Annotated in this window: 94 protein-coding genes and 1 riboswitch (1 of these 95 running past the window's edge); of the genes, 31 read left to right on the forward strand and 63 right to left on the reverse strand. The window is 72.8% G+C overall.

Annotation, left to right across the window (positions count from 1 at the left end):
* Positions 1-518: 518 nt before the first annotated feature.
* Positions 519-968, forward strand: coding sequence for a PTS sugar transporter subunit IIA (locus IE311_RS15320; protein ID WP_189832232.1), 450 nt, complete (start codon positions 519-521; stop codon positions 966-968).
* Positions 969-1,048: 80 nt separating this feature from the next.
* Positions 1,049-2,719, forward strand: coding sequence for a phosphoenolpyruvate--protein phosphotransferase (gene ptsP, locus IE311_RS15325; RefSeq protein WP_189832233.1), 1,671 nt, complete (start codon positions 1,049-1,051; stop codon positions 2,717-2,719).
* Positions 2,720-2,790: 71 nt separating this feature from the next.
* Here the strand turns inward: ptsP and IE311_RS15330 are convergent, their stop codons facing one another.
* Together IE311_RS15330 and IE311_RS15335 are read right to left on the reverse strand one after the other, a co-directional pair.
* Positions 2,791-3,690, reverse strand: coding sequence for a hypothetical protein (locus IE311_RS15330; RefSeq protein ID WP_189832234.1), 900 nt, complete (start codon positions 3,688-3,690; stop codon positions 2,791-2,793).
* Between the two features lie 23 nt (positions 3,691-3,713).
* On the reverse strand, positions 3,714-5,006 hold the full coding sequence (locus IE311_RS15335; protein ID WP_308439811.1) for an MFS transporter: 1,293 nt from the start codon (positions 5,004-5,006) through the stop codon (positions 3,714-3,716).
* Between the two features lie 46 nt (positions 5,007-5,052).
* Here IE311_RS15335 and IE311_RS15340 point away from each other — a divergent pair, with 46 nt between their 5' ends.
* Positions 5,053-6,372, forward strand: coding sequence for an aminotransferase class I/II-fold pyridoxal phosphate-dependent enzyme (locus tag IE311_RS15340; protein WP_189832235.1), 1,320 nt, complete (start codon positions 5,053-5,055; stop codon positions 6,370-6,372).
* A gap of 99 nt (positions 6,373-6,471) precedes the next feature.
* Here the strand turns inward: IE311_RS15340 and IE311_RS15345 are convergent, their stop codons facing one another.
* Positions 6,472-8,100, reverse strand: coding sequence for a serine protease (locus IE311_RS15345; RefSeq protein ID WP_189832236.1), 1,629 nt, complete (start codon positions 8,098-8,100; stop codon positions 6,472-6,474).
* 120 nt (positions 8,101-8,220) lie between these two features.
* Between IE311_RS15345 and IE311_RS15350 the strand changes: the two genes are divergently transcribed.
* Positions 8,221-9,027 carry an RNA polymerase sigma factor gene (locus tag IE311_RS15350; protein WP_189832237.1) on the forward strand — a complete coding sequence of 269 codons (807 nt, stop codon included), beginning with the start codon at positions 8,221-8,223 and terminating at the stop codon, positions 9,025-9,027.
* Positions 9,024-10,133 (forward strand): CU044_5270 family protein, encoded by a 1,110-nt coding sequence (locus IE311_RS15355; RefSeq protein ID WP_189832238.1) that lies wholly within the window; start codon positions 9,024-9,026, stop codon positions 10,131-10,133. The genes IE311_RS15350 and IE311_RS15355 overlap by 4 nt, the downstream gene beginning before the upstream one ends.
* A gap of 78 nt (positions 10,134-10,211) precedes the next feature.
* On the opposite strand, the gene IE311_RS15360 is transcribed toward IE311_RS15355, so the two are convergent.
* A complete protein-coding gene (locus tag IE311_RS15360; RefSeq protein ID WP_189832239.1) occupies positions 10,212-12,182 on the reverse strand; it encodes an acetoacetate--CoA ligase in 1,971 nt (656 codons plus the stop codon).
* Positions 12,183-12,397: 215 nt separating this feature from the next.
* On the opposite strand from IE311_RS15360, the gene IE311_RS15365 reads away from it, so the two are divergent.
* A complete protein-coding gene (locus IE311_RS15365) occupies positions 12,398-14,899 on the forward strand; it encodes a glycoside hydrolase family 31 protein (RefSeq protein ID WP_189832240.1) in 2,502 nt (833 codons plus the stop codon).
* Between the two features lie 184 nt (positions 14,900-15,083).
* Here the strand turns inward: IE311_RS15365 and IE311_RS15370 are convergent, their stop codons facing one another.
* Positions 15,084-15,644 carry an NUDIX domain-containing protein gene (locus IE311_RS15370; protein WP_189832241.1) on the reverse strand — a complete coding sequence of 187 codons (561 nt, stop codon included), beginning with the start codon at positions 15,642-15,644 and terminating at the stop codon, positions 15,084-15,086.
* A 58-nt stretch (positions 15,645-15,702) separates the two neighbouring features.
* On the opposite strand from IE311_RS15370, the gene IE311_RS15375 reads away from it, so the two are divergent.
* The 3 genes from IE311_RS15375 to IE311_RS15385 all read left to right on the forward strand — a co-directional run bounded on the left by IE311_RS15375 (position 15,703) and on the right by IE311_RS15385 (position 18,316).
* On the forward strand, positions 15,703-16,536 hold the full coding sequence (locus IE311_RS15375; RefSeq protein ID WP_189832242.1) for a M15 family metallopeptidase: 834 nt from the start codon (positions 15,703-15,705) through the stop codon (positions 16,534-16,536).
* 89 nt (positions 16,537-16,625) lie between these two features.
* Positions 16,626-17,132 (forward strand): Zn-ribbon domain-containing OB-fold protein, encoded by a 507-nt coding sequence (locus IE311_RS15380; protein WP_189832243.1) that lies wholly within the window; start codon positions 16,626-16,628, stop codon positions 17,130-17,132.
* A gap of 26 nt (positions 17,133-17,158) precedes the next feature.
* Positions 17,159-18,316 carry a lipid-transfer protein gene (locus tag IE311_RS15385; RefSeq protein ID WP_229901950.1) on the forward strand — a complete coding sequence of 386 codons (1,158 nt, stop codon included), beginning with the start codon at positions 17,159-17,161 and terminating at the stop codon, positions 18,314-18,316.
* A 181-nt stretch (positions 18,317-18,497) separates the two neighbouring features.
* On the opposite strand, the gene IE311_RS15390 is transcribed toward IE311_RS15385, so the two are convergent.
* From IE311_RS15390 to IE311_RS15405, 4 genes are read right to left on the reverse strand one after another with little or no spacing between them, the layout of a single operon-like run.
* Positions 18,498-19,103, reverse strand: a complete 606-nt coding sequence (locus IE311_RS15390) for a GTP-binding protein (protein WP_189832245.1) — start codon at positions 19,101-19,103, stop codon at positions 18,498-18,500.
* On the reverse strand, positions 19,084-19,509 hold the full coding sequence (locus IE311_RS15395) for a DUF742 domain-containing protein (RefSeq protein ID WP_189832246.1): 426 nt from the start codon (positions 19,507-19,509) through the stop codon (positions 19,084-19,086). The genes IE311_RS15390 and IE311_RS15395 overlap by 20 nt, the downstream gene beginning before the upstream one ends.
* Before the next feature lie 10 nt (positions 19,510-19,519).
* On the reverse strand, positions 19,520-19,969 hold the full coding sequence (locus tag IE311_RS15400) for a roadblock/LC7 domain-containing protein (RefSeq protein WP_189832247.1): 450 nt from the start codon (positions 19,967-19,969) through the stop codon (positions 19,520-19,522).
* Complete coding sequence (locus IE311_RS15405; protein WP_189832419.1) at positions 19,966-22,947, reverse strand: sensor histidine kinase; 2,982 nt, start codon at positions 22,945-22,947, stop codon at positions 19,966-19,968. Before IE311_RS15405 ends, IE311_RS15400 begins: the two co-directional genes overlap by 4 nt.
* Before the next feature lie 434 nt (positions 22,948-23,381).
* Between IE311_RS15405 and IE311_RS15410 the strand changes: the two genes are divergently transcribed.
* On the forward strand, positions 23,382-23,750 hold the full coding sequence (locus IE311_RS15410; RefSeq protein WP_308439812.1) for a hypothetical protein: 369 nt from the start codon (positions 23,382-23,384) through the stop codon (positions 23,748-23,750).
* Between the two features lie 113 nt (positions 23,751-23,863).
* Here the strand turns inward: IE311_RS15410 and IE311_RS15415 are convergent, their stop codons facing one another.
* The 5 genes from IE311_RS15415 to IE311_RS15435 are packed head-to-tail and all read right to left on the reverse strand — an operon-like array spanning position 23,864 to position 32,667.
* Positions 23,864-28,549 (reverse strand): hypothetical protein, encoded by a 4,686-nt coding sequence (locus IE311_RS15415; protein WP_189832248.1) that lies wholly within the window; start codon positions 28,547-28,549, stop codon positions 23,864-23,866.
* Between the two features lie 52 nt (positions 28,550-28,601).
* Positions 28,602-29,528 carry a hypothetical protein gene (locus tag IE311_RS15420; RefSeq protein ID WP_189832249.1) on the reverse strand — a complete coding sequence of 309 codons (927 nt, stop codon included), beginning with the start codon at positions 29,526-29,528 and terminating at the stop codon, positions 28,602-28,604.
* On the reverse strand, positions 29,525-30,358 hold the full coding sequence (locus IE311_RS15425) for a hypothetical protein (RefSeq protein WP_189832250.1): 834 nt from the start codon (positions 30,356-30,358) through the stop codon (positions 29,525-29,527). The genes IE311_RS15420 and IE311_RS15425 overlap by 4 nt, the downstream gene beginning before the upstream one ends.
* Positions 30,355-31,899 (reverse strand): hypothetical protein, encoded by a 1,545-nt coding sequence (locus IE311_RS15430; RefSeq protein ID WP_189832251.1) that lies wholly within the window; start codon positions 31,897-31,899, stop codon positions 30,355-30,357. The genes IE311_RS15425 and IE311_RS15430 overlap by 4 nt, the downstream gene beginning before the upstream one ends.
* Positions 31,900-31,956: 57 nt before the next feature.
* Positions 31,957-32,667 carry a GntR family transcriptional regulator gene (locus IE311_RS15435; RefSeq protein WP_189832252.1) on the reverse strand — a complete coding sequence of 237 codons (711 nt, stop codon included), beginning with the start codon at positions 32,665-32,667 and terminating at the stop codon, positions 31,957-31,959.
* Between the two features lie 252 nt (positions 32,668-32,919).
* Here IE311_RS15435 and IE311_RS15440 point away from each other — a divergent pair, with 252 nt between their 5' ends.
* From IE311_RS15440 to IE311_RS15450, 3 genes are read left to right on the forward strand one after another with little or no spacing between them, the layout of a single operon-like run.
* Positions 32,920-33,732 carry a LamB/YcsF family protein gene (locus tag IE311_RS15440; RefSeq protein ID WP_189832253.1) on the forward strand — a complete coding sequence of 271 codons (813 nt, stop codon included), beginning with the start codon at positions 32,920-32,922 and terminating at the stop codon, positions 33,730-33,732.
* 11 nt (positions 33,733-33,743) lie between these two features.
* Positions 33,744-34,412 (forward strand): 5-oxoprolinase subunit B family protein, encoded by a 669-nt coding sequence (locus tag IE311_RS15445; RefSeq protein WP_189832421.1) that lies wholly within the window; start codon positions 33,744-33,746, stop codon positions 34,410-34,412.
* Positions 34,409-35,278, forward strand: a complete 870-nt coding sequence (locus tag IE311_RS15450) for a 5-oxoprolinase subunit C family protein (RefSeq protein WP_189832254.1) — start codon at positions 34,409-34,411, stop codon at positions 35,276-35,278. The genes IE311_RS15445 and IE311_RS15450 overlap by 4 nt, the downstream gene beginning before the upstream one ends.
* A gap of 72 nt (positions 35,279-35,350) precedes the next feature.
* Here the strand turns inward: IE311_RS15450 and IE311_RS15455 are convergent, their stop codons facing one another.
* The 6 genes from IE311_RS15455 to IE311_RS15480 all read right to left on the reverse strand — a co-directional run bounded on the left by IE311_RS15455 (position 35,351) and on the right by IE311_RS15480 (position 44,934).
* Positions 35,351-39,031, reverse strand: coding sequence for a hydantoinase B/oxoprolinase family protein (locus IE311_RS15455; RefSeq protein WP_189832255.1), 3,681 nt, complete (start codon positions 39,029-39,031; stop codon positions 35,351-35,353).
* Positions 39,028-40,050: an SGNH/GDSL hydrolase family protein gene (locus tag IE311_RS15460; protein WP_373313867.1), complete on the reverse strand. Its 1,023-nt coding sequence runs from the start codon at positions 40,048-40,050 to the stop codon at positions 39,028-39,030. The genes IE311_RS15455 and IE311_RS15460 overlap by 4 nt, the downstream gene beginning before the upstream one ends.
* The gene (locus IE311_RS15465) at positions 40,047-41,288 is read right to left on the reverse strand and encodes a glycosyltransferase (protein ID WP_229901943.1); all 1,242 of its coding nucleotides are present in this window, start codon (positions 41,286-41,288) and stop codon (positions 40,047-40,049) included. Before IE311_RS15465 ends, IE311_RS15460 begins: the two co-directional genes overlap by 4 nt.
* Entirely contained in the window at positions 41,285-42,406 is a 1,122-nt protein-coding gene (locus tag IE311_RS15470) for a glycosyltransferase family 4 protein (RefSeq protein ID WP_189832257.1), read from the reverse strand. Before IE311_RS15470 ends, IE311_RS15465 begins: the two co-directional genes overlap by 4 nt.
* A 463-nt stretch (positions 42,407-42,869) precedes the next feature.
* Entirely contained in the window at positions 42,870-44,285 is a 1,416-nt protein-coding gene (locus tag IE311_RS15475) for a HEAT repeat domain-containing protein (protein ID WP_189832258.1), read from the reverse strand.
* Positions 44,286-44,541: 256 nt separating this feature from the next.
* A complete protein-coding gene (locus IE311_RS15480; protein ID WP_189832259.1) occupies positions 44,542-44,934 on the reverse strand; it encodes an ankyrin repeat domain-containing protein in 393 nt (130 codons plus the stop codon).
* Positions 44,935-45,242: 308 nt separating this feature from the next.
* On the opposite strand from IE311_RS15480, the gene IE311_RS15485 reads away from it, so the two are divergent.
* Positions 45,243-45,437, forward strand: coding sequence for a hypothetical protein (locus tag IE311_RS15485; protein WP_015032212.1), 195 nt, complete (start codon positions 45,243-45,245; stop codon positions 45,435-45,437).
* A 37-nt stretch (positions 45,438-45,474) separates the two neighbouring features.
* Positions 45,475-47,097, forward strand: a complete 1,623-nt coding sequence (locus IE311_RS15490; protein ID WP_189832260.1) for a hypothetical protein — start codon at positions 45,475-45,477, stop codon at positions 47,095-47,097.
* Between the two features lie 69 nt (positions 47,098-47,166).
* Here the strand turns inward: IE311_RS15490 and IE311_RS15495 are convergent, their stop codons facing one another.
* Positions 47,167-48,666 carry an SCO1417 family PLP biosynthesis transcription factor gene (locus IE311_RS15495; protein ID WP_189832261.1) on the reverse strand — a complete coding sequence of 500 codons (1,500 nt, stop codon included), beginning with the start codon at positions 48,664-48,666 and terminating at the stop codon, positions 47,167-47,169.
* 101 nt (positions 48,667-48,767) lie between these two features.
* On the opposite strand from IE311_RS15495, the gene yczE reads away from it, so the two are divergent.
* From yczE to IE311_RS15515, 4 genes are all read left to right on the forward strand, one after another.
* Entirely contained in the window at positions 48,768-49,436 is a 669-nt protein-coding gene (gene yczE, locus IE311_RS15500) for a membrane protein YczE (RefSeq protein ID WP_189832262.1), read from the forward strand.
* The gene (locus tag IE311_RS15505) at positions 49,433-50,197 is read left to right on the forward strand and encodes a glycerophosphodiester phosphodiesterase (RefSeq protein ID WP_189832263.1); all 765 of its coding nucleotides are present in this window, start codon (positions 49,433-49,435) and stop codon (positions 50,195-50,197) included. Before yczE ends, IE311_RS15505 begins: the two co-directional genes overlap by 4 nt.
* 70 nt (positions 50,198-50,267) lie before the next feature.
* Entirely contained in the window at positions 50,268-51,638 is a 1,371-nt protein-coding gene (locus IE311_RS15510; protein ID WP_189832264.1) for an MFS transporter, read from the forward strand.
* Between the two features lie 255 nt (positions 51,639-51,893).
* On the forward strand, positions 51,894-52,268 hold the full coding sequence (locus IE311_RS15515; protein ID WP_015032218.1) for an RNA polymerase-binding protein RbpA: 375 nt from the start codon (positions 51,894-51,896) through the stop codon (positions 52,266-52,268).
* Positions 52,269-52,457: 189 nt separating this feature from the next.
* Here the strand turns inward: IE311_RS15515 and fxsA are convergent, their stop codons facing one another.
* From fxsA to IE311_RS15535, 4 genes are all read right to left on the reverse strand, one after another.
* The gene (fxsA, locus tag IE311_RS15520) at positions 52,458-53,051 is read right to left on the reverse strand and encodes an FxsA family membrane protein (RefSeq protein WP_189832265.1); all 594 of its coding nucleotides are present in this window, start codon (positions 53,049-53,051) and stop codon (positions 52,458-52,460) included.
* A gap of 73 nt (positions 53,052-53,124) precedes the next feature.
* Complete coding sequence (locus tag IE311_RS15525; RefSeq protein WP_189832266.1) at positions 53,125-53,901, reverse strand: polyprenol monophosphomannose synthase; 777 nt, start codon at positions 53,899-53,901, stop codon at positions 53,125-53,127.
* A gap of 435 nt (positions 53,902-54,336) precedes the next feature.
* Positions 54,337-55,980 (reverse strand): amidohydrolase, encoded by a 1,644-nt coding sequence (locus IE311_RS15530; RefSeq protein ID WP_189832267.1) that lies wholly within the window; start codon positions 55,978-55,980, stop codon positions 54,337-54,339.
* Between the two features lie 79 nt (positions 55,981-56,059).
* The gene (locus tag IE311_RS15535) at positions 56,060-56,500 is read right to left on the reverse strand and encodes an Lrp/AsnC family transcriptional regulator (RefSeq protein ID WP_015032222.1); all 441 of its coding nucleotides are present in this window, start codon (positions 56,498-56,500) and stop codon (positions 56,060-56,062) included.
* A gap of 225 nt (positions 56,501-56,725) precedes the next feature.
* Here IE311_RS15535 and IE311_RS15540 point away from each other — a divergent pair, with 225 nt between their 5' ends.
* Positions 56,726-57,094 carry a hypothetical protein gene (locus tag IE311_RS15540; protein WP_189832268.1) on the forward strand — a complete coding sequence of 123 codons (369 nt, stop codon included), beginning with the start codon at positions 56,726-56,728 and terminating at the stop codon, positions 57,092-57,094.
* Positions 57,095-57,131: 37 nt separating this feature from the next.
* Here IE311_RS15540 and IE311_RS15545 read toward each other — a convergent pair whose 3' ends face one another.
* Positions 57,132-58,220: a phosphotransferase family protein gene (locus IE311_RS15545; RefSeq protein ID WP_189832269.1), complete on the reverse strand. Its 1,089-nt coding sequence runs from the start codon at positions 58,218-58,220 to the stop codon at positions 57,132-57,134.
* Between the two features lie 10 nt (positions 58,221-58,230).
* Positions 58,231-59,367: a DUF7064 domain-containing protein gene (locus IE311_RS15550; protein ID WP_189832270.1), complete on the reverse strand. Its 1,137-nt coding sequence runs from the start codon at positions 59,365-59,367 to the stop codon at positions 58,231-58,233.
* A gap of 334 nt (positions 59,368-59,701) precedes the next feature.
* Here IE311_RS15550 and IE311_RS15555 point away from each other — a divergent pair, with 334 nt between their 5' ends.
* Positions 59,702-59,911, forward strand: coding sequence for a hypothetical protein (locus IE311_RS15555; protein ID WP_189832271.1), 210 nt, complete (start codon positions 59,702-59,704; stop codon positions 59,909-59,911).
* Here the strand turns inward: IE311_RS15555 and IE311_RS15560 are convergent.
* From IE311_RS15560 to IE311_RS15575, 4 genes are all read right to left on the reverse strand, one after another.
* Positions 59,874-61,055, reverse strand: coding sequence for an acyl-CoA dehydrogenase family protein (locus tag IE311_RS15560; RefSeq protein ID WP_189832272.1), 1,182 nt, complete (start codon positions 61,053-61,055; stop codon positions 59,874-59,876). The two genes, IE311_RS15555 and IE311_RS15560, sit on opposite strands and share 38 nt — an antisense overlap.
* 283 nt (positions 61,056-61,338) lie before the next feature.
* The gene (gene metG, locus IE311_RS15565) at positions 61,339-63,063 is read right to left on the reverse strand and encodes a methionine--tRNA ligase (RefSeq protein WP_189832273.1); all 1,725 of its coding nucleotides are present in this window, start codon (positions 63,061-63,063) and stop codon (positions 61,339-61,341) included.
* A gap of 348 nt (positions 63,064-63,411) precedes the next feature.
* Positions 63,412-68,640 carry a sacsin N-terminal ATP-binding-like domain-containing protein gene (locus tag IE311_RS15570; protein WP_189832274.1) on the reverse strand — a complete coding sequence of 1,743 codons (5,229 nt, stop codon included), beginning with the start codon at positions 68,638-68,640 and terminating at the stop codon, positions 63,412-63,414.
* A 225-nt stretch (positions 68,641-68,865) separates the two neighbouring features.
* A complete protein-coding gene (locus IE311_RS15575) occupies positions 68,866-70,275 on the reverse strand; it encodes a peptidase C39 family protein (RefSeq protein WP_189832275.1) in 1,410 nt (469 codons plus the stop codon).
* Positions 70,276-70,458: 183 nt separating this feature from the next.
* Between IE311_RS15575 and IE311_RS15580 the strand changes: the two genes are divergently transcribed.
* A complete protein-coding gene (locus IE311_RS15580) occupies positions 70,459-71,088 on the forward strand; it encodes a uridine kinase family protein (protein ID WP_189832276.1) in 630 nt (209 codons plus the stop codon).
* A gap of 309 nt (positions 71,089-71,397) precedes the next feature.
* A complete protein-coding gene (locus IE311_RS15585) occupies positions 71,398-73,323 on the forward strand; it encodes an AAA family ATPase (RefSeq protein WP_189832277.1) in 1,926 nt (641 codons plus the stop codon).
* Positions 73,324-73,345: 22 nt separating this feature from the next.
* On the opposite strand, the gene IE311_RS15590 is transcribed toward IE311_RS15585, so the two are convergent.
* The 10 genes from IE311_RS15590 to ribD form a co-directional block, all read right to left on the reverse strand.
* Positions 73,346-74,419, reverse strand: a complete 1,074-nt coding sequence (locus IE311_RS15590) for a hemolysin family protein (protein ID WP_189832278.1) — start codon at positions 74,417-74,419, stop codon at positions 73,346-73,348.
* Positions 74,416-75,864, reverse strand: a complete 1,449-nt coding sequence (locus IE311_RS15595) for a hemolysin family protein (protein ID WP_189832279.1) — start codon at positions 75,862-75,864, stop codon at positions 74,416-74,418. Before IE311_RS15595 ends, IE311_RS15590 begins: the two co-directional genes overlap by 4 nt.
* Before the next feature lie 351 nt (positions 75,865-76,215).
* On the reverse strand, positions 76,216-76,671 hold the full coding sequence (locus tag IE311_RS15600; protein WP_189832280.1) for a PH domain-containing protein: 456 nt from the start codon (positions 76,669-76,671) through the stop codon (positions 76,216-76,218).
* Between the two features lie 40 nt (positions 76,672-76,711).
* Positions 76,712-77,560: an ATP phosphoribosyltransferase gene (hisG, locus tag IE311_RS15605; protein ID WP_189832281.1), complete on the reverse strand. Its 849-nt coding sequence runs from the start codon at positions 77,558-77,560 to the stop codon at positions 76,712-76,714.
* 80 nt (positions 77,561-77,640) lie between these two features.
* Entirely contained in the window at positions 77,641-77,922 is a 282-nt protein-coding gene (locus tag IE311_RS15610) for a phosphoribosyl-ATP diphosphatase (RefSeq protein WP_189832282.1), read from the reverse strand.
* Between the two features lie 36 nt (positions 77,923-77,958).
* Positions 77,959-78,444 carry a 6,7-dimethyl-8-ribityllumazine synthase gene (gene ribH / locus IE311_RS15615; protein WP_017242193.1) on the reverse strand — a complete coding sequence of 162 codons (486 nt, stop codon included), beginning with the start codon at positions 78,442-78,444 and terminating at the stop codon, positions 77,959-77,961.
* 45 nt (positions 78,445-78,489) lie between these two features.
* On the reverse strand, positions 78,490-79,764 hold the full coding sequence (locus IE311_RS15620) for a bifunctional 3,4-dihydroxy-2-butanone-4-phosphate synthase/GTP cyclohydrolase II (protein WP_189832283.1): 1,275 nt from the start codon (positions 79,762-79,764) through the stop codon (positions 78,490-78,492).
* Positions 79,761-80,396 carry a nicotinamide mononucleotide transporter family protein gene (locus tag IE311_RS15625; RefSeq protein ID WP_189832284.1) on the reverse strand — a complete coding sequence of 212 codons (636 nt, stop codon included), beginning with the start codon at positions 80,394-80,396 and terminating at the stop codon, positions 79,761-79,763. Before IE311_RS15625 ends, IE311_RS15620 begins: the two co-directional genes overlap by 4 nt.
* Entirely contained in the window at positions 80,393-81,001 is a 609-nt protein-coding gene (locus tag IE311_RS15630; RefSeq protein ID WP_189832285.1) for a riboflavin synthase, read from the reverse strand. The genes IE311_RS15625 and IE311_RS15630 overlap by 4 nt, the downstream gene beginning before the upstream one ends.
* A gap of 2 nt (positions 81,002-81,003) precedes the next feature.
* On the reverse strand, positions 81,004-82,083 hold the full coding sequence (gene ribD, locus IE311_RS15635) for a bifunctional diaminohydroxyphosphoribosylaminopyrimidine deaminase/5-amino-6-(5-phosphoribosylamino)uracil reductase RibD (protein WP_189832286.1): 1,080 nt from the start codon (positions 82,081-82,083) through the stop codon (positions 81,004-81,006).
* A 172-nt stretch (positions 82,084-82,255) separates the two neighbouring features.
* Positions 82,256-82,385: riboswitch (FMN riboswitch) on the reverse strand.
* A 242-nt stretch (positions 82,386-82,627) separates the two neighbouring features.
* Between ribD and IE311_RS15640 the strand changes: the two genes are divergently transcribed.
* On the forward strand, positions 82,628-85,009 hold the full coding sequence (locus tag IE311_RS15640) for a chitinase C-terminal domain-containing protein (RefSeq protein ID WP_189832287.1): 2,382 nt from the start codon (positions 82,628-82,630) through the stop codon (positions 85,007-85,009).
* A 241-nt stretch (positions 85,010-85,250) separates the two neighbouring features.
* Positions 85,251-86,006 (forward strand): SDR family oxidoreductase, encoded by a 756-nt coding sequence (locus IE311_RS15645; protein ID WP_189832288.1) that lies wholly within the window; start codon positions 85,251-85,253, stop codon positions 86,004-86,006.
* Positions 86,007-86,024: 18 nt separating this feature from the next.
* Here IE311_RS15645 and IE311_RS15650 read toward each other — a convergent pair whose 3' ends face one another.
* Entirely contained in the window at positions 86,025-87,167 is a 1,143-nt protein-coding gene (locus tag IE311_RS15650) for an ROK family transcriptional regulator (RefSeq protein WP_189832289.1), read from the reverse strand.
* 108 nt (positions 87,168-87,275) lie between these two features.
* On the opposite strand from IE311_RS15650, the gene IE311_RS15655 reads away from it, so the two are divergent.
* The 3 genes from IE311_RS15655 (at position 87,276) to IE311_RS15665 (ending at position 91,010) form a co-directional block, all read left to right on the forward strand.
* Positions 87,276-88,520 carry an MFS transporter gene (locus IE311_RS15655; protein WP_189832290.1) on the forward strand — a complete coding sequence of 415 codons (1,245 nt, stop codon included), beginning with the start codon at positions 87,276-87,278 and terminating at the stop codon, positions 88,518-88,520.
* Between the two features lie 149 nt (positions 88,521-88,669).
* Positions 88,670-90,130 carry a uracil-xanthine permease family protein gene (locus tag IE311_RS15660; protein ID WP_189832291.1) on the forward strand — a complete coding sequence of 487 codons (1,461 nt, stop codon included), beginning with the start codon at positions 88,670-88,672 and terminating at the stop codon, positions 90,128-90,130.
* Between the two features lie 73 nt (positions 90,131-90,203).
* Complete coding sequence (locus IE311_RS15665; RefSeq protein ID WP_268257190.1) at positions 90,204-91,010, forward strand: DUF5995 family protein; 807 nt, start codon at positions 90,204-90,206, stop codon at positions 91,008-91,010.
* A 10-nt stretch (positions 91,011-91,020) separates the two neighbouring features.
* On the opposite strand, the gene IE311_RS15670 is transcribed toward IE311_RS15665, so the two are convergent.
* Positions 91,021-92,718, reverse strand: coding sequence for a flavin monoamine oxidase family protein (locus IE311_RS15670; RefSeq protein ID WP_189832293.1), 1,698 nt, complete (start codon positions 92,716-92,718; stop codon positions 91,021-91,023).
* A gap of 61 nt (positions 92,719-92,779) precedes the next feature.
* Positions 92,780-93,586: a carbon-nitrogen hydrolase family protein gene (locus IE311_RS15675; protein ID WP_189832294.1), complete on the reverse strand. Its 807-nt coding sequence runs from the start codon at positions 93,584-93,586 to the stop codon at positions 92,780-92,782.
* A 291-nt stretch (positions 93,587-93,877) separates the two neighbouring features.
* On the opposite strand from IE311_RS15675, the gene IE311_RS15680 reads away from it, so the two are divergent.
* Complete coding sequence (locus IE311_RS15680; protein ID WP_189832295.1) at positions 93,878-94,444, forward strand: Repetin; 567 nt, start codon at positions 93,878-93,880, stop codon at positions 94,442-94,444.
* A gap of 82 nt (positions 94,445-94,526) precedes the next feature.
* Here IE311_RS15680 and IE311_RS15685 read toward each other — a convergent pair whose 3' ends face one another.
* Entirely contained in the window at positions 94,527-94,982 is a 456-nt protein-coding gene (locus tag IE311_RS15685; protein ID WP_015032260.1) for an Lrp/AsnC family transcriptional regulator, read from the reverse strand.
* Between the two features lie 10 nt (positions 94,983-94,992).
* Positions 94,993-96,474 (reverse strand): amino acid permease, encoded by a 1,482-nt coding sequence (locus IE311_RS15690; protein WP_189832296.1) that lies wholly within the window; start codon positions 96,472-96,474, stop codon positions 94,993-94,995.
* Between the two features lie 343 nt (positions 96,475-96,817).
* Here IE311_RS15690 and IE311_RS15695 point away from each other — a divergent pair, with 343 nt between their 5' ends.
* Positions 96,818-97,843 carry a GDSL-type esterase/lipase family protein gene (locus IE311_RS15695; RefSeq protein ID WP_189832297.1) on the forward strand — a complete coding sequence of 342 codons (1,026 nt, stop codon included), beginning with the start codon at positions 96,818-96,820 and terminating at the stop codon, positions 97,841-97,843.
* Here the strand turns inward: IE311_RS15695 and IE311_RS15700 are convergent.
* The 8 genes from IE311_RS15700 to fmt all read right to left on the reverse strand — a co-directional run bounded on the left by IE311_RS15700 (position 97,815) and on the right by fmt (position 105,551).
* A complete protein-coding gene (locus IE311_RS15700) occupies positions 97,815-98,339 on the reverse strand; it encodes a GNAT family N-acetyltransferase (protein ID WP_189832298.1) in 525 nt (174 codons plus the stop codon). The two genes, IE311_RS15695 and IE311_RS15700, sit on opposite strands and share 29 nt — an antisense overlap.
* A gap of 71 nt (positions 98,340-98,410) precedes the next feature.
* On the reverse strand, positions 98,411-99,853 hold the full coding sequence (locus tag IE311_RS15705; protein WP_189832299.1) for a GuaB1 family IMP dehydrogenase-related protein: 1,443 nt from the start codon (positions 99,851-99,853) through the stop codon (positions 98,411-98,413).
* A gap of 105 nt (positions 99,854-99,958) precedes the next feature.
* Positions 99,959-100,291 (reverse strand): barstar family protein, encoded by a 333-nt coding sequence (locus tag IE311_RS15710; RefSeq protein WP_189832300.1) that lies wholly within the window; start codon positions 100,289-100,291, stop codon positions 99,959-99,961.
* On the reverse strand, positions 100,281-100,751 hold the full coding sequence (locus IE311_RS15715; RefSeq protein WP_189832301.1) for a guanyl-specific ribonuclease: 471 nt from the start codon (positions 100,749-100,751) through the stop codon (positions 100,281-100,283). The genes IE311_RS15710 and IE311_RS15715 overlap by 11 nt, the downstream gene beginning before the upstream one ends.
* Before the next feature lie 164 nt (positions 100,752-100,915).
* A complete protein-coding gene (locus tag IE311_RS15720) occupies positions 100,916-101,965 on the reverse strand; it encodes a sugar-binding transcriptional regulator (RefSeq protein WP_181399460.1) in 1,050 nt (349 codons plus the stop codon).
* A 153-nt stretch (positions 101,966-102,118) separates the two neighbouring features.
* Positions 102,119-102,802, reverse strand: a complete 684-nt coding sequence (gene rpe / locus IE311_RS15725; RefSeq protein WP_189832302.1) for a ribulose-phosphate 3-epimerase — start codon at positions 102,800-102,802, stop codon at positions 102,119-102,121.
* A 192-nt stretch (positions 102,803-102,994) separates the two neighbouring features.
* Positions 102,995-104,407 (reverse strand): RsmB/NOP family class I SAM-dependent RNA methyltransferase, encoded by a 1,413-nt coding sequence (locus tag IE311_RS15730; protein WP_189832303.1) that lies wholly within the window; start codon positions 104,405-104,407, stop codon positions 102,995-102,997.
* A gap of 211 nt (positions 104,408-104,618) precedes the next feature.
* Positions 104,619-105,551, reverse strand: a complete 933-nt coding sequence (fmt, locus tag IE311_RS15735; protein WP_189832304.1) for a methionyl-tRNA formyltransferase — start codon at positions 105,549-105,551, stop codon at positions 104,619-104,621.
* Positions 105,552-105,778: 227 nt separating this feature from the next.
* Between fmt and IE311_RS15740 the strand changes: the two genes are divergently transcribed.
* Positions 105,779-106,297, forward strand: a complete 519-nt coding sequence (locus IE311_RS15740) for a hypothetical protein (protein WP_189832305.1) — start codon at positions 105,779-105,781, stop codon at positions 106,295-106,297.
* An 88-nt stretch (positions 106,298-106,385) separates the two neighbouring features.
* Here IE311_RS15740 and IE311_RS15745 read toward each other — a convergent pair whose 3' ends face one another.
* The 9 genes from IE311_RS15745 to carB all read right to left on the reverse strand — a co-directional run.
* Positions 106,386-108,524: a primosomal protein N' gene (locus IE311_RS15745; protein ID WP_189832306.1), complete on the reverse strand. Its 2,139-nt coding sequence runs from the start codon at positions 108,522-108,524 to the stop codon at positions 106,386-106,388.
* A gap of 94 nt (positions 108,525-108,618) precedes the next feature.
* Positions 108,619-109,827, reverse strand: coding sequence for a methionine adenosyltransferase (gene metK / locus IE311_RS15750; RefSeq protein WP_189832307.1), 1,209 nt, complete (start codon positions 109,825-109,827; stop codon positions 108,619-108,621).
* Between the two features lie 263 nt (positions 109,828-110,090).
* Entirely contained in the window at positions 110,091-111,317 is a 1,227-nt protein-coding gene (gene coaBC / locus IE311_RS15755) for a bifunctional phosphopantothenoylcysteine decarboxylase/phosphopantothenate--cysteine ligase CoaBC (protein ID WP_189832308.1), read from the reverse strand.
* Positions 111,318-111,419: 102 nt separating this feature from the next.
* On the reverse strand, positions 111,420-111,692 hold the full coding sequence (rpoZ, locus tag IE311_RS15760) for a DNA-directed RNA polymerase subunit omega (protein WP_030316319.1): 273 nt from the start codon (positions 111,690-111,692) through the stop codon (positions 111,420-111,422).
* Between the two features lie 65 nt (positions 111,693-111,757).
* A complete protein-coding gene (gmk, locus tag IE311_RS15765; protein ID WP_189832309.1) occupies positions 111,758-112,330 on the reverse strand; it encodes a guanylate kinase in 573 nt (190 codons plus the stop codon).
* A 73-nt stretch (positions 112,331-112,403) separates the two neighbouring features.
* Positions 112,404-112,727 carry an integration host factor gene (locus IE311_RS15770; RefSeq protein WP_030204477.1) on the reverse strand — a complete coding sequence of 108 codons (324 nt, stop codon included), beginning with the start codon at positions 112,725-112,727 and terminating at the stop codon, positions 112,404-112,406.
* A gap of 330 nt (positions 112,728-113,057) precedes the next feature.
* Positions 113,058-113,894 carry an orotidine-5'-phosphate decarboxylase gene (gene pyrF, locus IE311_RS15775; RefSeq protein WP_189832310.1) on the reverse strand — a complete coding sequence of 279 codons (837 nt, stop codon included), beginning with the start codon at positions 113,892-113,894 and terminating at the stop codon, positions 113,058-113,060.
* Positions 113,891-115,000, reverse strand: coding sequence for a quinone-dependent dihydroorotate dehydrogenase (locus tag IE311_RS15780; RefSeq protein ID WP_189832311.1), 1,110 nt, complete (start codon positions 114,998-115,000; stop codon positions 113,891-113,893). Before IE311_RS15780 ends, pyrF begins: the two co-directional genes overlap by 4 nt.
* Before the next feature lie 75 nt (positions 115,001-115,075).
* Positions 115,076-115,343, reverse strand: the 3' portion of a protein-coding gene (carB, locus tag IE311_RS15785; RefSeq protein ID WP_189832312.1) for a carbamoyl-phosphate synthase large subunit. The gene runs 3,041 nt beyond the window's last position; 268 of the gene's 3,309 nt are visible here — the last part of the coding sequence; the start codon falls outside the window, past its right edge; its stop codon occupies positions 115,076-115,078.

Raw genomic sequence — 115,343 nt, forward strand, 5'->3', positions numbered from 1 at the left:
ATCTGGCGTTGATTTTTGGCACGCTGTTGAGTTCTCAAGGAACGGACGCTTCCTTTGTACTCACCCTCTCGGGCTTTCCTCCGGGCTTCCCTTCGGTATTTCGTGTTTCCAGCTTAGCAGACCCGATTTCTCGTTTTTGCCACCCGCTGGAGCGGGCTGCTGGGATCGGAATTCGCTTTCGCTTTTCCGTTCCCGGCGGGGTCAAACACTACCAGGCTTTCTCGGTCCCCCTGACCACATCTGCTGCGAGCATGCAGAGGTGTAGACCACTGGGGTTAGGATCTGGCTTGATAGGTGCTGCCGACCCGCGACTCAAGGCCGCGTTGGGGTCAGGCAGGAGTACGACAGTACATCCCACCGTCAGTTGAGGCAAATCGTTTCCGGTAGTCCCTAGCTCCGTCCAACTGGTACGTCTCGTGCGGAACTAGGACTTCTTATGACTTACGCTTCAGAACAGTACGCCGTCCAGGACAGGTAGTGACGGCGCCTACACAATCTCCGCCCCTGGGAGGCTTCCCATGACAACCGTGACGTCGCCGCTTGCTGGACGCGCCATCGGTCTCGCCGCAGTTCCCGATCCGGTCTTCTCCGGTGCGATGGTCGGTCCCGGTACCGCCATCGATCCCGTACGTGAGCCCTCTGAGGCCGTCTCCCCCATCGACGGGGTCATCGTCTCCATGCACCCGCACGCGTTCGTCGTCGTCGACGGCGAGGGCCACGGTGTACTGACCCACCTCGGCATCGACACCGTTCAGCTCAACGGGCAGGGCTTCGAGCTGCTCGTCAACAAGGGTGACACCGTGACGCGCGGACAGGCCGTCGTGCGCTGGGACCCGGCTGCGGTCGAGGCCGCCGGCAAGTCCCCCATCTGTCCCATCGTGGCCCTGGAGGCCACTGCGGACTCGCTCTCCGCCGTCGTCGAGGACGGCGACGTGAAGGCCGGCGACGAGCTCTTCGGCTGGCGCTGAGCCGGTTCGTCCCCGTGACGACCGCGAGTTCGACATTCAACGCGGCGGCAGGTGCCGCCGCTCTATCGGAGACGGGTGAGATGGAGACAACGCTGCGAGGCGTCGGCGTCAGCCACGGTGTGGCGATCGGCGAGGTCCGGCACATGGGCACGGCGGTTCTCGAACCGCCTGCCAAGCAGATCCCGGCGGACGAGGCGGAGCGCGAACAGGGGCGCGCCCGTCAGGCCGTCGAGGCTGTGGCCGCCGACCTCAATGCGCGCGGCAACCTGGCCGGTGGTGAGGCCCAGCACGTGCTGGAGGCCCAGGCGATGATCGCCCAGGACCCGGAGCTCATCGCCGACGTGGACCGCCGGATCGCCGTGGGCAGCACGGCGGAGCGCGGTATCTACGACGCCTTCTCGCACTATCGCGAGCTGCTCGCGGGTGCCGGCGAGTACATGGCCGGACGGGTCGCCGACCTGGACGACGTGCGCAACCGGATCGTCGCGCGTCTGCTCGGTGTGCCGATGCCCGGTGTGCCGGACAGCGACGAGCCGTACGTGCTGATCGCGCGGGACCTGGCGCCCGCCGACACGGCGCTGCTCGACCCGACGCTCGTGCTCGGATTCGTGACCGAGGAGGGCGGGCCCACCAGCCACAGCGCGATTCTCGCGCGGGCGCTGGGTGTGCCGGCCATCGTGGCGCTGCCCGGCGCGGGTGAGATCGCCGAGGGCACGCTCATCGCGGTCGACGGTTCCACCGGCGAGCTCTTCGTGGACCCGAGCGAGGAGAAGAAGACGGAGCTGACCGAGGCCGCCGCCGCGCGCCGGGCCGCGCTGGCCACGTCCAGTGGTCCGGGCGCGACCTCGGACGGGCACAAGGTGCCGCTGCTCGCCAATGTCGGCGGGCCGGCGGACGTACCTGCGGCGGTCGAGGCCGGTGCGGAGGGTGTCGGTCTCTTCCGTACGGAGTTCCTCTTCCTGGACGACAGCGAGAAGGCTCCGTCCGAGGAGAAGCAGGTCGAGGCCTACCGCAAGGTGCTGGAGGCCTTCCCCGAGGGCCGTGTGGTCGTGCGGGTGCTCGACGCCGGTGCCGACAAGCCGCTGGACTTCCTGACTCCGGCCGACGAGCCCAACCCGGCGCTCGGTGTGCGGGGTCTGCGGTCGCTGCTCGACCACCCGGAGGTGCTGCGGACGCAGCTGACCGCGCTCGCGAAGGCGGCCGAGGGTCTGCCCGTGTACCTCGAGGTCATGGCGCCGATGGTGGCGGACCGTACGGACGCGAAGGCCTTCGCCGACGCGTGCCGTGAGGCGGGGCTGCGGGCGAAGTTCGGTGCGATGGTCGAGATTCCCTCGGCCGCGCTGCGGGCCCGCTCGATCCTGCAGGAGGTCGAGTTCCTGTCGCTCGGTACCAACGACCTGGCGCAGTACACCTTCGCGGCCGACCGTCAGGTCGGCGCGGTGTCCCGGCTCCAGGACCCGTGGCAGCCGGCGCTGCTCGACCTGGTGGCGCTGTCCGCCGAGGCGGCCAAGGCCGAGGGCAAGAGCTGTGGTGTCTGTGGCGAGGCCGCCGCCGATCCGCTGCTCGCGTGTGTGCTGACGGGTCTGGGTGTCACCTCCCTCTCCATGGGTGCGGCGTCCATTCCCTATGTGCGGGCGACGCTGGCCAAGTACACGCTGGCGCAGTGCGAGCGGGCCGCTGCCGCGGCGCGTGCCGCCGACACGGCGCACGAGGCGCGCGTGGCCGCTCAGGCGGTGCTGTCCGGGGAGTGATTCCCGGCCGTGCTCGCCGAAGGGGCTTTCCGTCATCTGTGTGACGGGGAGCCCCTTCGGCGTGTCCGGGGTCAGTGGTGGGTGGTCCAGTCGTCGTCGGGGTCCGGGGCGAGGGGGAAGCCCGCGCGGTGGTCGACGCCGGGTTCCGGGGAGACGGGTTCTCCGGTGGTGGCGTCGGTGCAGTAGGCGGCGAAGACCTCGGCCTCGGTGAGCGGGACGAGGGTGCCGCCGGTGAGGCGCCAGCCGTGGAGTCGGTCGCGGTCGCCCGGGGTGGTGGTGCGCAGGACGATTCCACCGGGGGCGCCGAGGGCGATGCCGGCGGCCAGGACCGCGGTGAATTCCGCGGCCGCCGCGTCGTCGACGGCGGCGGGCCGCCTGGTGCCGTGGGCGTGGAGGACCGCGAGGAGCTGGTCCTCGGCGGCCCGGACGCTGCAGACGAGGTGGTGCGTGCCGGGGCCCGCGGCGTCGAGCAGTCGGGCGAGGAGTCGGGCGGCCCGCGCGAAGGCGGCCTCGCCGATGTCCTTGCCGCAGGTGGCGCAGTCGCCCGCGGTGGCGAGGACGGTGGTGGCGTACTCCCAGGTCGCGTGGCGGACGGCGGTGTCGACGAGCTCGGGGAGCAGGGCGCTGAGGGGCTGCCCGGTATACGTGACCCGGGCGCCGGTGGCGGCGAGGTGGGCGGTGAATCGGCTGCGGCTGGCGGGGTGGTCGGCGTCGATGGCGGTCTCGGCGCAGTAGACCGCGTACTCCTCGGGGTCGAAGAGGGTGACGGTGGTGTGGCCGCCCTGTCCCGCGAGGGTCCTGAGGAGGCCTTCGACCTGCCTGAGGTAGGTGGTGTGGTCGTCGAAGGCGAAGGTCCGGTACCGGCGCATGGCCGTGAAGTCGTGCTCGTCGGCGAGGAGGCCGACGGTGCTGGGGACTTCGCGGCGCAGGGCGCGTCGGAGATGTGCGTGGTTCGTGCCGGTCCGTGTCATGTCTCCCCCTGGTGACGGTCCGATCAGTGCTCACTCACCGTAACCTTCGGCACTGACAGTGACGTCGTGGGGAGGCGTCGGCGGACGAGGCTGTTCTGGGCGGCGCTGGTGGCGACGAGGGCCGCGCCGAGAACCGGCCAGGCCAGGGGGCCCGCGGAGACGAGGCCGGTCATGAGGAGGGGGCCGACGAAGCGCTGGGTGGACTGGGCGAGACCGTGGACGCCGAGGTAGGCGCCCTGGGCGTCGTCGGGGGCCAGGGCGACCGAGATCTCCCAGGACGCGATCGTGTGGATCATCTCGGCGAACGTCAGGACGACGGCCGCGGTGATCAGGGCGGCGATGGAGAGGGTCCGGCCGCCGAGGGCGGAGACGGCGAGGGCGAGCGTGCCGACGGCGAAGAGTCCGGCGAGGGGGGCGAGCAGGCGGCGGGCGGCTTCGGTGGTGGAGCCGAAGCGCGAGAGCGGGACCTGGAAGATCACGACGAGGGCGCTGTTGGCGACCATCAGGAGCGGGGCGAGGCCGACGGGGGCGTCGGTGGCGTGGACGATCCAGAGCGGGAGGGCGACCTGGAGGATCGAGTCGTGGAGGAAGAAGACCGAATCCGCCGCGGTGAAGCCGAGGAAGCCGCGGTCGCGCCAGGGGTTGGAGGGCTTCGCGGTGGGGGCCGGATCGGTCGAGGAGGCGGCGATCCGGGAGGCGGGGGTGGGCGGTTCGGCGCAGCGGAGGGTGAGTGCGGCCATCACCAGGTACGAGAGGGCGTCCCCGACGAGGAGGAGATGGAAGGCGGTGGTGGTGCCGACGGCGAGGGCGGCCGCGGCGCCGAGGCCGCCGAGGGTCCAGCCGATGTTGGAGGTGGTGCGGTTGATGGCCTGGTAGCGGATGCGGTCGGGGCCGGCGATCCGGGCGGCGTAGAGCTTGGTGAGGACGTTGGTCGCGCGGTCGGGGAGGGCGCCGACGGCGGAGAAGAGGACCAGCAGCGGGTAGTCGTCGGTGGTGAGGAGGGCGAGGAGGGCCGCGGCGCGCAGCAGTTGGGTGCAGATGATGACGCGGACGAGGGGGAAGCGGTCGGCGAGTCGCCCTCCGAGGGGGGCGCCCGCGATGCCGGCGGCGCCCGAGACGGCGATGAGGAGTCCGACCTGTCCGAGGCCGAGGCCGGTGACGTAGGTGAAGTAGAGGGCCATGGCCGTGGACCAGAGTCCGGTGCCGCACTTGTCGATGAAGCCGATGACGAGCATGCGGCGGCCGTCGGCGCCGCCCGGGACGCGGTTCCTGAGGGCTGTTCGGGCGGAGCGGGTGGAGCGGGTGGAGCGGCTCATGGGGTCCCCCTTGCCAACTGCTTTGTATTGATACATACTTGATTACGTGGCAGCACAATATGCGATCGAAGGCACGACGGCCAAGGGGATTGCCGCGTCCGTGGAGCGGGGCGTCTCCGAGGGCGGACTCGCCCCGGGAGACGCGCTGCCGCCCGTGCGGCGGCTCGCCGACGCGCTGGGGGTGAGTCCCGGGACGGTCGCGACGGCCTACAAGGAGTTGCGGCAGCGGGGGCTGATCGTCACGCGGGGCCGGGGCGGAACGGTCGTCGCGGACGTTCCGTCGGTGGCCTCCCGGCGACCGCCGCGGGTGCCGGACGGCCTGGTGGACCTGGCGGGCGGGCATCCCGACCCGGCCTTCCTCCCCGTACTGCGCCCTCCGTCGGCGGTCACCCCGGTGTACGGGTCCCATCGCGCCGCGCCACGGCTCGCGGTGCTCGAGGAGATGACCCGTCAGTGGTTCGCGCGGGACGGAGTACCGGCGCGGCACGTGACGTTCGCGCACGGGGCACTCGACTGCATCGCGCGGCTCCTCTCCACGGAGCTGCGGCCCGGTGACGCGGTGGCCGTGGAGGATCCCGGCTTCCACCATCTGCTCGACCTGGTGCCCGCGTTGGGGTTCCGGACGGTTCCGGTGGCCGTGGACGGCGAGGGGCTCGTACCGGAGTCGCTGCGCACGGCGCTCCGGGGCGGGGTGCGCGCGGTGGTGTGCAGTCCACGGGGCCAGTCCCCCACCGGGGCGTTCTTCACCCGGACGCGGCGGGACGAACTGGTGGCGGTGCTCCGGGAGTTCCCCGAGGTCCTCGTCGTCGAGGACGACCACAACGCGGAGGTCGGCGGGGCGGCGGCGTACACGCTCGCGGCGGCCGGGCTCGACCGGTGGGCACAGGTGCGGACCGCGTCGAAGCACCTCGGGATCGATCTGCGGTGGGCCGGGGTCGCCTGCGACGCGGTGACCCTCGCCCGGCACGACGGGCGGATGCTGATGACCTCGGGCTGGGTCAGTCATGTCCTCCAGGAGATGGTGGCCGGCCTGTTCGGTGACGGGGCGGTCCGTGAGCTCGTGGCGGCGGGCGAGACGGCGTACGCCGAGCGGCGTACGGCCCTGATCGACGCGCTCGCGAGCCACCGGATCCGGGCGGTCGGGGCGAGCGGGCTGAACGTGTGGGTGCCGGTGCGGGACGAGTCGGCGGCCGTCAACGGCCTGCGGACGCACGGTTGGTGGGTCGCCGCGGGGGCGCGGTTCCGGATCGCGGCGCCGCCGGCCGTGCGGATCACGACGGCGACGCTCGCGCCCGCAGAGGCCCGGCGCCTCGCGGCGGACTTCGCGGATGTGCTGGGCGACGCGCAGGCGACGTACGGGGGATGACGCACGCCGGACAGCACCGGGCGCTCCGGGGAAGGGTCTCCCCCTCCCCGGAGCGTCCGGTGTCGCCGCGCCCCGGTCGGAGCCGGGGGCGGCGGTGGTTCATCGGGTCCGGTAGGCGTGCCTCAGGGTCTGGGTCAGGGTGTTGCCCCGGGTGTCGGTGAGTTCGGCGCGGAGCGAGACGGACCGGCCGGGGCCGGGGGTGCGGAAGGCGGCCCGGCCGTCGACGACGGGGACGCGGGTCCAGGTGGCGCCGTTGTCGGCCGACATCGACACCGTGAGCGACCGGACTCCGGTCTCGGCGGCGGCCCCCTGGACGGTGACCGGTACGCGAACGGGGACACCCGCCGGGGCGGTGCCGCCGAGGTCGAGGTCGGGGGCGAAGCGGACGACGCTGAGGGGCAGGGCGGCGGGCCGGGACGCGGCGGCCGAGGTGAAGGTCCAGGCCGCGGTGACACGCCCGCCCGCCTCGGCGCCGTCGCCTCGGGTCGCCGTGGCGGTGAGCCGGTACGAGGCCGGTCCGGGGGTGGTGGTGAACGTGGCACGGCCGGGGTCGCCCTGCCGGGTGCCGATCAGGACCCCGTCACGGTGGAGCGTCGTGGTGGCGCCGTGGAAGCGGGGCGCGCCGGGTGCGTGGCCGTCGCCGTCGGCGAGCAGCGGAAGATCGAGGGCGAGGGTGTCGCCGTCACGGACGCCGGCCGGGCGGGCACCGGGGGCACCGTCGAGCGCGGGACCGAAGACGGCGTTGTCGAAGGTGTGGGTGGTGGTGGCGCCCGCGCGGACCGGGAAGGCGTGCGCGGAGTAGCGGTTGGGAGGGGTCTCGGGTGCGGCGGGGCCGGTGTAGTCGACGTCCCACAGACCTCGTTCCGGGGTCACGAGCACGGTGGCTGTACCGGGCGCGCGCAGGGGCTGGACGAGCCCGATGGTGGGGCCCGCGCTGGGCTGGATCGAGACGAACCCCGTTCCGGTCGTGCCCTCCGGGGCGGCCGCGCGGATCTTGACGGTGGCCAGTGAGGCGGCCGCCGGGTGACGGACGAGGCCGGTCAGGGCGCGGTCCGCGGTGAAGGTGTAGCCGAGGGCGTAGTCGTTGCTCGCGCCGGACCAGTAGGTGTCGATCCATTCCCTGACCGAGCCGGACTCGCCGTCGGGGCCGAGGTGGGCGACGCGCAGGCCCGGGCTCGACGTCATGATGTTCGCGGAGCGGGTCGTCCCCTCGTGGGTGACCTCGACGAACCCGAGACTGTTCAGGTGACGCGCGCCCGGCTCCGGCGGACGGACGTCCACCGGGGCGGTCGTGCGGGCGTCGACGGTGACGGTCGTGTCGCGGTTCAGGTCCAGCCGGGGCTGGACGATCCAGTCGGTGCCGGTGGCCCCGGCGGCCCCGCTCAGGGTGGAGTCGAGCAGATAACGACCCTTGGGCAGCCGCACGGTCACCGTGCCGGACTCGTCGTAGGGCGTGGCCTCCTCCGAGGCGCCGGGGCCGGAGATGCCGGTGACGTGGGTCAGGTAACCGCCGGTGGTGGCTCCCGCCCGGTCGAGATGACGGATGGTCAGGGTGTACGTCTCGGGTGCGCCGTTCCCGGCCGCGGCCGGGGAAAGGGTCGCCAGGGAGGTCCCGGCGAGGACGCCGGCGAGGGCCAGCGAGCGCAGGACCGCGCGGCGGCTCGTGCCGGGGGCCGTGCGGCGACGTGCGTCCGGGGCGGTGTCGTGACGTGGTGCGGAATCGTTCATGCCAGGCACTGCTCACGGCAGCCGTCGCGTTCCGGTGACCTGGGTCACAGGTGGCGCGGTGTGGTGCGGGTCACGGGAACCCGGACGAACCGGCGCCCAGTGCCAGATGTGGAATCACCTATGAGAGATCGTTTCCGGTCCGGAGACCCCTCCGCGCTCGGCGAGGCGTACGACGAGCACGCACGCGTGCTGTATCACTACGCCTTCCGGGTGTGCGGGGACCGGACGGCGGCCGAGGACGTCGTCTCCGCCGCCTTCCTGGAGGCCTGGCGCTGTCGCGGGAAGGTGCACAGCGACGGCGGGAGTCTCCGCCCCTGGCTGCTGGGCATCGCGACCAACATCATGCGGGGCGCCGCGCGTGAGGCGCGGCGGCGGGACGCGGCCCTTGCCCGGATGCCCGAGCGCGGCGTCCTGCCGGACTTCGCCGACGACGTCCTCGCGCGGATGACGGACGGGGAGCAGATACGGGCCGCCCGGGCCGCCCTCGGGAAGCTCCGCAGGCGTGAGCGCGAGGTCTTCACGCTCGTGGTGTGGGCCGGACTCGACTACGCCGCCGCAGGGGAGGCGCTGGGCGTTCCGGTCGGGACGGTCCGGTCCCGGCTCTCGCGGGCGCGTGAACGACTGCGGAAGCTCGCCGACGCCGAACTGCGAACGGCGCGCCGGGAGGAGCGGGCGGCTGTCGCCGCGGTGCGGTCGCCCTCCCGGGCGGTGGTGCCGGAAACGGGGCGGGCCTCCGTCGGCCGTGCCCCGGTCCGTGCCCGTACGCACGCCGGAAGCATTGGGGAACGAAGCCCCGGGGAACCGGACCCCGCGGTGCCGAGCGCCCCGGAACGAAGCAGCGCGCTTCCCGTCGCCGGAGCCGTGTCCGCCCGGTCCACCGTCCGTCCCGCACCCGTGCCCCGATCGATCCCGGAGAACCAGGCATGAACGCCCACGCCCCCCGCACGCCGCACCGGCACGCCCACTCCGACGAGGTGCTGCGCGCCGAGCTCGCCGAACTGCTGCCCCCGCCGCCGGTGCCCGAGCTCGCGCCCGAACGGGACCGCGACCTGCGGCACACCGTCATGAGGACCGCCCTCGCCTCCGAGGGCGACGCGGTCGCCCCTCCGCCCCGTGCGCGCCGGGGACGCGCCGGGCTGCGCCTCGGCTGGATCGCCGCGCCGGTCGCCGCCTGCGCGGTCGTGGCCGGTGTCGCCGTGTTCGCGCCCCGGGACACGCCTGCCGGATCCCCGGGCACGGGACGTACCTCGGCCGGTCAGCCGGCGTCGACCGGAGCCGTGCAGGTGCTGACCCGGGCGGCGCTCGCCGCCGCCGCAGCACCCGCGCCCGACGCCCGGCCCGAGGGATACGTCTATGTGAAGAGCCTCGTGGCCCATGCCGGGCGCGACGCTTCCGGCGGCTCCGCGACGCTGCCGCCCGCCCACCAGCGCGAGGTGTGGCTCTCGGCCGACGGCAGCCGCCCCGGTCTGTTGCGTGAGCCCGGCTCCGCCGACACCCCGCTCGGTGCGCCGCTGCCCGTGTACGAGCTGGACCACCGGGGGGCCACGCCGCGGAAGTCCGCCCTCGGCGCGGAGCCGCCCTCCGTCATGAACCCCACCCACGCGTACGTGGCGACGCTTCCGACGGACCCGGAGGCGCTCCTGCGCCTGATCCGGGCCGAGACCCGTCGGGCCGGGACCGACCCGGACCAGCGGGCGTTCACCGCGATCGGGACCCTGCTCGCCGAGACCTGGGCTCCCCCGAAGGTGACCGCCGCCCTCTACGAGGCCGCGGCGCGGATCCCGGGGGTCACCGTGCTGCCGTCCGCGAAGGACGCGGCCGGCCGCGAGGGCGTCGCCGTCGCCCGTACGGCGCACGGCGAGCAGACGCAGTGGATCTTCGACCGTACGACGTCGGCGTTCCTCGGGGAGCGCACGGTGCTCACCGGGACGACGTCGGCCGGGCGCGCGGGCACGGTCCTCGGGGTGTCGGCGGTGCTCGCCAAGGCAGGCGTCGGCGCCCCCGGCGAAGTGCCGGGGACGCCGAGGGCGTAGCGGGCGCGGAGCCCGCCGCCGCAGGGGCGCGTCGCGTCGTGGCGAGGCGCGACGCGTCGGTCAGGCTCGGCGCGTCGGTCAGGCTCGGCGGGCGGCCGCCAGGGACTCGTAGAAGTGAAGGAGGCCGAGGTCGTCGACCGAGCCGGCGTTGACGGCCTTGGCCAGGGGGGTGCCCTGGAGGAGGCGCTTGACCGGGACCTCGATGCGCTTGCCCGTGAGGGTGTGCGGGACGCCGGGGACCTCGATGATCTCGTCGGGGACGTGGCGCGGGGAGAGCTCGGTGCGGATCGTCCGCTTGATGCGGGCGATCAGCTCCTCGTCGAGGGTCGCCCCGTCGACGAGGTGCACGAAGAGCGGCATCCAGTAGCCGCCGTCCGGCTCCTCCAGGCCGATCACGAGGGACTCCCGGATCTCCGGGAGGCGCTCGACGGCCTCATAGATGTCGGCGCTCCCCATCCGCACGCCCTGGCGGTTCAGGGTGGAGTCGGAGCGGCCGTGGATGACGACCGAGCCGTGGTCGGTGATCGTGATCCAGTCGCCGTGGCGCCAGGCTCCCGGGAACATCTCGAAGTAGCTGTCGCGGTAGCGGCTGCCGTCGGGGTCGTTCCAGAAGTGGATCGGCATGGACGGCATGGGGTTGGTGACGACGAGTTCGCCCACCTCGCCGATCAGCGGCTTGCCGGAGGGGTCCCACGCCTGGAGGTCGGTACCGAGGCCCGCCGCCTGAAGCTCCCCGATGTGGACCGGGAGGGTGGGAACGGCCCCCGCGAAGCAGGAGCACACATCGGTGCCGCCGCTGACGGAGGCGATCCACAGGTTCTCGCGGACCTCGTCGTGGAGCCAGCGGAATCCGTCGGGCGGAAGCGGGGAGCCGGTGGTGGCGACGCACTTCACCGACGAGAGGTCGAAGTCCCGGCCCGGGTGCACGTCCGCCTTGGCACAGGCCATCACATACGCGGCCGAGGTGCCGTACAGCGTGGCGCGGGTGCGCTCGGCGACGCGCCACTGGGCGGCGGTGTCCGGATACCCGGGACTTCCGTCGTAGAGGACGACCGTCGTGCCGGTGAGCAGGCCGGAGACGAGGAAGTTCCACATCATCCAGCCGGTGGAGGTGTACCAGAAGAACACGTCCTCGGGCCCGAGGTCGCAGTGCAGGCCCAGCTGCTTGACGTGCTCGACGAGGATGCCGCCCTGGGACTGGACGATCGCCTTCGGCAGACCGGTCGTGCCGGAGGAGTACAGGACCCACAGCGGGTGCGAGAACGGGACCTGCTCGTAGACCGGCTCGATGTCGGCGGCGACGAGGTCGGCCCAGTCGAGGGTGCCCTCGGGCGCCGGGGTGCCGAGCAGCGGGATGTGGACGACCGCCCGGAGGGTGGGGAGCTCGGCGCGCAGTTCGGCCACGGTGTCGCGGCGGTCGTGCTCCTTGCCGCCGTAGCGGTAGCCGTCGACGGTGAAGAGGACCACGGGCTCGACCTGCTGGAAGCGGTCGAGGACGCTGCGGGCGCCGAAGTCGGGGGCGCAGGAGGTCCACACGCCGCCGACGGCCGCGGTGGCGAGGAGGGCCACGACGGACTGCGGGACGTTGGGCAGGTAGCCGCTGATCCGGTCGCCCGGCCGGACACCGAGGGCGCGGAGTTCGGCGGCGAGGGAGCCGACCTGGCGGCGAAGCTCGCCCCAGGCGATCGGCGTGGGCTCATGTGTTTCGTCCACATGGAGCAAGGCCGTGTCATGGGGGCGCTCGTCGGCGGCGCGCAGGGCGTGCTCGGCGTAGTTGAGGGTGGCTCCGGGGAACCAGTCGGCGCCGGGCATCGAGCGGTCGCCGAGGACGCGCTCGTACGGGGTGGAGAAGCGGATGTCGAACCACTCGACGACCGCCTGCCAGAAGGCCTCGAGCTCGTCGACCGACCAGCGGTGGAGCGCCGGGTACCCGCCGTCCGCCGGGGCGCCGTGGTGTTCGGCGGCCCAGTTCTGGAACCGGGTGACGGCGGCCGTGGCGATGCGGTCCTCGTCCGGCTGCCAGAGCGGCTCGGTCTGCGCTGATGTCATTGGGGCGGCTCCCTGGCTGTACGCGGGGTCGGCGTGTGTCCCGCGCACGTGCTGGGGTGTGCGCGTGACGCGGCTGACAGGACGATGCCATGTGATCGTCATTCGCACCAGGGCTGACCGCCCATGGTCCGGGAGTTGAATATGTGCTCCCACCACGGGTGAACGGCAGTTGAACGGAGCTTGTTCCGCCCCTGGTGGGTGGCAGGGTGAGCCGCATGGACGGTCGTGAACTGGTGCGCTCGATGAAGGCGTTCGGCTCGGTGCAGGGATTGCGGACGGTACGGGCGGCGTGGCGGCAGCGCCGTACGGACGCGTGGGGGCTGCCGCCGAGGGGAGCGGAGCGGGCCCGCGTACCGGGGCATGCGACGGGGGCGGAGTCGACGCCCGGTGGGGGGACCGTCCGGTTCGCCCGCTCCTCGTTGCGGATCGTCGTGTCGGCCGGCGGGACCGTGTTCTGGGGGTGGGACGGCGCCGAGCCGCTTCCTTCGTACGCACTGGCGGGCGAAGCGCCCGAGCCGGACCCTCGGGCCTCCCTGGAGCCGGACACGGACGGCGGCTGGCGGATCGTGTCCGAGCGGGTGACGGTGGCGGTCTCCCGGCACGGGGCGGTGGAGATCCGGACCCCGGGCGGGGTGATGCTGCGCCGGGACCTGCCGCCGCGCTGGTGGGAGCCGGTGGCGGAGGCGGGCGCCGCCGAGGCGGGCGTGGCCTCGGCTGACGTGGCCGAGTCTGACGCTGCCGTGGCGGGCGCTGCCGTGGCGGGCCGGGAAGCGGGTGGGGAGGCGGGCGCGGTGGCCGGCGGGCGGCCGGGCAGGGATGCGGCCGGTGGCCGGCGGAGCGGGGCGCGGTGGGTGCAGCGCAGTGAGGTCCCGGCCGACGCGCGGTTCTTCGGGCTCGGCGGGCGCTCGACGGGACCGCGGCTGCGGGACGGCTCGTACCGGCTGTGGAACACCGACCCCAAGGGGAGGTTCGGGCCCGGGGACGACCCCCTCTACCTCACCATGCCCGTGCAGTTCGTCGTCTCGGACGCCGGGACGCACCTGGCCTTCCACGACAACTCCTGGGACGGCCGGGTCACCCTGGCCGAGGGCGAGGAGGGCGCGGGCTCGGGGCACGACCGGCCGGGTGCCAGCGAGGTCCGGATGGACGGCGGGCCGCTGCGCTGCTGGGTGGTCGTCGGGACCCCCGCGCGCGTCCTGCACGGCTGGGCGGCGCTCACCGGCCCACCCGCGCTGCCGCCCGACTGGGCGCTGGGGCCGCAGCACGCGCGCTGGGGGTTCGGCAGCGCGCGGGAGGTCCGGCGGATCGTGGCCGGATACCGGGAGCGTGGCCTTCCGCTGTCCGCCGTCCACCTGGACATCGACCACTACGACGGCCACCGGGTGTTCACCGTCGACCGCGAGCGGTTCCCCGACCTTCCGGGGCTCGCGGCGGAGTTGCGCGAACAGGGCGTGCGGCTCGTGTCGATCGTGGACCCGGCGGTGAAGGCCGAACCGGGGAACGCGGTGTACGACAGCGGGCGGGCGGCGGGGGCCTTCGTCCGGGACGCCCGGGGCGACGAGGTGCACGGGGTGGTGTGGCCGGGCGAGTGCGCCTTTCCGGACTTCACGGATCCCGCCGTGCGGAAGTGGTGGGGCGATCTGTACGAGGAGCGGGTCCGGCAGGGCTTCTCCGGCGTGTGGCACGACATGAACGAGCCGGTGTCCTTCGCCCCCTTCGGCGATGCGACGCTGCCCCGGTCGGCACGGCACGACCTGGACGGCCGGGGCGGCGACCACCGCGAGGCGCACAACGTGTACGGGCTCACGATGGCGCGGGCCGGGTACGAGGGACTGCGCCGGCTGCGGCCCGACGAGCGGCCCTTCCTCTTCTCGCGTTCGGGCTGGGCGGGGATGCAGCGGTACGGAGGCACCTGGTCGGGCGATGTGTCGACGGGATGGCCGGGGCTGCGGGCCTCGCTCGCCCTGGTCCTGGGGCTGGGCCTGTGCGGGGTGCCGTACTCGGGGCCCGATGTGGGCGGTTTCGACGGCAGCCCGACGCCGGAGCTGTTCCTGCGCTGGTACCAGCTGGGGGCGTGGCTGCCGCTGTTCCGTACGCACGCGGCGATCGACGCGGGGCGACGCGAGCCCTGGGAGTTCGGTCCGGAGGTCCTGGAGCACGCGCGCGTGGCCCTGGCCGAGCGGGAACGCATGCGGCCGTACTTCACGACCCTGGCCCGGCTCGCCCGGATGACGGGGGCTCCGTACGTACGCCCGGTGTGGTGGGGGACGCCCGAGGACCGGGTGCTGCGGGACTGCGACGACGCGTTCCTGCTGGGCGACGCGCTGCTCGTCGCGCCGGTTCTGACCCGGGGCGCCGACTCGCGCGCGGTACGGCTGCCGCGGGGGCGCTGGTACGACACCGCGACCGAGCGGGCCTACGAGGGCCCCGGCCAGGTGCTGCTCGACGCGCCGCTCTCCCGGCTCCCGGTCCTGGCGCGGGCGGGGGCGGTGCTCCCGGTGCGCGGCGAGGACGGCGAGCCGGCCCTGGAGGTGTGGGCGCCCGCCGCGGGGAGGACGGGCGGGGGTCTGGTCGTGCGGGACACGGGGGACGGCTGGGAGCCGGCCGAGATCGAGCGGTATCAGTCGCGGCTCGTGGACGGGCGGGTGGTCGTGGAGCGGGTGACGGACGAGGGAGTGGAGGAGGTCGGGCTGCCGGTGCGGGTGCGGGGGCTCTAGCGAGGCGGGTGCGGGAGCTTTGGCGAGGCGGCGGAGGCGGGGGCTTCGGCGAGTGGGTGCGGGGACGGGGGATCCGGAGAAGCGAGGGCTCCCGCGGATCCTGCGGGCCCCTCGTCCCCGGCCGGCGCGCGCCCGCGCCCGGAGTGCGGCGCCTCCCGGTGCCGCCCGTGCCGCCGCCGGGTCCTCAGCCGTACGCCCCCGCGAACCACTTCCGTACCGCCTCCGTGTGGAGCGGGAAGGCCAGCTCCTCCGGTGCGCGGAGCACATGGTGGCCGCTCGTCTCGTTCGTCGGGGCCGAGGGCGGCAGCTCGGTCGCCGGGCGGGTGGGGAGGAGGCCGAAGAGGAGGAGGTGGCCCGCCGGGGAGCTCATCGCGTCGGCGAGGCCCACCTCCTCGGCCGAGGCCACGATCCCGGTCTCCTCACGCAGTTCACGGGCGACGGCGGCGCGCCAGTCCTCGCCGTGGTCGATGAAGCCGCCGGGCAGGGCGACCCCGCCCCGCGCGGGCTCGATGGTGCGGGTGATGACGACGAGGCCCGTCCCCTCCCCGTCCGTGACGGGGAGCAGCGCGACGGCGACGGGCAGCGGGTTGCGGTACGCGGTGTGGCCGCAGGCCGGGCAGGTGCGGGGCCAGCCGGCGTCGGCCGGGTGGGCGGCGCCGCAGGCGGTGCAGTGGCCGGTGCCGCGGGACGGGCCTTGGGAGACGGCGTACGAGGTGCCTTGGGGAGTGCCTTGGGAGTCCTTCACCGGCCGACCGTACGCGATCACCCTTTCCCGGCGCTGCCGGAACTGATAGACGGTCCGCATGACAGGACTTGCTTCCGCTCTCCGTACCCTCGCCGTCACGGCCGCGGCCGGGCTGTTCACCGTCACCGGCGCCGTCACGAGCGCCCCGGCCGCCCCCGCTCCCCCGGTGCCGGCCGCACCGGAGCCCAAGGCGCCAAGGGAGTTCGTCGCCCTGAGCTCCGTGGACCGCACCATCCTTCAGGAGATGCGCTACACGACCCCGCACAACTTCGTGGGTGAGCCGGTGGACGGCTACCGGCAGCCGCTGTGCATCCTGACCCGTCCGGCGGCCGAGGCGCTGCACCGCGCTCAGGTGCGGCTGCTCGCCCGGGGGTACACGCTGAAGGTGTACGACTGCTACCGCCCGCAGCGGGCCGTCGACCACTTCGTCCGCTGGGCGAAGGACCTGGCGGACGAGGCGATGAAGAAGGAGTTCTATCCGCTCGTCGACAAGTCGAGGCTGTTCGCGGACGGTTACATTGCCGAGAAGTCCGGGCACAGCCGCGGCTCGACGGTCGATCTGACGATCGTGCGGCTGCCGGCGAGGTCCACGCGCGCGTACGTACCGGGTGAGCGCCTGGTGGAGTGCTCCGCCCCGCGCGCGGAACGGTTCCCCGACAACTCCGTGGACATGGGAACCGGGTACGACTGCTTCGACACGCTCTCGCACACGGACGATCCTCGGGTCGGGGGTGTGCAGCGGGCCAACCGGCAGCTGCTCAAGGGAGCGCTCGTCGAGCAGGGGTTCGTGAACCTGCCGGAGGAGTGGTGGCACTTCACCTTCAAACCGGAACCGTTCCCGAGCACGTTCTTCGACTTCCCGGTGGCGCGGAGGTCGGTGGCGGGTCACTGAGTCTTCCGCGTCCGGATCTCCCGTGACACACTTCTGACGGTTCGTCAGATCAGTGGTGGTCGCGGTGACCGGCGGTACGGGAGGCCTTGATGGCGCGGACGCGCAGACCTGTGGTGGCCGGGTGGTTCACCGACGACACCGTGCCGGAGGGAGAGTTCCGGCTGCTGGGCACCCGTTGCTCGGCCTGCGCGTCGGTCTTCTTCCCGCGCGCCGACGACGGGTGCCGCAATCCGCTCTGCCCGGGCGGCGGGGAGCTCGCCGAGGTTCCGCTCTCCCCGCGCGGCCGGGTCTGGTCCTTCACCGACGGCCGGTACCGCCCGCCCGCCCCGTACGTGTCCGATCCGGACGCGCCCTGGGAGCCGTACACCCTGGTCGCCGTCGAGCTCGCGGCCGAGGCGATGGTGGTCCTCGGGCAGGCGGCGCCGGGGGTGACGACGGCCGATCTGGCCGTCGGGACCGAGGTCGAGGTGGTGCCCGGGGTCCTCAACGAGGATGACGAACACATCTGGACCACCTGGAACTGGCGCCCGGTCCCGACCGGGACGGGGCGGGGACGGCCCGCCGGCGGCCCGACCGTACGGAAGGAGCCGTCGTGAACGACATCGCCGTCCTCGGGGCCGGAATGCACCCGTGGGGCAAGTGGGGACGGAGTTTCATCAGCTATGGGACCGCGGCCGCCCGCGCCGCGCTCGCCGACGCCGGTGTGGAGTGGACGGACGTCGGTTCGGTCGTCGGGGCGGACACCATGCGGTGCGGGTACCCGGGGTACGTGGCCGGTGCGACCTTCGCCCAGGCCCTCGGGTGGCAGGGGGCGCGGGTCACCAGTGTGTACGCGGCCTGTGCCTCGGGCGCCCAGGCGATCGGGACCGCCCGGGCCCAGATCCTGGCCGGGCTCGCGGACGTGGTCCTCGTCGTCGGAGCGGACTCCACACCCAAGGGGTTCTTCGCCCCGGCCGGGGGCGAGCGCCCCGACGATCCGGACTGGCTGCGCTTCCGGGTGCTCGGAGCCACCAACCCCGCGTACTTCGCGCTGTACGCGCGCCGCAGAATGGCCCTGTACGGCGACACACCCGAGGACTTCGCCCGGGTCAAGGTGAAGAACGCGGCCGCCGGCGCGCTCAATCCGCTGGCCCGCTACCGCTCCCCGGTGACCGCCGAGCAGGTCGCGGCCTCGGCGGTGGTCGCCGATCCGCTGCGCCTCCTCGACATCTGCGCCACCTCGGACGGCGGCGCCGCGCTCGTGCTCTCCAGCATGGAGTTCGCACGCCGTCACGGGCGTCCGGACCCGGTGCGGATCCGGGCGGTGTCGACGGTCTCCCCCACGTACCCCAGAGCGGTGCTCGACCTCCCCGACATCGCGACGGACTCGGCGGCGGTCGTCGCCCCGGGGACGCACTCCTTCCGCGCCTCCATCGCGCGGGCCGCCTACGAGGAGGCGGGGATCGGGCCCGAGGACCTGTCCCTGGCGGAGGTGTACGACCTGTCGACCGCTCTGGAGCTGGAGTGGTACGAGGACATCGGGCTCTGCGCCGCGGGCGAGGGCGCGAAACTGCTCCGGGACGGCGCGACCGCGCTCGGCGGACGTCTGCCCGTGAACACCAGTGGCGGACTGGCCTCCTTCGGGGAGGCGGTGCCCGCACAGGCGATCGCCCAGGTCTGCGAGCTGACCTGGCAGCTGCGGGGCACGGCGGGCGACCGGCAGGTGCCGGGGGCGCGGGTCGGCGTCACCGCGAACCAGGGCCTGTTCGGGCACGGGTCGGCGGTGGTGGCGGTGCGCTGAGGGCGGCCGCTCGCGGTGGCGCCGGCGCTCTGTCGAGGACGCTGCGTGCCGGCCGGGCGCCGAGGGCGCGGCAGCGGTGCCGTCGCTCCCCCGGCGCGGCCCGACCGGTCGCGGTATCCCCCGGCGCGGCCCGACCGGACGAGGGTTCCCCACGGCGCGGCCCGACCGGACGAGGGAGTCCTCAGCTCGTCACGGTCGCGTGGCTGCGGTCCGCGAGCACCAGGGCGTGTTCGACGACGGCCACGAGGACGTTCTTCACGGACTCGCGGTCCCGCGCGTCGCACATCAGGAGCTCGACCTCGGGATCGAGGTCGAGCGCGCCGCGCACGCTCTCGGCGGGGAAACGCCGGGCACCCTCGAAGCAGTTGACGGCCACCGTGAACGGAATGCCGCGCCGCTCGAAGTAGTCGATGGCCGCGAAGCTGTCCTCCAGGCGGCGGGTGTCCGCCAGGACGACCGCGCCGAGCGCGCCCTGTGCCAGCTCGTCCCACAGGAACCAGAAGCGGTCCTGTCCCGGGGTGCCGAACAGGTACAGGACGAGGTCCTCGCGGAGGGTGATCCGGCCGAAGTCCATGGCGACCGTGGTGGTCGTCTTGGCCTCGACGCCGTGCAGGTCGTCGACGGGCCGCCCCGCCTCGCTGAGGATCTCCTCGGTCCGCAGGGGCCTGATCTCGCTGACCGCGCCCACCAGCGTCGTCTTGCCGACCCCGAACCCGCCCGCGACGAGGATCTTCAGGGTCACCGGCTCGACGTAGGGCTTCTTGCGGCTAGAGCGCCCGAAGGCCATTGATCACCTCGCGGAGAATGCTCACGTCCGGCAGCTCGGCCGGCGGAACGGGGCGGGTCACATGGACGAGTTCGTCCTCGACGAGGTCACCGACGAGCACCCGGACCACCCCGACGGGGAGGTCGAGTCCTGCGGCGAGCTCGGCGATCGACTGGGGCTGCTCGGAGCAGCGTTCGACGATCTCCACGTGTTCGGGGGAGAGCGTCTGGTCCCGGCCGGGGTCGTCGGCGGCGGGCTCGGGAACGACCACCGCGATCAGGTCGAGACGGTGGCGGGTGGCGGCACTGGTCCGGCCGCGGGTCATCGCGTACGGACGGACCACCGGCCCGGCCTCGTCGTCGAACCAGTGGTGGTGGCCCGGCGTCGAGCCCTGGTTCAGCTGGTTCCGCTCGGCTGCGTCACTCATGCCGTCCCACTCACCCTCCCGCGGGCAGACCGGTCCGGGGGGCCGTGGCGAGGTGGGCCCCGACCCGCTTCACCATCAGCGTCATCTCGTAGGCGACCTGGCCGACGTCGGAGTCCGCGTCGGCGAGGACGGCGAGGCAGCTGCCGTCACCGGCGGCCGTGACGAAGAGGAAGGCGTCCTCCAGTTCGACGACCGTCTGCCGGACCTTGCCCGCCTCGAAGTGGCGGCCGACGCCCTTGGCGAGGCTGTGGAAGCCGGAGGCCACGGCGGCCAGGTGCTCGCCGTCCTCGCGGGTCAGGTCCTGGGAGGCACCGGTGGGGAGGCCGTCGCTGGAGAGCACCAGGGCCTTCCGGATGGAGCCCACGCGCTGGACGAGTTCGTCGAGCAGCCAGTTCAGTTCACCGTTTCCCTGGCCGTGGCCGGAGGTGGAGCTGGGTGCTGCGGCGTTCGGTGCGGTCATCGACCGTCCCCCTCGGGTGTCGTTCCTGGTGCTGTCGGGTCGTCAGGGTCGGCGTTGTGCCGTCGCCCGCGCTGCCAGCCGCGCTGCATGGCGGCCATGCGGGCGCGTACCTCCTCGGCGTCGCGCTCGAAGGAATCGGGGTCCGCGGGGGTGGCTCCGCCGCTCGTACGGGAGTCGGCGCGCCCGCCCGAGTCGTGGTCCGACGAGCCGTCGGCCTTGCGCAGCTGTGGCGCGAGGCTGGCCTGGCGGACGCGTCGGGGCAGTCCGCCGAACGGCTCCGGGCCCTCCGGCGCCACGGGACCCTCCGGTGGCACGGGGACCAGGGTGGGTCCGGTGCCGCGCGGGGGAACCGGGGCGTCGTTCCGCCTGCCCGCGCCGCGCGCGGGGACCGGCAGGTCGTCCCGGCCGGCGCCGTGGGCGTGCCCGCGCGGACCGCCCAGGTCCTCGCTCACCCGGCCGGGGGCGGGGTGCGCACGGCCGGCCGGCGGCTGGTCCAGCTCAGGAAGCGCGTGGGTCCGGCCCGGGCGGCCCGAGTCGGCGTGGTCCGGAAGCCGGTGCGGGCGGTCCGGAAGCGGTTGCGCGCGGTCCTGGAGCTGGTGCGCGCGGTCCGGGGAGGAGGAGCGGTCACGGTCCGGCTCGTCCACGCGCCGGCCGTGGTCGACGACGAGCGTCGGGGTGGGGCGGCGGCGGGGCAGCGGCACGGGGCCGAGGACTCCCCCGTCGGCGGGCTTCGCCTCCTCGCCGTGGCCGGTGGACCGGTCCGTGGACGGCGCGGTCGGCTCACCGGCCGGCGCGAGTCCGGCGCGACGCCTGCCACGGGGCCGGAAGAGGCCGCCGCGCTCGCTCTCGGTGTCGAGGAGGTCGGCGGAGCGGTCGAGGAGGACGTCGAAGTCCTCGCTGCCGACCGGCCCCTCGAGTTCCACGGGACCGTCGAGCGGGCCGGGGCCGTCGGCCACGTCCGGGACCCTGGCGAGCGCCGGGCGGCGGCTGGGCAACGCGCCGCCGTCGGCCGTGTCGCCGTCGGCCGGGCCGGTGCGCTCCAGGGTCTTGCGGTCCAGGCGGAAGCCGGCCCCCTGGGTCTCGGGCGCGTCGGTGAGGAGCGCGGCCGGGATGAAGACGACCGCGGTGGTCCCCCCGTACGGGGAGGTCTGGAGCGAGACGCGGACGTTCTGCCGCTGGGCGAGCCGGCTGACCACGAAGAGGCCGAGGCGGTCGGTGTCGGAGAGCTCGAACTCGGGGGTCTCGGCGAGCCGGAGGTTGGCGTCGAGCAGCGCGTCGGGGTTCATGCCGAGGCCGCGGTCGTGGATCTCCAGGGTGAAGCCGTTGGCGACCCGCTCGCCGAGGACCTGGACGGCGGTGTGCGGGGGCGAGAACACCGTGGCGTTCTCGAGGAGTTCGGCGATGAGGTGGGTGAGGTCCGCGACGGCGGGGCCGCCGACGCCGAGGCGGGGCAGTCGCCGTACCTCGATGCGCTCGTAGTCCTCGACCTCCGCGACGGCGGCGCGGACCACGTCCATGAGCTGGACGGGCTTGCGCCACTGCCGGGAGGGTGCCGCGCCGGAGAGGATGACGAGACCCTCGGCGTGCCGGCGCATACGGGTGGTCAGGTGGTCGAGCCGGAACAGGTCGGCCAGCTCGTCGGTGTCCTCGGTGCGCCGTTCCATGGTGTCGAGGAGGGTGAGCTGACGGTGGAGCAGGACCTGATTGCGGCGGGCGAGGTTGACGAACACCTCGGAGACGCCGCGCCGCAGTTCGGCCTGCTTGACGGCGGCCTCGACGGCGGCGCGCTGGAGGGTGTTGAGGGCCTGGCCGACCTGGCCGACCTCGTCCTGTCCGTATCCCAGGTGGGGCACTTCGGTGACGACGTCGACGTGTTCGCCCGCGGCGAGCCTGCGCATCACGCTGGGCAGGCGGACGCCGGAGACCTCCTGGGCCTCCTTCTGGAGGCGCCGCAGATCGCGGACGAGTTCGCGGCCGATGCGGACGGAGATGACGATCGAGGCGAGCAGGGCGAGGAAGCCGAGGACTCCGGCGACGCCCGCCTTGAGGAGGACGCTGTACGCGGCGGGCTGGACCCTGTCCTGGTAGCGGTCGCCGGCCGCGGTGTTCTCGCGGGCCAGGTCGTCGAGGACGGGGCTGGCGTTCTCCTGCCAGTAGACCGGGGTGACGGCCCGCGGGTCGTCGGTGGGGCCCTCTTCGACGATGGCGTTCTCGGCGGTGCGCAGCGCCTGGCTGTCGGGGCTGCGCCAGTACTTCTCGAAGTGCTCGCGCTCGGCCGCCGGGAGGAGTTCGAGGTTGACCTCGTAGAACTGCTCGCGGTTGGCGACGAGGTTGGATATCTCGCGGATCTCTTCGGTGGTGACGCGGTCGGCGACGAGCGCGGAGAGGACGAGGGCGTCCTCGCGGGAGAGCAGCTCCCGCGCGCGGGTGATGCCGACGAGGGCGCGGCCCTGCTTGTCCATCTCCACGTTCTCGAGGGCGTGGAGGGTGATGAGGAAGCTGTAGCAGGGGTCGACGAGCCGGTTGTAGAAGTCGAGGGCCTGCATCCGGCCGATGTCGCGCTTCTCCACGGAGCGGCGCAGCGAGGCGAGGCCGTCGAGTGCTTCCAGGAGGGAGGTGAGCCGCTGGGCGGTGACCGGGCGCATCTCCTCGCGGACGCCGGGGTCGGCGGCGTTGGCGCGGATGCGGGCGATCTGACGGTCGGTGGCCCGGCGGGTCTCGCGCAGGGAGCCGAGGGTCTCGGAGCCGCGGGGGTCGGCGAGGTAGATGAGCGACTGGCGGCGTTCGAGCTGGATGACCCGGGCGGTGTCCTCCAGGGGGTAGCCGACCTTGTCGACGATGTAGCCGACGTCGAGGAGTTGGTCGGCCTCGCGGCCGGTGAGGGCCGTGGCGAAGCCCCACAGGCCCATCAGGGAGACGAGCGGTACGAGCAGCAACGCCACGATCTTCCGGCGGATGGACTTCCCGCGAAAGCGCATGGCCTCCCCCAGCTCGGCCTCCGCGGCCACGGAGGTCCTTCACGTTCGTGACGTCCGGCGTCAACACGCGGCGTCAACCTTGAGTTTCAACAAACGGCGGCGTGAGCCTACTACTGCATCACGGCCATCCCGAAGGCATGTCCGGGCTATTTTCAGCCTGTCGAGTGAGTGTTGATCATGAGATGTCCTGGTATTCGGGGAGTTGGGATTGGGCACTGTGGCGTAGGACACTTGATGATGCGCCATTTCTCCGGCCTGCGGAGATGGCTGGAATTGTTCGTTCCGGTCCCGGTCGGGTGGCGTTCACCCCCGATCGGGCGAAACCTTTTCCCTCTCTCGTGCGTCAATAAGTGCGGGGTGGGTTCTGTCCGCGTATAGGCGCTCAAGACGGGCAGACGCTCCTGGAGTCGTTCGTGGTGGGGAGTGACAGGACAATGGAACACGAGGCGCGGTCGTCGCGGCAGTTGTGGGTGGAGGACGAGCGGGCACGACGACGGATGCCCGACCCGGTGCGGACCGCCGCCGTGCGGGCCGTGATGATCACATCGGTGACGCTCATCCAGGGAGTGGTGGCCTTCCTCTGCTCCGTGGCGGGCTCGTGGACGGCCTTCCCGGTGACCGTCGGGGCGGTGGTCTCCACCGTCGTGGCCACCTGGAGCGTCCTCGACGTATGGATCACCCGTCAGGTGTGGCGCCAGCGCAACGGCGTGGTGTCCGAGCCGAGCAGCACGGCGCGCCCGCCGCTCCGTGCCAAGCGCGGGGAGGACCGGACGGAGGCGGCATCGCTGCCCGAGGCGGCCTGATACATCCGGAGAAACGTGAGCGGCCCGGCCCCCTTCATGGGGGGCCGGGCCGCTCACCGTTGCGCTGGGCCGTCTCCTCCGGATCCTGCCCGGCCCGCGCCGCCGGACACGGCCTACAGGGACTCCGCCCGGGCCGATTCGTCGGACGTGTGGCGGCGGAACATCCTCGTCGCCGTGATCTCGCCGTGGATCGTCTCGCCCTCCCCGGTGGACTGCGGCAGCCCCGGACGCAGATGCTCCTCCACGCTGATGTACTTCAGGCCGGCCCTCAGGTCGGCGTCGTTGCGCAGCCGGATCACCAGCGGGAACTCGGCGAGCGCCGTCGTGTCGAACAGGCCCGTCGTGTACAGCAGCTGGACGCCCAGCGCGTCCGACACGGCCCGCTGGAGCTCCAGGAGGTACGTGGCGTTGGCGCGGCCGATCGGATTGTCCAGGAACAGCGTGCCCGCGTGCCGGTGCTTGTCACGGCCCCGGTCGTTGGAACGGAGCGCCGCCATCGTGCAGTACAGGGCGATGGCCGCGGTGAGCAGCTGCCCGCCGGAGAAGACGTCGCCCATCTGCCCGACGGGCACCCGCTCGGCCCGCAGCACCGCGTCCGGCTTGAGGATCTCGACGGAGACACCCTTGGGTTCGAGGGCCGCCTGCACACCCCGGAGGAGCAGGGACATGCCGTCGCGGCGCAGGTCGGAGTTCTTCTTGACGGCCGCGCGCGTCGCCTCGTCGACGACCTCGCCCAGCCGCTCCGCGAGGGTGGCCTGGTCGGGCTCCTCGAAGCGGATCCGCAGGAACTCCTGCCCCGACCACTCGCCGAGCCCCTCCGGGAGCCGGGAGAGCCGCTGTGCGGAGCGGAGCGTCGTGAGCGAGGACTCCACGAGGCCGCGGAGCCGGTCCACGATCGAGTCGCGGTTGCGCTCCAGCTGCTCCAGCTCGTCGGTGAGGACCCGCAGCCGGGGCGCGAAGGCCTCGGCCCACTTGGCGGCGTGCTCGGGCAGCGCCGAGGCCGGCAGTTCGCGGATCTGCTGGCGGGCCGGGGTGCGGACCTGCTCGTAGCGGGTGGAGTTGGCGTGCCGTACGAGGATGTCGCTCGCCTCGCGCACGGCCGCGTCGGCCGCGGACAGCTCGGCGGTGCAGCCGCGCAGCGAGCGGCGCGCCTCGGCGGCCGTCGTACGGGCCTCCTCCAGCGTGCCGGGGTACGGCTCGGTCTCCTCCCGCTCCTCGTCCGTGTGGTCGCGGAGCAGGTCCCGCAGCAGGGCGGCGGTCTCGTCGAAGCCGCCGGCCGCGTCCTCGGCGGCACGGTGGTCCCGGAGCAGGCCGGTGTGGGCGGCGCGGGCCGCCTCCAGGGCATCGGTACGGGAGGCGAGTTCGACGGTGGCGGTACGGAGCAGGACCTGCGCCCGCTCGGCGTCGGCGGGCACCAGCTCCTCGGGCAGCTCGGTGTGCTCCTCGCCGTCCTCGGGAGCAAGGCGCTCGGACTCGCCGCGCAGACGGCCGAGCTTCTCGCTCGCCTCCGAGGCGCGGGTCTCCAGCATCTGCACGAGGGACTCGGCGCGGGCCGCCGCCGCCTGACGGGACGGTCCGTCGGCGCCGTCGGTGGACTCCAGGAGCTGCTCGGCGCGGGTGCGGACCTTGTTGGTGAGACGGTCCAGTTCGGCGAGGGCGGCGGACTCGTCGCTCTCGGCGCGGGCCTGCTCGGCACGGAGATCGGCGCCCACACCGACCTTCTCGTACAGCTGGGAAGCGGCCCGGTAGGCCTCCCGCAGGGTGGGGAGCGCGGCGCGGGGCGCGGGCGCGTCGCCCTCGGGGAGGGTGTCGGGGGCGCCGGCGATCTCGGCGCGCTCGGCCCGCAGAGCGCGGGCGGTGCGGTGGGCGTCGTCGGCGGAACGCTGGGTCGCCCGACGGTCCTCGTCGGCGGCTCGCGCACGTTCCAGACAGGTCTGGGCGCGGGCCTCGGCCTCGGCGGCGTCGTCGGCGAGTTCACGGAGCTTGGCCTGCCAGGCGGACCGCTCGCGCAGCCGGAACGCCAGGCCCGCGAGGGCGTCGGCGACCCGGCGGGCACGCTGCGCCGCCTCCTGGCGTTCGTCCCGCACCTGGGTCGCCTCGGCGGCGGCCTCGTCGGCCTCCGCGCGGACCGTACGGGCCTCTTCGAGGGTCGCGGAGGCCGCCTCGGCGGTCTCGCGGGCGGTCGTGGCGACGGCCGCGAGCTCGGCGAGCATCCCGGGCGGGCAGTCGGCACGCCAGGAGCCGATCCGGGCCGCGAGGGCACGGTCGCCGGCCAGGCGGGAGGCGAGGACGCGGATCTCCTCGTCGCGGGCGGTGGCGCGGGCGCGCAGGGCGTGCCGCTCCTCGTCGGCGGCGTGCTCGTCGTGCATGGCCGGGTTCGGCGGGACGAGGAAGACGCCGCTGTCGTCGGCGGTGTCCTGCGCCGGTACGGGGGCGAGCAGGGCGGCGGCGGTGCCGACGGCCACGGCGGAGCGCGGCAGCAGGGCCGCGGTGCCGAGGACCTCGCGGGCGCGTCCGTACGAGACCGGGTCGGTGATCACGACACCGTCGACGAGCTCGGGGCGGGCGGCGAGGACGCGGGCGTGGTCGGCGGGGTCCACGGCCTGGGCGAGGTAGCGCCAGCCGGGGAGGGCCGGGATGCCGTGCTCGCCGAGGTACTCGACGGTGGCCAGGACGTCGGGACCGGGCGGCAGCAGGCCGCCGTCGCCGAGGGCGCCGAGGATGCGGGAGTCGTCGGCCGCGGCGGTGCGCAGCTCGAAGAGCTGCCGCTCGGCGGAGGTGACGGCCTGGTCGAGCATGCCGCGCAGTTCGTCGGCGTACCGGTCGAACTCGGTGACGGTGAGCGGCCCCTGGAGCGCGGTGCCCGAGTCCGCCCCGGGCTCCTCCTCGGTGTCGGCGGTGGCGGCGCGCTGACCGGGGAGGGGGGAGCCGGGGCCCTGAACGCGCGCGCCGGCGGCCGGGAGGCTCAGGAGCTCGGCGAGGCGTTCCTCGGAGGCGAGGAGTTCGGCGGCCCGGCGCTCCGCGTCGTAGGCGTTTCCGGCGGCCTCGGCGGCGTCCGCGGCGCGGGCGGCGGCGAGTTCGGCGCGGGACTCCGCCCCGGCGGCCTCGCGCGCGCGTTCCATCGCCGTACGGGCGGCCTCGCGGGCCGTGTCCCAGGCGGCAACCGTCGTCTTCTCGGCGTCGCTCGCGGCGAGCGCGGCACGGGCCGGGTCGGCGTCGGGCGCGGAGTCGTCGAGCCAGCCGGCCCGTACCGCCTCCGCGGTCTCCTGTTCGACCTCGGCGAGCCGCTGGCGCAGGTGCCCCGCCTCGCTCCGGGCGCGCTGGGCCTCGGTCGCGGCGGCCGTGGCGTCGCGGTGGGCGGTCTCGCCCGCGTCCTGGAGGGCGGTGGAGCGTTCCTCCTCCTCGGCCGCGTGGCGCTCGCCCTCCTCGGCGGCGGCGGCGAGGGCCCGTACGAGGACGGCGGCAGCCTCGGCGCGGGCCGCGAGGGCCGGGGCGGCGTCCCGCTCGGCCTCGCGGATGCCGGCGGCCACGCGCGCGGGGCGGTCGCCGGCGGCGCGGTGGCGGAGGACGACCTCGGCCGCCTGCCAGGCGGAGTGCATCGTGCGGGCGTCGGTGAGCTCGCGGCGCTGGGACGCGGCGCCCTTCTCGGCCGCGGTCAGCGCCAGGGAGGCGTGCCGGTAGGCGAGTTCGGCGGCGATGAGGGCGGCGCGTCCGCGCGCGGTCTCCGCCTCCGCGACGGCGTGGCCGGCGGAGGTGACCTGCTGGGCGAGTTCGGTTCCACGCGCGCGCTCGACGGCGGCACGGGCGCCGAGCCGGCGGGCCAGGGTGCGGGTGCGGCGCTCGGCCGCCGTGTGGATCTCGCGCGCGTGGGACCGGGTCCCGGCGGCCTCGACGATCCGGTTGAGGAGGTCGACGGAACCGGCCGTGAACTCGCGCTCGGCGGTCAGCTCGGCGCGGCGGCCGAGCTTGTTGCCGAAGCCTCCGACGAGGTCGGCGAGACCGTCGGTGTCCCGGGTGTCGGTGACGGCGCGCAGCAGCAGGTCCGTGAAGTCGGAGTCCTTCTTGACCGCGAAGAGGCCGGCGGCCTCGCCCTCGTCGGCGTTCATCTCGCGCTGGTAGCGGAAGAGTTCGGGGTCGAGACCCAGTTCGCCGAGGTGCTCGTTCCAGCGGTCGTGGATCTCCTCCCAGTAGACCTCCAGGTGCGGGTAGGCCTTGCCCGCGTCCGTGATCGCGTCGCGGAAGCCCTTCATGGTGCGGCGGCGGCCGCTCGCTCCGGAGGCGCCCTCGACGGGCGGGCGGACGGAGGTCGCCTCGGCGACGGGGAGGTTGTCCAGGCTGAGTCCGGGGCCGGGACGGAAGGAGTACCAGGCCTCGGCGAACTTCCGCGGGTCGGAGGAGACCTGGCGGCCGCGCCACTCGCTGGCCTTGCCGACGACGACGAGCTCGCCGGTGAGGGTGTGCTGCCACTCCAGGGCGACGTGTCCGCAGTCGTCGGCGAGGAGGAACTTGCGCAGGACGCCGGAGCTGGCGCCGCCCAGGGTGTTGCGGTGGCCGGGGAGCATGACCGAGAAGATCAGCTTGAGGAGGACGGACTTGCCGCCGCCGTTCTCCAGGAAGAGCACACCCGCGGGGGCGGGCCGGCGGGGCGGGCCGACCGGCTCGTCCTCGAAGAACTCCGCCTGGGTGGGGGCGGGGTGGGGCACGGGCGCGCCGACCCCGCGCAGGTCCAGGACGGTGTCGGCGTAGCGCGCACCGGCGGGACCGATGGAGTACAGGCGGACCCGGGACAGCTCGTACATGGCGAGGGACTCTCGTGCTCTCGTGCTCGGGAAGATCGGTTACGCGGGGCGGTTACGCGGGCGGTGACGCGTGGAAGGGCAGGCCCGCGTCGGCGGCGAGCTCCAGGTCGTCGCCCTCGGGCGGCGGAAGGAGTGTCGCGGAGCCGTCGCTGACGGGGACGACGCCCAGTTCCAGGAGCTCGGCCATGGCGGCGGAACCCGCCATGTCACGGACCTGGAGCTGGTAACGGGCCGTGGTGCGGTAGGAGCCGCCGCCCTCGTCGCCGGTGCGCTGGAGGAAACCGGAGTCGGTCAGGAACGCGGCCGCCTTGCCGACGATGCCGGTGGTGGATCCGGCCAGTCGACGGGCGTCCTTGGTGGCGCCGGTGGCGCTGCGGCGCGCGTAGATCCGCCAGGCGGCCTCCAGCCCCGGCGCGTCGGACGCCGGGTCGGTGTTCTCGCCCTGTTCCTCGGCACGCTGCTCCAGACGCAGACACGCCTGGCGTACGAACGCGTCGACGCCGTTGACGGTGAGCCGGCCGATGTACGCGTCGTCCGCGAGGTCCTCCGGGCGGGGGAAGGCCATGGCGGCGACCGCGAGATGGGCGAGGCCGTGCAGGAACCGGTCGGCGGAGTCCGTGGAGGCACGGCGCGCGTAGTCGCCCATGCGGACGGCGAAGACGGAGTCCTCACCGGCGGTGACGGCCATGCCCGCGCGCGGGGAGACCTCCAGGACGACGAGACCGAGGCCGGTCGCCACGGCGTCGGCGAGACGCGCGAAGGCGGGGTTCTCGCGGTAGCGGCGGAGCAGCTCCCCGTACTCGGCGTCGCGGGCCGGGAGCAGCTTGGGCTGGAGCCCGAAGGAGACCAGCCGGGCCGCGTCGGAGGCGTCGGCGGGGGTGACGGCGGACGCGGGGGCGCCGCTCGTCGAGGCGGCCGGGGGCTGCGGGGGCTCCTGCTCGCCCCACGCGTCGGCGTACTCGGCGTGGGTTTCGCTCACGGCTGGGGCTCCTCGGTACGGCTCTCGGTCGATGTCGGTACGGCGGGGGTGGCGGGTCTGGGCACGGGCAGCGGGACGGGGGTGACGGCCGCGGGGGCGGCGGCGGGGCGGTCCGCCGGCCGGTCCGCGCGTCGATCCGGGCGTGTGGCCGGTTCGTCGGTGAGGCGCACGGCCCGCACCGACGGGACGCCGCCGCGGCGGGCCGCCGTCGTACGGGACGGCTCGGGCACGGCCACGACCCCGAACCGGGGTGGGGTACCGGGCGCCGGCGGGGGACGGTCCGCGCCGTCACCGCGCGACGCATCGCCCGGCGGGTCGACGCGGACGGGGCGTACGCGGGGGCCGGGGGTGGTGCGGGAGCGGTGGACGGCCGGGGCGGGGGCGGGAGCGGGGTCCGTGTCCTTGGGCTCGGGGTCCGTGTCCTTCGGGTCGAGGTCCGCTTGCTCCGGCTCGGAGTCCGTGGCCTCCGTGTCGAGGTCCGTGCCCTTCGGGTCGAGGTCCGCGTGCTCCGGCTCGGCGTCCGGCTCCGTGCTCGGCTCCGGGTCCCGCTCGGCGTCCTGCCCGGTGGTCGACTCCTGGTCCTGCCCGGTGCTCGGGCCGGGGTGCCCGTCCCGCGGACCGGGGTGCGCGTCTTCCGGAACGGGCTGCGCGTGCTCGGGACCCGGGTGCTCGTCCCGGGGCCCGGCGGGCGCGGTGCCCTCGCGTACGCCCGTGTCCGCCGGATCCGTGCGGTCGGCCGCCATGGGGTTCGGTCCCGGCGCGCCCGTTCGGGCGGGCGGCACGACGACGTCGGCGGGGACGGTCGTCGGAGCGGGCGGTACCAGGGTCACGAGGCCTCCGAGCGGTCGGCGGCCATGCCCACCGCGTCGAGCAGCGCCGTACCGACGATGAGGTCGGCGCCGCCGAACTCCGGGTCGTCGAGCGGGGTGCCGTCGTCGACGGCGAAGAGCAGGCGCTCCTCGCCCTGGCGGTAGGCGGTGCCGACCGGGGGGCTCGCCGCGTGGACGGCGAGCAGGGCGACCAGGTACGGCAGGTCGCCGTCGAGCTCGCGGGCCTCGGCGAGCAGTCCCGAGAGCCGGCGCGGGGCGTCGTGCTCCAGGTCGAGCAGGCGCAGGGCGCTCGCGAGCTGCTCCTCGCTGAAGCGGGAGTCGTCGGGGGTGGCGATGAGGTCGGGCTCGGGCATCTCCGCGCCCAGGTGCTCGCGTTCCACGGGCGGGGTGAGCAGCAGGTCGACGAGGTCGCCGAGGCGTACGGAGGCGGGGGTGCGCAGTCCGGTGCCGCGGGCGAAGAAGGCGTCGGTGACCCTGACGGCCTGCTCGACGGGGAGCGGCAGGGTCGGGGCGACCAGCTGCCCGTACAGGTCGAGCCCCGTGTACGCGGTGGGGGCGGCGAAGGCCTGCCGGTCCTGCTCGGCGCGGAACAGCGGCCCGGCGTCCAGGAGGCGGGACTGGAGCTGGGTGTGGCGCCGGATGCAGTCCTTCACTATGTCGACGAGCTCGGCGGCGCGCCGCTTGTGCTCGGCCGTCTTGGCGTCGGACGTGGACTCGGCCTCGTCGCGGGCCTTGCGGATGTTCGTGAGGATCGCGTTCTCGTGGCGGTAGCGGTCGGCGACGTGGTCGAGCGCCTCGGCGATCATGTCCGGGACCGCGTTGAGCCAGTCCACGGCGCGGACGTTGCGCCGGGTGGCCTCCAGGGTCTTGCGGAGGGTCTCGGCGTACTGCACGGTCCGGTACCGGGCCTGCTCGGCGGCGAGCTGGGCGTCGGCGAGGCGGCCCCGGTTGATGAGGACCTCCAGCTTCACCTCGGCGGCGATCTGGGCGCTGGTGACGTCGGTGTCGAGGGCTCCGACGAGCACGTTCACCGCCTCGTCGGTGGTCCGGAGGTAGACCCCGCCGCCGTACCCCGGGACCTCCTCGATGAGCTTGAAGTCGTAGTCCCTGCGGGTGTACACGCCGTCGGCGCCGAAGGTGCCGTAGACGGCGCGGAAGCCCCGGTCGACGCTGCCGACGTTGATCAGGTTCTCCAGGACCCAGCGGGCCACCCGCTCGTGCTCGGCGGCGGGGCGGGAGGGCGCCTGGGCGGCGACGCGTGGCAGCAGGCGGGCGACGATCTGCTCGTGGTCGGCGCCGGTGTCGAAGTCCATGTTCAGTGTGATGAGGTCGATCGCGGCGAGGGCCACCTCGGCCATCGCGTAGACCGTGTACTCGCCCGCCAGGTTCGCCTTGCGCGCGTCGAGGTCGTGCAGCGGGGCGGTGCACGCGAGCGCGCGAAGGCGCCGCGCGAGCCCCTCGTCGGCGGCCGGACCCTGCGCGGGCCGCGGCGCCGCGCTGAGCTGGGGCGGAACGAGGTCCGTCGAGGCAGGCGAAGTCACGGTGCACAGATTAGGTCCTCGACCTGACAACGGTCGAAACGGCGCAGATCGGGGAGGTCAGGCCGCCGGGCCCCGCGGGGTCCCGGCGGCCCGTGCGTAGGCGGTCGCGACACCGGTGCGGGAGTCGTCGAGGTAGCGGGCGAGGAGGCCCTCGGCCCTGGTCCGCTCGCCGGCGCGCAGGGCGTCGAGGATCTCCCGGTTCCTCGCCAGGTACGGCTCGTGCAGGGCTCGGGGGTCGCCGACGACGTGGAAGGCGAGTCGTAGTTCCGCGAGGACACCGCGCATGAGCTCGTTCGTACGGGCGCTGCCCGCGAGGCCGACGAGCTCGCGGTGGAAGTGGATGTTGGCCGTGGAGACGGTCCCCCAGTCGCCCGCCCGGGCGGCCCTCTCGCCTTCCGTCACCGCGGCGGCGAGGGCGTCGAGGGCGTACGGCGGCTGTCCGAGGCCGCGGACGACGGCGCATTCGACGAGCCGCCTGGTGCGGTAGATGTCGTCCACGTCACCGGCGGTCAGGACGCGGACGAAGACGCCCCGGTTGAGCTCGTGGACCAGCAGCCGCTCGTGGGTGAGGAGCCTGAAGGCCTCGCGGAGGGTGTTGCGGGACACACCGAGCGCGCCGCCGATGCCGTCCTCGGAGAGTCGGCTGCCCGGCGGGAAGTGACCCTCGGCGATCCGGGTGCGCAGGATGTCCGCGACCCGCTCCGCGGTGCTGGTGCGCCCGAGCAGCGCACGGTCGTCGCTCAGGTCCCGGTCTTCGCTCGCTGCCACGGCGTTCGCTCCCTCTCCTCCGCGGTCCGCCGGCGGCGCGCCGCGGTCCTCGGTCCGCGGTCCTCGGTCCGCGATCTCAGGTCCTCGGTCCGCGGTCTTGGGCCCTCGCTCCTCGGTCCGCACTGGGTCGATCGCTCGACCCCGGTCCGGACATCGAGCATCTTGTCGGATCGTTCAACAATCCTCTACGTTGACGGCATCGTACGGTCCCCGCGCCGCCCCGGCGCGCCCCCTCCCTCCTGCGAGGTGCAGATGCCCACGCCCCCGGCCCCGAAGCCGGACGAGGCCTCGCGAGAGGCCTCGGCCACGTCCTCGATCGATCTGAACGCCGACCTCGGTGAGGGCTTCGGTCGCTGGACACTCACCGACGACGAGCAGCTCCTGTCCGTCGTGACCAGCGCCAACGTGGCCTGCGGCTTCCACGCCGGGGACGCGGCCACCATGCGGCGGGTGTGCGAGCTCGCGGCCGAGCGCGGGGTACGGATCGGGGCCCAGGTCTCGTACCGCGACCTGGCCGGCTTCGGACGGCGTGCGATGGACGTCCCGGCGGCCGAGCTGGCCGCCGAGGTGGCGTACCAGATCGGCGCCCTGGAGGTCTTCGCACGCGCGGCGGGCGCGCGCGTGGCCTATGTGAAGCCGCACGGGGCCCTGTACAACCGGGTGGTCCGGGACGAGGAGCAGGCGGCGGCGGTCGTCGAGGGCGTGCTGCTCGCGGACCGCGCGCTGCCCGTCCTGGGGCTGCCGGGGTCACAGCTGCACGAGGCGGCCACGGAGGCCGGTCTTCCGGTCGTCCCCGAGGCCTTCGGCGACCGGTCCTACCGGGCGGACGGCTCCCTGGTGCCGCGCGGGCAGCCGGGCGCGGTCGTCAGCGATCCGGCCGCGGTGGTGGAGCGGTCGGTGGCCATGGCCCGGTTCGGGGTGGTCACCGCGCACTGCGGGAGTTCCGTGGCCGTGCGGCCCCGGTCGCTGTGCCTGCACGGCGACACCCCGGGCGCGGTGGACCTCGCCAAGCGGGTCCGGGAGCGGCTCGAGACCTCAGGAGTGCGGGTGGAGGCGTTCGCGTGAGCTCCGCCGCCGTGCGTGCGCTGCGGGTGGGTGAGCGGGCGCTCCTGGTGGAGCTGGCCGGGTGCGAGGAGACGGAGGCCTTCCACGCCGAGCTGCTGCGGCGGCGGGCGGCGGGTGCGCTGCCCGCCGTACGGGAGATCGTGCCGGCGGCACGGACGGTGCTGTTGGACGGCGTCGCGGACCCGGACCGGCTCGCGGCCGAGCTGGCCCGTTGGACGGTGGGGCCGCTCCCCGCGCGCGTGGGCGGGGCGATCGAGATACCCGTCCGCTACGACGGACCCGATCTCGTGGAGGTCGCCGCGCTGTGGGGGGTGTCCGTAGAGGCGGCGGTACGGATCCACACGGAGACCGAGTTCCGGGTCGCGTTCTGCGGATTCGCCCCGGGCTTCGGCTATCTCACGGGTCTCGACGAGCGGTACGCGGTGCCGCGACGAGCGACTCCCCGTACCGCCGTCCCGGCAGGTTCGGTCGCCCTGGCGGGGCCGTACACGGGGGTGTACCCGCGTTCCTCCCCCGGTGGCTGGCAGTTGATCGGCACCACGGACGTGGTGCTCTGGGACACCGGTCGGGAACCGGCCGCGCTCCTCGCCCCCGGCGCCCGGGTCCGGTTCACGGTGGCGGGGTCCACGACGGGGACCCGGTGCGCGGCGGAAGGGTCCACGACGAGGGGCGGACGATGAGCGACCGGGCCCTCGCCGTCGTCCGGGCCGGGGCACTGACCACCGTGCAGGACCTCGGGCGCACCGGGTACGCCCACCTCGGCGTGCCCCGCTCCGGCGCCCTCGACCCGGCCGCCGTTCGGCTCGTCAACCGGCTCGTCGGCAACCCGGAGGCGGCGGCCGTCCTGGAGACCACCGTCGCCGGCTGCGCCCTGCGGCCCCGCTGTGCGGTCACCGTCGCGGTGGGCGGCGCGCCCTGCCCCGTCCGGGTGGACGGCTCCCCGGCCGCCTGGGGAACCGCCGTCCGCGTACCGGCCGGGTCCCTCCTGGAGATCGGCGCGGCCGTGCGCGGGCTGCGCGCGTATGTGGCGTTCGGCGGCGGGATCGATGTCGAACCGGTGCTGGGCAGCCGCTCCACCGACCTGCTGTCCGGGCTGGGTCCGCCGCCGCTGGTGGACGAGGCGGTCCTGCCGCTGGGACCGGACGCGGGCGCGGCCGTACGGACACCGGTCGACGCTCCCCCTTGGCCGGGCCCGCCCGGCGAACTCGTCCTGCGGGTCCGGCTCGGCCCGCGCCACGACTGGTTCACCGCTGCGGCGCTCCGGACCCTCGCCACGCGCGCGTACCGGGTGTCGCCGGCCAGCAACCGCATCGGGCTGCGGCTGGAGGGCCCGGCCCTGGAGCGGGCCCTGCCGGGAGAGCTGGCGAGCGAGGGCATGGTGCTGGGCGCGGTGCAGGTGCCGCCGGACGGGCGGCCCGTGGTGTTCCTCGCCGACCATCCGACGACGGGGGGCTACCCGGTGGTGGGAGTGGTCCGGGAGGCCGATCTGGGTGCGGCGGCGCAGGCGGTGCCCGGGACGCCGGTGCGGTTCGTGCCGGTGCGCTGAGGGAGTCCGGGCGTCCGTCCGATCGGGGGAAGAGACGGGGCGGGCGTCCCGGTTCGGCCGGCCGAGCGGCTGCTACTCCGTGCCGGGCGACGGCGCTCGGGCTTCCTCCTCGTCGGGCGGCGGGCCGTACCCGCCGCCGCCGGGGGTGCGCAGCACCAGCACGTCGTCGGGCCCCACCTCCGTGGTGGCGGCGCCGCCGAGGCGCTCCACGGTGCCGTCGGCGCGTTCCACGAGGTTCTCGCCGAGCGCGCCGGGCTCACCGCCCGCCATGCCGTACGGGGGGACCCTGCGGTGTCCCGTCAGCAGGGCGATCGTCATCGGCTCCAGGAACCGGATGCGGCGCTCCACGCCGCGTCCGCCCCGCCAGCGGCCGCGGCCGCCGCCGTCGTCCCGTACCGCGAAGGCGTCGACCCGCACCGGGTGACGCCACTCCAGCACCTCGGGGTCGGTGAGCCGTGAGTTGGTCATATGGGTCTGGACGGCGTCGGCCCCGTCGAAGCCGTCCCCCGCGCCCGAGCCGCTGGCGACCGTCTCGTAGTACTGCACGCGCGCGTTGCCGAAGGTGAGGTTGTTCATGGTGCCGGAGCCTTCGGCCTGGACGCCGAGGGCCGCGTAGAGCGCGCCCGTGACGGCCTGGGAGGTCTCCACGTTCCCCGCGACGGTGGCGGCCGGTGGCTCGGGCGCGAGCATGCAGCCGGGCGGCACCCGGACCTCCAGGGGTTCCAGGCAGCCGCTGTTGAGCGGGATGTCCTCGTCGACGAGGGTGCGGAAGACGTACAGGACGGCGGCCATGACGACGGCCGTGGGCGCGTTGGCGTTCCCGGGCAGCTGCGGGGAGGTGCCGGTGAAGTCGATGACGGCGGAGCGGCGTTCGCGGTCGACGCGGACGGCGACCCGGACGACCGCGCCGCCGTCGGTCTCGTAGCGGTAGGAGCCGTCGTCCAGGCGCGCGACGATACGGCGGACGGACTCCTCGGCGTTGGCCCGGACGTGCCGCATGTAGGCATGGACGACGTCGAGTCCGAACTCGTCGACGGTGCGGCGCAGTTCCTCGATGCCCTTCTCGTTGGCGGCGATCTGGGCCCGCAGGTCGGCGAGATTGGTGTCCGGGTCGCGGGAGGGGTGGGGGGCGCCGGTGAGCAGCGCCCGGGTCTCGGCCTCGCGCAGGCGCCCGTCCCGCACGAGCAGCCAGTTGTCGAAGAGGACGCCCTCCTCGTCGACGGTCCGGCTGAAGGCGGGCATCGAACCGGGGGTGATCCCGCCGATCTCGGCGTGATGGCCGCGCGAGGCGACCAGGAAGCGCAGGGGGGCGCCGGGGGCGGGGCGAGCCTCGGAGTCGTCGTCGAAGCCGGAGGCGTCGTCGAAGACCGGGGTCACGACGGTGACGTCGGGGAGGTGGGTGCCGCCGTGGTACGGATCGTTGATCGCGTACACGTCGCCGGGGCGCAGGTCGTCGCCGCGCCGCCGCAGGACCTCCTTGATCGATTCGCCCATGGAACCGAGGTGGACGGGGATGTGGGGGGCGTTGGCGATGAGGTTGCCCTCGGCGTCGAAGAGCGCGCAGGAGAAGTCGAGGCGTTCCTTGATGTTGACGGACTGGGCGGTGTTCTCCAGTCGGACGCCCATCTGCTCGGCGATGGCCATGAAGAGGTTGTTGAAGACCTCCAGGAGGACCGGGTCCACCTCCGTGCCGGCGGCCACGCGCGCGGGGCGGGGGGCGACCCGGCGCAGGAGGAGGTGTCCGGTGTCGGTCGCGGTGGCCAGCCAGCCGCTGTCGACGACGGTCGTGGCGTCGGCCTCGACGAGGAGGGCGGGCCCCTCCACGGTGTCGCCAGGCCGCAGGTCCTCGCGCCGGTGGAGGGGGGCGTCGTGGGGCGTACCTGCGCTGTGCATACGGACGGTGGCGCTCGGCGCCGCCGGGCCTGCCCGTTCGTCCGGGTCGACGACGGCATCGATCAGGAGGGGGCCGGGCGGCCCCGCCCTGCCCACCGCTTCCACCGAGACGGCCTCGACGACCAGCGGCCGGTCCATGGTGAAGGCGTACCGCGCGCGGTGAACGGCCGTGAACTCGGTTGTCAGCTCCTCTGCGGAGGCGAGGTCCACCTGGAGACTCGCGTCCGTGCCCGCGTACCGCAGGAGCACGCGCGCGTTCGTCGTGATCGCCGCGTCCGGCAGGCCGTCGGCGCGCAGCTCCGCGCGCGTGCGCTCGGCGAGTTCGGCGCAGACCGCCTCCACGCGCGCGAGGGTGCCGGGTTCCTCGAGTTCGGCCTCGACGGATCGCTCCCGCATGGCGGTGGCGTCGGCGAGCCCGATGCCGTACGCGGAGAGGACGCCGGCCAGCGGGGGTACGAGGACGGTGTCGACGCCCAGGGCGTCGGCGACGGCGCAGGCGTGCTGGCCGCCGGCGCCGCCGAAGCTGGTGAGGGCGTACCGGGTGATGTCGTGGCCGCGCTGGACGGAGATCTTCTTGACGGCGTTGGCCATGTTGAGGACGGCGATCTCCAGGAAGCCGGCGGCGACCTCCTCGGGTGTGCGCCCGCCGCCGACCTCCTCGGCGAGGGCGGTGAACCGCTCCCGTACGACGTCGGCGTCGAGGGGCCGGTCGCCCGTCTCGCCGAACACGGCCGGGAAGTGGGCGGGCTGGACGCGGCCCAGCATGACGTTGGCGTCGGTGACGGTGAGCGGTCCGCCCCGGCGGTAGCAGGCGGGGCCGGGGACGGCACCCGCCGAGTCGGGTCCCACGCGGTAGCGGCGTCCGTCGAAGTGGAGGACGGACCCGCCGCCCGCCGCGACGGTGTGGATGCTCATCATCGGGGCCCGCATCCGCACCCCGGCGACCTGGGTTCCGAGTTCGCGCTCGAAGGCACCGGCGTAGTGCGACACATCGGTGGAGGTGCCGCCCATGTCGAAGCCGATGACGCGGTCGTGTCCGGCCCGGGCCGAGGTACGGGCCATGCCGACGACTCCGCCGGCCGGTCCGGAGAGCACGGCGTCCTTGCCCCGGAAATGGGCCGCCTCGCGCAGTCCTCCGTTGGACTGCATGAACATCAGGCGGATTCCGGCGAGTTCGTGGGCCACCTCGTCCACGTACCGGCGCAGGATCGGCGAGAGGTAGGCGTCGACGACCGTGGTGTCGCCGCGCGGGATCAGTTTGATCAGCGGACTGACCTCGTGCGAGGAGCTGACCTGGGTGAAACCCGTGTCGCGCGCGATCTCGGCGACCCGGGCCTCGTGGGCCGGGTGGCGGTAGCCGTGCAGGAGGACGACGGCGGCGGAGCGGAACCCCTCGCGGTGGGCGGCGGCGAGGGCCTCGCCGACGGCGGGTTCGTCCAGGGGCCGGACGACGTGGCCGTGGGCGTCGACCCGTTCGGGAACCTCGATCACGCGCGCGTACACCGCTTCGGGGAGCACGATGTGACGGTCGAAGAGCCGGGGCCGGTTCTGGTAGGCGATGCGGAGGGCGTCGCGGAAGCCCTCGGTGACGAGCAGGACGGTCGGTTCGCCGCGGCGCTCCAGGAGGGCGTTGGTGGCCACGGTGGTGCCCATCCTGACGACGGCGATCCGGTCGGCGGGGACGGGCTCGTCGGGCCCGAGGCCCAGGAGGAGACGGATTCCGGCGACGGCGGCGTCCTGACGCCGGGCGGGATCGTGGGAGAGCACCTTGCGGGTGACGAGCCCGCCGTCGGGGCGCCTGCCCACGACGTCGGTGAAGGTGCCGCCCCGGTCGATCCAGAACTCCCAGCGCCCGTTCATCTCCCCATTGTGGCCGCGAGCGCGGCGGCGAGGGCGTCCTCCGCGCGCGCGTCGAGCGGGGCGGGACCCGTGCCGTCGGCCCAGTGGCGCAGCTCCGCACCGGCGAGCAGCAGAAGTTGCGGAAGCAGGTCGTGGCTGCGGCGCAGGAGCCAGCCGGTGCCCGCGGTGGCGAGCCGGAGCAACGCCTCGGCGCGGGTAGGGGGCGGCTGGAGGGGCTCCCGCGAGGGTGCGGCGCCGTGGGCGAGTCCCCGGTCGGCGAGAAGCCGGTGGAAGCCCTCGGCGACGGCTCGGTGCCCTCGCTCGCCCGGGTGCAGCCGGTCGGCGCTCCACAGGGCGCGGTCCTCGGTCCAGGTGGCGTCGGCGAGGTGCAGATGGACGGCCCCGTAGCGGGCGGAGAGGGCGTGCACGACGGCGTTGACGGACCGCTGGCGGCGGGCGAGGGGACGCGCCAGCGGGGGCGGCAGGCCGAGCATCCGGCCGGCGTCGGGCAGACAGGCGGTCAGGAGTACGGCTCCGGCCTCGTCGAGGTCGGCGAGGACCCCGTCCAGGCGGCGGGCGAGGAGCGCGATGTCGAAGGTGCGGCGCAGGGTGTCGTTGACCCCGACGACGACGGAGGCGAGGTGCGGCCGGAAGGCGAGGGCGCGGGGGGCCTGCCGGTTCGCGACGTCGCCGCTGAGGGCGCCGCTGACCGCGAGGTTCAGGAAGGCGGTCCGCCGCCCCTCGGCCGCGAGCCCGTCGGCGAGCAGCGGCGCCCACCCCCGCCAGGCCCCGTCCACCCGGTCCCCGACGCCTTCGCTGAGCGAGTCGCCGAGCACGGCGAATCGGACGGTGTCGGCGGGACCGGTCCCGGTTCCGGTTCCGGAACACCGATCGGCCGCGCGTCCTGCCGTCCCGGGGTCCTGTCGGGGCGGGGGGACGCGGGCGGGGGCCGCGCCCTGGACGGGGGCCGCGGCCGGCACGGGGAACCCAGCCGGCACGGGAGCCTCGGCCGGCGCGGAAGCCCGGTCCGGCGGGGTCATCGCCATGCCCCTTCCGGGTGGCACGGCGCGGGGTGCGTGACGGCGTCGTGGGCCCGGAGGAAGGCGGTGACCGAGCGCTCCCAGGTGAAGGCCTCGGCACGCGCGCGTGCCGCCCCGCGGCGGGTGGTCTCCGGGACCGCGAGGAGGCCGCGTACGGCGGAGGCGAAGGCAGTCGGGGTGCCCACGGCGGAGGCCCCCGCCGTGCCGACGACCTCCGGCAGGGCCGAGGAGTCGCTGACGACGGCCGGCGTCCCGCAGGCAAGGGCCTCCAGCGCGGAGAGACCGAACGTTTCCGCGGGCCCCGGGGCCAGGCACACGTCGGCCGCCGCCTGAAGGTCGGCCAGAGCCTCCGGGTCGGCGACGTGCCCGAGGAACCGCACCGGGAGCCGCCGCTCCCGTGCCCGCCGCTCCAGGGTGCCCCGCAACGGCCCGTCACCGGCGACCACCAGCGCCGCCGCGATCCCGGAGTCCCGCAGTTCGGCAAGGGCGTCCAGGGCCGTGCCGGGCCGCTTCTCGACGGAGAGGCGCGAGCAGAGCAGGAGCAGTACCCGCTCGCCGTCCGTGTACCGGGCCCGCAGCACGGTGCTGCGGCGGCCGGGGCGGCAGCGGTCCAGGTCCACGCCGAGCGGCGCCCGTACGACGTTGCGGGCGCCGATCCGTACGAACTCGCGCTCCGCCCACTCCGTCGTGCAGACGATCCGCGCGAAGGCCCACGCCGTGCGGCGATTGAGGCGGTCCGCCGCACGGGCGGCGACCGCGGTCGGCACGCCCCAGGTGCGCAGCACACCGTCCGCGGTCTCGTGGGAGACCATCACGGAGGGCACGCGGGCGCGCCGCGCCCACTCCCCCGTCCATCGCAGGGTCGTGCGGTCCGATATCTCTATCCGGTCCGGTGCGAGTTCGTCGAGGAGGCGGCGCACCCGGCGCCGGTCGGCCAGGACCCGGTATCCGCCGGTGCCGGGCAGCACGGGGCCGGGGAGGGTGATGACGCGGCCCTGCTCGGTGTGGACGTCGCCGGCGACGTCGCCGGGGACGACGAGGACCGGTTCGTGCCCGGCCGCCCGGTAGCCGCGGCCCAGCCGGTCGAGAGCGGTGCGCAGACCGCCCGACGTGGGGGTCACGAAGTTGGCGAGCCGCACGATCCGGAGCCCGTGGCCGTCACAGCCGTAGCCGTCACAGCCGTGTACCGCTTCAGCACCGCCTCCGCTGTGAACCCGGTCAACACGACCGACGCTCATGCCGCCACCGCCTTCCGCTCGCGCAGCACCTCCAGGTAGTGGCCGATCAGCTCGTCCCCCAGGACCTCCCAGGTCCGGCCCTCGACGGCGGCCCGCCCCGCACGGCCGAACGCCGTGCGGGACTCCGGCGCCGCGGCGAGCATGGCGACGGCCTCGCGCAGCGCGTCCGGGTCCTCCGGGGGTACGAGGAGCCCCGTGCGCCCGTGGTCGACCAGGTCCAGCGGTCCGCCGGCGGCGGGCGCGATCACCGGGACGCCACTGGCCATGGCCTCCTGGACCGTCTGACAGAAGGTCTCGAACGGGCCGGTGTGGGCGAACACGTCGAGCGAGGCGAAGATCCGAGCCAGGTCCGCGCCGGTGCGCCGGCCCAGGAACCGGGCGCCCGGCAGCGCCGTGCGCAGCGCGGGCCCGCTCGGCCCGTCCCCGACGACCACCACCCGGACACCGGGGAGTCCCGCCGCTCCGGCGAGGAGGTCCACGCGCTTCTCGGGGGCGAGGCGGCCCACGTAGCCGACGAGGAGCTCACCGTGGGGAGCGAGTTCCCCGCGCAGGGCGTCGTCACGGAGTTCGGGGCGGAAGCGCGCGGTGTCCACCCCTCGGCCCCAGAGCCGGATGCGGCCGATGCCGTGGGCCTCCAGGTCCCGGACGGCGGCGGAGGACGGGGCAAGGGTGCGGTCGGCCGCTCCGTGGACGGCACGGAGGCGGCGCCAGGCGGCGCCCTCGCCGGTTCCCACGTAGGTGCGGGCGTACCCGGCGAGGTCGGTCTGGTAGACGGCGACGGCGGGGATCCCGAGCCGGGCGGCGGCCGTCATCCCCCTCGCCCCGAGGACGAACGGTCCGGCGAGGTGGACGAGGTCGGCGCGGTGCTCGACGATGGCCGCGGCAACACGACGGCTGGGCAGGGCGACCCGCACCTGGGGATAGCCGGGCAGCGGGAGCGAGGGCACCCGGACGACGGCGCAGGGGGCGTCGGCGTCCGCGGCCGGGTCGGCGACGGCGGGGGCGATGCCGAGCGGGGTGTGGCCCCGCCGGACGAGGTGGCGCGCGGTCTGCAGGGCGCAGTGCGCCACACCGTTGACGTCGGGAGGAAAGGATTCGGTGACGATGACGACACGCATACGGGTGTTGTCGTCGCGCCCGGCGTGTCCCTGCCAACGTCGATCTTGACGGGGAGGGAACGTCCCATGAGCGTTTCGCGCGGGTGCGGTGCGGAGCGGGAAACGGGTCCGCTGGGGAGAGGGATCGGGAGACGCCCGCGCCCCGCGGGACAGCGCCCGGAAGCACTCGTACCCCGCAGGGCAGCACCCGGGAAGGACCCGCACTCGCAGGGCAGCACCCCGGGAACACCCACGCACGCCGGACAGGAACACGGAAGCACCGGCGTCTCACCGGGCACGGTTGAGGAGGCACCGGTGCTCCGGGGCGGGGCCTCGCTCGGCGGGTTCTCCGCCGGGGGCCGCGCCGCCCCGGAGCCGGGTGACGGGTGACCGGGTCAGGCCGATCGGCCGGGTCCGGCCGGGTCCGGCCGGAAAGCCGGACCTCGATCGGGCCGTGTGTCCGGCCCGGTGTCGACGACCGGGGTCAGACCTGGAGGTCCGGTCCTATCCGGTTGCGCACCGCGGTCTGGACCTCGACCTCCTCGGCCGGGTCGGCGGCGAGGCGACGCAATCGTTCGGCGACGCGGACGTCACCGGTCTCGGCGTGCCCGGCCGCGACCTCGCGGGTGGTCTCCTCGCAGTCCCAGAGGCATTCGACGGCGAAACCGGTCGCGAAGGTGGGGTCGGTGGCGGCGAGGGCCCGGGCCACCCGCCCGCGCAGCTGGGAGGAGGTCGTCTCGCGGTAGACGTGGCGCAGTACGGGGGCCGCGCAGGCGATGCCGAGACGGCCTGCGCCGTCCACGAGCCCGCCGAGCGCGGGCGCGTCGGGGCCTTCGGAGCGGATGGTGTCGCGGAGCGCGCCGAGGACGGAGGGGGAGTCCTGGGCGGTGCCGCGGCAGGCGAGCACGTCGGCGGCGGCGGCGCCGAGAGCGTCGGTCCGCCGGACCCACGCGCGGGCCCGGGCGACGGCGTCCTCGCCGCACATGCGCCGGTAGGCGCCGATGGCGGCCTCGGCGGCTTCGTGGGAGTCACCGTCGGCGGCGGCCTCGACGAGGTCGAGGACGGCGGGGTCCCGTTGCTCGGCGAGGTGGTGCAGGGCGGCGCCCCGTGCTCCCACCGAGCCGTGCCGGGCGGCGGCGAGGAGTTCGGGCCGGTCCTCGGGTCCCGCGACGGCGGTGAGGCAGCGGGCGGCGGGGCCGTACAGCACGGCTCCGCGCTCGTACCCCTCCTGCGCCCAGTCGAGGACGGCGCGCACGCTCCAGCCGGGGCGGGGCCCGGCGGGGCGCATCTGGCGCTGCCAGCGGTCGAAGGAACCCTGTTCCTGGGCGGCCCTGACCCGGGCGCCGACGGCATCGCGCCGGTCCTCGGCCCACAGGCGCCACGGGCGGGGCTCGAAGGCGTCGCGCACGACGCCGGCCAGCTCGGCGTCGCCCGCGGCATCGGCCGGGAAGCGGGCCAGCACGGGAACGGCGAGCGCGCGGAGTCCGGCGTCGTCGTCGCGGAGCGCCAGCTCGTCGAGGGCCCAGGCCCAGTTCGTGCCGGTCGCCGCGTAACGGCGGAGCACGAGCAGGGCGTCCTGGCGTCCGTAGGAGGCGAGGTGCCCGAGGACGGCGAGCGCGAGTCCGGTGCGGGACTCCTCGGTGTCGAGGTGGTCCTCGGCACCGAACAGGTGCGCCTCGATCTCTTCGAGACCTCCGTGGAGGTCCAGGTAGAGACGGGCGTAGTAGAGGGAGCGGTTCTCGACCTGCCAGTCGTGGCGGGGGTCGTCGAGAACGCAGTGGTTGAGGGCCGCGAGGGCCTCGGCGCGTGGCGCGGCGAGTGCGTGCAGGGTGCCGTCGCCGCGGCCCCGCTGCAGCAGGCCGAGCAGGGTGCCGCTCGGCGCTATGACTGGATCGAACATGGGAAGACGCCTCACATCAAGCTGTCGACACGACCGGGGGATACCGGGATGACCCGGGTCGGGCGGTACTTCGCCCGTACGCCTAGGCCGTGCGGCAACATGTCGGGCCGCTTGTCGTCCATCGCCTGCCAGTGACCATCTTCCTCAGCCTCTCGTCGGTGGCCCGTTTTGCCGGGCCCGACGTCATGATGACCCACCCATTTCGCCACCGCGACCACATTTACGACGCCGCTCTCACCTGGGGTTCAGTGCCCGTTCACCGGGATTCGAAGAGCTCGAGGAGTTCGGTCCTGCCGAACATCCGGGCCGTGTCGGCGGCGGACGGAGTCCCTGCCTCCGGATTTGCGCCGCCGGCCAGGAGCGCGCGGATCACGGCGTCCTCCCCCTTGAAGACGGCACCGGCGAGCGGGGTCTGGCCGCGGTCGTTGGCGCGGTCGGCGTCGGCACCGCGCGCGAGGAGGGCGGAAACCGCGGCGGAGTGGCCGTGATAGGCGGCGAGCATGACGAGGGAGTCACCCTTGTCGTTGGTGAGGTTCGCCGGGACACCGGCGTCGACGTAGGCGGCCAGCGCGTCGGCGTCCCCGGTGCGGGCGAGGTCGAAGACCTTGGACGCCAGCTCGATGACCTCGGGGTCCGGAGTCTCGCTCATCGGGTGGGACCGCCTCTCTCCTGCGTTGTGGGCCGGTGCACGGCAAGCGCGGCCGTACGAGTGAATCGACAGGGTACTGCCCGTTCGGGGACATGACCTCGCCCGACCGAGGCAAAGATCACGGCAGCCCGCCCGCGGCCGCTCCTCTAGCGCACGCCGGGCATTTCGCCACCCGACAGTCCGTTCGACGTCCGCCGGTCAAGTGAAATCGGCTGTTTTTCACCCCAATGCACCTTTAGTCACATAGATACTTGCTGTGAACTTGGAAGGACTCATGGTGACTGTCCCCTCAACCAGGAGAACAACCAATGATCCTGTCCATCTCAGGCGTGGTCCTGCTCGGCATCATCTGCTTCCTGTTCTTCAAGAAGGACGGGATGAAGGCCTCGCACGCCCTCGTCAGCGCGCTGTTCGGCTTCTACCTCGCGGGCACCGCCATCGCCCCGAGCATCACGGCAGGCGGGCAGAGCCTCGCCGGTCTCCTGGGCGGGATCAAGTTCTGACGCCCTTCCGTCCCTTCCACACCCTCAGGAGTACTTCGTGGCCCGGCGACCACTCCCCCGCATTCTGAGCAGCGGCAGCGCACAGATCGCTCGTAGTCGAGAGATCGCGCGCACGGCCGCCGACAGTGCCACCGACGTGCTCCATCCGCTGATCACGGTCTCCCGTGGTCTGCGGAAGCTGGCCGCGACCGCGCGCGCCAAGTGGGCCGCGACCCCCAAGGAGCGGCGTGGTCCCACGCTGCTCCTGGTCGCGGCCTGCGTCCTGGTCGTCGCCCTCATGCCGTACGGGCCGCTCCTCGCGCTCGTGACGCTCATGGGCGCGGCCGCGTGGAAGGGACGCGAACGCCCGGTCGTGAAGACCGGGCCCGACGCGGAGGTCGCCCGGCTCAAGGGCCTGTACGAGGCCCTCGTGCCGTACTTCTCCGTCTCCGACGACCCCGCCCCGCTCTTCGCCCACGGCGGCGACTGGAGCGGCGCCTTCACGGAGTACGCCTTCGACGAGGACGGGCGCCTCACCCGCCTGCGGATCGCGTACCCCCCGTACTTCACCGACGGCGAGCCCGCGGCACGCGCGCGTATCGAGCAGCTGCTGCACGCCAAGTCGGGGCGCGGCCGCGAGTACCGCTTCGACTGGGACGAGGAGGGCAACCGGCTCGACCTGAGCGTGCTGCCCGCCCTGCCCACCACCATCGCCGCCCAGCGCTTCGTCACCGTGCCGGGCGAGACCGTCCTCGGATTCACCGACGCGGACGCCGTGCAGCGGACCGTGCCCGTGGTCGCGGCGGACGGCACGGAGGACGCGCCGGCCGTGGTCTGGCGCACCGGCCCCCGCTCCACCGAACCGCATCTGCTGATCGTCGGCCAGCCGGGCAGCGGCACCACCTCCCTGCTGCGCTCGATCGCGCTCCAGGCCCTTCCGCACGGCGACGTGCTGATCGTCGAGGGCGGCGGCACCGGCGAGTACGCGTGCCTCACCGGCCGCGACGGGGTCCTGGCCGTCGAGTGCGGGCTCTCCGGCTCGCTGACCAGCCTGGAATGGGCGGCGCACGAGACGGAACGACGTCTGATCGCCGCCAACCGGGCCCGGCAGGCCGGCCACCCGGCGCCGGAGGACACCCGACGGCCGCTGTGGATCCTGGTCGACCGGCCGAGCGTCCTCGGCCACCTGGCCGCCGCCGACGGCCGCCCCGACCCGCAGGAGCTGCTCGAGGTGCCGCTGCGGCACGGGCGCGCGGCCCAGGTCACGGTGGTGGTCGCCGAGCAGTTCGACAGCGCGGACACGCTCAGCGAGGCCGTACGGACGCACACGCGGGCGCGGATCGTGCTCGGTCCCGCCGCCCCCGAGGAGATCGCGGCCGTCCTCGGCTCCGAGCCGCACACCACCCCGACGCCCCAGGTCCCGGCCGGTCGCGGCTACGCGCGCCTGGGCACCGGACCGGTCCTGCGCCTCCAGGTGCCTGCGACTCCCGACCCGTACGACGACGGGACGAGCGAGGCGCACCGGCAGGCGGTCCTCGAGCTGCTCCCGGAGCGTCGCACGGAGACGACCGTGGCGATCAAGACCGTCGCCGTCGCGGCCCCCGAGCCGGCCCCGGCCCCCCGCGCCGAGCCGGATCCCGGCCCCGCCCCCCTGCACGCCCCCGTACCCGCAGAGGGCTGAGCACCACGTACGAAGAGAGGCCGGTGCGGACCTGGATGTCCGTACCGGCCTCTCCGCATGCGCGGGCCACTACGCCACGAACGACCGCGGCGGCTCCGCTCCCCCGCCCGCGCCCGACTCGACCAGCCGGGCCGCGGCGGCGAGCCGGGCGGCCGCCTCGTCGGCCACCGGTCCGCCGACCGTGAAGGGCAGCCGGACGAAGCCCTCGAAGGCCCCGTCGACGCCGAAGCGCGGCCCGGAGGGGACACGGACGCCGACCCGCTCCCCCGCCTCGGCGAGCCGGGAGCCGGAGAGTCCGCCGGTGCGGACCCAGAGGGTGAGACCGCCGCGCGGCACGGAGAACTCCCACTCCGGGAGCTCCCTGCGGACCGCCGCGACCAGCGCGTCCCGGTTCTCCCGGGCCTGGTCGCGGCGGAGCGTCACGGCCTCCTCCCAGCCGCCCGTCCGCATGAGCCAGTTCACCCCGAGCTGCTCGAGGACGGGGGTGCCGAGGTCGGCGTACGCGCGCGCGGCCACCAGGGAGCGGATGACGTCGGGCGCCGCCCGGACCCAGCCGATGCGCATGCCCGCCCAGAAGGCCTTGCTGGCCGAGCCGACCGTCAGGACGGTGGAACCGGCCGGGTCGAAGGCGCAGACCGGCCGGGGCATCTCCAGGTCGTCGTCCAGCCCCAGTTCGGCCATGGTCTCGTCGACGACGAGGACGGTGCCGGCCGAGCGGGCCGCGTCCACGAGCTGCCGCCGCTGGTCCTCGTCGGCCAGCGCGCCGGTCGGGTTGTGGAAGTCGGCCACGACGTACGCGAGGCGGGGAGCCGCGTCGCGCAGCACCTGGCGCCACCGGCCCAGGTCCCAGCTCCCGAGGCCCTCGGACATCGCGACGGGCACGAGCCGGGCGCCGGCCGCCCGCATCAGCTGGAGGATGTTGGCGTACGAGGGGGACTCGACGGCGATGCGCTCGCCGCGCCCGGCGAAGAGATGGCAGATGGCGTCGATGGCGCCCATGGCGCCGGTCGTGACCATGATCTGTTCGGGCATCGTGGGGATGCCGCGCGCGGTGTACCGGTCGGCGAGCATCTGGCGGAGCGCGGGGAGGCCGGCCGGGTAGTCCCCGTGGGTGTGGGCGTAGGGCGGCAGTTCCTCCAGCGCCCCCTGGACGCCTCGGGTGAGCCAGGGCTCGGGTGCGGGCAGCGCCGCGCAGCCGAGGTCGATCATCGAGCCGAGGGCCTCCGGGGGCAGCGGTTCGAGGCCCCGGGCGGGCAGCGGGTTCCCGGCGGGTACGGCGGTCCAGCTGCCGGCGCCGCGCCGCGACTCCAGGAAGCCCTCGGCGCGGAGCGCCTCGTAGGCCGCGGCGACGGTCGTACGGCTGACGGTGAGGGCCAGGGCGAGTTCCCGCTCGGCGGGCAGCCGGGCGGCGACCGGGACGCGCCCCTCCAGGACGAGCAGGCGGATGCCGTCGGCCAGGGCGCGGTAGGCGGGCGGCTTCCTGGCGCCGGGTCCGGCGGGCCGCGGCTGCTGCGCCTGGAGCTGTCGCGCGAGCTGGGCCGGTCCTACCGCCGAAGTCCACTGGGCCATCGAAATCAGTCCACCTTCCTCGAATTGGCCATGGTTGGCACCCGTTCCCCCGCCACAGAGTGTCATGAGCCAGTCCACTACCACCACCCTGGGGGATTCCCTTGTCCATCGCCTCCGGCCTCCACGGCCGGCATCTCACCCGTCGGCTCGTCCAGCTCTACGTGGGGCTGACGCTGTACGGGGTCAGCTCGGCGCTGCTGGTGCGCAGCGGTCTCGGCCTCGAGCCCTGGGGAGTCCTCCATCAGGGGCTCGCCGAGAAGACCGGTCTGACCATCGGTGTGGTGTCGATCGTGGTGGGGGCCGCGGTGCTGCTGCTGTGGATCCCGATCCGGCAGCGGCCGGGGCTCGGCACCGTGTCCAACGTGTTCGTGATCGGTCTGGCGATGGACGGCACCCTGGCGCTCGTCCCGGACGTCCACGGCCCGGCCTGGCGGATCGCGCTGCTGGGGGCGGGCATCGTCCTGAACGGGGTCGCGACCGGTCTGTACATCGCGGCGCGCTTCGGCCCCGGCCCGCGCGACGGTCTGATGACCGGGCTGCACCGGCTCACCGGCCGGTCGATCCGGCTGGTGCGGACGGCGATCGAGGTGGCGGTGGTCGCCACCGGCTTCCTGCTCGGCGGCTCGGTCGGCGTCGGTACGGTGCTGTACGCACTGGCCATCGGGCCGCTCGCCCAGTTCTTCCTCCGCCTGTTCGCCGTCGCGGAGCCGGACTCCGGAAGCACCGAGGTCGCCCGGTCGACACCGGAAGGCGCCATACTGCGGCGGTGACTCGCGTACGCCACCCCTACCTCGACCACCCGTCGCCCCTCCCGTTCGCCCATCGCGGCGGAACGGCGAACGGCCTGGAGAACACCGCGGCCGCCTTCCGCCGGGCCGCCGCGGCGGGCTACCGCTATTTCGAGACCGATGTGCACACCACGGCCGACGGGGTTCTCGTCGCCTTCCACGACGCGACCCTCGACCGGGTCACGGACGCCTCCGGCCGGATCCGCGACCTTCCGTGGGCGGCCGTCCGCGAGGCCCGCGTGGCGGGCAAGGAACCGCTGCCGCTCTTCGCCGACCTCCTGGACGAGTTCCCGGAGGCCCGCTGGAACGTGGACCTCAAGACCGAATCGGCCCTGCTCCCCCTGCTGGACCTGATCCGCAGAAAGCGTGCCTGGGACCGGGTCTGTGTGAGCTCCTTCACCGAGGCCCGGCTGGCCCGGGTGCAGCGCATGGCGGGTCCCGAGCTGGCCACCTCGTACGGGGTGGGCGGTGTGATCGGGCTGCGGCTGCGCTCCCTCGGCATCCCGGCCGCGGTGCGGGCCGGGGCGATCGCCGCGCAGGTCCCCGAGCGTCAGGGCCCCGTCACCGTGGTGGACCGCCGCTTCATACGGGAGGCGCACGCGCGCGGGCTCCAGGTCCATGTCTGGACGGTGAACGATCCGGACAGGATGAACTCTCTCCTCGACCTCGGGGTGGATGGCATCATGACCGATCAACTGGAGACGCTGCGCTCGGTGCTGACCGCGCGGGGCGTGTGGGTCTGAGCGCGCGTCCCGGTGGCACCGGCCCCGGATCACCGGGCCGGATCACGGGGACCAACGAGGGGGCGCGGCCTTGACCGCTGAAACCACCGAGCCGGAGGAGTACGCGGCCGATCCTGTCGCGCGCAAGCGTGAGCAGCGGGGCTGGTACTTCTACGACTTCGCCTGCTCCGTGTACTCGACGAGCGTCGTCACCGTGTTCCTCGGCCCCTATCTGACCTCGGTGGCACGGGCGGCCGCCGACGCCGAGGGCTTTGTGCACCCCCTCGGGATACCGGTGCGGGCCGGCTCGCTCTTCGCGTACGCCGTGTCCGCCTCGATCGTGGTCGCGGTCCTGGTGATGCCCCTGGTGGGTGCGGTCGCGGACCGTACGGGCCGGAAGAAGCCGCTGCTCGCGGCCTCGGCCTATCTGGGGGCCACGGCGACCGCCGGCATGTTCTTCCTGGAGGGCGACCGGTATCTCCTCGGCGCGTTCCTGCTGATCGTGGCGAACGCCTCCCTCTCGGTGTCGATGGTGCTCTACAACGCCTATCTGCCGCAGATCTCGGAGCCGGACGAGCGGGACGCGGTCTCCTCCCGCGGCTGGGCCTTCGGCTACACGTCGGGCGCGCTCGTCCTGGTCCTGAACCTGGTCCTGTACTCGGGCCACGACTCGTTCGGTCTCACCGAGGGCGAGGCGGTCCGGATCTGTCTGGCCTCGGCCGGTGTCTGGTGGGGCGCCTTCACCCTCGTACCGCTGCGGCGGCTGCGTGACCGGCAGCTGGCCCGGGAGGGGCGGGACGGCGCCGGGGAGGCCGCGGTGGGCAGCGGCTGGCGTCAGCTGCGGGAGACCCTCAAGGACATGCGCCGGCATCCGCTGACGCTGTCGTTCCTCCTCGCCTACCTGATCTACAACGACGGCGTGCAGACGGTGATCTCGCAGGCCTCGCTGTTCGGCTCCGAGGAGCTGGGCCTCGACCAGACCACACTGATCACGGCGGTCCTCCTGGTCCAGGTGCTCGCGGTGGCGGGCGCGCTGGGCATGGGGCGACTCGCCCGGTCGTACGGCGCCAAGCGGACGATTCTCGGCTCGCTCGCGGTGTGGACCCTGATCCTCGCGGCGGCCTATTTCCTGCCGGCCGACGCGCCCGTGTTCTTCTACTCCCTGGCGGCCGCGATCGGCCTGGTGCTGGGCGGGAGCCAGGCTCTGTCGCGCTCACTGTTCTCGCATCTGGTCCCGCGCGGCAAGGAGGCGGAGTACTTCTCGGCCTACGAGATGAGCGATCGGGGGCTCAGTTGGCTGGGGCCACTCGTGTTCGGTCTCGCGTATCAGCTGACCGGGAGCTACCGGGATGCCATCATCTCCCTGGTGATCTTCTTCGTGGTCGGCTTCACCCTGCTCGCCCGGGTCCCGGTGCGGCGCGCGGTGGAGGCCGCGGGGAACCCGATACCGGACCGAATTTAGACGTGGCAGTGAAAGGGCGGTAGTGTACGCGTTTGGCCTGCCAGGCGGACCGTTACTGCGTGCTGCTTTAGTGAAGACACTGGGTCACATCTGCCGTCAGATGTGACAAAACGGGCACTGGTGGGTACAACAAGGGGCGGCACGACGGGCGACGCATGACCCGGCACGGGAATCTTTACCGCCGACCGGACGTTGACCGGATAACGACGACAGCGACACCTGTCCTGTGGGCGACAAGCCCGGGAGGCACGATTCATGAGTGAGCGAGCTCTTCGCGGCACGCGCCTCGTGGTGACGAGCTACGAGACCGACCGCGGCATCGATCTGGCCCCGCGCCAGGCCGTGGAGTACGCATGCGAGAAGGGCCATCGTTTTGAGATGCCCTTCTCGGTGGAAGCGGAAATTCCGCCGGAGTGGGAGTGCAAGGTCTGCGGAATCCAGGCACTCCTGGTGGACGGGGACGGACCTGAGGAGAAGAAGGGCAAGCCTGCGCGTACGCACTGGGACATGCTCATGGAGCGACGCACCCGCGAGGAGTTGGAGGAGGTCCTCGCCGAAAGGCTGGCCGTCCTGCGTTCCGGCGCCATGAACATCGCCGTGCATCCGCGCGACAGCCGCAAGTCCGCCTAGCGGACCCACCGGACGAACAAACGCCGCGGGGCCCGGTACACGATCTGTGTACCGGGCCCCGCGGCGTTCTCCGTACCTGCTGGTGGTTCCACTCGCGCCACCCGGCGCCCGGCGGGCCGCTCCCGGGTGGCGCCTCCCCGCACGTGTGCCCGCTCCCCCGTCGCCGAGGGGGCGGGCACGAGGGAGTGATCAGGACGTCAGGGGCGGGCGCGGCTCGTCGGCCCGGCGCGGGCCCTGTGCGGCCTCCTCGCGGATGACCTCGCCCTGGACGACCTTGCCGTCCGGGCGGTGGATACGGGCCTGCTGGAAGGCGTCCTGGAGGCTGCCGGGAGGTGCGGCGGCCATCCGGCGCTCGGCGGCCCGGTCCGCGTACCGCCCCAGGAAGGAGCGGACCGGGGGAATCAGCAGGAGCAGACCGACCGCGTCAGAGACCAGACCGGGGATCACCAGGAGCAGGCCGCCGAGCATCAGGAAGCCGTTGCGGTCCTCCGCGCCGGTCCGCTCGGGCGCCGTCGGCATCGTGCCGGCCTGCGCCGCGGCCTGGGCCTGCTGGAAGGTCGAGGTGAGGTTGCCGAAGGCACGTCGGCCCGCCCGCTTGACGACGGCGGCACCGAGTACGGCGCCGCCGACGAGCAGGGCGAAGACGGTCAGTCCGCCCGCCACGTCCGCCACCACCGTGAGCAGCCAGATCTCCAGGACCAGCCAGGCGGCGACGGCGAGCGGAAGGTAGGTACGCGCGCGTGAGCGCTTCGGGGCGAGGGGAGGCGTTGCGCCGGTCGTCATGGACCCCAGTGTGCCTGGCGCCCCGCCGGAACGTCGTAAAGGAGGGATCAGGACGTGAGCCCGCGGAAAGGGGTCAGGAGGCCTTGCGGCCGAGCAGCTTGCCGACCTTCTCCGCCCGCGCCGACAGACCCCAGCCGGTGACCCGCCACAGCGCCTCGACGACGATGTTCCGGCTCATCTTGGAGTCGCCGACCTCGCGCTCCACGAAGGTGATCGGGACCTCGACGACATGGAAGCCGGCGGCAACGGCCCGCCGGGCCAGGTCGACCTGGAAGCAGTAGCCGGCCGAGGCCACGTCCTCCAGGCCCAGGCCCTCCAGGGTCTCCTTGCGGAAGGCCCGGTAGCCGCCGGTGACGTCGCGGATCGGTACGTCGAGCATCACGCGCGAGTAGAGGCTGCCGCCGCGGGAGATGAACTCGCGGGACTTCGGCCAGTTCACGATGCGGCCGCCGGGCACCCAGCGCGAGCCGAGGACCAGGTCCGCGCCCTTGAGGGCGGTGAGCAGCCGCGGGAGCTCCTCGGGCTGGTGGGAGCCGTCGGCGTCCATCTCGACGAGGACGTCGTACCCGTGCTCGATGCCCCACCGGAAACCGGCGAGGTAGGCGGCTCCGAGCCCCTCCTTGCCCTTGCGGTGCAGTACGTGCACATGGTCGTCCTCGGACGCGATCTCGTCCGCGAACTTGCCCGTGCCGTCAGGACTGTTGTCGTCGGCGACGAGAATGTGCGCCTCGGGTACCGCTTCCCGCACCCGCGCGACGATCGGCTTGATGTTCTCCGCCTCGTTGTAGGTCGGAATGATCACCAAGGCCTTGCCGAGCGGGCCGTAACGCCTCTGGCCACCGTCGTTCACTACTGCCCCTTCGGATACAAACGCAGGACCCCACCATAGCGAGGTCCCCGGAGTGCTCCGGCGCGGCGGGTCGTCCGTGAGGGGAGGACGTGCGGTGCGGGGCCCGTCGTCCTTCGGTCCGACCTGGGATCCGCCGGCTGCGGAATCGACCGAGGGCCGTTGTCTACTGAACGTCCGGGCCCCACCCGGGTCGCACCTTCCGCCGGAGAAACCTTCCCTCGCGGCCGAGGCGCGGGCGGCGTTCGGCGAAAGCGTGGGGATGCGGTCCGGTCGGACGTCCTGTGGTGGACGCCGAGAACCTACCCGCCCCCGCCGGGCGACTGTCAACACCCGCTTGACCTGCGGAGACGTCCCAAAAGGCCAGGCCGGAGGGGAAGATCCGCAGGTCGGGGACAAGTACCCGGAACGCGTGTCCGGGGGTGACATATCCCCACATCACTCGTTCGGCCGTACGAACACCGACTGCCCGTGCACGACCGTACGCAGACAGACGGGGAGGTCGGCACCGGGGGACAGATCGGGCAGACCGGGCGTCCCGGAGCGCGGGTCGGTGGACCAGCGGGCCACCCGGTCGTCGGGCGCCTGGACGACGAGCTCCTCGGTGCGCCAGACCGCGTAGTCGGCGGGGGCGCCGGGAACCAGCGTCCCGGCGTCGTCCCGGCCCACGGCCCGCCAGCCGCCCCGGGTGTGGGCGGTGAAGGCGGCCCGGACGGAGATCCGGTGCTCCGGGGTGCGGTGGAAGGCGGCGGCCCGGACGGTGCCCCAGGGGTCGAGCGGTGTGACCGGGCTGTCGGATCCGAAGGCCAGCGGCACACCCGCGCGCAGCAGCGCCGCGTACGGGTTGAGGGTGCGGGCCCGCTCGGCGCCGAGCCGGTCGGCGTACATGCCCTCCTCGCCGCCCCAGAACGCGTCGAAGGCGGGCTGGACCGAGGCCGTGAGTCCGAGCTCGGCGAAGGCGGCGATCGTCTCCGGCGTGAGCATCTCGACATGCTCGACGCGGTGCCGCGCGGCCCGGATCCTGGCCAGGCCGAGCTTCTCGGCGGCGGCCCTGACGCCCTCCACGACGGCCGTGACGGCGGCGTCCCCGATGGCGTGGAAGCCGGCCTGGAGGCCCGCCTCGGTACAGGCCACCACATGGAGGGCGACGGTGGCCGCGTCCAGGTGGGCGGCGCCCGTGTGGGCGGTGTCGGAGTGGTCGGCGTAGGGCTCGTGGAGGCAGGCCGTGTGGGAGCCGAGGGAGCCGTCGGCGAACAGGTCTCCGGCCGCGCCGAGGGCACCGAGGGCGCGGGCCCGCTCGACGTCGAGGTCGGCCCAGTAGCCGACGACGCGGGGCCCGGCCTCGTCGCGCGCGAGGTCCAGGAGGCCGGTGAAGTCCTCCTCGGAGGAGATGTGGGGGCCGCCGCACTCGTGCAGGGTGCCGATGCCGAGCGAGGCGGCCCGGCTCCGGGCGGCGCGCTGCGCCTCGGTGCGCTGGCGCGCCGAGACGGCCCCGAAGGCGGCGGCGCGCACGGCATGATGGGCGTCGCCGGTGAGCGGCCGCCGTCCGTCGTGGAAGCCGTCCAGGTCGCGGACGCCGGGGACGAGGTCGAGCAGGGCGGTGGTGACGACGGCGGAGTGGACGTCGATCCGGGTGAGGTAGAGCGGGCGGCCGCCGGTGAGTTCGTCGAGTTCGGCGCGGGTGAGCGGTCGGCGCTCGGGCCAGCGGGCGGCGTCCCAGCCGTGACCGATGAGGATGCGGTCCTCGGGGCGGGCGGCGGCGTGGGCCCGGATCAGCTCCGCCGCGTCGGCGAGCGAGGCAGCGGTGGACAGGTCGAGCCCGGTGAGGGCGAACCCGGTGGCGGTGGTGTGCACATGGGCGTCGACGAACGCCGGGGTGACGAGCGCGCCCTCCAGGTCGACCACCTCGTCCACACCGGAGGCGAAGGCGTCGGCCGCGCCCTCCGAACCCACCCAGGCGACGTGTCCGCGCTCCACCACCATGGCGGTGGCGAAGGGGTCGGCGGGGCTGTGGACTTCTCCACCGCGCAGCAGCACGGTGCGGTGTTCGGCGGGAGACGCAGGAGGCATGGACTCACTCATGCGTCCAGGCTAGGACCTGGCCGGACCCGGTTTGTCCGGCAGGTCCCCCTTGGGGCGGCCGGCGCACCCGCGGGGCGGGTCAGACGCGCGGCGGCCTGGCCTCGTACGGAGTGGAGAGGACGACGGTGGTGCGGCTGGAGACGCCGGCCTGGGAGCGGATCCGGCTGAGCAGGTGCTCCAGCTCCAGCGGGGTGGCGACCCGGACCTTCAGGATGTAGTTCTCGTCACCGGCGACGCTGTGGCACGCCTCGATCTCCGGGATGTCGGCGAGCCGGTCGGGGGTGTCGTCGGGGGCGCTGGGGTCGAAGGGTTTGACCGAGATGAAGGCGGTCAGCGGCAGCCCCACGGCCTCCGGGTCGACGACGGCGGCGTAACCGCGGATGACTCCGCGCTGCTCCAGACGGCGGACGCGCTGATGCACCGCCGACGTGGACAGGCCGGTGGCCTTGCCCAGGTCGGTGTAGCTCATGCGCCCGTCCTTGACGAGCAACTCGACGATCTGACGATCCAGCTCCTCCATGCGGTGACCCTATTGCTCCCGGCGGAGCGGGGCACCGCCGGGGTCGGCCGCTATCGGGCGGTATGGGCCGTCACGGGGCACCTGCGACGGGCATGTGACGAACGCCACAGGTTTGCGTCCGGCCTGAGGTAGTGCCACACGATTATGCGGACGGCCGTATGGGAAGTGCTTGCTGTGGTCGAGGCCGCACAGATCCGGCCGACCCACCCGAGGGGGAGATTCTCCATGCAGGAGCCTGTTGATTCGGTCGACACGTCCGACGAGCTCGACGCGTACGACACCTTTGAGATGTTCCGGGTCGTCTGCCCGGAGTGCGTGCAGCCCATCGCGCTGCTCGCGGACGAGGACGCGCTGCCGGAGCACGCGCTCTGCCCGACGCCGTGGAACCCCTTCGTCCTGACGGTCTGCCCGGGTACGGGCCTGTCGGCGACCGGGGCCCGCCCGGCCGACGACAGCCTGGAGGTCCAGGAGCAGGACACCGCGCTGCTCCTGACGCTCCCCCAGGGTCTCGACTGGCGCACGCAGCCCTTCTCGCACGTCGGCGGTCCGGGCTCGCGTCCGCTGCGGGTGCCGCAGATGCGGCGCGCCGCCTAGACCGTCTTTTCCGGGCGGGGCCTCCGGGCCCCTCCGTTCACCAGTAGCTTCCCCGCACCATCGCCGCGAGCGTGGCGTGGTGCAGGATCAGGCCGTCGGGGTCCGCGGGTACCTCGACCTCGCCGAAGTGGGCCTGCCGGTACGCGATCCTGAGCATGACGATCGCGTGCCGCAGCGCCGCGTAGAGGGTGTGGAACTCCATGTCGCGCGGGGTGTGCCCGGTCAGTTCGGCGTAGCGCCGCTCGATCGCGTCGCGCCGCAGGAATCCGGGCAGCCCGGGCTGACCGAAGCCCACGGTCAGGTCCTGGAAGAAGCGGTGGAGGTAGACCGTCCACCCGAGGTCGACCTCGCGCGGGACGCAGGCGGCCATCTCCCAGTCGAGGACGGCGACGGGGGCGAATCCGTCGTAGACGATGTTCCCGATGCGCGCGTCGCCCCAGCCGAGGACGGCCGGGCCCTCGTCGGCCGGCCAGTGCGCCTCCAGCCAGTCGAAGGCCGACTCGATGAGCGGCGAGGGGGCGAGCCCTGCCACCACCCAGGCGTAGTAGGCGCGTTGGGCGTCGACATGGCGGCGCAGCGGGGTTCCCGTGCCGTCCGGCAGCAGGAATTCGGCCTCCTTCGCCGGGAACTGGTCGTGCAGCCGGGCGAGCACGGAGACGGATTCCGCTTCGAGCAGGGCGCGTTCGGCGTCGGTGGCGGAGTGCAGCCAGTTCCCCTCGTACGTATAGGGCATGACGTCCGGCGGGACGCGGCCCTCGGCCCGGGCCATCACGAAGAACGGGGCGCCGAGCGGTTCGGGGTCCTCTTCGAGCCAGAGCACCCGCGGTACGGGCACGTCGGTGCGTTCTCCGACGAGGCGCATGACGCGGTGCTGACGCGCCATGTCGTAGACGGGGAAGACGGTGTACGCGGCGGGGTCGGCGGCCAGCCGCAGGGCGCAGCCGCGCACCGGGGCGTCCGGGTGCTCCAGGTCGAAGAGCAGGGTCTCGCTGGACATGCCGTTGGAGCCGGGCACGGCGAGCCCGGTGACGCGGGCTCCGGGCAGGTGCCGGTCCAGCCAGAGGGTGAGGCGGCGCCCGAGCTCCTCGGGGTCGCGGGTGCTGGTGCGGGGGCGGGGTGTGGTCACGTCGGTCTCCTCAGGGGGCCGTTGACGTGTGGTCGGCGAATCCGCTGGGGTCGTGGCGGCCGAAGGAGCCGTGCTCGAAGATGCCGTAGCCGGTGTGGCCGTCGAGGGTGAAGCGGGCGGCGTGGTCGGTGACCCCGTAGGCGGCCACGGGGTGGGCGGCGGGGTCGCTGAGGTCGTAGACGCGCCGGTCGGTCCAGTCGCGGCCCTGCCAGGTGCCGTGCTGCCAGTCGGTGGCGGGCGGATAGCCGGCGCCGACGGCGAGCGGGGAGGAGGCGAGGATCTCGACGCCGATCTCCAGGGGCTTTCCGGTGGGGTCGGTGAGATGTACGGCGGCCCGCTCGGGGTGTCGGGTGCCGGGGCGGTAGGTGATCTCGGTGCGGGGCCAGCCGAGCTGGGTGTCGCGGTGGCCGTCGCGTACGAGCAGGGCCTCGTTGAGGGTGCGGTAGCCGTCGGCGTCCTCCTGGGCGACGACCATGAGGAAGCGGTCCTCGAAGCGCATCGGTATCCAGAGCCAGTGGAAGCCCTCGGGGCGGAACTCGACGGCGCGGCCGGGTTCCTCGCCGGGGATCGGGCGGACTCCCCAGCTGCGGTCACGGGTGCCGGTCCACTCCCCCGGAGTGACCGTGAACTCCTCGCCACCGGCCCTGATCGTGCCGGCGCAGTGCCCGGCCTGCACGAACCTCCGGCCTTCGAGCGTGAGGCGGCCGCCGTGGCGCTGGGTGTGGTGGGGTTCCCAGACGGCGGGGAAGTCGCCGGTCCAGGTGAGCTCGTACGAGAGGCCTCCGGGGTCGCCGGGATCGGCCGCGCAGCTCAGGGAGAGGCGTTTCAGCGGCTCGTCGACGGTGATGGCGAACGGGCCGACGGAGAGGTTCGTCCGGTCGTCCCCGAGGGCGTCGGAGGCCCGGACGGCGTGCAGCCGGTCGCCGATCCGGAGGGTGGCGTAGGCGTCGACCACCCCGGCGTTCGGGTAGACCCCGAGGCCGGCGATGAGCAGGGCGCGGCCCGTGTGGTCGAAGACGTGGAAGATGCACCGGTCGTAGGCGTTGCGGTCGCCGCTGACGTGGTGCTTCATCGAGAGCGGGGCCTGGTGCACGGGGTATTCGTCGAGTGCGACGGGCCGGTCGTCGACGTGCCGGTGCACGGACATGGCTGACCTCCTGGTCGGCGAACGCGTGTCTTCCACGAGAAGACCTGACGGTACGTCAGGTCTTCTCCGGGGGGCCAGAGTCGTGCAGCGGGTAGGGGACGAACTGCCTCTCGAATCCGTCGGGCGGTGACCCCGACCGCCGGAGCGCGTTGGTCAGGGCATGACCACGCTGTACACCACCCCCAGCGGCATCGGTCGACACCGACAGGCTGAGCCGCGCGCTGGAGAATCGGTTCCTCGCTCGGTGCCGGCGCCCGCACCGGCGACGCCCGCACCGGCGCCTGGCCACGGCCACGCCCCGGGCACCGCCGTACCCGCTCCCGTACCGGTTCCCGTGCCCGTACCCGCCCAGGTACCCGCCCCGGCCCCCGTCCCCGCCGACCCGCCCATCTACAAGGCCGTGCTCTCCCTCTGGGCGAGCCAGGGCCGCACCCTCCCGGGCCACCGCGACCAGGAGTGGGCCCGGCTCGCCGCGGGTCCCGTCTGGGCGGACCGCACCGTCCGCGTCAGCGGGACTCTGGTCCGACCAGGTGACGGGCGATGACCACCCGCTGGATCTGATTGGTCCCCTCGACGATCTGAAGCATCTTCGCCTCGCGCAGATACCGCTCCACGGGGAAGTCCGCCGTGTAGCCGTACCCCCCGAGCACCTGCACCGCGTCCGTCGTGACCTGCATGGCGGCGTCCGTGCAGAACAGCTTGGCCATCGCCGCGCACCGGCCGAAGGGCCGCCCCTCGTCCCGGAGCCGTGCCGCCTCCAGATACAGCGCCCTGCCCGCCTCGATCCGGGTCGCCATGTCGGCGAGGAGGAAGCGGATGCCCTGGAAGTCGGCGATCGGCCGGCCGAACTGGCGGCGCTCCTTGGCGTACGCCACGGCCTCGTCCAGGGCCGCCTGACCGAGCCCCACCGCGCAGGCGGCGATGCCGAGCCGCCCCGAGTCCAGGGCGTCGAGCGCGATCGCGAAGCCCTGGCCCTCCGCGCCGAGGCGCCGCGCGTCGGGGACGCGTACGCCGTCGAAGTGGAGCTGCGCGGTGGGCGAGCCCTTCATGCCCATCTTCCGCTCGGGAGGAGCCGCGCTCAGGCCGGACGCGTCCCCCGGCACCAGGAAGGCGGTGATACCCCGCGCACCCGCCTCGCCGGTCCGGGCCATCACCGTGCAGAAGTCCGCGATCCCCCCATGGGTGATCCACGCCTTGGTCCCGTCGACGACCCAGTCGCCACCGTCTCCGGGGGACCGGACGGCCTTGGTGCGCAGCGCCGCCGCGTCCGATCCGGCGGAGGGCTCGGAGAGGCAGTACGCGCCGAGGAGGCCGCCGCCCAGCATCGCGGGCAGGTGGGCGGCCCGCTGTTCCTCCGTGCCGTAACGGGCGAGGGCGTGGCAGGAGAGACTGTGGACGCTGACGCCGAGGCCCACGGTGAGCCGGGCCGCCGCGAGCTCCTCCAGGACCTGGAGGTAGACCTCGTACGGCTGGCCTCCCCCGCCGTACGCGGGGTCGTAGGGCAGCCCGAGGAGACCGGACCGGGAGAGCAGCGTGAACAGCTCGCGGGGGAACCGCCCGGAGGCCTCCTCCTCTGCGGCGCGCGGGGCGATCTCCCGCCGGGCGATGTCCCGCGTCAGCGCGATCAGCTCGCGCGCCTCGTCGGTGGGCAGTCTGCGTTCCACGCCGTCCGGGGTGCTGTCGGCCATGACCGGGCGCTCCTCCCTGCCGGGCGCGGGCACGGTGGTGCGTGCCCGCGCGGGGTCGCGGGGAGTATGCCCGTTCGGGCCACCGGGATCACGCGGACGCCGGGGGATCACACGGACGCCGGGAAGAGCCCGGCGTCCAGGGACCCCTTCCGTCCCTGCGCACAGACGTCGCACGGGCCCGCCCCGCCAGGTGCCGGGGCGCCGGGATGCCCGTCAAGGCACCGGGATGCCGGGCGCCTGGAAGCCCGTCGAGGTTCCAGGATGCCGGGCGCCGGGATGCCCGTCAGGATTCCGGAGCACCGCCGAAGCGCTCGCGGTAGGACTCCAGGTCGTCCTCCGTGATCTTCGCGAAGAGCACCGGCGGCACCGTGAACGCGGTACCGGCCGGGACGGCGTCCAGGGCCCTGGCCCGATCGGCGGTCACCCAGGTCTCGGTGTCCTTCTCCAGGGCGAAGGCCCCGCGCATGGCGGCGGCGGAGGCCGGGATGAACGGCTCGGAGACGACCGCGTACAGGTGGATCAGGTTCATCGCGGTACGGAGCGTCAGCGCGGCGCCGTCGGCGTCGGTCTTGATCTCCAGCCAGGGAGCCTTCTCCTCCAGGTAGGAGTTGCCCGCGGACCACAGCGCGCGCAGGGCGGCCGCGGCCTTGCGGAACTGGAGGGCCTCCATCTGCTCCTCGTACTCGCCGAGCAGGCGCGCGATCTCCTCACCCAGCTTCGCCTCCACCTCGCCGGCGGCACGCCCGGCCGGGACCTCGTCGCCGAACCGCTTGCGGGAGAACGACAGCACGCGGTTGACGAAGTTGCCGAGGGTGTCCGCCAGGTCCTTGTTCACCGTGGCGGTGAAGTGCTCCCACGTGAAGGAGGAGTCGTCCGACTCGGGGGCGTTGGCGATCAGGAAGTAGCGCCAGTAGTCGCCGGGCAGGATCTCCAGGGCCGCGTCGGTGAAGACACCCCGCTTCTGGGACGTGGAGAACTTGCCGCCGTAGAACGTCAGCCAGTTGAAGCCCTTGACGACGTCGACCTTCTTCCAGGGCTCGCGCACGCCGAGCTCGGTGGCCGGGAACATCACCGTGTGGAAGGGGACGTTGTCCTTGGCCATGAACTGCGTGTACCGGACGGTGTCGTCGGCCTCGTACCACCACGACTTCCAGTCACGGGCCTCACCGTCGGAGGCGGCGTCCGCCCATTCCTTCGTCGCGCCGATGTACTCGATCGGAGCGTCGAACCAGACGTAGAAGACCTTGCCCTCGGCCGCGAGCTCCGGCCAGGTGTCGGCCGGGACGGGCACGCCCCAGTCCAGGTCGCGGGTGATGGCGCGGTCGTTGAGGCCTTCGGTCAGCCACTTGCGGGCGATGGACGTGGACAGGTGCGGCCAGTCCGCGCTGACGCCGGCGATCCACTCCTCGACCTCGGGCTGGAGCTTGGACTGCAGCAGGAAGAGGTGCTTGGTCTCGCGGACCTCCAGGTCCGTGGAACCGCTGATCGCCGAACGCGGGTCGATCAGGTCGGTCGGGTCGAGGACGCGGGTGCAGTTCTCGCACTGGTCGCCACGGGCCTTGTCGTACCCGCAGTGCGGGCAGGTGCCCTCGACGTACCGGTCCGGAAGGAAGCGCCCGTCGACCGGCGAGTACACCTGCCGGATCGCACGCTCCTCGATGAAGCCGTTCTCGTTCAGCTTGCGCGCGAAGTGCTGGGTGATCTCGACGTTCTGCTGCGAGGAGCTGCGCCCGAAGTAGTCGAAGGCGAGGTCGAAACCGTCGTACACGGCCTTCTGCGCGTCGTGCGCCTGCGCGCAGAACTCGGCGACGGAGAGACCGGCCTCCTTCGCGGCCAGCTCGGCCGGCGTGCCGTGCTCGTCGGTGGCGCAGATGTAGAGGACGTCGTGACCACGCCGGCGGAGGTACCGGGAGTACACGTCCGCCGGAAGCATCGACCCGACCATGTTGCCCAGGTGCTTGATCCCGTTGATGTAGGGAAGCGCGCTGGTTACCAGGTGTCGAGCCATCCTTGGATGCTCCATTTCGTACGTACGGCGCCGGTGGCACTGCCACGGCGGGCCCAGGTCGGGGAGGCCGCAGCCGACGCGATCGGTCCATCGCACGTCGACATCACTCGTGGTGACGGAACGGGACTGCGAGCCGCCGTCATCGTATCGAACCGGGGGTGGGGCGGGCCCGTGGGTTTTCCCGCCGCTCCTCGCCGCGCCCCCAGTGCACTCGGCCGCCCGGGACAGGCGGCCGAGCGAGTCCCGGACGGCCGAGGCGGCCCCATCCCAAGGGCACCCCCACGGCGAATCCCACGCCGTGACACCGCCCTCGCGCCCCGGCAGCGAGTCCCGCCGACGGCGAGAGTGCTACCCCTTCCCGAGAGGGGAGCACTGGTAGCGCAGCCCCCGGCTCACGATTCTGAAGCGGTCGCGGCCTTGCGTGGAGAAGGGATTCGGCAGCTCGAAGACCCTCCGGTCCTCGGGCGCGAGGGCGGCGGTGATCAGCAGGATGCGGTACCGGCTGCCGCGCGCGTGACGACGCGCCGCGTCCACCTCCGAAGGACCGAGTTCGAACTCCACCCGGTCGGCGCTCGGTTCACTCAGCGCCTTCACCTCGTAGAGCCGGGTCGTGCCGCGCCAATCGACCTCGAAGTCGTACCCGAGGCCGTCGGACGCCTCGCGGTCGCCGTTGACGACGGCGGCGTATCCGGAGGTCCAGCGCACGTTCGGGTACCGGCGCTGCAGCCACGCTCGGGCCGCCACTTCTCCGACAAGACCGATGGCGGATCGCTGATCCTCGTTGGTCTGGTTCATCTTCGCGACGACGATGCGCGACTTCGGCGAACCGGTTCCCGTGCGTGGCCGGGGCACACCCGCGACGGCGTCGAGGCGCACTCTGCCGCTCTGGACGAGAAAGGATTCACCGACCGAGCGTGCCGCGAGGTCCGCGATGACAGACAGTTGATCGCGTCCCACCGAGACCTCGTCGTCCCCGATGGTGATCGTGCGGGGCGCGGTGCCGTCGGTGCCACCGGAGCCCCGGGGTCGTCGCGTCGTGTGGGCCAGATCTTTCGGTGTCAGGCACAGTCGGACGGGATCCGCGGTCTTCGGCATGCCTTCCGGCCAGCCCACCGCCCGCTCCACGGCGTCGAGCAGTTGGTCCCCGCTCAAGGTCACCAGGTCGCCCAGACCCGACTTTTCGATGTGGTTCCTGCACTCGAGGAGTACGGCACCGCGCCAGCCGGTCGGTAGCTCCACGTCACGGCGACGGCACCAGGCTTCCACGAGGGGGATCAGACGCTCCACGAGGTCGTCGACCTCGGACGCATTGTGTTCACGGAGCCGGTCGACGGGCTGCAGGATCCCCGGCTTCTCCAGGTCGTCGTCGGCACCGTACTCGCGCAGCCACTCCCGCACCCTGCCGCGCATCACCTCCGGAGGCGGGGTGATGAACCGGGACAGCCAGTCCGGGTCGGGCCGCAGATCGTGAAGACCACGGGCCGCGGTGTAGCGGGAGAAGTCGCCGCCCATGGCGACGACGGCCGCGTAGCGTTCGCGCAGCCGGTCGAGAAGGACATCGGCGTGGGCGCGCAGGAAGTCACCGAAAGCCTGCTCGTGGACGTCGGGGTAGGAATACGTGGCGTACCCGAGGGTCGCGAGTGCCGCGTTGAACTCCTCAAAGTCGAGACGCAGTTCGTCGCGGAGCTCGGCGGGCTTCGTCGAGGAGCGGGCGAGAGCCACCAGGTCGGCCGAGGGGACGGGCAGGTCCGGTGCGTACCGGTCGATGATCGACTGGAGTTCGGCCTCGCTCGCGGCGCGGGCCAGGAGGTGCTCCACTTCCTCGTCCCAAGCAGCGGCTCTGACGCAGGCCAGCACGGGGCGGAGCAGGCGCACCGCGTCCTGCACGTCACCGGTGAGGTGACGCCTGATCTCGGTGACCTTCCCCTCGGTCGTGTCCAAAGCCTGCGCGAGGGCGTGGTCGTCGATGTGATCGGGCACGTGGCCATCGAAGTGCCGTGCCAGTTTCACCAGGACGAGTTCGAGCGCATCCTGCAGCCACGGACGGCCGAGGAGTTGAGCGACGGCCGGTGTCGCTGCCTGGAGCTCGTCCCAGCCCTCATCACTCCTCCAGACCACCACCGTGGGGTGGTGGTCGTCCGGCAGCGGGAGCGCTCGGGTCGTCGAAGGAGGTTCGGTCGGTGTCCCCGCCACAGCGATCTCCACGTCCTCCGCGTGCACGACTCGGATGGTGCGCAGACGCTCGAGTGCGGCGCGTACACCGCGCTCGCTGCGGCGTACGAACGCCCCGGACTTCAGTTCCATGGCGAGCGCGACGACGGCGACCAGCCATTCCCTCCGCTCGACAAGGACGGCCGCCTGTCCGGTGGGGGTGATCGGAGCGCCGTCGCTGTGCCGGACCTGGACATGGGTGGTGGACGTGCGCTCCACCCGGAGCCCGTTCTCCTCGGCCATACGGGCGATGGCCTCCCCGGACTCCGCCGGGGCGACAAGGACGGGGTGACCGGCCAGCTCGATGAGTGCCTCCTTGAGGGGGTCCTCCTGGTCGCAGACATAGACGACGACTCCTTCGGCGGGAGCGGAAGGCGTCAGGGTGCCGAGTACGTTGGTGCGGCTGACGGCCAGTCGCACCTCCTCCCCCGCTGCCCAGGGCCACACTCGTGTCTGCGCGACGTGCGACCAGGCCCGCTCGTAGTGCCGTTTGAAGGAGACGCTGAGGTAGGCGGGTACCTCGCCGTTGTCGAGCACGTCTCCGAGCTGCCTCACGGCCGCCCCGGCGTGCTGCGGGTCGTCCCATGTGCGCAGTCCCAGTTGGAGAAGGCGAGCGGTGACTCTCTTGTCACTGAGGAGTCGCCGGGTCGACAGCGGCAGTGCGGGGACGAAGGCGGGGAGTTCACCGTCGGTGCTGAACCATGCCTGACGGGGCGGCACGAAGGAGGGGCCGTCCGGGTCCTCGACGGGGAGCCAGTCCAGGCCCCGGAGGAAGGAGGCGAGGGGTGTGGGCCAGACGTGTTCGTCCTTGAAGGAGTACGTGGGCCGGTGCACGGTGAAGGTGAACACCTCGTCGCCCCAGGTCCGCAGACCGTGAATCAGCAGCTCGGCGAACTCGCGCCGTGCCGCCCTGCTCAGTGCGGCGACCCCGTCTCCTCCCGCGAGGTGGGCGGGTGGCCGCGTGAACTCGTACGGCGTCCACGGGTGGGCAAACTTGGTCCACCGGGTCCGGACGTCGTCCGTCCAGACGGCAGCGAGCGGGTCCCCCAGTTCGAAGCGCGGCGCAAGGTCCTTGGGCCCCAGGTCGTTGCCGTAGCCGGGTTTGATCCGGTCGCCCACGGAGGCCGGCCGCAGGCCGTCGCACACGCCCAGGGCCATGAGGAACTCGACGAAGGCCGCCCTGTCCCGGACGGGTGCGGGCCAGTCGTCGGGATCGCTGATCCACCGGTCCCGTTGAGCCGCCAATGCAGGTACCCGGGCCCCGCCCTCTTCGAGGAACCGGTCCAGCCTCCGTGCCCCCTCGGTGCCCCAACCGGGCGAGAAGGAGCACCGTGCCGCCCTGTCCCAGCCGTCGGTGGCCAGAGGGACCTGGAAGGGGATGAGGGACAGCCGCCCTCTCTGAGCCTGAGTGAGCGTCGGATACTGCCGGAAGGCGAAAACGAGGGCGTCACGGCTGAGCGCCTCGGAGGGGCGCGTGGAGAGCAGGTCCTTCAGGGCGTCGAAGACCCGGTCCGGCTCGTAGGGGCGCACGAGTCGATGACGTCGAAGAAAGTCGCGGCTCTGGATGTCCCAAGTGATCGCCGGGTGGGTGAAGGCAATACGACGCCGCAGTGCCTTCAGGTCGCCCGGGACCTGGTCGGCGGAGTCGCCGCCGGCCGTGTCGGGGTGGAAGAAGACGATCGCGTCCTTCTGTGGCGGCTCGGTCGCGCCGCCGAGGGTGCTTCTCAGGCGCATGCTCTGATCGAGAATGATGCGGCGCCCTCGCAGTGCCTCCTGGTCCTTCGGGAAGGCGAGCGCGACGTCGCCGTAGAAGTCGCCCCACAGAGGGCCGGCGGTCGTCTCGTCCTCGCGCGGAAGCGTCGCGGCCACGCGTTCGACCCACTCGGCCGTCAGCTGCGCCGGCGCGCGGAGCGATGTGGGGAGGACGGCTCTGCACAGCTTGTCCAGGCGCGTGTGGCGGGCCGGCCCGACGGAGGCCGCGAGCAGCGGGGCTCCGGCCTCGGCGAGCGCGTCGATGGTCAGCACCCGCCAGGAGCGCTTCCCCTCCGGCCACGCGTAGGAGTCACTGAGGGAGCCCCAGGTCTCCCGACCGTGCAGCGGGACGATCGGTTCGGTGCCGAGGTTTCCGTCGAGAGCCGTACTGAGCCGCTCCGGCACGTCCCACGTGACCAGGTCGACGACGAGGTCGGCCGCCCGGAGGTGCGGTGTTTCCGAGCGGATTCGCCGGCTCAGCTCCACCGTGAGAGCGGCGACGTGATCGAGGAGATGGTCGTTGAGGGCCACCGACGTGCTGATGTCGAGCCGCGCGAGCTTGGTGAAGAAGGGGGCGTGAACATGCCCGGGGAAAGGGGACCGGACTGCGGCGGCCATGGGGAGGAAGGTATACATGCGGCCGTGGGTGAGCTGGGTGTCCAGCCTCAGGGCCACCGCCACCCAGGCCTCGGCGTTCCAGTTCTCCCAAGCCGCGTCAATCTGCCGGGCTCGTACGCTGCGGCGGATCGCCTCGCGCAGGGCTTCGGACTCGAGGGTGCGGCGCGCTAGCAGATAGCGACCGGCGTCGGCGAGGTCGACCTCCGTGACCCAGTCGTTCTCGCGGGCGCCGACCAGTTCCGAGGCACGCTCGGTGCGCGACAGGACACGGGTGAACGCGTCGGTGGACTCCCCGCGTACCTCCACGAGCAGTGCGGCCACCCGATCGAGGAAGAGCAGGAGCGGCGCCTCCCCGTTCGCCATGTCGGATATCTGCGCGACGGCGAGTCCCCAGGCGTGCTGATCCCGCAACGGCAGTCGTACGACGGTTGAGAACCCTTCCTCGGCCAACTCCTTCAGCACGGGATCCGTGACGTCGGCCGGAACGGGCAGCGCGAGGGGAGAGATGTCCTCGATGACTCGGGCGGCGAGTGCCGGGTCTTCCACCAGGGCGAGTACGTCGTCGGGTCGCGCGAACCGGAAGCAATAGCCGTCGAAGACCGGAGAGTCCGGCGATGCCTTGGAGTAGATCTCCGGCCAGTCCGTCAGCTGCAGCACGCTGCGGAAACCGAGCCCCTTGTTGCCGATACCCTCGCCCGCCGCCTTGCTCGACAGCGCGACCTCGGTGATGGCGCGGAAGTTCCTCGCGCTGAATGCCGCGCCTTCGTTGGCGACGTAGAGGACGCCGCCCCTTTCCCCGGAGACAGCGAGGACGGAGATTCGTCCCGGGCAGTCGTCGTCGAGCGCGTCGTGCCCGTTCTGGACGAGTTCGAGTACGGTGCGACCCTCGTACTCCTGGGCGGTGTCCTCGCTGACGGACTTCAGGCTCTCGGCGAACCGCCACTCCTCACCGGCGCCGTGGTAGATCTCGATCCGCCGTCGGGTCAGTGCGATCACGCTGTCCCGGAAGTCGCGGCCGACGGTGTCGCTCGTCGATGTGATGGCTGTTCCCCTCGCTCCCGCACACTTGATGCGTGTGCCTGCCGGGCACCCGGCCCGGTGGCGCCATCAAACCGGATGGAGGATCACATCATCCCAGGATTTCGCACTTTGACCTCACATGGTGAGGTGCGGAAGCACCGCGCACGGAGCAGCGTGGCCTCGGCGCTCGGCCGTTTCGTGTCACAGCAGGCCGAGCGATCGCAGTGCGCGGTGCTGTCTCCGGGCCGGTTCGGTCGGCCAGTAGAGGTAGCAGACTCCACCCGTGCCGCTTCTGACCTTGCCGTTCGCGTCGTAGCGCTTCGTGCGGAGCCAGATGTTCTCCCATTCGCGGCGACGGTAGACCCGGCGTACGGCCTCGTTGTCGGGTGACGCGGGGTCGTTGGCGATGATGTCGCCGTCCGCCGTGAAGCCGATGACCGTCATGAGGTGGCCCGAGGTGCCGTATCCGGCGCCGGTCAGTTCCTCCTTGAGGAAGGACTGGGACGTTATGGCCGGGATGCCCGCGCGGATCAGGTCCTCCAGTTCGGTGAGCGAGCTCAGCCGGGTGACCACGGCGTTCATGTCGGGGTAGGTGGCCGCGTAGGCGGCGTTGAAGGGCCAGTTGCCGCAGCCCTCGTACTGGTGGTCGTAGGTGTGGCGGGCCGCGTGGCAGACCTGGGGGTCCGCGAAGTCCGGGTTCACCCAGGCCAGGTCCTCCGTCGACGGCCGGCGCCCCCAGTACTCGACGATCATCTGGGAGGAGGTGGGGCTGCACCAGGCCTCGCCGCCGTTGTCGTACTCGGGGTACTGCCCGACGTGGGTGTTCTGCGAGTAGCGCGGCACGGTCAGTTCGCGGGTGAGGTTCGGCGCCGCGGCCGGGACCGTGAAGCGGTCCGGGATGTCGGAGGCCATCGCGCCGAGGCGCCACACCGTGGGCGTGAGACCGCTCCCCGGGGTGCGGTGGAGGGTCAGTCGCAGCCGGTACGAGGCCAGCCGCAGGCCGCTCGCCGTGTCGTCGATCGCGAAGGTGTCGGTCCAGACGGTGCTCTTGCCGTCGGTCTGGTCGTCGACCGAGGTGCGCCTGATGTCGCCGTCGCCCGAGGCCCAGCGACCCAGGACGTACCAGGGGGTGGCGGTGGCGTCGGTGTACGTGCCGGACAGTTCGACCTGGATCCAGGTGCCGGGCGGCGTGTGGGCGTTCCAGGAGGCGATGACCTCGGTGGCGGGCACGGTCGGGGTGTGTTCCGGCGAGGTCCAGCTCGCGTACTCCCAGGCGGAGGTCCGCCCGGTGTGCGGGTCGGTGTAGTCGGTGCGGCCGACCGGGGTGGCGAGGACGAGGCCGGGGCGGTGCCCGGCGACCGCCCTCGTACCGGCCGCGCTGCCGCACCTCCAGTCCGTGTAGGAGGACCAGAAGCGGTTGTCGACGAGTCCGGGCGCGGGGGCATGGCCCCGTCCGGGGGCGTCGCCGGGGGCCGGGCCGGGGGCGGGGGGCGGGGGGAAGTCGGCGGCGCGGGGAGAGGTGGCGGCCGTGGCGGGAGTGGCGCCGGCGGCCGTTCCGGCGGCCGCGAGGGCCGCGGCGAGGACGGTTCTGCGCGGGGTGGAGCTGGTCATGGGCGGTGACCCCCAGTCGAGAACGGTGGGCGTACGAACGGGGCTGCGCGGGCCCACTATCGCGGCTCCGGACGGGCGTCCGCCAGCACTTCGCGCCGCGTCGCCGGACCAATATTGGTCTCGACCACTGACGGCGGTACCTCCCTGACCTGCGGCGGTCTCCCGCTCCCCTACGCTGGGCCCATGAACGACCTCGACCGCGCGGCCCACGCCCTGCTCCGGCTGCCGCCCTCCTGCGGACCGGTCCGGCTGATCGCGGTCGACGGCCACGCGGGCTCGGGCAAGTCCACGCTCGCGGCCCGTCTCTCCACCGCTCTCGGCGACGCCCCCGTCCTCCACCTCGACGACCTCGCCACGCACGAGGAGCTCTTCGAGTGGACCGACCGGCTGCGGGAGCAGGTGCTCGATCCGCTCTCGCGGGGCGGGACCGCGTCCTACCGCCCGTACGACTGGCGGCTGCGGCGCTTCGGCGGGGCCCGCGAGCTGCCCCCGGCGCCGGTCGTGCTCGTCGAGGGCGTCGGCGCGGGCCGGCGGGCGGTACGGCCGTTCCTGTCGTGGCTGCTGTGGATGGAGCGCGGCCGGGAGGACGCGTGGGCGCGGGGTCGGCACCGGGACGGTCCGGACCAGGCTTCCTTCTGGGACGGCTGGACCGTGGCGGAGACTCGCCATTTCGTCGAGGACCCTTCCCGACCCTTCGCCGACACCCTGGTGCGGGAGTGCCCGGAGGGGTACGACTGGCTTCCCGGGCCTGCTGTGACAGCGGGCGCGGACCAGATCATCACGCACCGTGACGGCTTCATGTCCGTGAACTGAGGGGCCGAAAGTCCGCTTTCGCAAGTGCTTCAACTCCGCTTGACCCAAGGGGCGTACAGGTCTTACGTTCTGAATGTGCGGCTTTTCGGAGCTGCCGCGGACGCGAAGCCCCCGGTTGTTCCCCCGTGATCGGGGGCTTCGTTCTGCCCCTTACGGCCCCTTCCGGGGCCCTTCGCGGGCCCTGATGCTCACCCAGGGTCACCGCTTCCGGATCATGCGCTTCTCCTTAATGACGCACCCCCTGCGCAGGTACGATGCCCCCAGGTGCGGTCAAATCCCGTCCATGCGAAGACGGTTGTGGGGGACCCGATGGACATCGGCACGCAGGGCGCGCAGGCCCCCGCCGAACTCGCCTGGCTGCGCGGAGTCGACGCCTACACCATGGGCGCCTATCCGCAGGCGGAGGACGAGTTCCGGACGGCGGTACGGATCGACCCCGGGATGGCGGACGCCTGGCTCGGGCTGCACGCGCTCCGGGTCGACACCACGACCGCGCTCCTGCGCATGTACCGCAACCGCGACCGCTTCGGCGAGCAGCGGTCCCGGTACCGGCGCACGCTGAACTCCTGGTACTGGCTGGGCTGGTGGGTGCAACCCGTGCTGGAGAGCCCGCGCGACCTCCTGCTCGCCCACGCCTCCCACTGGCTCGACGGGCGCCACGTACCCGAGCTCGACCGGGCCCTCGCGGGGCTCCCGCCGGTCGACACCGACTCCCAGGTCCGCTTTCTGCACGCCTGTCGTGCCTATCTCGTCAAGGACTGGGACCAGTTGGTCCGGCACACCGAGACCCTCGTCGACGACCCGCTGCTCGGCATCGAGGCCGGACTCTTCGGCGGTATGGCCCGGGTGCGTCTGGAGATGTACGGGCAGGCCGAGCCGCTGCTGTCGGCCTCGCTGATGCGCTGCCGCAGCGAGCAGCCCCAGCGCAAGGAGCTGCGCTACTGGCTGGCCCGCGCCCACGAGGGCACCGGGCGCAGCGCCGCCGCCCTGCCTCTCTACCGGGCGGTGCACCGGATCGACCCCACGTTCATGGACACGGCAGCCCGGCTCGCGGCCATCGCCGAGTACGACGGTTTCGAGGGGTACGACGGCATCGACGATCCCGCCGGGCTCGCGACGGTCGCCCTCGGCACGCTCGGCGGAGGGCTCGGCCAGGACGCGGTGGACACCGTCCCCGGTACCGAGTCCGACACCGGTGGCCCGCTGGGCGACGGACTGCGGCTCGCGCCCGACCCCGTACCGCCGACGGCACCGGTCGCGCCGCCGGAGACCGTACGGCAGAAGGCCACCCTGCCGTCCCAGCCGGTTCCCCCTCGCTTTCCGGCGGGGCCCACCGACCCGGTGCTGCTCGCGGAGGCGCTCGCCGAGCTGGAGGGCATGGTCGGCCTGGAGCCGGTGAAGCGCCAGGTCAAGGCGTTGTCGGCGCAGCTGGAGATGGCGCGGCTGCGCGCCGATCAGGGCCTTCCGGTGCAACCGCCCAAACGCCACTTCGTCTTCTCCGGCCCCTCGGGCACCGGGAAGACCACGGTCGCCCGCATCCTCGGCCGGGTCTTCTACGCCCTCGGGCTGCTCGGCGGCGACCACCTCGTGGAGGCCCAACGGGCCGATCTGGTCGGCGAGTTCCTCGGGCAGACCGCGGTAAAGGCCAATGAGCTGATCGACTCGGCGGTCGGTGGGGTGCTCTTCGTGGACGAGGCCTACGCGCTCTCCAACACCGGCTACAGCAAGGGCGACGCCTACGGCGACGAGGCCCTCCAGGTGCTCCTCAAGCGGGCCGAGGACAACCGCGACCATCTGGTGGTCATCCTGGCCGGCTACCCCGAGGGCATGGACCGGCTGCTCAACACCAACCCCGGTCTGTCCTCCCGGTTCACCACCCGGGTCGACTTCCCCTCGTACCGGCCGCTGGAACTCACCGCCATCGGCGAGGTTCTCGCGGCCGCCAACGGCGACAACTGGGACGAGGAGGCCCGCGAGGAGCTGCGCTCGATCAGCGGGCACGTCGTCGAGCAGGGCTGGATCGACGAGCTGGGCAACGGACGCTTCCTGCGTACCCTGTACGAGAAGTCCTGCGCCTACCGGGACCTGCGACTCTCCGGCTACGCCACCATCCCGACCAGGGACGATCTCGCGACCCTCCGGCTGGCCGATCTGATGCAGGCGTACGGCGAGGTCCTGTCGGGCCGCGGTCCGATCGACCGCGGCCCCCAGCAGGAACCCCCGCCCGGCTACTAGGGGGTGTCCGGAGCCCGTCCGGCTACCGGACGGTGGACGGCGCTCCGCCGTGTACGGCGGCCGGCACCTTCCTCACCCGGTGCGCGGGGTCGCGGACCTCGCCCACCAGCGTCTCCAGGACGTCCTCCAGGGCGACCAGGCCGAGGACCCGGCCCGATCCGTCCGCGACCTGCGCCAGATGGGTGGCGGCGCGGCGCATCACGGTGAGGGCGTCGTCGAGGGGCAGTTCGGCGCGGACGGTCGCCATCGGCCGCCACAGCCGCTGCGGCACCGCCCGCTCCCGTTCGTCCAGGTCGAGGACGTCCTTCACGTGCACGAAGCCCATGAAGGCGGCACCCGCACCGGCCCGCACCGGGAAGCGCGAGTACCCGGTGCGTACGGTCAGCTCCTCGATCTCTCGCGGGGTGACCGCCGGCGGGACCGTGACCAGGGAGGCCGGGGCGATGAGGACGTCCGTCACGGGGCGGGTGCCCAGTTCGAGGGCGTCCTCCAGGCGCTCCTGCTCGGCCGGGTCGAGCAGTCCCGCCTGGCCGGCGTCCTCGACGAGCCGGCCGAGCTGGGCGCTGGTGAAGACCGCCTCCACCTCGTCCTTCGGCTCGACCTTGAACGCCCGCAGGACCAGCCGGGCGCAGGCGCCGAGCGCGGCCGTCACCGGACGGCAGAGCCGGGCGAAGCCGACCAGGCCCGGGGCGAGCCAGAGCGCGGTCCGCTCGGGCGCCGCCATCGCCAGGTTCTTCGGGACCATCTCGCCGATGACGAGGTGGAGGACGACGACCGCGGCGAGGGCGATCACATAGCCGAGCGGATGGATGAGCCCCGCCGGGACCCCGACCGCGTGGAAGACGGGTTCGAGGAGCCGGGCCACGGTCGGCTCGGCCACGGCGCCGAGGGTCAGGGAGCAGACGGTGATGCCGAACTGGGCGGCGGCCATCATCTGCGGCAGGTTCTCGAGACCGTGCAGGACCTGCTTGGCGCGGGCCCCGCCGAGCGGCTCGATCTGGCTGCGGCGGACGGAGACGAGCGCGAACTCGGCGCCGACGAAGAAGCCGTTGGCCAGGACGAGCAGGACGGCGAAGAGGAGTTGCAGGGTGCTCATCGGGCGGCCTCCGCCGGGACGGGAGCCGGGGCGGGCGCCTTGGCCGGAGCCTGGGCGGAAGCCGGAGTCGCGGAGGCCGCGACCGGGTCCCGGTCGGGGAGGGAGGCGGCGGTGGCCGCGACCGGGTGCGGATCGGGGGCGGTGCGGACGATCCGGACGCGCTCGGCGCGGTAGCGGTCGACCTGGCGTACCGAGAGCCGCCAGCCGGGGAGTTCGGCGCGGTCGCCCGGGGCGGGGATGCGCCCGAGGAGATCGGCGACGAGTCCGGCCACGGTCTCGTACGGCCCGTCGGGCACGTCGAGGCCTATCCGGCGCAGGGTGTGGACCCGGCAGGAGCCGTCGGCCTCCCAGACGGGCCGGCCGTCCTCGGCCGGAGCGGCGGCCAGCTCGGGGCGTCCGTCGGCCACCGTGTCGTGCTCGTCGCGGACCTCGCCGACGAGTTCCTCGACGATGTCCTCCAGGGTGACGACCCCGGCCGTACCGCCGTACTCGTCGACGACGACCGCGATGGGCTGTTCGCGGCGCAGCCGCTCCAGAAGGGTCTGGGCGGGCAGCGTCTCCGGCACGAGCAACGGGGGGACCGCGATCCTGCCGACGGGGGTACGCAGCCGGGCGTGCGGGGTGACGGCGAGCGCGTCCTTGAGGTGGACCATGCCGACGATCTCGTCGATGCGGTCGCGGTAGACGGGGAACCGCGAGAGGCCGGTGGCCCGGGTGAGGTTGAGGACATCGGCCGCAGTGGCGTCCCATTGGAGGGCGCTCACCTTCACGCGTGGGGTCATGACCTGTTCGGCGGTGAGACCGCCGAGGGACAGGGTCCGTACGAAGAGGTCGGCGGTGTCCTGTTCGAGGGCGCCGGCCTGGGCCGAATGGCGGGCCAGGGAGACCAGCTCGCCGGGGGTGCGGACCGAGTCCAGCTCCTCGGTGGGCTCGACGCCCAGGAGCCGTACGAGCCGGTTCGCGACCCGGTTGAGCAGGGAGATCACCGGCCGGAACAGCGCGGAGAAGCAGCGCTGCGGGGTGGCGACGAAGCGGGCGACCTGGAGCGGGCGGGAGACCGCCCAGTTCTTCGGTACGAGCTCGCCGACCACCATCTGGACGGCGGAGGCGAGCAGCATCCCGACCACCACCGAGATCCCGGAGACGGCCCCTTCGGGCAGTCCGGTCGCGGTGAGCGGTCCGTGCAGCAGTCCGGCGAGCGCGGGCTCGGCGAGCATGCCGACGACCAGGGAGGTGATCGTGATGCCGAGCTGGGTGCCGGAGAGCTGGAAGGACAGCTCGCGCAGGGCGGTGACGACGGTGCGGGCGCGCCGGTCGCCGGCGGCCGCGGCGCGCTCGGCCTCGGCGCGCTCGACGGTCACGAGACCGAACTCGGCGGCGACGAAGAAGCCGTTGGCGAGGATGAGGACGAAGGCCGCTGCGAGCAGCAGCAGGGAGACGATCATGCCGCCGCCTCCGGGGAGGGGGCGGCGCAGGTACTACCGGACGATCCGTCCATTGCTGGAGGGAGTCACTCCTCGGGTCGAAGGGTGGCCTCGCGGGCCGCGACCGCGGCCCTGCACACGCGAGGCGGTGATGCCGCTCGGCACCACCGCCTCAAGAGTAGTCACGCGAAGGCCCGGAGGGGCAGGGGGTCGGCCCCGGATGGGGGACGGATCCGGGTTCACCCGGGTCCCGGCCCGGAGGCCGGACCGCCCGTCGGACCGCCCGTCGACCGGGTCACGCGCCCGTCGGACCGCCCGCACGCGGGGCCGTCCGTGCGGCGAGCCGCCCCGGACCGCGCGCCCGCCGGACCGTCAGGCCGCCCGCTCCGTGCCCGTGCCGTGGCTGTCGGCCAGGGCCCGCAGGGCGCGGGCGTCCCGGATGGCCGACTCCTTGGCGATGCCCGGCTGGATGCCGAGCGCGGCCAGGCTGGTGCCGTCGCTGAGGTCGAGGAAGACCCACGGGTCGCCGGGGCGCAGGTTGACCTTGAGGATCTCCGCCCAGGCCAGCCGCCGGGTCCGGGTGATGTTGACGACCGTGACGCCCTCGTCGTCGGCGACGACCTTGGGGCGGCTCAGCAGGACGAGGCCCCCGGAGATCAGCGCGGCGGTGAAGAAGAAGCTGGCCCGCTCCCCCGGCCCGAGCCGGTCCAGCATCATCGCGATGACGGAGATGACGATGAAGATCGCCACACTCATGGTGATCAGGACGGCACGGGTGCGCCCGGGACGGAAGGTGACCGGCAGGACCGGCGTCTGCGTGTCGGACATCGGGGGTTCCTCGGGGCCTTCGGTGCGGACGGTCGTGCCGTCAGAGGCGGCAGGCGTGGATGGCGGTGGTGAGGATGGCGCGCGCGCCGATCTCGTACAGGTCGTCCATGATCCGCTGCGCCTCCTTGGCGGGGACCATCGCGCGGACCGCGACCCAGCCCTCGTTGTGCAGCGGGGAGACGGTCGGCGACTCCAGGCCCGGGGTGAGGGCGACGGCCTGCTCCAGGTGCTCGGCGCGGCAGTCGTAGTCCATCATCACGTACGAGCGGGCGACGAGGACGCCCTGGAGGCGGCGCATGAACTGCTGGACCTGCGGATTGTCGTCGGCCGCGCCGTGGCGGCGGATCACGACGGCCTCCGAGGTCAGGATCGGCTCTCCGATGACCTCGAGACCGGCGTTGCGCAGGCTCGTGCCGGTCTCGACGACGTCCGCGATGATCTGGGCGACGCCCAGCTGGATCGCGGTCTCGACGGCGCCGTCCAGGTGCACGACGGAGGCGTCGATGCCCTGGTCGGCGAGGTGCTTGGCGACGATGCCCTCGTAGGAGGTGGCGATCGTCATGCCGCCGAAGTCCTCGGGACCCTTCGCGGTGCCCGGGCGGGTGGCGTAGCGGAAGGTGGAACGGCCGAAGTTCAGCGCGAGGATCTCCTCGGCGCTGGCGCCGGAGTCCAGGAGCAGGTCGCGGCCGGTGATGCCGATGTCCAGCTTCCCGGAGGCGACGTAGATCGCGATGTCCTTCGGGCGCAGGTAGAAGAACTCGACCTCGTTGTCGGGGTCGATGACCACGAGCTCCTTGGACTCCTTGCGCTGGCGGTAGCCGGCCTCATGGAGCATTGCCGACGCAGGTCCGGAGAGGGAACCCTTGTTGGGAACGGCGATGCGCAGCATGGGGTGAGCTTCCTTTGCCTGGGAGTGGTGGGGAGTCCGGGTCCGGGTACGCGGATCCGGGTACGGGGAAGTGGCCGTGCTCAGAGGTGGGCGTAGACGTCGTCGAGCGAGATCCCGCGGGCGACCATCATCACCTGGACGTGGTACAGCAGCTGCGAGATCTCCTCGGCGGCGGCTTCCTTGCCCTCGTACTCGGCGGCCATCCAGACCTCGGCGGCCTCTTCGACGACCTTCTTGCCGATGGCATGGACGCCCTTGTCGACCAGCTCCGCGGTGCGGGACGTGGTCGGGTCGCCGGCCTCGGCCTTGAGCTTGAGCTCGGCGAAGAGCTCTTCGAAGGTTTTACGGGTTCCGTTCGCCATGATGGTTCCTAAGAGTACGGGGTAAGGGTCGCGTACCTAGCGCCAGGGTTCGCTGACGGTGCGCAGCGTGGTCGCGGTGGCGACGGCGGCGGTGACGGCCTCGTGGCCCTTGTCCTCGTTGGAGCCTTCGAGGCCGGCCCGGTCGAGGGCCTGCTCCTCGGTGTCGACGGTGAGGACGCCGAATCCGACGGGTACGCCGGTGTCGATCGAGACCTGGGTGAGGCCGTGGGTGACGCCCTGGCACACGTACTCGAAGTGCGGCGTTCCGCCGCGGATGACGACGCCGAGCGCCACGATGGCATCGTAGCCGCGCCCGGCGAGGACCTTCGCCACGACCGGGAGCTCGAAGCTGCCGGGGACCCTGAGCAGGGTCGGCTCGTCGATGCCGAGCTCGCTCAGGGCGCGCAGGGCGCCGTCGACGAGACCGTCCATGATCTTCTCGTGCCACTGGGCCGCGATGACCGCGACCCGGAGGTCGCCGCAGTTCTTCACGCTGAGGACGGGTGCGCCCTTGCCGCTCATGTCTCTCCTTGAACCGTCTGTACGAAAGGTTGCGATAGCCGGGTACTACTGGTTGCCGCAGGTGGAGGCCGGGGAGCCGTCCAGCCAGGGCAGGTCGTGACCCATCCGGTCCCGCTTGGTGGTCAGGTACCGGAGGTTGTGCTCGCCGGCCGTGACCGGCATGGGCTCGCGGCCCTCGACCTCGAGGCCGTGCCGGGTCAGGGCGTCGATCTTGTCGGGGTTGTTGGTCATCAGGCGCAGACTGCGCACGCCCAGGTCGGTGAGGATCTGCGCGCCGGCCGCGTAGTCCCGGGCGTCGGCGGGGAGTCCGAGCTCCAGGTTGGCGTCGAGGGTGTCGCGGCCGCGTTCCTGGAGCTCGTACGCGCGGAGCTTGGACAGCAGGCCGATGCCCCGGCCCTCGTGGCCCCGGAGGTAGACGACGACCCCGCGGCCGGTCTCGGTGATCCGGTCCATGGAGGCCTGGAGCTGGGGGCCGCAGTCGCAGCGCAGCGAGTGGAAGATGTCGCCGGTCAGGCACTCGGAGTGGACCCGGACCAGGACGTCCTCGCCGTCGCCGATCTCGCCGTGGACGAGGGCGACGTGTTCGACGCCGTCCACGGTGGAGCGGTAGCCGTACGCGGTGAAGTCGCCGTGCGCGGTGGGCAGCTGGACCTCGGCCTCGCGGCGGACCGTCGGCTCGGCGGAGCGGCGGTACGCGATGAGGTCCTCGATCGAGATGATCGTCAGGCCGTGCTTGCGGGCGAAGGGGACCAGTTCGGGCAGGCGCAGCATGACGCCGTCCTCGCCGGCGATCTCGACGATCGCGCCGGCCGGGCGGAGGCCCGCGAGGCGGGCGAGGTCGACCGCGGCCTCGGTGTGGCCGTTGCGGGCGAGGACGCCGCCGGGCTTGGCGCGCAGCGGGAAGATGTGGCCGGGCCGCACGAAGTCGGAGGGCTCGTGGTGTCCGCCGGCGAGCATCCGCAGGGTGGTGGCGCGGTCCGCGGCGGAGATGCCGGTGGTGACGCCGTGCGCGGGGGACGCGTCGACGGAGACGGTGAAGGCCGTGCGCATCGACTCGGTGTTGTGCTCGACCATCTGCGGGAGTTCGAGGCGCTCCAGTTCGTCGCCCTCCATGGGGGCGCAGATCAGGCCGCGGCACTCGCTCATCATGAAGGCGACGACCTCGGGGGTGGCCTTCTCGGCGGCGATGACGAGGTCGCCCTCGTTCTCGCGGTCCTCGTCGTCGACGACGACGACGGGCCGGCCGGCGGCGATGTCGCGGATGGCCTGCTCGACGGGGTCGAGGGCGAGGTCGCCGTCCCAGACGTGAAGCGCGCTCATGCGTGTGCTCCTTCCAGAGCGACGGGCGTACGGGTCCGGAGCCACCAGTCACGCAGGCCCCACAGGACGAGCGCGCCGTAGATGACGTAGACGAAGCCGGAGAAGGCATAGCCGTTGGCGAAGTTCAGGGGGACGCCGACCAGGTCGACGAGGAGCCAGGCGAACCAGAACTCGACCATGCCCTTGGCCTGGGCGTACATGGCCACGATGGTGCCGACGAAGATGTACGCGTCGGGCCAGGGGTCCCAGGACAGGCTCGGGTACGCCTGGAAGAGCAGGGCCACCGCGACGGTGCCGGCGGCCGCCGTGACGAGCATGGCGGCGCGCTCGGGCCAGGAGGCGAAGCGCACGGCTATGTGGCCGTCCCCACCGAGGCCCTTGCGGCGCTGCCACTGCCACCAGCCGAAGAGCGCCACGACCATCACGACGACCTGCTTGCCGGCGCTGCCGGTCAGATGGCCGAAGAAGGCGCCGAAGAGGATGAGGCCGGCGAGGAACTGCACGGGCCAGGTCCAGACGGAGCGGCGCCAGCCGAGGGTGAGGGCGACGAGGCCGAAGATGTTGCCGACCATGTCCGACCAGATGATGTGCTGGTCGAAGAGGGTGAACGCCTCGGAGTTGAGCCAGCTCACTTGTCGCTCTCCTTGGCGTTCGGGCCGAGCAGTCGCTCGACGTACTTGGCGATGACGTCCACTTCGAGGTTGACCGGGTCGCCGGGCTGCTTGATGCCGAGCGTGGTCAGGTCGAGGGTGGTGGGGATGAGGCTGATGGTGAACCAGTCGTCGGTGACCTCGACGACGGTGAGGCTGACGCCGTCGACGGTGATCGAGCCCTTCTCGACGACGTACCGGGAGAGGTGGGCGGGCAGACCGACCTTGACGAGTTCCCAGTGCGCGGACGGGGTCCGCTCCAGGATCGTGCCGGTGCCGTCCACGTGGCCCTGGACGATGTGACCGCCGAGGCGGCCGCCGACGGCCATGGGCCGCTCCAGGTTGACGCGGGAGCCGGTCCCGAGGGCGCCGAGGCTGGACCGCTTGAGGGTCTCGGCCATGACGTCGGCGGTGAACTCTCCGTCGCCGAACTCGACGACCGTGAGACAGACACCGTTGACGGCGATGGAGTCGCCGTGCTGGGCGCCTTCCGTGACCAGGGGGCCGCGCAGCCGGAAGCGGGAGGCGTCCTCCAGCTGCTCGACGGCGACGACCTCGCCCAGTTCTTCGACGATTCCGGTGAACACGGTCAGGCTCCCTTGAGGGTGGCGGTGATACGAAGGTCGGATCCGATGCGGACGGTCTCGGTGATGTCGAGCCGCAACGCGTCGGTGATGGTGCTGATTCCCCCGCCGGCGAGGGCGTTCGGGCCCGCGCCGAGGAGGACGGGGGCGAGATAGCCGACGACCTGGTCGACGGCTCCCGCCGCGACGAAGGCGCCCGCGAGGGTGGGGCCGCCCTCGAGGAGGACGGAGCGGACGCCACGGGTGTGGAGGGCGTCCAGGAGGGCGGGTACGGACAGGCCGCGCCCGGCCCGGGGAAGGCGTACGACGTCGACGCCGCCGACGGGGGTCGTGGCGTCCTCGGCGATCGCGATCAGGGTCGGGGCCGCGTCGTCCAGGACCCGGGCGCCCGGCTTCACGGCGCCGGCCTCGGTGTCGACGACGACCCGCAGCGGCTGCACGGCCCCCTCCACGCCGCGTACGGCCAGATGGGGGTCGTCGGTGCGGGCGGTGCCGGAGCCGACCACGACGGCGTCGGACTCGGCGCGCAGCCGGTGGACGTCGGCGCGGGACTCGGCGGAGGTGATCCAGCGGGAGGTGCCGTCGGCGGCGGCGATCCGGCCGTCGAGGGTGGCGCCGTACTTCCAGCGGACGAAGGGGCGGCCGCGGCGCACGGAGGTGAGCCAGGCGATGTTGACGGCCTCGGCCTCGTCGTCCAGGAGGCCCTGAGCGACCTCCACGCCCGCGGCGCGCAGGGTGTCGGCGCCGCCGGTGGCCTGCGGGTTCGGGTCGCCGACGGCGTAGACGACCCGGCCGATCCCGGCCTCGATCAGGGCCTGGGCGCAGGGGCCGGTGCGGCCGGTGTGGTTGCAGGGTTCGAGGGTGACGTACGCGGTGCCGCCGCGGGCCAGGACGCCGGCCTCGCGCAGGGAGTGGACCTCGGCGTGCGGGCCGCCTGCGCGCCGGTGGAAGCCCTCGCCGACCTGGTGGCCGGAGGCGTCGGTGATGACGCAGCCGACGACGGGGTTGGGGCTGGTGGCGCCGAGACCGCGCGCGGCGAGCTCGACGGCGCGTCGCATGGCGGTGATGTCGGCCTGCTGGGCCACCGGGTCCTCCTGCCTCTTCGGGCACGGACTCCGGGGCCTGTCGATGACGACAGAGAGCGGAACGACACCTCGCGCAGGGTGCGCCGAGGCCGCGTCCTGCGGGTACGCCGATCGGTTTCGACACGGCGACCAGCGGACGTACGGCCGGCACACCCCTGACAGGGGTCGCCCGCCGCGCACTGCCTCCCATCCGGACTTTCACCGTCGGTCCAGGAATCTCACCTGGTCAACCGGCCGCTGGCTGCGGACGGGTCGCGGACTATACCGCCGGTTCGGAATTACACCGACCCCGGAGTGCGCTGCTGCTGATACAGGGCCAGTGTGCCACGAGCCGCGCGAGGCGATGTGGCCGAGTCCCTGTGGTCTGGCTCACAGAATCCCACAGAACTCTTCTTTGGTCCAGACCTATTGACGCACTGGTCTAGTCCTCTTAATCTCCGTGTCACCTCCTAGGAACGGTCCGGCGGCGTGCGCACTCCACGGGCCCAACACGACCCACCCCCTTGTTCGTTGTGTTTCATGACCTCCCCAGGAGGACCTGATCGTGTTGTCCCCCACCGCGAAAAGAGCCTCGCTGCTCTCCTCCGGCGCGGCCGTCGCCGGACTGCTGCTCAGTTCGCTCTCCGGCGGCGTCTCGTACGCGGCCGACAACGAGTCCTGTCGCCCCGACGGGCTCTACAAGACCCCGGGCGTCGACGTCCCGTACTGCTCGGTCTACGACACCGAGGGCCGCGAGAAGATGGGCGCGGACCACCAGCGCCGGGTCATCGGCTACTTCACCGGCTGGCGCGACGGCAAGAACGGCCAGCCCGCGTACCTGGCCAAGGACATCCCGTGGGAGAAGATCACCCACATCAACTACGCCTTCGGCCACATCGGCGGCGACAACAAGCTCTCCGTCGGCACGGACGGCCCGAACAACGCCGCCACCGGAATGACCTGGCCCGGTGTCGCCGGCGCGGAGATGGACCCCTCGTTCTCCTACAAGGGCCACTTCAACCTGCTCAACAAGTTCAAGAGGCAGCACCCGAACGTGAAGACGCTGATCTCGGTCGGCGGCTGGGCCGAGACCGGCGGCTACTTCGCGGACAACGGCGACCGGGTCAACTCCGGCGGCTTCTACTCGATGGCCACCAACGCCGACGGCTCGGTGAACCAGGCCGGCATCGACACCTTCGCCGCCTCGTCCGTCGACTTCATCCGCAAGTACGGATTCAACGGCGTCGACATCGACTACGAGTACCCGACGACCATGAAGGACGCCGGCAACCCGCTCGACTGGCAGTTCGCCAACGCGCGCCGCGCCGGACTCGTGCAGGGCTACGCGGCCCTCATGAAGTCCCTGCGCGAGAAGCTGGACGTCGCGGGCGCCGCCGACGGCAAGCACTACCTGCTGACCGTCGCCGCCCCCTCCTCCGGCTACCTGCTGCGGGGCATGGAGACCTTCCAGATGCAGAAGTATCTGGACTACGTCAACATCATGTCCTACGACCTGCACGGCGCCTGGAACGAGTACGTCGGCCCCAACGCCTCCCTCTTCGACGACGGCAAGGACGGCGAGCTCGCCGCCGCCAACGTCTACGGCTCGGCGCAGTACGGGAACATCGGCTACCTCAACACCGACTGGGCCTACCACTACTTCCGCGGCTCGATGCCGGCCGGCCGGATCAACATCGGCCTGCCCTACTACACCCGCGGCCACAAGAACGTGCAGGGCGGCACCGACGGTCTGTGGGGCAAGGCCTCCGCGACCACCTGCCCCGCCGGAGCCGGTCTGACCAAGTGCGGTGACGGCGCCGTCGGCATCGACAACCTGTGGCACGACAAGGACACCAACGGTGTCGAGTCGCCCGCCGGGTCCAACCCGATGTGGCACGCCAAGAACCTCGAGAAGGGGATCGTCGGCGACTACGTCACGCAGTACGGCTTCCCGGCCAACACCACCCTGACCGGCACCTACGCCCGCAAGTACGACTCGACCCTGGTCGCGCCGTGGCTGTGGAACGCGCAGAAGAAGGTCTTCCTCTCCACCGAGGACGAGCAGTCCGTGGGCGCCAAGGCCGACTACGTGGTCGACAAGGGCATCGGCGGCACGATGGTCTGGGAGATGGCCGGCGACTACGCCTGGAACGCCGCCAAGGGCCAGTACGAGATGGGCTCCACGCTCACCTCGCTGATGTACGACAAGTTCAAGGCGGCCACCCCGTACGGCGCGAAGAAGTCGAACAAGGCGCTGCCGACCCAGGCCGTGAAGATCGACACCCAGTTCACCGAGTTCAAGCTGGGCGACTCGAACTACCCGATCACCCCGAAGATCAAGATCACCAACAACACGGCGACGGCCCTGCCCGGCGGCACGGAGTTCCAGTTCGACTACGGCACCTCGGCCCCGAGCAACGCCTCCGACCAGTCGGGCTTCGGCACGAAGGTCATCAGCAGCGACCACACGGGCAGCAACGTGGGCGGCCTGAAGGGCGACTTCCACCGCGTCTCCCTGAAGCTCCCGGCCTGGCAGTCGCTGGCCCCCGGCGCCTCGGTCGACCTGGCGTTCAACTACTACCTGCCGGTGTCCACCCCCTCCAACTGGACGGTGAACATCAACGGCACGACGTACGCCCTCGCCGGTGACCTGGCGCGCGGTACGACGGTGGTGGAGCCGGGCACGACGACCCCGCCGACCACCCCGCCGACCACGCCTCCCACCACCCCGCCGACGACGCCGCCGACGACTCCCCCGACCACGCCTCCGACGACGCCGCCCACGGGCTGCGGCACGGTCCCGGCGTACGTGGCCGGCACGATCTACAACGCGGGCAACGAGGTCTCCCACAACGGCCGCAAGTACAAGGCCCAGTGGTGGACCCAGAACGAGACGCCGGGCACGACCGGCGACTGGGGCGTCTGGAAGGACCTCGGTCCCTGCTGACCCCACCCCTCTGATCCCCCGGCGGCGGAATCTCACAGCCCTTGCCGCCGCCGGGCACCCCCAGCGCCGCGCCCCCCTGTCCGGGGCGCGGCGCCTCCGCGTGTACGGCCGCCCCGGTCGGTCCGCGTGTGCGGTCCCGGCACGTGCCGGTCGTACGGCTGCCCGGCGCGTTCCGGTTGTACGGCCGCCCCGGCACCGTTCCGCGTGTGCGGTCCGCGGCCGGGGCGGTCAGGCTGGAGGCATGAGCACGATCCTGGTCACCGGCGGCACGGGAACCCTCGGCCGGCCCGTCTGCGAGCGGCTGCGCGCGGACGGCCACGAGGTAAGGGTCCTCAGCAGGCACTCGCCCCCCTACGCGGTCGACCTGCGCAAAGGCGGCCCGCTGCTCGACCGGGCGGTCGACGGGGCGGACGCGGTCGTCCACTGCAGCAACATCCTGCGCGGCGACAAGGAGGCCGCCCGCCTCCTGATCGAGGCCGCGCGGCGGGCCGGCGTGCCGCACCTGCTGTACATCTCGATCGTCGGCGTCGACCGGGTGCCGCTCGGCTACTACCGGACCAAGTACGCGGTGGAGCGCATGATCCAGGGCTCGGGCATCGGCTGGACGCTGCTGCGCGCCACCCAGTTCCACGACCTGATCCTCCAGCTGCTCCAGGGCCTCGCCAGACCGCCCGTGATGCTGCTGCCCAGGGAGGTCCGGGACCAGCCCCTGGAGGTGACGGAGGCGGCCGCGCGCCTCGCCGAACTGGCCGCGGGACCCCCGGCGGGCCGGGTGGAGGACATGGGCGGCCCCGAGATCCGCACCTTCGCCGAGCTCGCCCGCTCCTATCTCGGTGCGAGCGGACGCCGGCGCCGTCTCGTGGAGGTGCCGCTGCCGGGCGGAACGTACCGGGGGCTGCGGCGGGGCGAGCACCTGGCACCGGACCGCGCGGTGGGCACGGTGACGTTCGACGAGTTCCTGGCGCGGCGCTTCGGGAGACCGGAGGAGACCCCCTAGGGGGTCTCCGGAGAGTCCCTAGAGCCCGGCCGTCGGCGGGCCGAAGAGCGCGTCCTGGGCCGCGTCGCGGGCGAGGAGCAGGGCGCCGCGCAGGACGGCCGCGTCACCCAGGGCCGTCGGGCGGATCTCCGTACGGAGCGGGGAGAGGGAGGCCAGTTCCGACTCCACGCGCGCGGCGAGTCCGGCGCCGCCCTGGTGGCCGGTCTCCCCGGCGAGGACCACGCAGCCGGGGTCCAGGACGGAGACGACCGCGGCCGCTCCGACGGCGAGGCGGCGGGCGAGGGCGTCGAGGAACGGGTCGTGGTCCGAGGCGAGCGCCTCCGCCGGGTCCAGGCCGTGGGCGGTGGCGAGGGACCCGACGGCGGCCGCGCAGGCCAGCTCGTGGAAGCCGCCGTCGCAGCCGGTGGCGGAGGGGAGCCCCGAGGTGCCGGGGACCGGCAGGAAGCCGATCTCGCCCGCGCCGCCCGAGGCCCCGCGGCGCAGCCGGCCGTCGAGGACGAGGGAGGCGCCGACGCCCTGGCCGAGCCAGAGGAGGACGAAGTCCTCCCGGTCGCGGGCCGCGCCCTCGCGCAGTTCGGCGACGGCGGCGAGGTTGGTCTCGTTCTCGACCAGGACGTGGGCGGTCAGCCGTTCCTGGAGGACTCCGACGAGCCGCCGGTGCCAGGCGGGCAGTCCCGAGGAGTCGCGGAGGTCGCCGGTGGCCGGGTCGATGAGGCCGGGGGCTCCGACGGCCACGCTGTGCAGCCGGTCGGCGCCCGCCTCCTTCACGGTGCGTTCCAGGAGAGTGACCGCCTTCTCGACGGCCGGCCCGGTGCCGCTGTCGTCGCCGACCGGGACGGAGGCCTCGGCGAGGGTGGTGCCGAGCAGGTCCGCGACGGTGACGGAGACGGAGCTGGTGCGCACGTCGAGGGCGGCGAGGTGCGCGCGGTCGGCGACGAGCCCGTACAGCTTGGCGTTGGGGCCCCTTCGCTCGGCGCCGGACTCCCCCACGACATGGACGAGCCCGGAGTCCTGGAGGCGCTCGACGAGATCGGCGACGGTGGGCCGGGAGAGTCCGGTGAGGGTCTTGAGCTGAGTGGCCGTCAACGGGCCTTCGTCCTGGAGCAGTCGCAGGGCGAACCGGTCGTTGATGGCTCGTGCCGTGCTCGGGGATGCGGCCATGCGGCGATCCTCTCAGACGCGGGCCCGGCAAGGACGCCATCCCGGCGTCTATTTATCAGGCAGGGTTCCTGATAGTTTACCGGCCACACCACGAACCAGGGAGGGCCCATGGCGGCGGAGACCGTCACCAGCACCCAACGACTGCGGCGGGCGCGCTTCGCCATCGCCGCCGTCTTCTGCGTCCACGGCGCCGTGACCGGCAGTTTCGCCACCCGTATCCCCTGGATCCAGGAGCACGCGGGCGTCAGCGCGGGACAACTCGGACTCGCCCTCGCCTTCCCCGCACTCGGCGCCTCCGTCGCGATGCCGCTCGCCGGGGCGATCTCCCACCGCTTCGGCGCCCGGACGGCGCTCCGCGGGCTGCTCACCCTGTGGACTCTCGCCCTGACGCTGCCCGCGCTCGCCCCGAACATCTGGGGCCTGTGCGGGGCGCTCTTCGTGTACGGCGCCACCGCCGGCATGTCCGACGTGGCGATGAACGCGCTGGGCGTCGAGACCGAGAACCGGCTCGGCAAGTCCATCATGTCGAGCCTGCACGGCATGTGGAGCGCGGGCGCCCTCATCGGCTCCGCCGCCGGCACGGTCGCCGCGCACCTCGGCGGCGACGCCCGGCTCCACCATCTGATCGCGGCCCTGGTCCTGACCGCCCTCGGTCTGTTCTTCTGCCAGGGCGTGCTCGACCTCCGCAGCACTCCCGAGGAGGACCCGCCGCCGCGCTTCTCGCTGCCGCCGAAGTCCGCGCTGATCATCGGCGCGATCGGCTTCTGCGCGGTCTTCGCGGAGGGTGCCAGCCTCGACTGGTCGGCCGTCTACCTCCGGGACGAACTGGGCAGCTCCGCCGGTCTGGCGGCCGCCTCGACGACCGCCTTCGCACTGACGATGACCGTGGCGCGCCTCGTCGGCGACCGGGTCGTGGACCGCTTCGGCGCGGTGCGCACGGTACGGGTCGGGGGCGCCGTCGCCACCCTCGGCGGGGCGATGGTCGTCCTGGCCCCGCACGCCGCCGTCGCCATGGCCGGTTTCGGTCTCATCGGACTCGGAGTCGCCGTCGTCGTCCCGCTCGCCTTCGCCGCGGCCGGACGCAGCGGCCCGAACCCCAGCCAGGCCATCGCGGGCGTCGCCACCATCACGTACACGTCGGGGCTCATCGCCCCTTCCGCGATCGGTGGCATCGCGGACGCCACCTCGCTGGTCTTCTCGTTCGGTCTGGTCACCCTGCTCGCGCTGGGGCTGGTCGTCGGCGCGGGGGTCCTCAGGACCGGTGGGACCGGTGGGACCGACGGGCACGAGCCGACGCCCGAGGCGGGCACGAAGGGCGGAGCCCCGGCCAAGAGCTCCGGCCCGGTCGCCTAGGGGGTGGCGCGGCAGGTGTCGCGGCGGGCGGCCCCCAGGAGCGGCCCGCCACCCGCCGCGACCGCTCCGACCTGCGGTGACGCATACCATGTGGCTGATCTTTTGCGGTCACGACGCGGCCGCCGACACCGAAGAACGGGAGCTGCCTCATGAACCTCGGCGTGCGCTGGACCCTGCACGGCGACGGGAAGACACCCGCTCCCGGAGCCGTCGTCCGTCCGGACGAACGGCTCTCCTGGCCCCGTACGGTCGGCCTCGGCGCCCAGCACGTCGTCGCCATGTTCGGCGCCTCCTTCGTCGCCCCGGTCCTCATGGGTCTCGACCCGAACCTCGCGATCATGATGTCCGGTGTCGCGACCGTGATCTTCCTCCTCGCGACCCGCGGCACCGTCCCCTCGTACCTGGGCTGCTCGCTCTCGTTCGTCGGTGTCGCCGCCGCCATCCGGGCCTCCGGCGGCAGCAGCGCCACCGTGACCGGCGCGGTCCTCGTCGTCGGCGCGGTCCTCTTCCTCGCCGGTCTCGCGGTCCGCAGGTTCGGCGCGCGGATCATCCACGCGGCGATGCCCCCGATCGTCACCGGCGCCGTCGTCATGCTGATCGGCTTCAACCTGGCCCCGGTCACCGCGTCGACGTACTGGCCGCAGGACCAGTGGACGGCCCTCCTCGTGATGCTGTTCACCGGCCTCGCCGTCGTCTGTCTGCGCGGCTTCTGGTCGCGGATCGCGATCTTCCTCGGCCTGATCTTCGGCTACGCCGTCTCCTGGGTCTTCGACCTGGTCTTCGGCAAGATCGACTCGATGTCCCCGAGCGGCCAGGTCACCGAGCACTGGAGGCTCGACCTCTCCGGCGTCTCGAAGGCCGACTGGATCGGTCTGCCCTCGTTCCACGGGCCGAGCTTCGAGTGGTCCGCGATCCTGGTCGCGCTGCCCGTCGTCATCGCCCTGATCGCGGAGAACGCCGGACACGTCAAGGCCGTCGGCGAGATGACCGGGGACAACCTGGACGACAAGCTCGGCACCGCGATCGCCGCCGACGGCGCCGCCTCGATGCTGTCGACGGCCGTGGGCGGCCCGCCGAACACCACGTACTCGGAGAACATCGGCGTCATGGCCGCCACCCGGGTCTACTCGACGGCCGCCTACTGGGCCGCGGCCGGCTTCGCCCTGCTCTTCGGCCTCTGCCCGAAGTTCGGCGCGATCGTCGCCGCGATCCCCGGCGGAGTCCTCGGCGGCATCACCGTCATCCTGTACGGCATGATCGGCCTGCTCGGCGCCCAGATCTGGATCAACGCCAAGGTGGACCTGCGCAACCCGCTGAACCTGGTCCCGGCCGCCGCCGGCATCATCATCGGCGTCGGCGGGGTGAAGCTGACCTTCACGGACACCTTCGAACTGGGCGGCATCGCGCTCGGCACGATCGTCGTCATCACCGGCTACCACGTGCTGCGGGCCTTCGCCCCGGCCCACCTCAAGGAACAGGAGCCGCTGCTCGACTCCGGCACCAGCTCGTACGAGGGCACGGCGGGCGAGGGCGCGGCGGGCCGGAGCGCGGCGGGCCGGAGCGCGTCCGGTGAGAGCACGTCGGGCCAGGACCCGCTGTCGAAGAACTGAGTGATTCGCCCGTTCTGGGTAAGCCGGGCCCGGGGAGTTCCCTCCCGGGCCCGACGGCTGGGAGCCTGCCCTCATGGCGCAGACCCAGCAGATCGGGCAGAACCGGCGGATCGGGCAGAGCGATCGGGCCGAACGGATCGACCGGATCGACCGGATCGACCGGATCGACCGGATCGACCGGATCGACCGGATCGGCCTGGAACTCGGGGAGTTCCAGGCCGTCGATCCCGTGGTGGACCGCATGCGGGCGCTCCGTTCGGCCTGGCATCCGACCGACGGGGTCGCCGTCTTCAACCGGGTCTATCTGACCGTCACCGAGGAGATCGGCCACGCGATCGAGGCGGGCGGCTTCGCCGACAGGCGGGCCGCCGCCACCCTCGACGTGCGGTTCGCCGAGCGGTACCTCGCGGCGGTCGACTCCCTCGCCACCGGCCGCCCCGCCCCCGCCTGCTGGCGGCCCCTCTTCCACTCCCGGCGGCATCCCGGCGTACGGCCGCTGCAGTTCGCGCTGGCCGGGATCAACGCCCACATCGGCCACGACCTGGCTCTCGCGGTGGTCGACGCCAGCCGGATCCTGGAGTGCGCGCCGGCCGACCTGGAGGACGAGTTCGACCGGGTCGGCGACATCCTGGTCCTGCTCGAGGAGCGCATCCGGGAGGAACTGATGCCGGGCCCGGATCTCCTGGAGATCGCGGACCCGCTGACGCATCTGCTCGGCTGCTGGAGCCTGGACCGGGCCCGCGACGGGGCCTGGCTGGCGGCGCGCTCGCTCTGGCAGCTGCGCGGCCTTCCCGAGCTGGCCGAGGAGTTCACGGAACGCCTCGACCGCTCGGTGGGCCTGGTGGGGCGGATGCTGCTCACCCCCCTGACCAGGCCCTGAACCGGGTGCCTCAGTCCTCCGGCAGCTCGACCGGGGCGATCTCGTCGTACACGTCGCCCGGACCGGGGTTGGTACCGTCGGTGGAGCCGCCGAAGTGGTGCATCACGCCCCAGACCGCGTTGAGCGCCGTCTGCACCGCGCCCTCGGCCCAGCCGGCCGTCCAGGAGATGTCGTCGCCCGCGAGGAAGATGCCCCGCTTGTCCTCGGGGAGGCGGTCCTGCATGAAGTGGGTGAAGAGGCGCCGCTGGTAGCGGTAGTGGCCCGGCAGGTTGGCCTTGAAGGCGCCCATGAAGTAGGGCTCGTTCTCCCAGGAGACCGTCACCGGGTTGCCGATGATGTGCTTCCGGATGTCGACCTTCGGGTAGATCTCGCCGAGCGACTTCAGCATGACCTCCATCCGCTCGTTCGCGGACAGCGGGAGCCACTTCAGGCTGTCGTCGCACCAGGTGTACGACAGGCAGATGGTGGCCGGCTTGTCCGGACCGTCGTCCAAGAGGTACGTGCCGCGGGTCATGCGGTCGGTGAGCGTCATCGACATGACGTCCCGGCCGGTCTCCTCGTCCTTGTCCAGCCAGAACGGCCGGTCCACCGGCACGAAGAGCTTCGAGGACTCCATGTAGTGGGTGCGCTCGATCGCCGTCCAGTGGTCGATCGGGAAGAGCGAGTCGTCGCAGGCGATCTTGGAGAGCAGCATCCAGGACTGGGCGGTGAAGATCGCCGCGGGGAAGGTGCGGATGTCGCCGGAGGCGTCGGTGACGGTGATCCGGTTGCCGGCGGTCCGGTTCAGCCGGGTCACGGCCGGCTTCGGGGTGCCCTCGTGCAGGGAGCTGAGCGAGGTGCCCTGCGCCCAGTGGACGATCTTCTCCGGCTCGCGCTCCCACAGGCGCAGCGGCAGCTGCTGCGAGCCGCCGACGATGCCGCGGTGGTGGTCGTCCGCCTCGGTGTAGACGACGCGGAGGATCTCCAGGATGGAGTTCGGGAAGTCGGTGTCCCAGCCGCCGGTGCCGAAGCCGACCTGGCCGAAGATCTCGCGGTGCCGGAAGGACTTGAAGGACTCCGACTCGCAGAGGAAGCCGTAGAAGGTCTGGTTGTCGAGCTTCTCGACCAGCTTGGACCAGATCTCGCGGATGCGCGGGACGTCGCGCTCGCGCATGGCCTGGTTCATGTCGGAGAAGTCGGCGCCCTCGTCCAGACAGGCGTTCCACGCGTTCATCACGTCGCGGTAGACCTGCGGAAGGTCGTCGACGGTGGTGGCGTAGTGCGACTCGCCCTTGAGGTCGACGACGGTCGACGGGGTCGACTCGGCCAGCGGGTTGGGGAAGGGCGTGGTCTCCAGGTCGACCAGGTCGATGTAGTGCTGGAGCGCGGTCGAGGAGGGCGGGAAGCGCATGGCGCCCATCTCCGCGGTGAGACCCTCGGTGGCGGTGCCCTCGAAGCCGACGGTGCGCAGTCGGCCGCCGATCTGGTCGGCCTCGTAGACGACGGGCTTGAGGCCCATCTTCATCAGCTCGTACGCGGCGATGATGCCGGAGAGCCCGCCGCCGATGACGGCGACCTCGGTGCCGTGCTCGGTCGCGGGTATCTGGCCGAGCCCGGCCGGGTGGGCCAGGAAGTCGTCGTAGGCGTACGGGAAGTCCGGACCGAACATGGTGATCGGCGGCTGGCCGTCGCTGTGGGGGACGGCGGTCGTGGGCACCGTGGACGTCATGGGGTACGGACTCCTTGCACGGAAAAGATGAGGCAGGTCGGGAAGGCGGGGAGCGGGCTGCTCAGACGAGGGGGCCGTAGAGACCCGGGCGCCGGTCGCGGAGGTAGGGGTTCTCCGCGCGGGAGGCCGCCAGGAAGTCGGGGTCGACATCGCCGACGACGAGATCCTCGCCCCGCCCGGCCCGGGCGCGGGCGGTGCCGTCGGGGCCGGCCAGCGTGGAGAGGCCGACGAACTCGAAGTCGCCCTCGGGGCCGGTCCGGTTGGCGTACGCGATGTAGAGCTGGTTCTCGAAGGCGCGGACCGGCACCACGGACAGGGGCACGATCTCGGCGGGGTGCATGAGCGCGGTCGGTACGAGGAGGAGGTCCGTACCGGCCAGCGCGTGCGCCCGCACGTTCTCCGGGAACTCGACGTCGTAGCAGATCATCATGCCGACGGTGAGGCCGTCGAGCTCCGCCTGGACGACGGCCCGCTCCCCGGGGGTGAACCACTTCAGCTCGAAGTCACCGAAGAGATGGGTCTTGCGGTACCGCGCGAGCGGGACGCCGTCGGCGCCGATGAGCTGCGCGGAGTTGTACAGGACCCCGTGTCGCCCGGTGTCGCGCTCCGGGTAGCCGTAGCCGACGGCCAGGCCGTGGCGCACGGCGATCGCCGCGACGGCGCGGGCGGAGGGGCCGTCGGCCGGCTCGGCCAGGCGCGCCATGTCGGCGCCGATGGCGTAGCCGGTGAGGAACAGCTCGGGAGCGAGCAGCACACCCGCTCCGGCGGCCGCGGCGCGGGCGGCGGCCTCGTCGAGGATCTTGAGGTTGCCGGCCACGTCACCGAGTTCTCCGGAGCTCTGGAGCAGGGCGGTGCGCAGCGCGGGCATGCGTGATCCTCGGGGGGTCGGAGTACAAGGGGAAGACGTCAAAAACGGTACGGTTTCGCGCCGCGTCGGGACAAGACGGCAGCGTTGCGGACCGACCGTCGAACCGTTGCGCGATCCCCGGCCACCACGGCGATTCGTTGCGTACGGCTCCGCCCGGCGGCGTAGACCTCCCCCGCCGCGCGGCGGAGGCGAGGACCGTTCTCCGGCGCGACGTCCCGGCGCGGCCCGCGCGGAAGAGTGGTCCTCGTCCGGACGACCTGCCGGACGACCTGCCGAAGGGACCGGAACACCATGAACCGTCGTACGAAGACCGTCGCCGTCGCCGCCGCCATTCTGCTCACGCTGGGGGCCGGGGGCATCGCCGCCGCGTCGGCGGACGGCGCTCCCGCTCCTGCCGCCGCCCCCGCCGCCGTCTCGGAGGCCGCCGCGCTGACCGGCACGGCCAAGCTCCACCGGCCGGCCGGTGACGACATCACGTTCACCTTCGACGCGCACCTGGCGGAGAAGAACCGGCAGGATCCGATGAAGGCCACCGGTACGTTCCGCTTCAGCCACTACAAGGGGGACTGGGGCGGATACGCGAAGGTGAAGGTCGACTGCCTCACCACGGGCGGCAAGGTGGCCGTCGTGTCGGGTGTGGTCGTGGAGACCGACGTGAAGGAGTTCCGGAAGGCGCGCGTCGGCGTCACGGTGCACGACGACCCCGCGGGCGACCGGCTCGGCTACACGTGGATGACCGCCGACCCGCAGAAGGACAAGGTGCCGCCGTGCATCAGCGGCGCGCCGTTCGAGAAGGTCGAGAAGGGTACGGGCGACTTCGAGGTCGTGCCCTGGGAGTTCGTCTACCCGACCGAATAGACCGCCCCACGGGGGTGGGCGGGCGAAGGGCGGTGCGGGAACCACGGCCCGCACCGCCCCGACGGCCGGTGTCCCCGCCGGGTTACGCGGGCGAGCCCGAGGAGAAGCGCCGCAGCAGCGGCGAGAGCACCAGGACGGACTTGGTCCGCTCCACGAAGGGTTCGCCCGCGATCCGCTCCAGGACCCGCTCGAAGTGGCGCATGTCCGAGGCGAAGACCTGGACGACGGCGTCCGCGTCACCGGTGACGGTCGACGCGGACACCACCTCGGGATACCGCTCCAGACCTCGCCGGATGTCGTCCGGCGAGGTGTTGTGGCGGCAGTAGATCTCGACGAAGCCCTCGGTCTCCCAGCCGAGCGCCGCCGGGTCCACCCGTACGGTGAAGCCGGTGATGGCGCCTTCGGCCCGCAGCCGGTCCACCCGCCGCTTGACGGCGGGGGCGGAGAGTCCGACGAGGGAACCGATGTCGGCGTAGGAGCGACGGGCGTCCTCCGCGAGGGCGTGGACGATGCGTTCGTCGAGGTCGTTGAGTCGCACTACGGGTGGATCACTTCTCTGCTGATGCTGCTGACGCTGCGGTGGCCAGTCGGGAGCGGCGCATGCCGTACAGGAAGTAGAACACGAGCCCGGCGGCCATCCAGCAACCGAAGACCACCCAGGTGACCGCGTCCAGGCTGAACATGTTGTACACGCAGAACAGGAAGCCCAGGATCGGGAAGGTCCAGCCGAGCGGCACGCGGAAGGTGCGGTCCATGGCCGGGCGCGTCTTGCGGAGCACGATCACCGCGATGTTGACCAGGGCGAAGGCGAACAGGGTGCCGATGCTGGTGGCGTCGACGAGCTTGCCCAGCGGGATGACGGAGGCGAGGGCGCCGCAGAACAGCGACACGAGGACGGTGTTCACCCGCGGGGTGCCGGTCTTGGCGTTGACCTTGCCGAAGACCTTGGGCACGAGACCGTCGCGGGACATCGCGAAGAGCACCCGGGTCTGGCCGTAGAGCACGGTGAGCACGACGCTGGCGATCGAGATGACGGCGCCGGCGGCGAGCAGGGTGCCCCAGAACTTCTGGCCGCTGACGTCGTTCATGATCGCGGCGAGCGTGGCCTCGGAGCCGTCGAAGTCCTTCCAGTTCCACGCGCCGACGGCGACGGCCGCGACCAGGACGTAGAGGACCGTGACGATGAGCAGCGAGAGCATGATCGCGCGGGGGAGGTCGCGCTTCGGGTCCTTCGCCTCCTCGCCGGCGGTGGAGGCGGCGTCGAAGCCGATGTACGAGAAGAAGAGGCTCGCGCCGGCGGCGCTGACGCCGGCCATGCCGAGCGGCATGAAGTCGGCGTAGTTGCCGGACTTGAAGCCCATGAAGCCGATGGCGCAGAAGAGCACGAGCGCGGCGATCTTCACGAAGACCATGATCGTGTTGACCACGGCGGACTCACGGGCGCCGCCGAGCAGGAACACCATGGCGAGCAGCACCACGATGAGGCCGGGCAGGTTGATCACGCCGCCCTCGCCGGGGGCGGAGGAGAGCACGTCGGGGATGGTGACCCCGATGGTTCCGTCGAGCAGCTCGTTGAGGTACTCGCCCCAGCCGACGGCCACGGCGGCCACGGAGACGCCGTACTCCAGGACCAGGCACCAGCCGCAGACCCAGGCGACGAGTTCACCCATCGTTGCGTAAGCGTACGAGTACGAGGAGCCCGCGACCGGTATGGTGCCGGCCAATTCGGCGTACGAGAGCGCCGAGAAGAGGGCCGTGAGGCCGGCGATGACGAAGGCGAGGGTGACCGCGGGGCCGGCCTTGGGGACGGCGTCACCGAGGACGACGAAGATGCCGGTGCCGAGCGTGGCACCGATGCTGATCATGGTCAGCTGCCACATGGAGAGCGAGCGGCGGAGGTTGCCGCCCTCACCCTGTCCACCCTCTGCGACCAGCTGTTCCACCGGCTTGCGCCGGGTGAGTGCGCCGAGAGCGGAAGTCTTGCGGGTGGTCGATTCCTCGACCGGTGGGGCTGCGCCATGGTCCAGCACTGCGGAGGCTCCTTATCGCTGCCTGTGGGCGGGACGTGGACCGCGGCGGTACGTGGGCATGGCAAACGAGGCCCACGGGGGAGGGGAACCGCCGAGCAGGCGGTCCCCGCCACTCCTGGTACGAGGCATGAGCCTAAGGGTCCGGGGTTCGCACTCGTAATGCAGGGTTGTTGCGCACTGTCGGATGATCATTGCGCGCTTGGGGCGCAGACGAGGAAACATTGCGCTCCCCCGCATGAATCCACACATTGGGGGTAGGAAACGGTCTCCACGCGCGCATTGACTCCTTGTGCCCCATGACCCACGCTGCGAGCCCTCGACCACCCGACGATCGGAGACCCAGGTGGGCTGGCTCGACCCGGCACCGTTCCTGCGCGGTACGGCCTGGCTGGACGGGAACCGGCCGGTACGCGCCGATCCCGACGACCTGGCGCGGTTGCCCTGGGACATCGCCGAGCGTGCCGCGCTGCCCATCGGCGTACGGATCGAGTTCACGGCAGCGCCGGGCACACGCGCGGTGGAGCTGCGCTACCGGGCCACCGTCCCGGTGCCGGACGACCCCCTCGCCTCGCTGCGCCACTGCTTCGCCCTCTGGAACGGCACGCGGCTCGTCGGCGAGACCTGCGCGGCCCCGGCCGCGGAGGCCACCGTGACGCTCCCGCTGCCCCCGGGGGGCGGGATCTTCACCGTCCACCTCCCGGAGGGCCAGGCGCCGGTTCCGCTCGCCCTGCGGGGCCTCGGCGGCGCCCTCTCCCCCGCCCCCGTCCGGCCCCGCTGGCTGGTCCACGGCGACTCGATCACGGAGGGCTGGTGGGCGACCCGGCCGGCCCACTCCTGGCCCGCCGCGGCGGGCCGGCTGCTCGGCCTCGACCCGGTCAATCTCGGGTACGCGGGCGGGGCGCGCGGTGAACTCCCGCTCGCCGAGCACCTGGCACGGCTTCCGGGCGAGCTGGTCACCCTGGCCTTCGGCACCAACTGCTGGTCCACGGTGCCCGCGACGGCCGACTGGCTGTACGCCACCGTCCGGGCCTTCGTCGGCCTGGTCCGCCGGGGCCATCCGCGGACCCCGCTGCTGATCGTCTCGCCGGTGCTGCGCCCGGCGGCCGAACACACCCGCAACGCCCTGGGAGCGACCCTCACGGAGCTGCGCAGGGCCATGGAGCGGGCGGGCCGGGACCTGGCCGCCGAGGGCGACGGGCAGCTCCTGGTCCTCCCGGGGAGGCCACTGCTCGGCCCGGAGCACCTGGCGGACGGGCTGCACCCGAACGACCGGGGGCACGCCAGGATCGCGGCGGCGGTGGCGGAGGTCCTCGGCGGCGTCCTGGACCCGAAGCGGTCCGTCAGCCGTTCCGCGTCTCCAGGGTCCTGACCAGGAAGACGCACGCGTCGGCGTACGCGTGCGTGCGGCCGTCCGCGTCCGTGCGGCTCCAGTGGTCCGTGTAGGCGACGACGGGCGTGTAGCCGAGCCGCGCGTACAGCGCCGCCGCCCGCGGGTTGTCCCGCCCCACCCCGAGCCCCAGGACCGTCCCACCGCGCTCCCGCGTCAGCTCCTCGGCCGCGTGGATCAGGGCCGTGCCGATGCCCTGTCCCCGGAGCCCGGCCCGTACGTCGAGGCCGTTGAACTCGGGGCACTCGCCGACCTCGGCCCGCACCTCGGGGGCCGCGCAGCCGTCCCAGCGGATCTGGCCGTGCCCGACGGGCACCCCGTCCCTCCAGGCGAGCAGATACGTACCGGCCCCGGCCTCCTGGCGGGCGAACCGCTCCGCGTGGCGCGCCGGCGCCCCGGGAGCGGGGAGGTGCCGGCCGAGCAGGGGCACGTCGGCGGCACGGCAGGGCCTGATCTCCGTACGGTCCACACGATCCATGCGGCGACCGTACGGGACGACGGTGGGCCCCCGGGAAGGATTTCCCGGGGGCCCACCGATGTCGTGCGGCACTAGCTCCAGCTGGCGTGCAGCGGCTTGCCCTCGGCGTAACCGGCGGCGGACTGGATGCCGATCACGGCCTTCTCCTCGAACTCGGCGAGCGAGCCGGCACCGGCGTAGGTGCAGGAGGAACGGACGCCCGCGATGATCGAGTCGATCAGGTCCTCGACGCCCGGGCGGGCCTGGTCGAGGAACATCCGGGAGGTCGAGATGCCCTCCTCGAAGAGGCCCTTGCGGGCGCGGTCGTAGGCGGACTCCTCGCTCGTGCGGTTCTGCACGGCGCGGGCCGAGGCCATGCCGAAGGACTCCTTGTACGGACGCCCGTCGGCGGTGTGCTGGAGGTCGCCCGGGGACTCGTACGTCCCGGCGAACCAGGAGCCGATCATCACGTTGGACGCGCCGGCGGCGAGTGCCATGGCCACGTCGCGCGGGTGCCGGACGCCACCGTCGGCCCAGACGTTCTTGCCGTACTTCTTCGCCTCGGCGGCGCACTCCAGGACGGCGGAGAACTGCGGACGGCCGACACCGGTCATCATGCGCGTGGTGCACATGGCGCCGGGGCCCACACCGACCTTGATGATGTCCGCGCCGGCCTCGATGAGGTCGCGCACACCCTCGGCGGCGACGATGTTGCCGGCGACGATCGGGACCTGCGGGTCGAGCGCGCGGACGGCCTTGATCGCCGCGATCATCGACTCCTGGTGGCCGTGCGCCGTGTCGATGACGAGCGTGTCGACGCCCGCGTCGAGGAGCTGCTTGGCCTTGCCGACGAAGTCGCCGTTGATGCCGACGGCGGCGGCGATGCGCAGCTTGCCGTCGGCGTCGACGGCGGGGGTGTACAGGGTCGCGCGGAGCGCGCCCTTGCGGGTCAGGATGCCGACGAGACGGCCGTCCTTGTCCACGGCCGGGGCGTAGCGGCGGTTGGCGTGGTCGAGCGTGTTGAACGCGTCGCGCGGCTCGATGTCGGCGTCGAGGAGCAGCAGGTCCTTCGACATGACCTCGGAGAGCTGCGTGAAGCGGTCCACCCCGGAGAGGTCGGCGTCGGTGACGACACCGACGGGACGCCGGTCCTCGTCGACGACGACGGCGGCGTCGTGCGCCCGCTTGGGCAGCAGCGAGAGCGCGTCGGCGACGGTCTGGTGGGGGGCCAGGACGATCGGGGTGTCGAGCACGTGGTGACGGCTCTTGACCCACGAGATGACGTCGGTGACGACCTCGATCGGGATGTCCTGAGGGATGACGACCAGTCCGCCCCGGCGGGCGACGGTCTCGGCCATACGGCGGCCGGCGATGGCGGTCATGTTGGCCACGACCAGCGGGATGGTGGTCCCGGTCCCGTCGGGCGAGGAGAGGTCCACCGCCTGGCGGGAACCCACGGCCGAGCGGCTCGGCACCATGAAGACATCGTCGTACGTCAGGTCGTAGGGCGGCTTGACGTCATTGAGGAAACGCACGTGCTGACATCCCAGTCGTTCGGATCGGCCCCTAGGCATTTCAGCCAGGGGAAAAAGCACGTAGTTCATTCTCCCACGCCAGTACGAATACCAGCCCCGGGCGATTCATCCGAGGCTTGCGGCAGGGGCTTTGTCGGATCCTCCGAAAGACTCTCCCAGGGAGAGGAGAACCATGAGGCGGGTGGGGCTCTCGTCGACGGCCGTGGCGAAGACCTCCTGCGCGGTCCGCCACTCGCGGGGGCTCGCCCTGGCGTACTCCTGCCAGCCGGTGACGACGAGGGTGACCGGCTCGGGCAGATCGCCGAGGCAGTCGGCGAGGGCGTCCCAGTTCCGGCCGAACCAGTCGGGCAGCGCGAGGACGTCGGCGCAGCGGTCCATGAGGGCGGCCTTCTCGGTGACGCCGGTCAGGTCGAGGACGACGGGGTCGTCAATTCTCATCCGTGATCACCTCCCGGAAGGACTCGTAGTGGTCGTCGGTCCAGTAGATCTCGCCGTTCCGCCCGGTGACGATCCGGCGCGCCCCGCGGTCGCGCTCGCCGGGGGTCTTCACCGTGTACTCCCGGTAGTGGCCGCGCTCCTTCCGGGGCAGGATCCGCTCGAAGTTCGAGAAGACGGCGCCGTCCTTGGCGTACGGGTAGGGCCCTCCGCGCGCGATGAGGGCGAGCGTCCGCCGCGCCTCGGGAGGGAGGTCCGCGGCCCGCACGGTGGGGAGGCCGGAGGTACCGGTGGGTGCGGCGGCCTCGGTGTCGGCATCGGCGGTGGCATCACCGGCGGACTGGCCGGTGGCGCCGGTACGGGCGGGGGCGGCGGGGGCCGCGCCGCCGCCCGCCGAGGAGCACCCGGCCAGGAAGACACAGAGGACGAGCGCGAGGAGCACGCGCAGGGGCCGGAGCGACATGTCCCGAACATACCGTTACGGGATGGCTCCGGCCCCTTGATCGACTCGGTGGGCGGCGTTCGGCCGACGGCCGTCAACCGCTGCGTTCGGCTGCCGACGGCCACCGTGCGACCGACGGGTGGCAACGGCGCCGTGCGACCACGGGAGTCGGGTGGCGCTGTCGCTCAGCTGCCGTCCGGGTCGGTCCGGTCGAGCGCCGGGTGCGTGCCCGGGCTGGACTCGGTGAGCAGGTAGTCGGCCGCGGCGCGGTCGGTGACCAGGCTGGTGACCAGCCCGGAGCGGAGCACCGCCCCGATCGCCGCCGCCTTGCGCTGGCCGCCCGCGATCGCCACGACCTCGGGGATCCGGCGCAGCCGGTCCGCCTCGACGGTGATGCAGCGTTCGCCCAGGTCGCGGCCGACCCGCCGCCCCTCGGCGTCGAAGAGGTGCGCGGACATCTCGGCGGCGACGCCGAGCGAGGCGTAGTGGGCGCGCTCCTCGTCCGAGAGCATGTCGTGCACGGTGGAGATGCCCGGCTCCCAGGAGCCGATGGAGACGCAGGCGACCGTCACCTTGTCGAAGTACTCGAAGGCCCGCGCGATACCGGTCTGGCTGCGGAGCGCGGCCGCCGTCGCCGGGTCGGGCAGCAGCATGGGCGCGTAGATCGGGTGCGCCTCACCGCCGGAGACCTGGGCGGCACGACGTACCGCCTCGACCGAGCCGCGCTCGGCGGTCCCGGCGTCGTACACCCCGGTGAGCTGGACGACCGTGCACGGGGGCAGCCGGTCGAGGGCCGCCGCCATGTGGATGGTGGAGCGGCCCCAGGCCAGGCCCAGGACGTCGCCCTCGGTGACCAGCTCGCCGAGCAGGTCGGCCGCGACCTCGCCGAGGTTCTCCGGGTCGGGCGACTCGTCCTCGCCCTCCGCCGGGGACTCGACGACGACGGCGTGGCGGAGCCCGTAGCGGGCACGGAGCGCGTCGGAGCGTTCGGCGTCCAGCTCGGCCGGTACCCGGATCTCGATCCGTACGAGATCGCGCTCCAGGGCGGTCTCCAGGACCCGGGCCACCTTGAAGCGGCTCACGCCGAACTCCTCGGCGATCTGGATCTTGGACTTGCCCTCGAGGTAGAAGCGGCGGGCCATGGCCGCCGCCTGCACCAGCTCCGCGGGGCCCATCCGCAGGGCTGACCGTCCCGCCGACATACCCGCCACCGCGATCTCCTCACTGCTGTTCACGTACCGCTGTTCACGTACCGACCGACGTTCACGTACCGCTGTTCACGTACCGCTGTCGTTCACACTCTGGACTCGCTGTCCATCCTGTCAGATCCGGCGAGCCTTGATCAGTCCTGTCGGCGGCCCGACGGACCGCGTTCATCCACCGGAGGCTCAGTGGCCACACGCCCACGGGGCGACGGCCGTCACGGCGTCCGCGCGGGCCCTCAGCGAGGCGACGGCGGCGGCCGGGTCGGCCGCGCCGTAGACCGCGGAACCCGCGACGAAGACGTCGGCGCCGGCCTCGGCGCACCGCTCGATCGTGGACTCGGCGACGCCGCCGTCGACCTGGAGCCAGAGCTCCAGGCCGTGCTTGGAGATCAGCTCACGGGTGCGGCGGATCTTGGGCAGCATGATGTCGAGGAAGGCCTGACCGCCGAAGCCGGGCTCGACGGTCATGATCAGCAGCATGTCGAGCTCGGGGAGCAGGTCCTCGTACGGCTCGATGGGGGTGGCCGGCTTGAGCGCCATCGAGGCCCGGGCACCCTTGGCCCGGATCTCCCGCGCGAGCCGGACGGGCGCGGCCGCCGCCTCGACGTGGAAGGTCACCGAACCGGCGCCCGCCTCGACGTACTGGGGCGCCCAGCGGTCGGGGTCCTCGATCATCAGATGGCAGTCGAGCGGGGTGTCGGTCGCGCGGGCGAGCGACTCCACGATCGGGACGCCCAGGGTCAGATTGGGCACGAAGTGGTTGTCCATCACATCGACGTGCAGCCAGTCGGCACCGTCGACGGCCTTCGCCTCCTCGGCGAGCCGGGCGAAGTCCGCGGACAGGATGCTGGGGTTGATCTGCGCCATGTGCCAAGCCTCCCACGTTCTTGGGTACTTCTTTGCCGCCGAGCGGTTTCGGTTGCGGTCCAGACCACTTTCGGTACGAAGCGACGAGCCCGGGACCGGTACAGACCGGGAGATTGCGGTCACGTGATCGAAGGGTCGGACTCCCGGGGGCGCTCCCCGGGCCCTCCCGGACGCCCCCGACGCCCCCGTCGCTCAGGCGGTGCGACGCAGCAGCGCCAGATACATGGCGTCCGTACCGTGCAGATGCGGCCAGAGCTGGACGTCCGGGCCGTCGCCGATCGCCGGTACACCCGGCAGCAGCGGACGGGCGTCGATGAGCTCGGCGCCGCCGACCTTCTTCAGGACGTCGTCGACGACCACCCGGGTCTCGGCCAGGTGCGGCGAGCAGGTCGCGTACCCCACGACACCGCCGACACGGACGGCGCTCAACGCCTCCGTGAGCAGGGCGCGCTGCAGCGGGGCGAAGCCGTCCAGGTCCTCGGGGCGACGGCGCCAGCGGGCCTCGGGGCGACGGCGCAGGGCACCGAGGCCCGAGCACGGCACATCCATCAGGACCCGGTCGAAGGAGCCGGGGCGCCACGGCGGGCGGGTGCCGTCGGCTGCGATCACCTGGTACGGGCCGGGGTTGCCGGCGAGGGCGCGCTCGACGAGCCGGGCGCGGTGCGGCTGCTTCTCGGAGGCGAGCAGGAAGGCGCCCCGCTCGGCGGCGAGGGCCGCGAGCAGCGCGGCCTTGCCGCCGGGGCCGGCGCAGCCGTCGAGCCACCGGGTGTCGGAACCCTCGACCGGCGCGTTGGCGAGGGCGATCGCGACGAGCTGGCTCCCCTCGTCCTGGACGCCGGCCCGGCCGTCCTTCACGGCCTCGATGGCGCCGGGCTCGCCGCCCTCGGCCATCCGGACGGCGAACGGCGACCAGCGGCCCGGAAGGGTCTCGGTGGCCTCGGCGAGCTCCTCCGTGGTGGAGCGGCCGGGGCGGGCGACGAGGGTGACCTCGGGGCGCTCGTTGTCCGCGTCCAGGAGGTCCTCGATCCCGGCACGGCCGCCGCCGAGGGAGTCCCAGAGCGCCGAGACGACCCAGCGGGGGTGCGAGTGGACGACGGCGAGGTGGTCCTCGGGGTCCTTGTCGTACGGCGGGGCGACCTGCGCCACCCAGGCGTCGAGGTCCTGCTGGGAGATCTTCCGCAGGACGGCGTTCACGAACTTGGCCCGTCCGTCGCCGAGCACCACGCGGGCCAGCTCCACACTGGCGGACACGGCGGCGTGGGTGGGGATCCGGGTGCCGAGCAGCTGGTGCGCGCCGAGCGCGAGCACATCGAGCACGGGCGGGTCGACCTCGCGCAGCGGCCGGTCGATGCAGGCGGCGATGATCGCGTCGTACGTGCCCTGGCGGCGCAGCGTCCCGTAGACCAGCTCGGTCGCGAGCGCCGCGTCCCGGCTGTCGAAGCTCCCGCCCTCGCGGGCCTTCTTGAGGAGCGGCGGGAGCACCAGGTTCGCGTAGGCGTCCCGCTCGTCCACCGCCCTCAGCGCCTCGAAGGCGAGCATCCGGACGGGGTCCTTCTGGGGCCGCCGGTAGGGCTTGTGGGGACGGCGACGTGCCTGCTCGCTCAAAGGTGCTCCGCGTGACGAAATGACGAGGTCGAACCACCCAAGCCTACGTCCGCCGCGCCCCCGCCCGCTCCCGGGCCCGTGACCGGGCCGCCACCCGCCCGGCGGACGGGACCGGGGCCGCCCGGCCGGCCACGGTCCCGTCCGCAGGACACCCCCGGGCCGTCTCCTCCGGATCCTGCCGGACCCGCGCCGCCAGGCAGGATCCGAGAGGCTAGGCGCCGAGCAGCTCGCCGGGCGCGATGCGGACGCCGCGGGCCCAGTCGGCGGCCTTCATCGGCTTCTTGCCCTGGGGCTGGACCCAGAGGAGTTCGACGGCGTACGAGCCGGTGCCCGCGTACACGTTGTTCTTGCCCGCGGCCAGCTCGCCCGGGGCGAGGTCGGTCCGGTCCGGCAGCGGCGTGACCTGGATCAGCTTGAGGCGCTCGCCGCGGAAGACCGTCCAGGCGCCGGGGGCCGGGGTGCAGCCGCGGACCACCCGGTCCACCCGGAGCGCGGGGGCGGCGAAGTCGACGTGGGCGTCCTCGACCTGGATCTTCGGGGCGAGGGTGATGCCCTCGACGGGCTGCGGGACGGCCTGGAGCGCACCGTCCTCGATGCCGTCCATGGTGGCGGCGAGCAGCCCGCCGCCCGCGAACGCGAGCCGGGTGAGCAGATCGCCGCTGGTGTCGGTCGGCCGGATGTCCTCGGTCACCACGCCGTAGACGGGCCCCGAGTCGAGACCCTCCTCGATCAGGAAGGTGGACGCGCCGGTGACCTCGTCGCCCGCCATCAGCGAGTGCTGCACGGGAGCGGCGCCCCGCCAGGCGGGCAGCAGCGAGAAGTGGAGGTTGACCCATCCCCGCGCGGGGATGTCGAGGGCGACCTTGGGGAGCAGCGCGCCGTAGGCGACGACTGGGCAGCAGTCCGGGGCGATCTCCCGCAGCCGGGCGAGGAAGTCCTCGTCGCGGGGCCTGGCCGGCTTCAGGACCTCGATCCCCGCCTCCTCGGCCCGCTGGGCCACCGGGCTGGCGACGAGCCGCCGGCCGCGCCCCGCCGGGGCGTCCGGCCGGGTGACCACGGCGGCCACCTCGTGCCGGCCGGAGGAGAGCAGGGCGTCCAGGGCGGGTACGGCGACCTCGGGGGTGCCTGCGAAGACGAGCTTCATGGGTGGCGACTGCCTGTCTGTCCGGGGGCTTTACGGGCAGCGCACCAGTCTAGGCGCCCCGTACGGAGGGGGCGTACGGAAGGAAGAGCGCCCCGCGCATATGCGTGTACGCCCCCGCAGCGTGACCCAACTCCGGGTGGCGCGTTGGTCAAGAGAGATTGACCGAATCGGGCCGCCGTTCCCCCCTGCGGCCCTTCCCCTTACATGCCGGTTCGAGAGGCTTTCACATGGCCGACCACGCAACCCACGACGCCCAGGCTCGGGCGAGTCTGCACCTGCTGGTGCGGGACATCGAGCGGGTCCGGCGGCAGGTGGACGCACTGCGCACGCTCACGGCCCAGCTGGGCAATGTCTACCGCCCTCGCCGCTCCGGCCCGTCGACGGGCTTCGTCGTCTACGGGCGGGCACCCGCCCCGACCGTACGTCTCGCGCAGGAGCTGCGGGACAGTGTCGAGACCCTGGTGACCGCGGCGGTCGACTTCGACCGCTCGCTCGGATTCTCCTGGGACGCGGTGGGCTCCGCGCTCGGCGTCACCAAGCAGGCCGTCCACCGCCGCTACGGCGCCCGGCGCGCACCCCAGCCGGGTGTCGGCGTCGACCAGGAGCCGATCGTGGAGCCGGGCGCGACCCGTACGCTCCCCTCGGTCCCCGCCGCCCGTTCGATGCCCCCGCAGCCGACCTCGGGCAGCGCCTCCCTCCGCGAGGACCCGCGCCCGTCGGCCTTCCCCGGCCCGCGCAACGGCTGACCCGCGCACCCGACGGCCGTCCGCCCCGCGAGGGGGCGGGCGGCCGTCCGTCGTACCCGCCCCCGCCGTACCCGGGTGTCCGGCCCCGTCAGCCGATGTCCGGCGGATCGACCCGGATCCGCACCGGGTCCCCGCCGCCGCGCGCGAGACGGCCCGCCCGCGCCTGCTTGAGCGCGGACGCCAGGGCCGCGCCGCTGCCCGGCGGGACCCGGACCAGGGCCCGGTCCCACTGCTCGCCCGGCGGGGGGTCGCCGGGTCTGCGGGGCCCGCCGGGGCGGACCACCGGAAGCGGCACCGGGCCGAGGATCTCGGCGTCCATGGGCAGCCCGGCGCCCGCCAGAAAGCCTTCGACGGCCTCCGGGGGACCCGTCACCGCGGCCATCCGCGAGACCGGGGGGAAGCCCAGCTCGGCCCGCTCGGCCAGCTCCCGCCGGGCATGCCCGACCGGGTCCCAGCGGACGAGCGCCTGGACGGGCCGGAGGGTCGGCTCGGCGACCACGACGACGGTGCCGCCCTCGGGCTGCCCGCGGACCAGGGAAGCCGCGTCGATCCAGCGGCGCAGCGCCTCCTCCCCCGCGCGCAGATCGGGCCGGCCGAGCATGGCCCAGCCGTCGAGGAGCAGCGCGGCCGCGTAGCCGCCCTCGGCGACGGGTTCGGCGCCGGGGGTGGAGACGACGAGCGCGGGCCGCCCGGGCACGCTGTCCAGGACGTGGTCCCGTCCCGAGGTCCGGACCGGCACCGCCGGGAACGCCCGGCCGAGCTCCTCCGCCGTCCGCCGGGCGCCGACCACCTGGGCCCGCAGCCGGGTCGATCCGCACTCCACGCAGTGCCAGTCGGAAGCGCCGCGCCCGCACCAGGCGCAGTGCAGCTCCCGCTGTTCGGGGGCCTCCAGCGGCCCGGCGCAGTGACGGCAGCGGGCCGGCGTCCGGCAGCGCTCGCAGGCCAGCCTCGGTACGTACCCCCGGCGGGGCACCTGGACCAGCACCGGCCCGGTCTTGAGCCCCTCCCGCACGGCCTGCCAGGCCAGTGAGGGCAGCCGGGCGGCGCGCGCGGCCTCGTCGCGGGCGAGTTCGCCGTCGCCGACGGTGCGGATGAGCGGGGCCGCCCTGCGGACCTGCTCGCGTCCGGCGCCCAGCGCCTGGGCCCAGCCGGACTCGACGAGCTGCGCGGCCTCGACGGTGCAGCTGGTGCTTCCCAGGAGGAAGGCGCACCGGTCGTGGGCGGCACGGAGCAGCAGCACCTCGCGCGCGTGGGGCTGCGGGGCGTGGGGCTCGCTGTGGCTGCCGTCGCCGTCGTCCCAGACGACGAGGAGGCCGAGGTCCCGGACGGGGGCGAACATCGCGGCCCGGGTGCCGACCACGGCCCGCACCGCGCCGCGCCGCACGGCGAGCCACTGCGCGTACCGCTTCTCGGGACCGGCCTCGGCGGTGAGCAGGGCGTGCCGTCCCTCGCCCAGGACGGCGGTCAGCGCCGCGTCGACCCGCCCCGCGGCCCGCCCGTCGGGAACGACGACGAGCGCGCCCCGGCCGGAGGCCAGGGTGGCGCCCACGGCCCGGGCGATCTCCTCGGCCCAGTACGGTCCCGGCAGCGCGTTCCACACGGCCCGGGGCGCCCCGCCCTGCGCGAGGGAGTCCAGGAACGCGGGCCCCCGCTCGTACCGCGCCCAGCTCCCCGGCTCCGGCGGGGCGGGCGGCGGCAGCGGTTCCGGCGAGGGGCGGCCCTCGGCGCGGGCGCTGCGCGGAGGCACGGCGAGCTGGAGCACATCGGCGAGGCTGCCCGCGTACCGGTCGGCGACGGCCCGCGCGAGCCCGAGCAGCTCGGGGCCGAGCACCGGCTCCGGGGAGACGACGTCGGCGAGCGCGGCCAGCGGCCCGGAGTAGTCGGAGGTGGCCCGCCGCTCGACGAGGAAGCCGTCGATGAGCCGCCCGCCCTCCCGGCGCCCGTTCTTGACCTGGTGCGCCCCCGCACCGAACCGCACCCGCACCCGCACTCCGGGCCGGGCGATCTCGTCGAGCTCCTCGGGGACCGCGTAGTCGAAGAACTGGTCGAGGTGCAGCGCCCCCTTGTTCACGACGACCCGCGCGACGGGCAGCTCCTTGGCCAGCGCGGCCCCCCGCCAGGTCCGCGGCTTGGCCCGCGGCACCTTCGCCTTCCGCACGGTCTCCCGGATGAGCGCGAGCTGCTCGGGCTCACCGGACTCGTCGGACCTCTCGTTCTCGCTGCTCACAGCCCCATACCTACCAGACGCCACCGACAAGCCGGGTACGCCGGAGCCCGGCACCCCCGAGGGGTGCCGGGCTCCGGTCGAGTACAGCCGGGTCCTACAGACCCGCCGCCTTGCGCAGGGCCTCCACGCGGTCCGTGCGCTCCCAGGTGAAGTCCGGCAGCTCGCGGCCGAAGTGGCCGTAGGCGGCGGTCTGGGAGTAGATCGGGCGGAGCAGGTCGAGGTCACGGATGATCGCGGCCGGGCGGAGGTCGAAGACCTCGGCGATGGCGTTCTCGATCTTCTCGTTGTCGACGGTGTTGGTGCCGAAGGTCTCGACGAAGAGTCCGACGGGCTCGGCCTTGCCGATCGCGTAGGCGACCTGGACCTCGCAGCGCGAGGCGAGGCCCGCGGCGACGACGTTCTTGGCGACCCAGCGCATGGCGTAGGCGGCCGAGCGGTCGACCTTGGACGGGTCCTTGCCGGAGAAGGCGCCGCCACCGTGACGGGCCATGCCGCCGTAGGTGTCGATGATGATCTTGCGGCCGGTGAGGCCGGCGTCGCCCATCGGGCCGCCGATCTCGAAGCGGCCGGTCGGGTTCACCAGGAGGCGGTAGCCGTCGGTGTCGAGCTTGATGCCGTCCTCGACGAGCTGCTTGAGCACGTGCTCGACGACGAACTCGCGGATGTCGGGCGCGAGCAGCGACTCGAGGTCGATGTCGGAGGCGTGCTGCGAGGAGACGACGACCGTGTCGAGGCGGACGGCCTTGTCGCCGTCGTACTCGATGGTGACCTGGGTCTTGCCGTCGGGGCGCAGGTACGGGATGGTCCCGTTCTTCCGGACCTCGGTCAGCCGGCGGGAGAGCCGGTGCGCGATGTGGATCGGGAGCGGCATCAGCTCGGGGGTCTCGTCCGACGCGTAGCCGAACATCAGGCCCTGGTCGCCGGCGCCCTGCTTGTCCAGCTCGTCCTCGTCGCCCTCGACCCGCTTCTCGTACGCGGTGTCCACGCCCTGCGCGATGTCCGGGGACTGCGACCCGATGGACACCGAGACGCCGCAGGAGGCGCCGTCGAAGCCCTTCTTCGAGGAGTCGTAACCGATCTCGAGGATCTTGTTCCGAACGAGGGTGGGGATGTCCGCCCACGCCTTGGTCGTCACCTCACCGGCGACGTGCACCAGGCCGGTGGTGATCAGCGTCTCGACAGCGACGCGCGAGGTGGGGTCCTCCCGCAGCAGTGCGTCGAGGATGGTGTCGCTGATCTGGTCAGCGATCTTGTCGGGGTGTCCCTCGGTGACGGACTCCGAGGTGAACAGACGACGGGACACAACGCTCCCTGGGGTTGCAGCGGCTGCTGGCTATTCGTTAGCGGACCGGCAGGGGCTGCGCCCCAAGACGTTCCGCGAACAGTCTATCGGTCATGGTCGCTGGATGGACCAGGTGTCTCGCCTGACGAATGCCCTGAGTGGGTGAATCCGGCCGCCGCACGCGGGACGGACCCCCTGATGGGGCGTACATCACACGCGCCCCGCTGGATCCGTGGTCCTCGCGGGGCGGGTGGTGATTCAGGACACGGGGCGGCTGTCGTCTGTCAGGTCGCGGGGCGCAGACGGGGCAGGACGAGGTCCCAGACCGTCTCGGCGAGCGCTTCCTTCGGACCGTAAGGTACGGGGGTCTCGCCGCCGTCCGAGGCGAGCACCACGGCCTCGTTCTCCTCGGACCCGAAGGTCTTGCGCTCCCCCACCTCGTTGACGACCAGCAGGTCGCAGCCCTTGCGGCGGAGCTTCTCCCGGCCGTTGGCGAGGACGTCGTCGGTCTCGGCGGCGAAGCCGACCACCACCTGGCCCGGCAGGGCGCGGTCGGCGGCGAGCTCGGCGAGGATGTCGGGGTTGCGGACCAGCTCCACGGTGGGCGCTCCGCCGTCGTCCTTCTTCTTGATCTTCCCGGCGGCGTAGACGGCCGGGCGGAAATCGGCCACGGCGGCGGCCATCACGACCGCGTCGGCGTCGGCGACGGCCTTGAGGACGGCCTCGCGGAGCTGGAGCGCGGTGCCGACGTGGACGACGTCGACGCCGGCCGGGTCGGCGATGCCGGTGTTGGCCTCGACCAGGGTGACCCTGGCGCCCCGGGCCGCGGCGGCCCGGGCGAGGGCGTAGCCCTGCTTCCCGGAGGAGCGGTTGCCCAGGTACCGCACGGGGTCGAGAGGCTCGCGGGTGCCGCCGGCGCTGACCACGACATGGCGTCCGGCGAGGTCCGTGGCGAGGGCGTCCGCGCCGCGCGCGAGGACGCGTCGGCAGACCTCGAAGATCTCCGCCGGGTCGGGGAGCCGGCCCTTGCCGGTGTCGACGCCGGTGAGGCGGCCTACGGCGGGCTCGATGACGACGGCGCCACGACGGCGCAGCGTCGCCACGTTCTCCTGGGTCGCCGGGTGCTCCCACATCTCGGTGTGCATGGCGGGGGCGAAGACGACGGGACAGCGCGCGGTGAGCAGGGTGTTGGTGAGCAGGTCGTCCGCGAGGCCGTGGGCGGCCTTGGCGAGCATGTCGGCGGTGGTGGGGGCGACGACGACGAGGTCGGCGGCCTGGCCGATGCGGACGTGCGGCACCTCGTGGACGGTCTCCCACACCTCGGTCGAGACGGGGTTTCCGGAGAGCGCGGACCAGGTGGCCTCGCCGACGAAGTGGAGGGCCGAGTCGGTGGGGACGACCCGGACGTCGTGGCCGGACTCGGTGAGCCTGCGCAGCAGCTCACACGCCTTGTAGGCGGCGATGCCACCGCTGACACCCAGGACGACCTTCGGCTTGGCTGCTGAGCCCACTGCTACTCCCCGCACTCGGATGCGTACGACTCCATGAGACACCACAGGCCCGGCGGATGGTCCGCCGGGCCTGTGGTGACAAGCGTTACACGCGAGACGTGCTCAGGTGGCCGGGCCCTCGATGGCCTCGGACGTCAGCAGACCCGCGTTGATCTCGCGCAGAGCGATCGAGAGCGGCTTCTCGTGCACGTGGGTGTCGACCAGCGGACCCACGTACTCCAGCAGGCCCTCGCCGAGCTGGGAGTAGTACGCGTTGATCTGACGCGCGCGCTTGGCCGCGTAGATCACGAGGCTGTACTTCGAGTCCGTGGCCTCGAGCAGCTCGTCGATCGGCGGGTTGATGATGCCCTCGGGCGCGGTGATGGAAGAGGACACGCTCTACCTTCCGAAGATGGAAAAAGGATCGGACAGCCGTTGGGTGTCCGGGGGAAGGAAATGGATCATTCCCCAGAAGTCAACAGCATCAACGTTAGCAGCTCACGTGCGACGTCCTCGACGGAGGTGTTGACGAGGGTGGTGTCGAACTCCGACTCGGCCGCCAGCTCGACCTTCGCGGCCTCCAGCCGGCGCGCGATGACCTCGGGCGACTCGGTGCCGCGGCCGGTGAGCCGGCGGACCAGCTCCTCCCAGCTCGGCGGGGCCAGGAAGACGAGCTGGGACTCGGGCATCGAGTCCTTCACCTGACGGGCGCCCTGGAGGTCGATCTCCAGGAGTACGGGCTCACCGGAGTCGAGGCGGTCGAGGACCGCGCCGCGCGGGGTGCCGTAGCGGTTGCCCGCGAACTCGGCCCATTCGAGGAGCTCACCGTTGGCGATCAGCTTGTCGAACTCGTCGTCCGTCACGAAGAAGTAGTGGACGCCGTGCTTCTCGCCGGGGCGGGGCTTCCGTGTCGTCGCCGACACCGAGAGCCAGACCTCGGGGTGGACCTTGCGCATATGAGCGACGACCGTGCTCTTGCCGACCCCTGAGGGGCCGGAGAGCACGGTCAGCCGCGGACGTACCTCTGCTGCCATGCAGCGATTATTCCAGCTTTACCGGTGTGCCCGGGACGCGTGCCCCGGATCGGAAGCCGGACCGGTCGCCGGATCAGGCGCCGGTGCTGCCGAACTCGCGCTCCAGGGAGGCGATCTGGTTGGAACCGAGACCGCGGACCCGGCGGCTTTCGGAGATGCCGAGTCGCTCCATGATCTGCTTGGCGCGGACCTTGCCCACGCCGGGCAGGGACTCGAGCAGAGCGGAGACCTTCATCTTGCCGATGACGTCGTTCTCCTGGCCGGTCTTGATGACCTCGTGGAGCGAGGCGCCGGAGTGCTTGAGTCGATTCTTGACCTCGGCCCGCTCCCGGCGAGCCGCGGCGGCCTTTTCGAGCGCGGCTGCGCGCTGTTCAGGGGTAAGGGGCGGAAGAGCCACGCCTACGTCACCTCGGATGTCGATCTGTCGGATACGGACCGGTGAGGAACCCTGCGCCCCACACCAGTGGAGCAACGCTCAACGGAGTGGTCGTTGAACGCCTGCTCTGCCCCGGAGACTAGCGGCCGAGGCCGCTCCAGTCAGCGAGAACAGCGGAAAAGTCCTGGTCAGCATCGACCGACCGGGACTTTTCCGGCATAACGACCCGGTTTTGAGCCAAGTTTTCGTCAAGGAGTGAGACGGCCCGGTGAGACGCGTCGTCTCACCGGGCCGAAACAGCTCCGAAACAGGCGCGATCAGCTCCGACCTGCGGAGAGACCGCGGAGGCCGTCAGCCGGCGACGGCCGCGCGGATCTCGTCCGCGTACCGGTGAGCCGAGTCCCGCAGGGCGGCCACGTCCGGACCGTGCCGCAGGACCCCGCGGCTGACGTTCGGGACCACGTTGCCGACGGCCGCGCCGAAGACCGCGGGGAGATCGGCCGGGGTCGCGCCCTGGGCGCCGATGCCGGGGGCGAGGAGCGGACCGTTGATGTCCAGGTCGAACGAGGACAGGTCGCCGAGGGTGGCACCGACGACCGCGCCGAAGGATCCCATCGGGGTCTCCCCCGCGTTCTCCGCGGCGAGGTGGGCCAGCATGGTCGCGCCGATCGTACGGCCGTCCTCACGGACGGCCCGCTGGACCTCCGCGCCCTCCGGGTTGGACGTCAGGGCCAGGACGAAGAGACCGGCGCCGGACTCACGGGCCAGGTCGACGGCCGGCTTCAGGGAGCCGTAGCCGAGGTACGGGGAGACCGTCAGCGCGTCGGAGAAGAGCGGGGAGTCCTTGCGCAGGAAGGCCTCGGCGTACGCGGCCATGGTCGAGCCGATGTCGCCGCGCTTGGCGTCCATGACGACCAGGCCGCCCGCCGCGCGCAGATCGCCGACGGCGCGCTCCAGGACCGCGACCCCGCGCGAGCCGAAGCGCTCGAAGAACGCGGCCTGCGGCTTGAAGACGGCCACGGTGTCCGCGAGCGCCTCGACGACGGTGAAGGTGAACCGCTCCAGACCGGCGATGTCGTCGGTCAGGCCCCAGGAGTCGAGCAGGGCTGCGTGCGGGTCGACACCGACGCAGAGCGGGCCGCGCTCGTCCATGGCGGAGCGCAGACGGGTACCGAAGGAGAGGGTCACGGGGTGGCCTTTCGGGAGTCGGCGCCGACGGCCTCGGCGAGGGTGGCGTAGGGGGAGGCCGCGAGGCGCGCGGCGAGGCCCTTGTGGATCGCGCGGGCGTAGAACGGGCCCTCGTAGATGAAGGCGCTGTAGCCCTGGATCAGGGTGGCTCCGGCCAGGATGCGCTGCCAGGCGTCCTCGGCGTTCTCGATGCCGCCGACGCCCACGAGGACCAGACGGTCGCCCACGCGCGCGTGGAGGCGCCTGAGGACCGCGAGGGAGCGCTCCTTGACGGGCGCGCCGGAGAGGCCGCCGGTCTCCTTGACGAGCGCCGGGTCGGACTTCAGTCCGAGGCCCTCGCGCGCGATGGTGGTGTTGGTGGCGATGATGCCGTCGAGGCCGAGCTCCAGGGCGAGGTCGGCGACCGCGTCGACGTCCTCGTCGGCGAGGTCGGGGGCGATCTTGACCAGGAGCGGGACCCGGCGGTCGGTGACCGTGCGGTCGGCGGCTTCCCGTACGGCCGTCAGGAGCGGGCGCAGGGACTCGGTGGCCTGGAGGTTGCGCAGGCCGGGGGTGTTCGGCGAGGAGACGTTCACGACGAGGTAGTCGGCGTGCGCGGCGAGGCGCTCGGTCGACTTCACGTAGTCGGCGGCGGCCTCGGCCTCGGGGACGACCTTGGTCTTGCCGATGTTGACGCCGACGACGGTCCTGAAGACCGGCACGCGCGCGTGGAGGCGGGCGGCGACGGCGGCGGAGCCCTCGTTGTTGAAGCCCATGCGGTTGATCAGGGCGCGGTCCGGGACCAGCCGGAAGAGGCGCTTCTTGGGGTTGCCGGGCTGGGGCTCGCCGGTGACCGTGCCGATCTCGACGTGGTCGAAGCCGAGCATCGACATGCCGTCGATGGCGACGGCGTTCTTGTCGAAGCCGGCGGCGAGACCGAAGGGGCCGTGCATGCGAAGCCCCAGGGCCTCGGTGCGCAGCTCCTTGTACCGGGGCGCGAGGACGGCGGCGACGAAGGTCCGCAGGACGGGGACGCGGGCGGCGAGGCGGATCCAGCGGAAGGCCAGGTAGTGGGCCTTCTCGGGGTCCATGCGCTTGAAGACGAGGTCGAAGAAGAACTTGTACATGCGGGGAGTCCAGGTCTGCTCATGACGAGGGGGACACCGCAGGTCCTGCCGGTGTCCCCCTCCTCGTACGGGCTGCTAGTCGCGGGCCGCGGTCAGGTGCTCCGCGTGCTCCTGGAGTGAGCGGACGCCCACGTCGCCGCGGTTGAGCGCGTCGATGCCCTGGACGGCCGCGGCGAGCGCCTGGACCGTGGTGAGGCACGGGACGCTGCGCGCCACCGCTGCCGTACGGATCTCGTAGCCGTCGAGGCGGCCGCCGGTGCCGTACGGGGTGTTGACGATCAGGTCGACCTGGCCGTCGTGGATGAGCTGGACGATCGTCTTCTCGCCGTTCGGGCCCTCGCCC

The organism is Streptomyces zaomyceticus (assembly GCF_014656215.1).
Lineage (GTDB): Bacteria > Actinomycetota > Actinomycetes > Streptomycetales > Streptomycetaceae > Streptomyces > Streptomyces zaomyceticus.

Bases quoted from the DNA above. Each gene is read 5' to 3' on its own strand.
- IE311_RS15320 (WP_189832232.1), top strand. From the start codon at position 519: ATGACAACCGTGACGTCGCCGCTTGCTGGACGCGCCATCGGTCTCGCC.
- ptsP (WP_189832233.1), top strand. From the start codon at position 1,049: ATGGAGACAACGCTGCGAGGCGTCGGCGTCAGCCACGGTGTGGCGATC.
- IE311_RS15330 (WP_189832234.1), bottom strand. From the start codon at position 3,690: ATGACACGGACCGGCACGAACCACGCACATCTCCGACGCGCCCTGCGC.
- IE311_RS15335 (WP_308439811.1), bottom strand. From the start codon at position 5,006: ATGAGCCGCTCCACCCGCTCCACCCGCTCCGCCCGAACAGCCCTCAGG.
- IE311_RS15345 (WP_189832236.1), bottom strand. From the start codon at position 8,100: ATGAACGATTCCGCACCACGTCACGACACCGCCCCGGACGCACGTCGC.
- IE311_RS15350 (WP_189832237.1), top strand. From the start codon at position 8,221: ATGAGAGATCGTTTCCGGTCCGGAGACCCCTCCGCGCTCGGCGAGGCG.
- IE311_RS15355 (WP_189832238.1), top strand. From the start codon at position 9,024: ATGAACGCCCACGCCCCCCGCACGCCGCACCGGCACGCCCACTCCGAC.
- IE311_RS15360 (WP_189832239.1), bottom strand. From the start codon at position 12,182: ATGACATCAGCGCAGACCGAGCCGCTCTGGCAGCCGGACGAGGACCGC.
- IE311_RS15365 (WP_189832240.1), top strand. From the start codon at position 12,398: ATGGACGGTCGTGAACTGGTGCGCTCGATGAAGGCGTTCGGCTCGGTG.
- IE311_RS15375 (WP_189832242.1), top strand. From the start codon at position 15,703: ATGACAGGACTTGCTTCCGCTCTCCGTACCCTCGCCGTCACGGCCGCG.
- IE311_RS15380 (WP_189832243.1), top strand. From the start codon at position 16,626: ATGGCGCGGACGCGCAGACCTGTGGTGGCCGGGTGGTTCACCGACGAC.
- IE311_RS15385 (WP_229901950.1), top strand. From the start codon at position 17,159: ATGCACCCGTGGGGCAAGTGGGGACGGAGTTTCATCAGCTATGGGACC.
- IE311_RS15390 (WP_189832245.1), bottom strand. From the start codon at position 19,103: ATGGCCTTCGGGCGCTCTAGCCGCAAGAAGCCCTACGTCGAGCCGGTG.
- IE311_RS15395 (WP_189832246.1), bottom strand. From the start codon at position 19,509: ATGAGTGACGCAGCCGAGCGGAACCAGCTGAACCAGGGCTCGACGCCG.
- IE311_RS15400 (WP_189832247.1), bottom strand. From the start codon at position 19,969: ATGACCGCACCGAACGCCGCAGCACCCAGCTCCACCTCCGGCCACGGC.
- IE311_RS15405 (WP_189832419.1), bottom strand. From the start codon at position 22,947: ATGCGCTTTCGCGGGAAGTCCATCCGCCGGAAGATCGTGGCGTTGCTG.
- IE311_RS15410 (WP_308439812.1), top strand. From the start codon at position 23,382: ATGGAACACGAGGCGCGGTCGTCGCGGCAGTTGTGGGTGGAGGACGAG.
- IE311_RS15415 (WP_189832248.1), bottom strand. From the start codon at position 28,549: ATGTACGAGCTGTCCCGGGTCCGCCTGTACTCCATCGGTCCCGCCGGT.
- IE311_RS15440 (WP_189832253.1), top strand. From the start codon at position 32,920: ATGCCCACGCCCCCGGCCCCGAAGCCGGACGAGGCCTCGCGAGAGGCC.
- IE311_RS15450 (WP_189832254.1), top strand. From the start codon at position 34,409: ATGAGCGACCGGGCCCTCGCCGTCGTCCGGGCCGGGGCACTGACCACC.
- IE311_RS15455 (WP_189832255.1), bottom strand. From the start codon at position 39,031: ATGAACGGGCGCTGGGAGTTCTGGATCGACCGGGGCGGCACCTTCACC.
- IE311_RS15460 (WP_373313867.1), bottom strand. From the start codon at position 40,050: ATGACCCCGCCGGACCGGGCTTCCGCGCCGGCCGAGGCTCCCGTGCCG.
- IE311_RS15465 (WP_229901943.1), bottom strand. From the start codon at position 41,288: ATGAGCGTCGGTCGTGTTGACCGGGTTCACAGCGGAGGCGGTGCTGAA.
- IE311_RS15470 (WP_189832257.1), bottom strand. From the start codon at position 42,406: ATGCGTGTCGTCATCGTCACCGAATCCTTTCCTCCCGACGTCAACGGT.
- IE311_RS15475 (WP_189832258.1), bottom strand. From the start codon at position 44,285: ATGTTCGATCCAGTCATAGCGCCGAGCGGCACCCTGCTCGGCCTGCTG.
- IE311_RS15480 (WP_189832259.1), bottom strand. From the start codon at position 44,934: ATGAGCGAGACTCCGGACCCCGAGGTCATCGAGCTGGCGTCCAAGGTC.
- IE311_RS15485 (WP_015032212.1), top strand. From the start codon at position 45,243: ATGATCCTGTCCATCTCAGGCGTGGTCCTGCTCGGCATCATCTGCTTC.
- IE311_RS15495 (WP_189832261.1), bottom strand. From the start codon at position 48,666: ATGGCCCAGTGGACTTCGGCGGTAGGACCGGCCCAGCTCGCGCGACAG.
- IE311_RS15515 (WP_015032218.1), top strand. From the start codon at position 51,894: ATGAGTGAGCGAGCTCTTCGCGGCACGCGCCTCGTGGTGACGAGCTAC.
- fxsA (WP_189832265.1), bottom strand. From the start codon at position 53,051: ATGACGACCGGCGCAACGCCTCCCCTCGCCCCGAAGCGCTCACGCGCG.
- IE311_RS15530 (WP_189832267.1), bottom strand. From the start codon at position 55,980: ATGAGTGAGTCCATGCCTCCTGCGTCTCCCGCCGAACACCGCACCGTG.
- IE311_RS15535 (WP_015032222.1), bottom strand. From the start codon at position 56,500: ATGGAGGAGCTGGATCGTCAGATCGTCGAGTTGCTCGTCAAGGACGGG.
- IE311_RS15540 (WP_189832268.1), top strand. From the start codon at position 56,726: ATGCAGGAGCCTGTTGATTCGGTCGACACGTCCGACGAGCTCGACGCG.
- IE311_RS15550 (WP_189832270.1), bottom strand. From the start codon at position 59,367: ATGTCCGTGCACCGGCACGTCGACGACCGGCCCGTCGCACTCGACGAA.
- IE311_RS15560 (WP_189832272.1), bottom strand. From the start codon at position 61,055: ATGGCCGACAGCACCCCGGACGGCGTGGAACGCAGACTGCCCACCGAC.
- metG (WP_189832273.1), bottom strand. From the start codon at position 63,063: ATGGCTCGACACCTGGTAACCAGCGCGCTTCCCTACATCAACGGGATC.
- IE311_RS15575 (WP_189832275.1), bottom strand. From the start codon at position 70,275: ATGACCAGCTCCACCCCGCGCAGAACCGTCCTCGCCGCGGCCCTCGCG.
- IE311_RS15580 (WP_189832276.1), top strand. From the start codon at position 70,459: ATGAACGACCTCGACCGCGCGGCCCACGCCCTGCTCCGGCTGCCGCCC.
- IE311_RS15585 (WP_189832277.1), top strand. From the start codon at position 71,398: ATGGACATCGGCACGCAGGGCGCGCAGGCCCCCGCCGAACTCGCCTGG.
- IE311_RS15590 (WP_189832278.1), bottom strand. From the start codon at position 74,419: ATGAGCACCCTGCAACTCCTCTTCGCCGTCCTGCTCGTCCTGGCCAAC.
- IE311_RS15595 (WP_189832279.1), bottom strand. From the start codon at position 75,864: ATGATCGTCTCCCTGCTGCTGCTCGCAGCGGCCTTCGTCCTCATCCTC.
- IE311_RS15600 (WP_189832280.1), bottom strand. From the start codon at position 76,671: ATGTCCGACACGCAGACGCCGGTCCTGCCGGTCACCTTCCGTCCCGGG.
- hisG (WP_189832281.1), bottom strand. From the start codon at position 77,560: ATGCTGCGCATCGCCGTTCCCAACAAGGGTTCCCTCTCCGGACCTGCG.
- IE311_RS15610 (WP_189832282.1), bottom strand. From the start codon at position 77,922: ATGGCGAACGGAACCCGTAAAACCTTCGAAGAGCTCTTCGCCGAGCTC.
- ribH (WP_017242193.1), bottom strand. From the start codon at position 78,444: ATGAGCGGCAAGGGCGCACCCGTCCTCAGCGTGAAGAACTGCGGCGAC.
- IE311_RS15620 (WP_189832283.1), bottom strand. From the start codon at position 79,764: ATGAGCGCGCTTCACGTCTGGGACGGCGACCTCGCCCTCGACCCCGTC.
- IE311_RS15645 (WP_189832288.1), top strand. From the start codon at position 85,251: ATGAGCACGATCCTGGTCACCGGCGGCACGGGAACCCTCGGCCGGCCC.
- IE311_RS15650 (WP_189832289.1), bottom strand. From the start codon at position 87,167: ATGGCCGCATCCCCGAGCACGGCACGAGCCATCAACGACCGGTTCGCC.
- IE311_RS15655 (WP_189832290.1), top strand. From the start codon at position 87,276: ATGGCGGCGGAGACCGTCACCAGCACCCAACGACTGCGGCGGGCGCGC.
- IE311_RS15660 (WP_189832291.1), top strand. From the start codon at position 88,670: ATGAACCTCGGCGTGCGCTGGACCCTGCACGGCGACGGGAAGACACCC.
- IE311_RS15665 (WP_268257190.1), top strand. From the start codon at position 90,204: ATGGCGCAGACCCAGCAGATCGGGCAGAACCGGCGGATCGGGCAGAGC.
- IE311_RS15670 (WP_189832293.1), bottom strand. From the start codon at position 92,718: ATGACGTCCACGGTGCCCACGACCGCCGTCCCCCACAGCGACGGCCAG.
- IE311_RS15675 (WP_189832294.1), bottom strand. From the start codon at position 93,586: ATGCCCGCGCTGCGCACCGCCCTGCTCCAGAGCTCCGGAGAACTCGGT.
- IE311_RS15680 (WP_189832295.1), top strand. From the start codon at position 93,878: ATGAACCGTCGTACGAAGACCGTCGCCGTCGCCGCCGCCATTCTGCTC.
- IE311_RS15700 (WP_189832298.1), bottom strand. From the start codon at position 98,339: ATGGATCGTGTGGACCGTACGGAGATCAGGCCCTGCCGTGCCGCCGAC.
- IE311_RS15710 (WP_189832300.1), bottom strand. From the start codon at position 100,291: ATGAGAATTGACGACCCCGTCGTCCTCGACCTGACCGGCGTCACCGAG.
- IE311_RS15715 (WP_189832301.1), bottom strand. From the start codon at position 100,751: ATGTCGCTCCGGCCCCTGCGCGTGCTCCTCGCGCTCGTCCTCTGTGTC.
- rpe (WP_189832302.1), bottom strand. From the start codon at position 102,802: ATGGCGCAGATCAACCCCAGCATCCTGTCCGCGGACTTCGCCCGGCTC.
- fmt (WP_189832304.1), bottom strand. From the start codon at position 105,551: ATGAAGCTCGTCTTCGCAGGCACCCCCGAGGTCGCCGTACCCGCCCTG.
- IE311_RS15740 (WP_189832305.1), top strand. From the start codon at position 105,779: ATGGCCGACCACGCAACCCACGACGCCCAGGCTCGGGCGAGTCTGCAC.
- gmk (WP_189832309.1), bottom strand. From the start codon at position 112,330: ATGGCAGCAGAGGTACGTCCGCGGCTGACCGTGCTCTCCGGCCCCTCA.
- IE311_RS15780 (WP_189832311.1), bottom strand. From the start codon at position 115,000: ATGTACAAGTTCTTCTTCGACCTCGTCTTCAAGCGCATGGACCCCGAG.